This is a genomic window from Rhodopseudomonas sp. (assembly GCF_036404135.1).
Lineage (GTDB): Bacteria > Pseudomonadota > Alphaproteobacteria > Rhizobiales > Xanthobacteraceae > Rhodopseudomonas_A.
Genome location: NZ_DASWPE010000096.1, coordinates 1 through 102,557 on the forward strand (window position 1 = coordinate 1; position 102,557 = coordinate 102,557).

General features: G+C 64.5%; 93 protein-coding genes, 2 tRNA genes and 4 pseudogenes. 65 read left to right on the top strand and 34 right to left on the bottom strand.

The annotated features are described in order from the left end of the window. Positions 1 to 1,769: pseudogene (locus tag VGC77_RS10930) on the bottom strand (hypothetical protein); the annotation flags it as partial. Positions 1,770 to 2,573: 804 nt separating this feature from the next. After that, a pseudogene (locus VGC77_RS10935) lies at positions 2,574 to 2,669 on the bottom strand (IS630 family transposase); the annotation flags it as partial. Between the two features lie 1,012 nt (positions 2,670 to 3,681). Between VGC77_RS10935 and cysK the strand changes: the two are divergent. Beyond that, entirely contained in the window at positions 3,682 to 4,659 is a 978-nt protein-coding gene (gene cysK / locus VGC77_RS10940) for a cysteine synthase A (protein WP_331171592.1), read from the top strand. Continuing rightward, on the top strand, positions 4,656 to 5,603 hold the full coding sequence (gene epsC, locus VGC77_RS10945) for a serine O-acetyltransferase EpsC (RefSeq protein WP_331171593.1): 948 nt from the start codon (positions 4,656 to 4,658) through the stop codon (positions 5,601 to 5,603). Before cysK ends, epsC begins: the two co-directional genes overlap by 4 nt. 302 nt (positions 5,604 to 5,905) lie before the next feature. Here the strand turns inward: epsC and VGC77_RS10950 are convergent, their stop codons facing one another. The 3 genes from VGC77_RS10950 to VGC77_RS10960 all read right to left on the bottom strand — a co-directional run bounded on the left by VGC77_RS10950 (position 5,906) and on the right by VGC77_RS10960 (position 9,733). Further along, complete coding sequence (locus VGC77_RS10950; protein WP_331171594.1) at positions 5,906 to 7,957, bottom strand: family 2A encapsulin nanocompartment cargo protein cysteine desulfurase; 2,052 nt, start codon at positions 7,955 to 7,957, stop codon at positions 5,906 to 5,908. Beyond that, on the bottom strand, positions 7,950 to 8,897 hold the full coding sequence (locus VGC77_RS10955) for a family 2A encapsulin nanocompartment shell protein (RefSeq protein WP_331171595.1): 948 nt from the start codon (positions 8,895 to 8,897) through the stop codon (positions 7,950 to 7,952). Before VGC77_RS10955 ends, VGC77_RS10950 begins: the two co-directional genes overlap by 8 nt. A 353-nt stretch (positions 8,898 to 9,250) precedes the next feature. Next, entirely contained in the window at positions 9,251 to 9,733 is a 483-nt protein-coding gene (locus tag VGC77_RS10960) for a MarR family transcriptional regulator (RefSeq protein ID WP_331171596.1), read from the bottom strand. Positions 9,734 to 9,889: 156 nt separating this feature from the next. Between VGC77_RS10960 and VGC77_RS10965 the strand changes: the two genes are divergently transcribed. The 6 genes from VGC77_RS10965 to VGC77_RS10990 all read left to right on the top strand — a co-directional run bounded on the left by VGC77_RS10965 (position 9,890) and on the right by VGC77_RS10990 (position 16,571). Continuing rightward, on the top strand, positions 9,890 to 11,533 hold the full coding sequence (locus VGC77_RS10965) for an MFS transporter (protein WP_331171597.1): 1,644 nt from the start codon (positions 9,890 to 9,892) through the stop codon (positions 11,531 to 11,533). Positions 11,534 to 11,723: 190 nt separating this feature from the next. After that, entirely contained in the window at positions 11,724 to 12,278 is a 555-nt protein-coding gene (locus VGC77_RS10970) for an iron transporter (protein WP_331171598.1), read from the top strand. Positions 12,279 to 12,374: 96 nt separating this feature from the next. Further along, a complete protein-coding gene (locus tag VGC77_RS10975; protein WP_331171599.1) occupies positions 12,375 to 12,755 on the top strand; it encodes a cupredoxin domain-containing protein in 381 nt (126 codons plus the stop codon). A gap of 16 nt (positions 12,756 to 12,771) precedes the next feature. Next, entirely contained in the window at positions 12,772 to 13,611 is an 840-nt protein-coding gene (locus VGC77_RS10980) for an FTR1 family protein (protein ID WP_331171600.1), read from the top strand. Continuing rightward, positions 13,608 to 15,032 (top strand): 4Fe-4S binding protein, encoded by a 1,425-nt coding sequence (locus VGC77_RS10985; RefSeq protein WP_331171601.1) that lies wholly within the window; start codon positions 13,608 to 13,610, stop codon positions 15,030 to 15,032. Before VGC77_RS10980 ends, VGC77_RS10985 begins: the two co-directional genes overlap by 4 nt. 201 nt (positions 15,033 to 15,233) lie before the next feature. Then, the gene (locus VGC77_RS10990; RefSeq protein ID WP_331171602.1) at positions 15,234 to 16,571 is read left to right on the top strand and encodes a carbohydrate porin; all 1,338 of its coding nucleotides are present in this window, start codon (positions 15,234 to 15,236) and stop codon (positions 16,569 to 16,571) included. Positions 16,572 to 16,746: 175 nt separating this feature from the next. Here VGC77_RS10990 and VGC77_RS10995 read toward each other — a convergent pair whose 3' ends face one another. From VGC77_RS10995 to VGC77_RS11015, 5 genes are all read right to left on the bottom strand, one after another. Then, the gene (locus tag VGC77_RS10995) at positions 16,747 to 17,577 is read right to left on the bottom strand and encodes a transglutaminase family protein (protein ID WP_331171603.1); all 831 of its coding nucleotides are present in this window, start codon (positions 17,575 to 17,577) and stop codon (positions 16,747 to 16,749) included. Positions 17,578 to 17,690: 113 nt separating this feature from the next. After that, positions 17,691 to 19,796, bottom strand: coding sequence for a glycogen debranching protein GlgX (glgX, locus tag VGC77_RS11000; protein WP_331171604.1), 2,106 nt, complete (start codon positions 19,794 to 19,796; stop codon positions 17,691 to 17,693). 158 nt (positions 19,797 to 19,954) lie between these two features. After that, positions 19,955 to 22,072, bottom strand: coding sequence for a catalase (locus VGC77_RS11005; protein ID WP_331171605.1), 2,118 nt, complete (start codon positions 22,070 to 22,072; stop codon positions 19,955 to 19,957). A 115-nt stretch (positions 22,073 to 22,187) separates the two neighbouring features. After that, positions 22,188 to 22,745: a DUF4142 domain-containing protein gene (locus VGC77_RS11010; RefSeq protein ID WP_331171606.1), complete on the bottom strand. Its 558-nt coding sequence runs from the start codon at positions 22,743 to 22,745 to the stop codon at positions 22,188 to 22,190. 14 nt (positions 22,746 to 22,759) lie between these two features. Beyond that, the gene (locus VGC77_RS11015) at positions 22,760 to 23,269 is read right to left on the bottom strand and encodes a ferritin-like domain-containing protein (protein WP_331171607.1); all 510 of its coding nucleotides are present in this window, start codon (positions 23,267 to 23,269) and stop codon (positions 22,760 to 22,762) included. 591 nt (positions 23,270 to 23,860) lie between these two features. On the opposite strand from VGC77_RS11015, the gene VGC77_RS11020 reads away from it, so the two are divergent. The 3 genes from VGC77_RS11020 to VGC77_RS11030 all read left to right on the top strand — a co-directional run bounded on the left by VGC77_RS11020 (position 23,861) and on the right by VGC77_RS11030 (position 25,169). Then, positions 23,861 to 23,934, top strand: a tRNA-Gly gene (locus VGC77_RS11020). Between the two features lie 670 nt (positions 23,935 to 24,604). Next, positions 24,605 to 24,868, top strand: coding sequence for a BrnT family toxin (locus tag VGC77_RS11025; RefSeq protein WP_331171608.1), 264 nt, complete (start codon positions 24,605 to 24,607; stop codon positions 24,866 to 24,868). Continuing rightward, positions 24,852 to 25,169: a BrnA antitoxin family protein gene (locus VGC77_RS11030; RefSeq protein WP_331171609.1), complete on the top strand. Its 318-nt coding sequence runs from the start codon at positions 24,852 to 24,854 to the stop codon at positions 25,167 to 25,169. Before VGC77_RS11025 ends, VGC77_RS11030 begins: the two co-directional genes overlap by 17 nt. 665 nt (positions 25,170 to 25,834) lie before the next feature. Here VGC77_RS11030 and VGC77_RS11035 read toward each other — a convergent pair. The 9 genes from VGC77_RS11035 to VGC77_RS11075 all read right to left on the bottom strand — a co-directional run bounded on the left by VGC77_RS11035 (position 25,835) and on the right by VGC77_RS11075 (position 32,265). Beyond that, positions 25,835 to 26,092, bottom strand: a complete 258-nt coding sequence (locus VGC77_RS11035) for a hypothetical protein (protein ID WP_331171610.1) — start codon at positions 26,090 to 26,092, stop codon at positions 25,835 to 25,837. 9 nt (positions 26,093 to 26,101) lie between these two features. Next, entirely contained in the window at positions 26,102 to 28,000 is a 1,899-nt protein-coding gene (locus VGC77_RS11040) for a DEAD/DEAH box helicase (protein WP_331171611.1), read from the bottom strand. Beyond that, positions 27,997 to 28,371, bottom strand: coding sequence for a hypothetical protein (locus VGC77_RS11045; RefSeq protein ID WP_331171612.1), 375 nt, complete (start codon positions 28,369 to 28,371; stop codon positions 27,997 to 27,999). Before VGC77_RS11045 ends, VGC77_RS11040 begins: the two co-directional genes overlap by 4 nt. Next, positions 28,361 to 29,008 carry an MT-A70 family methyltransferase gene (locus VGC77_RS11050; protein ID WP_331171613.1) on the bottom strand — a complete coding sequence of 216 codons (648 nt, stop codon included), beginning with the start codon at positions 29,006 to 29,008 and terminating at the stop codon, positions 28,361 to 28,363. Before VGC77_RS11050 ends, VGC77_RS11045 begins: the two co-directional genes overlap by 11 nt. Next, complete coding sequence (locus VGC77_RS11055) at positions 29,005 to 29,355, bottom strand: GcrA family cell cycle regulator (protein WP_331171679.1); 351 nt, start codon at positions 29,353 to 29,355, stop codon at positions 29,005 to 29,007. Before VGC77_RS11055 ends, VGC77_RS11050 begins: the two co-directional genes overlap by 4 nt. Next, a complete protein-coding gene (locus tag VGC77_RS11060) occupies positions 29,258 to 30,286 on the bottom strand; it encodes a hypothetical protein (protein WP_331171614.1) in 1,029 nt (342 codons plus the stop codon). Before VGC77_RS11060 ends, VGC77_RS11055 begins: the two co-directional genes overlap by 98 nt. 187 nt (positions 30,287 to 30,473) lie before the next feature. Beyond that, the gene (locus tag VGC77_RS11065) at positions 30,474 to 31,085 is read right to left on the bottom strand and encodes a hypothetical protein (RefSeq protein WP_331171615.1); all 612 of its coding nucleotides are present in this window, start codon (positions 31,083 to 31,085) and stop codon (positions 30,474 to 30,476) included. A gap of 34 nt (positions 31,086 to 31,119) precedes the next feature. Beyond that, a complete protein-coding gene (locus VGC77_RS11070; protein ID WP_331171616.1) occupies positions 31,120 to 31,911 on the bottom strand; it encodes an ATP-binding protein in 792 nt (263 codons plus the stop codon). Positions 31,912 to 31,923: 12 nt separating this feature from the next. Further along, positions 31,924 to 32,265, bottom strand: a complete 342-nt coding sequence (locus tag VGC77_RS11075) for a helix-turn-helix domain-containing protein (protein ID WP_331171617.1) — start codon at positions 32,263 to 32,265, stop codon at positions 31,924 to 31,926. Between the two features lie 274 nt (positions 32,266 to 32,539). On the opposite strand from VGC77_RS11075, the gene VGC77_RS11080 reads away from it, so the two are divergent. The 10 genes from VGC77_RS11080 to VGC77_RS11120 all read left to right on the top strand — a co-directional run bounded on the left by VGC77_RS11080 (position 32,540) and on the right by VGC77_RS11120 (position 37,978). Beyond that, positions 32,540 to 33,223, top strand: a complete 684-nt coding sequence (locus VGC77_RS11080) for an XRE family transcriptional regulator (protein ID WP_331171618.1) — start codon at positions 32,540 to 32,542, stop codon at positions 33,221 to 33,223. Between the two features lie 177 nt (positions 33,224 to 33,400). Next, complete coding sequence (locus tag VGC77_RS11085; RefSeq protein ID WP_331171619.1) at positions 33,401 to 33,961, top strand: hypothetical protein; 561 nt, start codon at positions 33,401 to 33,403, stop codon at positions 33,959 to 33,961. Further along, the gene (locus VGC77_RS11090; protein ID WP_331171620.1) at positions 33,958 to 35,124 is read left to right on the top strand and encodes a DNA-directed DNA polymerase; all 1,167 of its coding nucleotides are present in this window, start codon (positions 33,958 to 33,960) and stop codon (positions 35,122 to 35,124) included. Before VGC77_RS11085 ends, VGC77_RS11090 begins: the two co-directional genes overlap by 4 nt. Before the next feature lie 61 nt (positions 35,125 to 35,185). Then, on the top strand, positions 35,186 to 35,611 hold the full coding sequence (locus VGC77_RS11095) for a hypothetical protein (RefSeq protein ID WP_331171621.1): 426 nt from the start codon (positions 35,186 to 35,188) through the stop codon (positions 35,609 to 35,611). After that, the gene (locus tag VGC77_RS11100; RefSeq protein WP_331171622.1) at positions 35,598 to 35,813 is read left to right on the top strand and encodes a hypothetical protein; all 216 of its coding nucleotides are present in this window, start codon (positions 35,598 to 35,600) and stop codon (positions 35,811 to 35,813) included. The genes VGC77_RS11095 and VGC77_RS11100 overlap by 14 nt, the downstream gene beginning before the upstream one ends. Further along, entirely contained in the window at positions 35,810 to 36,271 is a 462-nt protein-coding gene (locus VGC77_RS11105) for a dCMP deaminase family protein (protein ID WP_331171623.1), read from the top strand. The genes VGC77_RS11100 and VGC77_RS11105 overlap by 4 nt, the downstream gene beginning before the upstream one ends. 1 nt (position 36,272) lies before the next feature. Further along, positions 36,273 to 37,175, top strand: coding sequence for a DNA cytosine methyltransferase (locus VGC77_RS23665; RefSeq protein WP_414709644.1), 903 nt, complete (start codon positions 36,273 to 36,275; stop codon positions 37,173 to 37,175). Between the two features lie 7 nt (positions 37,176 to 37,182). Next, a complete protein-coding gene (locus VGC77_RS11110) occupies positions 37,183 to 37,506 on the top strand; it encodes a hypothetical protein (protein ID WP_331171624.1) in 324 nt (107 codons plus the stop codon). Next, a complete protein-coding gene (locus VGC77_RS11115; protein WP_331171625.1) occupies positions 37,506 to 37,772 on the top strand; it encodes a hypothetical protein in 267 nt (88 codons plus the stop codon). The genes VGC77_RS11110 and VGC77_RS11115 overlap by 1 nt, the downstream gene beginning before the upstream one ends. Further along, the gene (locus VGC77_RS11120; RefSeq protein ID WP_331171626.1) at positions 37,769 to 37,978 is read left to right on the top strand and encodes a hypothetical protein; all 210 of its coding nucleotides are present in this window, start codon (positions 37,769 to 37,771) and stop codon (positions 37,976 to 37,978) included. Before VGC77_RS11115 ends, VGC77_RS11120 begins: the two co-directional genes overlap by 4 nt. An 8-nt stretch (positions 37,979 to 37,986) precedes the next feature. Here the strand turns inward: VGC77_RS11120 and VGC77_RS11125 are convergent, their stop codons facing one another. Both VGC77_RS11125 and VGC77_RS11130 read right to left on the bottom strand, forming a co-directional pair. Beyond that, positions 37,987 to 39,312 (bottom strand): tyrosine-type recombinase/integrase, encoded by a 1,326-nt coding sequence (locus VGC77_RS11125; RefSeq protein ID WP_331171627.1) that lies wholly within the window; start codon positions 39,310 to 39,312, stop codon positions 37,987 to 37,989. A gap of 378 nt (positions 39,313 to 39,690) precedes the next feature. After that, entirely contained in the window at positions 39,691 to 41,001 is a 1,311-nt protein-coding gene (locus VGC77_RS11130) for an O-acetylhomoserine aminocarboxypropyltransferase/cysteine synthase family protein (RefSeq protein ID WP_331171628.1), read from the bottom strand. Positions 41,002 to 41,213: 212 nt separating this feature from the next. Here VGC77_RS11130 and VGC77_RS11135 point away from each other — a divergent pair, with 212 nt between their 5' ends. From VGC77_RS11135 to VGC77_RS11145, 3 genes are read left to right on the top strand one after another with little or no spacing between them, the layout of a single operon-like run. Beyond that, positions 41,214 to 42,206 carry a hypothetical protein gene (locus VGC77_RS11135; protein WP_331171629.1) on the top strand — a complete coding sequence of 331 codons (993 nt, stop codon included), beginning with the start codon at positions 41,214 to 41,216 and terminating at the stop codon, positions 42,204 to 42,206. Between the two features lie 2 nt (positions 42,207 to 42,208). Beyond that, positions 42,209 to 42,838 (top strand): dimethylsulfonioproprionate lyase family protein, encoded by a 630-nt coding sequence (locus tag VGC77_RS11140; protein ID WP_331171630.1) that lies wholly within the window; start codon positions 42,209 to 42,211, stop codon positions 42,836 to 42,838. Positions 42,839 to 42,857: 19 nt separating this feature from the next. Continuing rightward, on the top strand, positions 42,858 to 44,048 hold the full coding sequence (locus tag VGC77_RS11145) for a PLP-dependent transferase (RefSeq protein WP_331171631.1): 1,191 nt from the start codon (positions 42,858 to 42,860) through the stop codon (positions 44,046 to 44,048). Positions 44,049 to 44,073: 25 nt separating this feature from the next. On the opposite strand, the gene VGC77_RS11150 is transcribed toward VGC77_RS11145, so the two are convergent. Beyond that, the gene (locus tag VGC77_RS11150; RefSeq protein WP_331171632.1) at positions 44,074 to 44,220 is read right to left on the bottom strand and encodes a hypothetical protein; all 147 of its coding nucleotides are present in this window, start codon (positions 44,218 to 44,220) and stop codon (positions 44,074 to 44,076) included. Here VGC77_RS11150 and VGC77_RS11155 point away from each other — a divergent pair. The 9 genes from VGC77_RS11155 (at position 44,219) to VGC77_RS11195 (ending at position 55,399) form a co-directional block, all read left to right on the top strand. Then, positions 44,219 to 45,754: a nitrogenase component 1 gene (locus VGC77_RS11155; protein WP_331171633.1), complete on the top strand. Its 1,536-nt coding sequence runs from the start codon at positions 44,219 to 44,221 to the stop codon at positions 45,752 to 45,754. The two genes, VGC77_RS11150 and VGC77_RS11155, sit on opposite strands and share 2 nt — an antisense overlap. Before the next feature lie 2 nt (positions 45,755 to 45,756). Then, positions 45,757 to 47,148, top strand: coding sequence for a nitrogenase component 1 (locus VGC77_RS11160; protein ID WP_331171634.1), 1,392 nt, complete (start codon positions 45,757 to 45,759; stop codon positions 47,146 to 47,148). Between the two features lie 235 nt (positions 47,149 to 47,383). After that, entirely contained in the window at positions 47,384 to 47,929 is a 546-nt protein-coding gene (locus VGC77_RS11165) for a carboxymuconolactone decarboxylase family protein (protein WP_331171635.1), read from the top strand. A gap of 357 nt (positions 47,930 to 48,286) precedes the next feature. Next, positions 48,287 to 49,852, top strand: a complete 1,566-nt coding sequence (locus VGC77_RS11170; protein WP_331171636.1) for an ABC transporter substrate-binding protein — start codon at positions 48,287 to 48,289, stop codon at positions 49,850 to 49,852. Positions 49,853 to 49,928: 76 nt separating this feature from the next. Beyond that, positions 49,929 to 51,542 (top strand): ABC transporter substrate-binding protein, encoded by a 1,614-nt coding sequence (locus VGC77_RS11175; protein WP_331171637.1) that lies wholly within the window; start codon positions 49,929 to 49,931, stop codon positions 51,540 to 51,542. Positions 51,543 to 51,557: 15 nt separating this feature from the next. Further along, positions 51,558 to 52,538: an ABC transporter permease gene (locus VGC77_RS11180; protein WP_331171638.1), complete on the top strand. Its 981-nt coding sequence runs from the start codon at positions 51,558 to 51,560 to the stop codon at positions 52,536 to 52,538. Next, on the top strand, positions 52,538 to 53,419 hold the full coding sequence (locus tag VGC77_RS11185; protein ID WP_331171639.1) for an ABC transporter permease: 882 nt from the start codon (positions 52,538 to 52,540) through the stop codon (positions 53,417 to 53,419). The genes VGC77_RS11180 and VGC77_RS11185 overlap by 1 nt, the downstream gene beginning before the upstream one ends. After that, the gene (locus tag VGC77_RS11190) at positions 53,419 to 54,441 is read left to right on the top strand and encodes an ABC transporter ATP-binding protein (protein ID WP_331171640.1); all 1,023 of its coding nucleotides are present in this window, start codon (positions 53,419 to 53,421) and stop codon (positions 54,439 to 54,441) included. The genes VGC77_RS11185 and VGC77_RS11190 overlap by 1 nt, the downstream gene beginning before the upstream one ends. Beyond that, positions 54,401 to 55,399 (top strand): ABC transporter ATP-binding protein, encoded by a 999-nt coding sequence (locus tag VGC77_RS11195; RefSeq protein ID WP_414709645.1) that lies wholly within the window; start codon positions 54,401 to 54,403, stop codon positions 55,397 to 55,399. The genes VGC77_RS11190 and VGC77_RS11195 overlap by 41 nt, the downstream gene beginning before the upstream one ends. Positions 55,400 to 55,654: 255 nt before the next feature. Here VGC77_RS11195 and VGC77_RS11200 read toward each other — a convergent pair whose 3' ends face one another. Next, positions 55,655 to 56,416 carry a VOC family protein gene (locus VGC77_RS11200; protein WP_331171641.1) on the bottom strand — a complete coding sequence of 254 codons (762 nt, stop codon included), beginning with the start codon at positions 56,414 to 56,416 and terminating at the stop codon, positions 55,655 to 55,657. A gap of 164 nt (positions 56,417 to 56,580) precedes the next feature. Between VGC77_RS11200 and VGC77_RS11205 the strand changes: the two genes are divergently transcribed. The 5 genes from VGC77_RS11205 to VGC77_RS11225 all read left to right on the top strand — a co-directional run bounded on the left by VGC77_RS11205 (position 56,581) and on the right by VGC77_RS11225 (position 62,034). Next, positions 56,581 to 56,871, top strand: a complete 291-nt coding sequence (locus VGC77_RS11205) for a hypothetical protein (RefSeq protein WP_331171642.1) — start codon at positions 56,581 to 56,583, stop codon at positions 56,869 to 56,871. 73 nt (positions 56,872 to 56,944) lie between these two features. Beyond that, positions 56,945 to 58,561: an ABC transporter substrate-binding protein gene (locus VGC77_RS11210; RefSeq protein ID WP_331171643.1), complete on the top strand. Its 1,617-nt coding sequence runs from the start codon at positions 56,945 to 56,947 to the stop codon at positions 58,559 to 58,561. 24 nt (positions 58,562 to 58,585) lie between these two features. After that, positions 58,586 to 59,563: an ABC transporter permease gene (locus tag VGC77_RS11215; protein WP_331171644.1), complete on the top strand. Its 978-nt coding sequence runs from the start codon at positions 58,586 to 58,588 to the stop codon at positions 59,561 to 59,563. Between the two features lie 3 nt (positions 59,564 to 59,566). After that, a complete protein-coding gene (locus VGC77_RS11220) occupies positions 59,567 to 60,397 on the top strand; it encodes an ABC transporter permease (protein WP_331171645.1) in 831 nt (276 codons plus the stop codon). Beyond that, the gene (locus VGC77_RS11225; protein WP_331171646.1) at positions 60,394 to 62,034 is read left to right on the top strand and encodes an ABC transporter ATP-binding protein; all 1,641 of its coding nucleotides are present in this window, start codon (positions 60,394 to 60,396) and stop codon (positions 62,032 to 62,034) included. Before VGC77_RS11220 ends, VGC77_RS11225 begins: the two co-directional genes overlap by 4 nt. 20 nt (positions 62,035 to 62,054) lie before the next feature. Here the strand turns inward: VGC77_RS11225 and VGC77_RS11230 are convergent, their stop codons facing one another. Further along, positions 62,055 to 63,359 (bottom strand): FAD-binding oxidoreductase, encoded by a 1,305-nt coding sequence (locus tag VGC77_RS11230; RefSeq protein WP_331171647.1) that lies wholly within the window; start codon positions 63,357 to 63,359, stop codon positions 62,055 to 62,057. 676 nt (positions 63,360 to 64,035) lie between these two features. On the opposite strand from VGC77_RS11230, the gene VGC77_RS11235 reads away from it, so the two are divergent. Continuing rightward, on the top strand, positions 64,036 to 64,926 hold the full coding sequence (locus tag VGC77_RS11235) for a MetQ/NlpA family ABC transporter substrate-binding protein (protein ID WP_331171648.1): 891 nt from the start codon (positions 64,036 to 64,038) through the stop codon (positions 64,924 to 64,926). A 16-nt stretch (positions 64,927 to 64,942) separates the two neighbouring features. On the opposite strand, the pseudogene VGC77_RS23670 reads toward VGC77_RS11235, so the two are convergent. After that, positions 64,943 to 65,130, bottom strand: a pseudogene (locus VGC77_RS23670) (methyl-accepting chemotaxis protein); the annotation flags it as partial. A 343-nt stretch (positions 65,131 to 65,473) separates the two neighbouring features. Here VGC77_RS23670 and VGC77_RS11240 point away from each other — a divergent pair. The 9 genes from VGC77_RS11240 (at position 65,474) to VGC77_RS11280 (ending at position 77,570) form a co-directional block, all read left to right on the top strand. Beyond that, entirely contained in the window at positions 65,474 to 66,364 is an 891-nt protein-coding gene (locus tag VGC77_RS11240) for a LysR substrate-binding domain-containing protein (RefSeq protein WP_331171649.1), read from the top strand. A 321-nt stretch (positions 66,365 to 66,685) separates the two neighbouring features. Continuing rightward, positions 66,686 to 67,960: a 4-aminobutyrate--2-oxoglutarate transaminase gene (gene gabT / locus VGC77_RS11245; RefSeq protein WP_331171650.1), complete on the top strand. Its 1,275-nt coding sequence runs from the start codon at positions 66,686 to 66,688 to the stop codon at positions 67,958 to 67,960. 57 nt (positions 67,961 to 68,017) lie between these two features. Beyond that, entirely contained in the window at positions 68,018 to 69,469 is a 1,452-nt protein-coding gene (locus VGC77_RS11250) for an NAD-dependent succinate-semialdehyde dehydrogenase (RefSeq protein WP_331171651.1), read from the top strand. Positions 69,470 to 69,520: 51 nt separating this feature from the next. After that, positions 69,521 to 70,819 (top strand): ArgE/DapE family deacylase, encoded by a 1,299-nt coding sequence (locus VGC77_RS11255; RefSeq protein WP_331171652.1) that lies wholly within the window; start codon positions 69,521 to 69,523, stop codon positions 70,817 to 70,819. 41 nt (positions 70,820 to 70,860) lie between these two features. Beyond that, the gene (locus VGC77_RS11260) at positions 70,861 to 72,414 is read left to right on the top strand and encodes an acetolactate synthase large subunit (protein WP_331171653.1); all 1,554 of its coding nucleotides are present in this window, start codon (positions 70,861 to 70,863) and stop codon (positions 72,412 to 72,414) included. 42 nt (positions 72,415 to 72,456) lie between these two features. Next, positions 72,457 to 74,046: an ABC transporter substrate-binding protein gene (locus VGC77_RS11265; RefSeq protein WP_331171654.1), complete on the top strand. Its 1,590-nt coding sequence runs from the start codon at positions 72,457 to 72,459 to the stop codon at positions 74,044 to 74,046. Further along, a complete protein-coding gene (locus VGC77_RS11270; RefSeq protein ID WP_414709646.1) occupies positions 74,043 to 75,065 on the top strand; it encodes an ABC transporter permease in 1,023 nt (340 codons plus the stop codon). The genes VGC77_RS11265 and VGC77_RS11270 overlap by 4 nt, the downstream gene beginning before the upstream one ends. Before the next feature lie 13 nt (positions 75,066 to 75,078). Then, positions 75,079 to 75,918, top strand: a complete 840-nt coding sequence (locus tag VGC77_RS11275) for an ABC transporter permease (RefSeq protein ID WP_331171655.1) — start codon at positions 75,079 to 75,081, stop codon at positions 75,916 to 75,918. Beyond that, entirely contained in the window at positions 75,915 to 77,570 is a 1,656-nt protein-coding gene (locus VGC77_RS11280; RefSeq protein ID WP_331171656.1) for an ABC transporter ATP-binding protein, read from the top strand. The genes VGC77_RS11275 and VGC77_RS11280 overlap by 4 nt, the downstream gene beginning before the upstream one ends. Before the next feature lie 9 nt (positions 77,571 to 77,579). Here the strand turns inward: VGC77_RS11280 and VGC77_RS11285 are convergent, their stop codons facing one another. Both VGC77_RS11285 and VGC77_RS11290 read right to left on the bottom strand, forming a co-directional pair. Further along, positions 77,580 to 77,891: a hypothetical protein gene (locus VGC77_RS11285; protein WP_331171657.1), complete on the bottom strand. Its 312-nt coding sequence runs from the start codon at positions 77,889 to 77,891 to the stop codon at positions 77,580 to 77,582. A gap of 186 nt (positions 77,892 to 78,077) precedes the next feature. Next, positions 78,078 to 78,731, bottom strand: a complete 654-nt coding sequence (locus VGC77_RS11290; RefSeq protein ID WP_331171658.1) for a TetR/AcrR family transcriptional regulator — start codon at positions 78,729 to 78,731, stop codon at positions 78,078 to 78,080. 236 nt (positions 78,732 to 78,967) lie between these two features. On the opposite strand from VGC77_RS11290, the gene VGC77_RS11295 reads away from it, so the two are divergent. Next, positions 78,968 to 80,206, top strand: a complete 1,239-nt coding sequence (locus VGC77_RS11295) for an acyl-CoA dehydrogenase family protein (protein WP_331171659.1) — start codon at positions 78,968 to 78,970, stop codon at positions 80,204 to 80,206. A 12-nt stretch (positions 80,207 to 80,218) separates the two neighbouring features. Continuing rightward, a complete protein-coding gene (locus VGC77_RS11300; RefSeq protein WP_331171660.1) occupies positions 80,219 to 81,280 on the top strand; it encodes a phosphotransferase family protein in 1,062 nt (353 codons plus the stop codon). A gap of 298 nt (positions 81,281 to 81,578) precedes the next feature. Here VGC77_RS11300 and VGC77_RS11305 read toward each other — a convergent pair whose 3' ends face one another. Next, positions 81,579 to 82,364, bottom strand: a complete 786-nt coding sequence (locus tag VGC77_RS11305) for an SDR family oxidoreductase (protein WP_331171661.1) — start codon at positions 82,362 to 82,364, stop codon at positions 81,579 to 81,581. A gap of 184 nt (positions 82,365 to 82,548) precedes the next feature. Here VGC77_RS11305 and VGC77_RS11310 point away from each other — a divergent pair, with 184 nt between their 5' ends. Continuing rightward, positions 82,549 to 83,286, top strand: coding sequence for a histidine phosphatase family protein (locus VGC77_RS11310; RefSeq protein WP_331171682.1), 738 nt, complete (start codon positions 82,549 to 82,551; stop codon positions 83,284 to 83,286). A 67-nt stretch (positions 83,287 to 83,353) separates the two neighbouring features. Continuing rightward, positions 83,354 to 84,121: an SDR family oxidoreductase gene (locus VGC77_RS11315; protein WP_331171662.1), complete on the top strand. Its 768-nt coding sequence runs from the start codon at positions 83,354 to 83,356 to the stop codon at positions 84,119 to 84,121. Here VGC77_RS11315 and VGC77_RS11320 read toward each other — a convergent pair. The 5 genes from VGC77_RS11320 to VGC77_RS11340 form a co-directional block, all read right to left on the bottom strand. Next, positions 84,118 to 84,924, bottom strand: a complete 807-nt coding sequence (locus tag VGC77_RS11320; RefSeq protein ID WP_331171663.1) for an ABC transporter ATP-binding protein — start codon at positions 84,922 to 84,924, stop codon at positions 84,118 to 84,120. The genes VGC77_RS11315 and VGC77_RS11320 overlap by 4 nt on opposite strands. Further along, positions 84,906 to 85,634: an ABC transporter permease gene (locus tag VGC77_RS11325; protein ID WP_331171664.1), complete on the bottom strand. Its 729-nt coding sequence runs from the start codon at positions 85,632 to 85,634 to the stop codon at positions 84,906 to 84,908. The genes VGC77_RS11320 and VGC77_RS11325 overlap by 19 nt, the downstream gene beginning before the upstream one ends. Positions 85,635 to 85,681: 47 nt before the next feature. Further along, positions 85,682 to 86,725: an ABC transporter substrate-binding protein gene (locus VGC77_RS11330; protein ID WP_331171665.1), complete on the bottom strand. Its 1,044-nt coding sequence runs from the start codon at positions 86,723 to 86,725 to the stop codon at positions 85,682 to 85,684. A 181-nt stretch (positions 86,726 to 86,906) separates the two neighbouring features. After that, positions 86,907 to 88,136, bottom strand: coding sequence for a serine hydrolase domain-containing protein (locus VGC77_RS11335; RefSeq protein WP_331171666.1), 1,230 nt, complete (start codon positions 88,134 to 88,136; stop codon positions 86,907 to 86,909). A gap of 230 nt (positions 88,137 to 88,366) precedes the next feature. After that, positions 88,367 to 90,316, bottom strand: coding sequence for a methyl-accepting chemotaxis protein (locus VGC77_RS11340; RefSeq protein WP_331171667.1), 1,950 nt, complete (start codon positions 90,314 to 90,316; stop codon positions 88,367 to 88,369). A 200-nt stretch (positions 90,317 to 90,516) separates the two neighbouring features. On the opposite strand from VGC77_RS11340, the gene VGC77_RS11345 reads away from it, so the two are divergent. From VGC77_RS11345 to VGC77_RS11390, 10 genes are all read left to right on the top strand, one after another. Beyond that, a tRNA-Trp gene (locus VGC77_RS11345) sits at positions 90,517 to 90,592 on the top strand. A 321-nt stretch (positions 90,593 to 90,913) separates the two neighbouring features. Beyond that, a complete protein-coding gene (gene secE / locus VGC77_RS11350; protein WP_331171668.1) occupies positions 90,914 to 91,105 on the top strand; it encodes a preprotein translocase subunit SecE in 192 nt (63 codons plus the stop codon). Positions 91,106 to 91,130: 25 nt separating this feature from the next. Continuing rightward, on the top strand, positions 91,131 to 91,661 hold the full coding sequence (nusG, locus tag VGC77_RS11355; RefSeq protein ID WP_331171669.1) for a transcription termination/antitermination protein NusG: 531 nt from the start codon (positions 91,131 to 91,133) through the stop codon (positions 91,659 to 91,661). A gap of 137 nt (positions 91,662 to 91,798) precedes the next feature. Then, positions 91,799 to 92,227, top strand: coding sequence for a 50S ribosomal protein L11 (rplK, locus tag VGC77_RS11360; RefSeq protein ID WP_331171670.1), 429 nt, complete (start codon positions 91,799 to 91,801; stop codon positions 92,225 to 92,227). Between the two features lie 6 nt (positions 92,228 to 92,233). Further along, positions 92,234 to 92,926, top strand: a complete 693-nt coding sequence (rplA, locus tag VGC77_RS11365) for a 50S ribosomal protein L1 (RefSeq protein ID WP_331171671.1) — start codon at positions 92,234 to 92,236, stop codon at positions 92,924 to 92,926. A gap of 85 nt (positions 92,927 to 93,011) precedes the next feature. After that, positions 93,012 to 93,959: an NAD(P)-dependent oxidoreductase gene (locus tag VGC77_RS11370; RefSeq protein WP_331171672.1), complete on the top strand. Its 948-nt coding sequence runs from the start codon at positions 93,012 to 93,014 to the stop codon at positions 93,957 to 93,959. A gap of 282 nt (positions 93,960 to 94,241) precedes the next feature. Then, entirely contained in the window at positions 94,242 to 94,853 is a 612-nt protein-coding gene (locus tag VGC77_RS11375) for a hypothetical protein (RefSeq protein ID WP_331171673.1), read from the top strand. Positions 94,854 to 95,060: 207 nt separating this feature from the next. Continuing rightward, the gene (locus tag VGC77_RS11380) at positions 95,061 to 95,525 is read left to right on the top strand and encodes a (2Fe-2S)-binding protein (protein ID WP_331171674.1); all 465 of its coding nucleotides are present in this window, start codon (positions 95,061 to 95,063) and stop codon (positions 95,523 to 95,525) included. A 3-nt stretch (positions 95,526 to 95,528) separates the two neighbouring features. Further along, positions 95,529 to 97,736: a xanthine dehydrogenase family protein molybdopterin-binding subunit gene (locus VGC77_RS11385; protein WP_331171675.1), complete on the top strand. Its 2,208-nt coding sequence runs from the start codon at positions 95,529 to 95,531 to the stop codon at positions 97,734 to 97,736. Beyond that, on the top strand, positions 97,733 to 98,386 hold the full coding sequence (locus tag VGC77_RS11390; RefSeq protein WP_331171676.1) for an Isoquinoline 1-oxidoreductase subunit: 654 nt from the start codon (positions 97,733 to 97,735) through the stop codon (positions 98,384 to 98,386). Before VGC77_RS11385 ends, VGC77_RS11390 begins: the two co-directional genes overlap by 4 nt. A gap of 185 nt (positions 98,387 to 98,571) precedes the next feature. Here the strand turns inward: VGC77_RS11390 and VGC77_RS11395 are convergent, their stop codons facing one another. Further along, a complete protein-coding gene (locus VGC77_RS11395) occupies positions 98,572 to 99,483 on the bottom strand; it encodes a hypothetical protein (protein ID WP_331171677.1) in 912 nt (303 codons plus the stop codon). Between the two features lie 850 nt (positions 99,484 to 100,333). Here VGC77_RS11395 and rplJ point away from each other — a divergent pair. The 3 genes and pseudogenes from rplJ to VGC77_RS11410 form a co-directional block, all read left to right on the top strand. Beyond that, a complete protein-coding gene (gene rplJ / locus VGC77_RS11400) occupies positions 100,334 to 100,852 on the top strand; it encodes a 50S ribosomal protein L10 (protein ID WP_011473887.1) in 519 nt (172 codons plus the stop codon). A gap of 54 nt (positions 100,853 to 100,906) precedes the next feature. Next, a complete protein-coding gene (gene rplL / locus VGC77_RS11405; protein ID WP_331171678.1) occupies positions 100,907 to 101,278 on the top strand; it encodes a 50S ribosomal protein L7/L12 in 372 nt (123 codons plus the stop codon). Between the two features lie 460 nt (positions 101,279 to 101,738). Continuing rightward, positions 101,739 to 102,557: pseudogene (locus VGC77_RS11410) on the top strand (DNA-directed RNA polymerase subunit beta); the annotation flags it as partial.

Below are 102,557 nucleotides of genomic sequence, written 5' to 3' on the forward strand. Positions count from 1 at the left end.
ACACCGTTGACCGCCGGTGCGACCCCATTGCCGAGATTGTTCAGCGCGGGCGTAACGCCGTTGCCGATGCCATTGAGCGTGCCGGCAGCACCAGCCGCCGCGCCTTGAAGGTTGGAGGCGAGGCCGCCGCCCTGACCGCCGCCATTGGCGAGGACACCGTTGACCACCGGAGCAACGCCGTTGGCGAGGTTGTTCAGCGCGGGCCGAACGCCGTTGGCGAGGTTGTTCAGCGCGGGCCGAACGCCGTTGGCGAGGTTGTTCAGCGCGGGCGTGACACCGTTGCCGATGCCGTTGAGCGTGCCGGCAGCACCGGCCGCCGCGCCTTGCAGGTTGGAAGCGATGCCGCCGCCCTGACCGCCGCCATTGGCGAGGACACCGTTGACCACCGGAGCAACGCCGTTGGCGAGGTTGTTCAGCGCGGGCCGAACGCCGTTGCCGAGATTGTTCAGCGCGGGCGTGACACCGTTGCCGATACCGCCGAGCGTACCGGCAGCACCGGCCGCCGCGCCTTGCAGGTTGGAAGCGATGCCGCTGCCCTGACCGCCGGCATTGGCGAGGACACCGTTCGCCAGCGGCGTAACGCCGTTGCCGATGCCATTCAGCGTGCCGGCAGCACCGGCTGCCGCGCCTTGCAGATTGGAGGTGATGCCGCCGCCCTGACCGCCGGCATTGCCGACGAGACCGTTCGCCAGCGGCGCGACGCCGTTGCCGAGACCATTCAGCAGTGGCGGAATCCCGCCAATGCCGGGGGCGGGCAGGGCACCGTTGCCGAGATTGGCGAGGCCGGCCGCGAGCGGGGCGGCAACGCCGCCGGGATTGCCGGCGCCGGGCGCCGGAAGGGCCGGCACCGCGCCCTGAATTCGATTCGCAGCGGCGGTGAGAGCCGCTTCCGCGCGTCCGAGCCGGACGCCGCGCGGCGCATCGAGCGTGACCACGCCGCGGCGCGGTCCAGTTTGGCCGACGACATTGGTCGCGATCAGCCGCCGTCCGCCCTGCGTTCCGGAGCGTGCCACGGCGATCCGTCCGCCTCGCTCTCCTGAGAGGGCGATGCCGTCCTGATTCTGCCGCAGGCGCGCGCGGGTGATGCGCCTGACCTCTCCGGCAACGCCCTGTGGGGTCTCGCTCGATTGTCCGACCAATTGCGCCGCCCCGGAGAAGAAGCCGATCTGGCTCTCGCCACCGAACGCCCTGCCGACCACGCCGTTGACGGCTGCGCCGGCTGCGCTGCCTGCTCTGCTTCCGCCGGCACCGGCGCTGACGCCACCGCCACTCACGCCGCCGGCGCCTGCGCTGACGCCGCCGACGCCCGCGCCGACTCCACTAACACTTGCACCAACTCCACCGACGTTGACGCCGCCGCTTCCGGCGCTAATGGAGCCTATGCCGGCGCCGATCCCGCCGACGCCACCAATGCTAGCGCCCACCCCACCGCTACTCACGCCGCCGCTTCCGGCGCTGATTGAGCCTACGCCGGCGCCTATCCCGCTGACGCCACCAATGCTAGCGCCCACGCCACCGACGTTGACGCCGCCGCTTCCGGCGCTAATGGAGCCTATGCCGGCGCCGATCCCGCCGACGCCCGCGCCGATGCCGCCGACGCTCACGCTACCCGTTCCGACACTGATCCCGCCAACACCCACGCCGCCCGTTCCACCGAGGCTGACGCCAATGCTGGGTAGGCGAAGGCTTAGGGCATACGACGACGTCGATGTCAGCGCCGCCAGCGCCAAACCTGCAAGCGTGACCGATCTGAAGTCGGAATATTTCATTGCATTCCCTCCCGTTTAATCGCCGATCTGCATCGCTGAATGCACGTGCCTTCGTCGTGTTGCGATTACTTATCAGCGAGGCTAGGTGGCTCTCGTTAACGGAAACTGCCCTGATTCAGCGCGAGTCGATCGACTGGCGGCGCGGATCGTTAATCCAGTCGGCAATAACCATTATCAGCAGTTATGCCTGTCAATGACTGGTGATCGGTAGGGCGTAACGCTCCCGAACAATCGGCTTGCTGATTGGATGTTCCGACAGGGCGCCTCATCGATTGGGGAGGTTACTGAGTAATCCCCGTGGGCTTTGATCAAAACGGTTGTTAAGCGGCTGGGATGCGCGCCGAACGGTGCAAGCGCGCGATTTCAATAATATTAATATTTGGCGGGCAACAACTAGCGGACCGACGCATCGAAAAGGCGCGGCAGGTGCTCGGCCATGATCAAAATCGCCGTCTAGATCACGATTGATGGTTAGCAATTCGTTCTCGGCGAGATCAGCTTTGCTGAACTTTAGCTCGATGGATCCGCGACACGGGGCTAGTCTTAGCGATGAAAAGTCGGCTTTGCGAGATCGTGCGGTTCTGCGGACGTGTCATCTAAGCATGACCTACGAGCCTCCTTATAGATCGGCGATGGTTCGCGAGCCTTTGCCGGAATCGGCATTCGGCATGGTATTTTGCGATGTGAAGGTGCGTAGTAACCGCAGACCGAAAATCCGCTTCGCTTCACAAAAGGAAGGGGTACGTCTCGCAGGATGCTCCATTTTGTGCATAGATCTGTTGGCCTGCTCGGCGGCGGGCATCATAGCCTGGCGCCAGCATTTCGGATCAGGCGGCGGACGGCCGCCGATTTGTGGCTGCCGAGATTGTCCATTACGATGATGTCACTCGGCTGTATTTCGGTGTGGAATAAGGTCGCCGTTTTCGGGATGATCGGCGTCAAGTTGAACTTCTCGGGGTTGGCGCGACCTGGTCGTGGTAGCCACTGGACAGATGATGAGAAGCTTAAGATCGTTCTGAGAGTTTGTAGGAGCCGCGGACGATCTCGTCGACTGCGCAGCGGCGCGGGAATTCGCGATCGTCGCTGTTGATCTGGCCGCGATCGTTTGAGGCGGGTCGCGGCGATACGAGCGCGCAAATGCCGTCTTGTCCGACGACGTGGTGGGTGAGACCGCACTGGCCGCGATGGTCCGTCAGCAAGCGGCCGAATGGTGATCTAGATCGGGATGCCAATCGGAAGATCGACGCCAACCAGAGTTTGAGCGCGAGCAGGTAGAACTCTATGAACACGGTAGGTAGACCACGTAAAGGTCAAAAATAGCGGAAAATTTCAAACTTACACAATACCCAAAATTCGTTACAAAAATCAATGATTCCAATGGTGCGGATGAGACTGTAAATCAGCCGTCTTATGACTTCGAAGGTTCGAGTCCTTCTTCCCCCACCAATCTCCGGCGTCCCGTCCTGGAAAATCCACCTCCGCTCTGCCGCTGACCGGAAACATTTTTCGTGTGCGATGATCGTGGTTGTTGATGCCGCGACTTGCACGCGGCGATCGAGGCCGGTTGTCCAAGTTTGAGTTGGCCAAAGCGTCGGTCCCCCACGGCGCCGGTTGCGCGCCGGCCCGATCCCCATGCGATCTGGCATCGGGCGATGGCCTTTGCCAGCGGTGACAAAGCCTGTCGCCGCAGGGCGCCTGCGTGGAAGGAATTTGCATTGCGGCCGACTGCGGCGATGGCTTCCTTCCAAATTGCAGATCGCGCTTCGTTAGCCATGTCCCGGCGCTGGTTCCCTATGATATTAAGCCGATCGACGGCGAGCCCGTGCGCTCGCTCCAGTTGTTAGTTATCGGCGCGCGGCCGGTCGATCGCATCGTTCAGCCGCCCGCCTTGGCAAGACGGAGAGTATGGAAGATGTCACGCTGGTTCGAAGATAACGCGCAGTCGATCGGCCACACCCCGCTGATCCGTCTCAACCGCATCACCGACGGCGCCCCGGCCACCGTGCTGGCCAAGATCGAAGGCCGCAACCCGGCCTATTCGGTGAAGTGCCGGATCGGGGCCGCCTTGATTCAGGACGCCGAGAAGCGCGGTCTGCTCGGCCCCGGCAAGGAACTGGTCGAGCCGACCTCAGGCAACACCGGCATCGCGCTGGCGTTCGTCGCTGCAGCCAAGGGCATTCCGTTGACCCTGACCATGCCGGCGACGATGAGCTTGGAGCGGCGCAAGCTGTTGATCGCATTCGGCGCCAAGCTGGTGCTGACCGAAGGCCCGAAGGGCATGGCCGGCGCGGTCGCCAAGGCGGAAGAAATCGTCGCCTCCGATCCCAACCGCTACGTGCTGCTGCAGCAGTTCAAGAACCCGGCCAATCCGGCGATCCATGAGACCACCACCGGCCCGGAGATCTGGGACGACACCGATGGTGCGGTCGATATCTTCGTGTCCGGCGTCGGCACCGGCGGCACCATCACCGGGGTGTCGCGCTACATCAAGAACACCAAGGGCAAGAAGATCCTCTCGGTCGCGGTGGAGCCGTCCGCCAGCCCGGTGCTGAGCCAGAAGGTCGCCGGCGAGGCGCTGAAGCCCGGCCCGCACAAGATCCAGGGCATCGGCCCGGGCTTCGTGCCGGACGTGCTCGACCTGTCGCTGGTCGACGCCATCGAGCAGGTCTCCAATGACGACGCGGTGCAATATGCCCGCCGGCTGGCCAGCGAGGAGGGTATCCTGTCCGGGATCTCCAGCGGAGCTGCGGTGGCGGCCGCGGTGCGGCTTGCCAAGAAGCCGGAGAACGCCGGCAAGACCATCGTGGTGATCCTGCCCGATTCCGGCGAGCGCTATTTGTCCTCGGTGCTGTTCGAAGGCCTGTTCGACGCTCAGGTGCTGGCTGCATGAACGCGCGGCCCGAACCGCGGATCGTTGCGGACAAATCCTGGGACCTCGACGGCATCGTCGCCGAGCTCGCGGACCTTCGGGCAATTTCACAGAAGCGGCGTTACCGGGGCCGGTCGCTCCCCGAATTGCCGTCGCGCGAGGCCATCGTCACGATTGTCGATGGCCTCGTCGCCTCGCTGTATCCGCGGCACTTCGGTCCGGCGGGATTGTCGCCCGACGGCGTCGACTGGTTCGTCGCCGATACGCTCGACCAGGCGCTGCGCACGCTGCGCCAGCAGGTGCGGCGCGAGCTGCATCTGCTCGACGTCGGCGGCGAGCTCAGCCGCAGCGAGGTGGAATGCCGGGCGTTGCAGCTCGTCGCCGACTTCGCACACGACCTGCCGCGGATCCGCGCCTTGCTCGACAGCGACATCCGCGCCGCCTTCGACGGCGACCCGGCGGCCAAGAGCCTCGACGAGGTAGTGTTCTGCTATCCGGGCATCGCCGCGATCATCCGCCACCGCCTCGCGCATCGACTTTATCTGCTGGGCGCGCCGATGCTGGCGCGGATCATCGGCGAACTGGCGCATGCGCAGACCGGCATCGACATCCATCCCGGCGCCGAAATCGGCGAAAGCTTCTTCATCGATCACGGCACCGGCGTGGTGATCGGCGAAACCGCCAAGATCGGCCGTCGGGTGCGGCTGTACCAGGCGGTGACGCTGGGCGCCAAGCGCTTCGAGGTTGACGACAGCGGCGCCATCGTCAAGGGCGGCGATCGCCACCCGATCATCGAGGACGACGTGGTGATCTATGCCGGCGCCACCGTGCTTGGCCGCATCACCATCGGCCATGGCTCCTCGATCGGCGGCAGCGTCTGGCTGACCAAGAGCCTGCCGCCCGGCAGCGTCGTCACCCAGGCCAAGGCGCGTAGCGATACTTTCGACGACGGCGCGGGGATTTGAGGCGGGGCGGCGGGCTACATCCGGCCTGACGAGTTGTTAGTTGGGTTGAAAGGCCGCGATATATGTTGGCGTCATTCCGGGGCATGAGCAGCGCAAGCTGCGAGTGAACCCGGAGTCTCGCAACGCGGCGGACGCTGGCCAAGTGTCAGATTCCGGGTTCGCTCGTTCTGACGAACTCGCGCCCCGGAATGACAGCGCCGTTATGAGTTGATCGCTTCCGACAACTGACGATAGGTGATGCGTAATTCGGCAATGCGTTGCGACGCGCGATCGATGCGCGCCGCACGCGATAAACTGCGCCGTCACACCACCCGGCCGCGCGGCGCGCCGCTCTGCAGCCGCTTCAACGTTGCCACCAGCGCATCGACGTCCTCGCAGGTGTTGTAGAACGCCAGCGACGGCCGCACCGTGGCCTCGAGCCCGAAGCGGCGCAGGATTGGCTGCGCGCAATGATGCCCGGCGCGCACCGCGATGCCCTCCTGGTCGAGCGCCTTGCCGACGTCGACCGGGTCGTGGCCGGCGAGCACGAAGGACAGCACGCTGGCCTTGTCCTTGGCGGTGCCGATCATCTTCAGCCCCGGCACGCCGAGCATTCGCTCGGTGGCGTAGCCGTGCAGCTCGTGCTCGTAGCGCGCAATCGTCGCCATGCCGATCGCCTCGACATAGTCGATCGCAGCACCAAGGCCGACCGCATCGGCGATGTTGCCGGTGCCGGCCTCGAAGCGGTCGGGCGGGCCTTGATAGAGCGTCTTTTCGAAGGTGACGTCGGCGATCATGTTGCCGCCGCCCTGCCACGGCGGCATGTGCGCCAATACGGAATCCTTGCCGTAGACCGCGCCGATCCCGGTCGGGCCGAACACTTTGTGGCCGGAAAACACGAAGAAGTCGCAGCCGATCGCCTGCACGTCGACCGGCATGTGCGACACCGACTGCGCGCCGTCGACCAGCACGCAGGCGCCATGGCGATGCGCGATCGCCGTCATTTCGGTGACCGGCACGATGCTGCCGAGCGCGTTGGAAACCTGCGTGATCGAAACCAGCCTGGTCTTCGGCCCGAGCAGCTTCTCGTACTCGTCGAGGATGATCTGGCCATGGTCGTCGACCGGGGCGACGCGCAGCCGCGCGCCTTTCTCGGCGCAGAGCTGCTGCCACGGCACGATGTTGGCGTGGTGCTCGAGCCACGACACCACGATCTCGTCGCCTTCGCCGACATTGCGCCGGCCCCAGGCCTGCGCCACCAGGTTGATGCCTTCGGTGGTACCGCGCACGAAGATGATGTCGCGCGGCGAGGGCGCGCCGAGGAAGCGGCGGACCTTTTCGCGCGCCGCCTCATAGGCGTCGGTGGAGCGCGCGGCGAGTTCATGCGCCGCGCGGTGGATGTTGGAATTTTCGTGGCTGTAGAAATGCGACAGCCGGTCGATCACCGCCTGCGGCTTCTGCGTGGTGGCGGCGTTGTCGAGCCAGACCAGCCGCTTGCCGTGCACCCGGGTTTGCAGAATCGGAAAGTCGCGCTTGATGGCGTGCGGATCGAACGGATGCGCGGAAGCGCCGAACGACGGCGCCAGCACCGGACGCAAATTCGGCGTCATCGCCGCGAAGTCCGAACTCGGTTTGGCGACGTCTCGCGGTGGCGGCGTCGGCGCCGGGTCGGCGCCCAGGAAATAGCTCTGCGTCGGCACCGCCTCGAGCGGCGTCGGATCGCCGCTGCCGGTCGGCGCCACGCCGGGCGGCCGGGTCGACTGTGGCGCTGACGGTTGCGGCGCGTGATGCGAGGCGAATGGCGCTTCGGACAGGAAATACGCGGCGGGCTCGGCGCTGGCGCCGCCGCTCGATGCATCGGGAGTGGTGCGACGGTCCGGCGGGGCGAAATACACCGCGTCGCCAAGGTTGAACGGCGGCGCGGCGCCGGCCTGCGGATCGATCGCTTGCAGGTCGACGCCCTGCGGCCCGACCGCGCCCGGCGACGAGCCGGGCTGCGGCACGTCGGCGCCCGGCGGCAGCGCGGCCAGCGTCGGCGGCTGCGGCGCGGTGACGCTCGGCGTCGGCACCACCGAGGGAATCGTGGTCGGCGGCAGGTCGGGCGGGCCGGCCGAGGGATTGCCCGGCACCAACGGCGCGGCACTGGTGGTGACGCTGGGCGCCGGCGCGTAGATCGGGGTGTGCAGCGCCACCGGAATGCCTTGCGCGCCGAGCGGCGCGGCCTGATTCGGCGGCGCTTGATTCAGCGGCGGCTGGTTCGGTGGCGCTTGAAACAGCGCGTTGGCGAGCCTCGCGATCACCGTGGGATCGGGCCAGGCCGAGCCTGCGGGGTCTGGCGGCAACGCGGCGCCGCCGGCCGCGTGGGGCTCAGACATAGGTGAACGGATATTGGTGATACTTGCCGACGTCGACGTCGTCGAGCACGGCGAGCGCGTCGTGGGCCAGGATCGCGGTCGAGCAATACAGCGAGATCAGATAGGAGGCGACCGCCTTGCGGTTGATGCCCATGAAGCGCACCGACAGGCTCGGCGCCACCTCGCCGGGAATCCCCGGCTGGAACAGGCCGACCACGCCCTGCCGCTTCTCGCCGGTGCGCAGCAAGAGAATCGAGGAGCGGCCATTCTCGTCGATCGGCAGCTTGTCCGAGGGCACCAGCGGCAGCCCGCGCCAGGTCAGGAACGGCGAGCCGAACAGCGTCGCGGTCGGCGGCGGCACGCCGCGCCGGGTGCATTCGCGGCCGAACGCCGCGATCGCGCGCGGATGGGCGAGGAAGAACGCCGGCTCTTTCCACACCTTGGTGATCAGTTCGTCGAGATCGTCCGGGGTCGGCGCGCCATCACGGGTGGAGATCCGCTGCGTCGGCGCGACGTTGGAAATCAGGCCGTATTCACGGTTGTTGATGATCTCGCCTTCCTGCCGCTCCTTGACCTTCTCGATCAACAGCCGCAGCTGCTCCTGGATCTGGTCGTAGGGATGGCTGTAGAGATCGGAGACCCGGGTCTGCACTTCCAGCACGGTGGTGACGGCGTTCAGCGAATATTCCCGCGGCGTCACTTCGTAGTCGACGAAAGTCTCGGGCAGGTCGGCGTCGCGATCGCGCACCGGGCTGCACTGCACGTCGGCGTCGCTCAAGGCGATCGCTTCCTTGACCCGGTTGAGACGATAGATACCGGCTTCCACCGGCGTCCACGGGAGGAACGAGACCAGCCAGCGCGGTGTAATGCCCGACCACTGCGCGCGGGTCTTGGTCGCATTGGCTAATTGACGTGCCGCGGATTCGCTCAGGGTGCGTCGGACATCGGTATCTTCGGCCATGCCTATCTCCTGCGCGGCCACGATCACGCGGCCGGACCTCTGGTGGCGTATGTGTTGCTGTGGTGGGTAGTTGAGACGTCGAACGATGAGTGCGTATTGGTTGCGTCGTATCGCCCGGAGTTCCATTGTTCAAGGCGAGAGTGCAGGATGGGCGTTTCGAAATAATCGCCGATTTGGAATGTCGTACTAAGCGTGAGGTGATTGTGCGAAAATCCGGCGTTGGACGATAAAAATTATCTCCGATCGGCCAAGCGCCTCACGCGACGGCCTTGCCGCCTGTGTGGCGCCGCATCGCCACGCGCGATCCGATCAGCGCGCAGTGAACGGCCGCTACGGTTCGGGCCGTGACTGGCTCAGCTTTCCTCGGCGCGCAGGCTGGCCGCCAGCGCCGCATTGAACTTGGCGAGCAAGGTTGCGAATGCGTTGCGTTCGGCAACGGTCCAATCCTTGAACAGGTTCTGCATGCGTCGCAGCCGCATCTGCCGCATCGTGCCGGCGTCGCGCGCGCCCAACGCGGTTTCGCGGATCAGCACGCTGCGGCCGTCGGCCGGATTGGCGTGACGTTCGATCAGCCCGCGCTCTTCCATCACCGCGACCTGCCGGGTCACCGTCGAGCCGTCCAGCATCAGCCGGTCGGCCAATTCCATCACCGTCTGCGGGCCGTGGGCGTGCACGATCAGCAGCAAGAGATATTGCGCGCGGTCGAGCGGGTAGGCGCGGCGGCGCTGCGCGGCTTCCAGCCCGCGCGCCAGCCACGACATCTGCGCCTCGATGGTTTCGACCAGATCGGCGGCGTCGCTGCCGGCGGGAGCGGATGTTGTGGGGGGCGAACTCATGGCGATGTTCCGGGCGTGGCCGAGGAGGGCGGGCGCCGATTATAGGGGCAGACGCCGGCGCGGGTCACGGTTGCGATTTTAGGTGTATCATACATCTTGTTTTGCGGCGATCGGTCATTTAGCTGTATGACACATCTAATTACCCGAGAGCATGTCATGTCCAGCGCCCCTGCCGGCGACGTCGGTTCCAGCTTCTTCCGCCAACCCCGCGCCGTCTGGGCCACCGCCTTCGCCGCCGTGGTCGGGTTCATGGGCATCGGCCTGGTCGATCCGATCCTGACCTCGATCGCCGAGGGATTACAGGCCACCCCGAGCCAAGTGTCGTTGCTGTTCACCAGCTATTTCGCGGTGACCTCGGTGATGATGCTGGTCACCGGCTTCGTCTCCAGCCGGATCGGTGGGCGGTGGACCTTGCTGCTCGGCGCGGCGCTGATCGCCTGCTTCGCGGCGCTGGCGGGCACCTCGCATTCGGTGACCGAGCTGGTGCTGTACCGGGCCGGCTGGGGGCTCGGCAACGCGTTCTTCGTCGCCACCGCGCTGTCGGTGATCGTGGCGGCGGCCAGCGGCGGCACCGCCATCGCGATTCTGCTGTATGAGGCGGCGCTGGGGCTCGGCATTTCGGTCGGCCCGCTGCTCGGTGCGGCGCTCGGCAACCTGTCGTGGCGCTATCCGTTTTTCGGCACCGCGGCGTTGATGACGATCGGCTTTGCCGCGATCGCACTGTTTCTCGAGGCGCAGCCCAAGGCGGCGCGGAAAACCAGCCTGATCGATCCGATCCGGGCGCTCGGCCATCGCGGGCTGTTGTCGGTGGCGGGCAGCGCGTTCTTCTACAATTACGCGTTCTTCACCGTGCTGGCCTTCGTGCCGTTCGTGCTGCAGGCCTCGGCGCACACCGTGGGGCTGATCTTCTTCGGCTGGGGCCTGGCGCTTGCGGTGTTCTCGGTGCTGGTGGCGCCGCGGCTGCAGACCAGATTCAGCGCACTGGCGCTCGGCGTCGGCAATCTGGTGGCGCTGGCGGTGTTGCTGCTCGGCATGGCCTACGGCTCGGCCGCGATCATCGTGACCGCGGTGGTGCTGTCGGGCGCGGTGATGGGCATCAACAACACCGTGTTTACCGAAATGGCGCTGGAAATCTCGCCGTTTCCGCGCCCGGTGGCCTCGGCGGCCTATAATTTCGTGCGCTGGTTCGCCGGCGTGATCGCGCCCTATGCCGCGCCGAAGATCGCCGAGCATGTCGGCGCCTCGGCGTCGTTCATGGTCGCGGCGGTGTCCGCCCTGGTCGCGGCCGGCGTGCTGCTGGCGATGCGCGGCAATCTCGGCCGGTTCGCCTCCAAGCACGTCGCGGTGGCCGAGACGGTGCATGCGCCGGTCACCGCCAGCGGGCCGATCCTGGTTGCGGTCGACGGCACCGCCAACGACCGGGCGATCCTGGCCCGCGCCGCCAAGGCGGCGCTGGCGCTGGGAGCGCCGATCGAGGTGCTGCACGTCTGCCCGCTGGAACTGGTCGAGGGCGAAGCCGCCGAAGCGGAGAGTTCCACGGGCTGCGCCGCGATTCTCGATCTGGCCCTGGCGCAGCTGCGCGACGCCGGGCTGCAGGCAGCTGGCTCGGTGCGGGAGGAGGTTGCCGCAAGAACGCCACAAGCGATTCTGGATCACGCCGAGGGCCTCGATGCCCGGCTGATCGTGCTCGGTGGTCGTCACCACGACGATCCGACCGACATCGTCCATGGCAGCGTCGCCGACATCGTCGGCCGGCGCTCCAACCGCCCGGTGATGCTGGTGCCGGAACCGCAGCCCTGACGGCCGCACCGCCAGCGGTATTCCCAACAGCATGGCGCGCGAAATCGGTATCAGAACGCCGCCTTTGGGCACTTTTGAGCGCTTCTAACCTATTGATATTCTAATATAGATTGATTGACGCGAACGGTTCCCATTGGCAGGGTCGCGGCGATCAGGCGCGCCCAGGGGCGCGATTCAAGGGGAAAGAAGAATGCGTCGTTTCGTTGTGACTGCCGCGTTGGGAGCCGCCGTTGCTCTCGTGGGTTCGGCTGCGATGGCCAAGGAATATCCGATCGGAAAGCCGCAGAGCGTGGCGGATGCCGGCGTTGAGGTCGCTGCGGTGTACCTGCAGCCGATCGAGATGGAACCGCCCGGCGTGATGCGCGACGCCAAGGAATCCGACGTCCATATCGAAGCCGATATCAAGGCGTTGAAGGGCAACAAGAACGGCTATGCCCAGGGCGACTGGGTCGGCTATCTGCATGTCACCTATGAGCTGACCAAGGCCGGCGAAAAGGAAGGCCTCAAGGGCGACGCCATGGCGATGGTGGCCAACGACGGTCCGCATTACGGCGACAACGTCAAGCTCTCGGGCCCCGGCAAATACACCTTGAAATTCAACGTCTCGCCCCCCGGCAGTGATCCGCATGGCAGCCATTTCGGCCGTCACGTTGACAAGGAAACCGGCGTCGCTCCCTGGTTCAAGCCGTTCACGGTGGAATACGAGTTCACCTATGCCGGCACTGGCAAGAAGGGTGCCTACTGACGCAGATCAATGCGCGGCGCAGCAAAATCGGCGAAGCAGTTGCGACGCATTTGCTCTGAACGGGCGAACTCGAAAGTGTAGTTAGGTTCTGAACGTATGAATCTTCTTCGCAAAACTGGCCGGACGGCGTGCTCCACGCGCCGTCCGGTGTTTTTGTTGGTGGCGGCGATTCTCTTGCCGCTGGCTGCAACCGCAACCGCGCGCGCCGACGACGAGCCGTCGTTCCGCATCGAGTTTCGCGACGGCAAGGTGACGCCGTCGCGGCTCGAAGTGCCGGCCAATACCCGCTTCAAGCTCGACCTGCACAATCTCGGCCAGGAGCCGGCCGAGTTCGAAAGCAAGGAGTTGCGCAAGGAGAAGGTGTTGGCGCCGGGCACCAGTTCGACGCTGGTGATCCGCACGTTGGATCCCGGCGAATATGATTTCTTCGACGACTTCCATCTGGATGCGCCGCCGGCGGTCCTGGTCGCCAAATAGCGGACGGAGAGGGCCTTTGGGCGGACAACTCGGCAACGTGGCCTTTGTGATTTGGCGGGAGAGCGTCGAGGCTCTGCTGGTGATCGGGATTCTCAATGCCTGGCTGACCCGGCAGCAGGTCGATGCCGCGCGCGGCAAGATCTATCTGTGGAGCGGCGTCGCCGCCGGGCTGTTGCTGTCGGTGGTGTTCGGTGTGGTGCTGGTGCTGTTCGGCGAGACGCTGCCCGACGACGCGCAGCGCGCCTATCAGACCGGCGCGGTGCTGATCGCCGCCGCCTTGATCGTGCAGATGGTGTTCTGGATGCGCCGCCACGGCCGCACCCTGAAGCGCGACATCGAGACCTCGCTGCAAAGTGCTGCCGATCGCTCCAACTGGTGGGGCGTGTTCGTGTTGGCGATGATCGCGGTGGCCCGCGAGGGCAGCGAGACCGTGGTGTTTCTGTATGGGACGCTGGCCGCGGCGCGTAGCGGCCAGATCGCCGCGCCGTTGGCGGTCGCGATTATTGGCTTCGTTCTTGCAGTAGCCACGTATTATCTGCTGCAGGTCGGAAGCCGCGTCATGTCCTGGAAGACCTTCTTCGGCATCACCGAGATTCTGCTGTTGTTTTTGGCGGCGTCGCTGCTGGTCACCGGGGTGGACAATTTGATCGATCTCGGCTTTCTGCCAACGCTGTCGCGCCGGTTGTGGGATTCCTCGGCGATCCTGCCGGACTCCGGCCCGATCGGCGGGCTGATCGGCGCGCTGACAGGGTATCGCGCCCGACCCGACCTGATGCAGGTGCTGGTCTATGGGGTGTATTGGGGATTGATCTATTGGGCACTGTTCTGGCCCCGAGCACGGACCAAAACCGCATGAGGGAGCCCGGCGACACATTGACCCTGAACCGATCTGAAGGCCGCGTCGACGCGGCGCTTCACGAGATCGGCGACTGGCTGATGCGTAACCAGCGCGGCATCCGCTCCGCGCAATGGGGCGTCGTGGTGGTCTATCTGTCGTTGCTGATCGTGCCGACGCTGCTGCCTTTGCCGTCCGGCGCCGCGCATATCTGGACCAATGTCACGTTGTTCGCGCAATTCGTGTTCTGGGGGCTGTGGTGGCCGTTCGTGCTGCTGAGCACGGTGCTGGTCGGCCGGATGTGGTGCGGCGTGCTGTGTCCGGAAGGCTCGATGACCGAAGCGATGAGTCGGCGTAGCCGGGGTCTTGCGATCCCGCGCTGGGTGCGCTGGAAGGGCTGGCCGTTCGTCGCCTTCGCCGCCACCACGATCTACGGCCAGATGGTCAGCGTCTATCAATATCCCAAGCCGGCGCTGGTGATTCTCGGATTCTCGACGGTGGCGGCGATCGCCACCGCGGCGCTGTGGGGCCGCAACAAGCGGGTGTGGTGCCGCTTCCTATGCCCGGTGAGCGGGGTGTTCGCGGTGCTGTCAAAGCTCGCCCCGGTGCATTTCCGGGTCGACAGCCAGGCCTGGGACAACTGGAAGAAGCCGCATGCGCGCGGTGCCGCGCAGCTGGTTAACTGCGCGCCGCTGGTGCCGATCCGCACCATGAAGGGCGGCAGTTCGTGCCATATGTGCGGCCGCTGCAGCGGCTATCGCGGCGCCGTCACCCTGGCGCGGCGCTCGCCGAGCCACGAAATCGTCCACGTCGCCGGCGCCGAGCCGCGTCCGGTGGAGACCATGCTGATCCTGTTCGGGCTGCTCGGCGTCGCAGCCGCCGCGTTTCACTGGACCAGCAGCGCCACCTTCGTCGCCATCAAGCAGACGATCGCCGAGTTTCTGGTCGAGCAGGGCGTGATTTGGCCGCTGGAATGGACCGCGCCGTGGTGGATCTTGACCAACTATCCCGACCTCAACGACTCGATGTCGTTGCTCGATGGCGCGGTGCTGGTCGGCTATCTGGTGGGCATGGCGGCCGGCGCCGGCGGCCTGGTCGCGGCCTGTGCGGCGCTGGCGACGCGGCTGCTCGACCGCTGGTCGACCGCGCGCTTCCACCATCTGGTGCAGAGCTTCATCCCGCTGGCTGCCTGCGGGGTATTTCTCGGGCTGTCGATGACCACGGTGTCGCTGTTGCGCAACGACGGCCTGGTGTTCGGCTTTGTCGGGCCGCTGCGCGCGGCGCTGCTGATCGGTGCGGCCTCGTGGTCTCTTTGGCTAGGCTGGCAGATCTCGGCTCTCTACAGTGGCGCCATGATTCGCCGCGTCGCGGCGATGCTGCCGCTTGGCTTCGCCGTCGCCGCCAGCGGCGCGGTGTGGGCCACGTTGTTCTGGCGTTTCTGAGTTTCAGTATCGGATAAGTTGTGCATTGCAGCGCGGCTCGCTGAAAAGCGGTGCCGAACCGTCTTTCGTCATGCGACTTTGGTTGTATCGCGGTGCGGAAATACCATCTAGAAAAGCTCTAATAGTGTGCAAGATCAGTGGGTTAGCCTTTGACCCTGCCGGGGCCGTCTGGTACGCGTCGAAGATCGATTGGGGGACAGAATGAGCTACACGCGACACAGACATTTCACCGCGCCGCGCGCTTGCGCGACCGCGCTGTTGGCAACCGGCTTGCTGGCGGGCAGCGTCATCACTGCCGCCGCGCAGGAAAAGAGCCTTGAGGAGCGCGACAAGCTCACCGGCACCTGGGGCGGCGTCCGCACCGCGCTGGAAGACAAGGGCATCGAAATCGGCGTGGTCTATATCGGCGAAATCCTCGGCGTTTCCGGCGGCGTCAAGCCGACCGGCGGCACCTACGCCACCTACGAGGGCAGGCTCGACGTCACCGTCAGCACCGACCTGGAGAAGCTGGTCGGCTGGGCCGGCGCCAAGACCCAGGTCCGTGCCTTCCAGATCCACAGCGCGCAGGGCCAGAACGCGGCGAGCTATGTCGGCTCGTTCGCCGACCCCAGCAACATCGACGCTTACGGCACCACGCGGCTGTTCACCGCCTGGTTCCAGCAGGAGTTCGGCACCTGGGGCTCGATCCGCCTCGGCCAGCTCGCCGGCGACGACGAATTTCTGGTCAGCACCACGGCGGGCGGGCTGATCAACGGCACCTTCGGCTGGGCCGCGCTGATGGCGGCGAACCTGCCGAGCGGCGGCCCGGCCTATCCGCTGGCGACCCCCGGCGTGCGGCTGCAGGTCAATCCGACCGAGAACATCTCGCTGCTCGGCGCGGTTTTCGCCGGCGATCCGGGCGGCAAGAACTGCACCAGCGACAATCCGCAGCGCGATTGCAACCGCTACGGCACGACGTTCAGCCTGGATGGCGGCGCGTTCTGGCTCGGCGAGGCGCAGTACAACTTCAACCAGGCCAAGGATGCCACGGGGCTCGCCGGCTCCTACAAGCTCGGCGCCTGGTATCACACCGGCGATCGCTTCCTTGATCAATATTATCAGATCGATCGCAGCACCGACTGGGGCATGTACGGTGTGGTCGACCAGATGCTGTGGCGCGGCAAGGACGCCAGCACCAGCGTCTTCGTCCGCGGCGGCTGGACGCCGTCGGATCGCAACGTGATTGCCTGGTACATCGACGCCGGCTTCGGCTTCAAAGGCTTCGTTCCCGGGCGCGAGGCCGATACCCTGACGGTCGGTGTGGCGCATTCCAAGATCAGCAAGGAGGCCGTCGCTTACAGCTTCGACAACGACTCCTTGCGACGCACCGGCGAAACCGTGCTCGAGGTCAGCTACATCGCCCAGATCAATCCGTGGTGGACCGTGCAGCCGGACTTCCAGTACATCTCCAAGCCGGCCGGCGGCACCCTGGTTCGCGACGACGGTTCGGTGGTGGACGACGCTTATGTGTTCGGCGTCCGCACCACGATCACCTTCTGATCGTCGGTTGCTTTAATAATAGCGGCGGCGGAGGGAAATCCCTCCGCCGTTTTGTTTTTGCGATGATGAGGCCCCTAGCGTTTTCGCGCGACGTGGGCTCCGCTTCCCGTGAAGAAAACGCGTCAAACTAAGAATCTTGAGCTCCGGTTTTGATTCTATCAGAACCGGGATAGCTCTAGGCGACGCGCGACCATTGCTGGTCGTTCACCTCATGGGTGATGACTTCGAACTTCACCAGATCGGCGAACCCGAAGCTGGTGGAGATCGCCACGTCGGCGGCATCGCGGCCGCGCGCGATCACGATGCGGCCGATCCGCGGATGGTTGTGACGGGCGTCGAAGGTGTACCAGCTGCCGTCGAGATAGACTTCGAACCAGGCGCTGAAATCCATCGGCGCCGGATCGGCCGGCACGCCGATGTCGCCGAGATAGCCGGTGCAATAGCGCGCCGGAATGTTCATGCAGCGGCACAGCGTCACCGCCAGATGTGCGAAGTCGCGACAGACGCCAACCTGCTCGGCATGGCCTTCCGAGGCGGTGCGATCCGAACGGGCGTGGTGGTAGCCGAACGAAATCCGGTTGTGCACGTAGTCGACGATGGCTTGCACCCGTTCCCAGCCCGAGGTGATGCCGCCGAACAACGACCAGGCGAGATTCGACAGCTTGTCGGTGTCGCAATAGCGGCTGCCGAGCAGATAGATCAGGGCGTCGTCCGGCAGTTCGGCGACCGGAAGCTGCCGCGCCCCCGGCGCCACCGGATCCGGCAGGCCGCAATCCTCGATCAGGAAATCGTTGCTGATCTCGATCTTGCCGGGCGGCGCCACGATGCGGGTGCAAACGTTGCCGAACATGTCGAGGGTGTCGCGGCTTTCGACCTGCGGCGAGAACCGGATGCGATGCTCGCCGATGATGTGTTGCATCCGCGACGGATGCACGCTGAGCATCAGGTTCATCGGGGTGTCTTGAAAGCAATGGAACGCGATGTTGTAGCCTGCCCGTATCAGCACTGGAATCTCCGCTCTTGCCACGGCAAAATGTTGCCGCAACAAGCCCCAAGCACCCCGGTTGGTTCCTGGTTCGGCGTTGAAATGGCTGCCGAAATTAGGAGCAGCCAGCGCCGTTAAGTCCCGAGCGTGAACAGCAGCAGCGAGCGTGCGGTGACCTGATACATCGCTCCGCAGGGAAATTCTTCGCCCGGAGCGCCGTCCGGAATGTTGCTGTCGATCAGCAGCGACCATTTGGTGCCAAGCGGGGTTTCGGGCAGGATGAAATCGACCACGCCGTCGAACGCGTTCATCACCAACAGCGCGGTCTCGTCCTCGCCATGCTTGCGGATGCCGGTCTTCTGTGCACGGCCGTCGAGCAGCATGCCGAAGCTCTTCATCGAGGTGTCCTGCCACTGCGCATCCTGCATCGGGGTGCCATTGGCGTTGATCCAGACCACGTCGCAGACGTTGAGTTCCGGATCGTGCTGTCCGGTCAGGAATCGGCTGCGGCGCAGCGTCGGATAGGTCTTGCGCAGTTCGATCAGCCGCCTGCTGAAGCTCAACAGGTCCTTGGCGTCGTCGCTGAAATTCCAGTCGACCCAGGAGATTTCGCTGTCCTGGCAATAGGCATTGTTGTTGCCGTGCTGAGTGCGGCCGAATTCGTCGCCGGCCAATAGCATCGGCGTGCCCTGCGACAGCAGCAGCGTCGCCAGCATGTTGCGCTTCTGCCGTTCGCGCAGCGCCAGGATCGCCTTGTCCTCGGTCGGGCCTTCGACGCCGCAGTTCCAGGAGCGGTTCGAGGAGGAGCCGTCGCGATTGTCCTCGCCATTGGCCTCGTTGTGCTTGTCGTTGTAGCTCGCCCAGTCGTTCAGGGTGAAGCCGTCATGCGCGGTGACGAAGTTGATGCTGGCCCAGGCGCGGCGGCCCTGGTGGTTGAACAGGTCGCCGGAGCCCGACAGCCGCGGCGCCAGCGCCGCGACGTCGGTTTCGCCGCGCCAGAAGTCGCGCGCGGTGTCGCGAAACTTGTCGTTCCATTCCGCCCAGCCCGGCGGGAAGCCGCCGACCTGATAGCCGCCGGGGCCGATGTCCCACGGCTCGGCGATCAATTTGACCGAGGTCAGCACCGGATCCTGATCCACCGCCTTGAGAAACCCGCTCTGCTCGTCGAAGCCATAGACCTCGCGCGCCAGGATGGTGCCGAGGTCGAAGCGGAAGCCGTCGATATGCATCTCGTTCGACCAGTAGCGCAAAGAGTCGGCGACCATCTGGATCACCCGCGGATTCGACAGGTTGACGGTGTTGCCGGTGCCGGTGTCGTTGATGTAGTAGCGCCGCTTGTCCGGCAGCAGCCGGTAATAGCTGGCGTTGTCGATGCCCTTGAACGACAGCGTGGGGCCAAGTTCGCTGCCCTCGGCGGTGTGGTTGTAGACCACGTCGAGGATCACCTCGAGCCCGCCATTGTGCAGCCGCGCCACCATCTCCTTGAATTCGCGCAAGCTGTTGGGGACGTCGGAGGCGTAGCGCGGGTCGGGGGCGAAGAAGCCGATGGTGTTGTAACCCCAGTAATTGGTGAGCCCCTTGTCGAGCAGATTGTCGTCGTTGATGAAGGTATGGATCGGTAGCAATTCGACCGCGCTGACGCCGAGCGAGGCGATGTGGTCGATGACCGGCTGGCTGCCGAATCCGGCATAGGTGCCGCGCAGATGCTCCGGCACGCCGGGATGCTGCTTGGTGAAGCCCTTGACGTGGGCCTCATAAATCACCGTCTGATCCCACGGCGTGTTGCGGCGGCCGGGCTCGCCCTTCCAGTCGTAGTTCGGATCGACCACCACGCATTTCGGCACGAACGGCGCGCTGTCGCGGGTATCGAAGGTCCGATCGTCACCGCTTTCCATCTTATAGCCAAACACCGCCGGATCCCATTTCATCTCGCCAGCATGGGCGCGCGCGTAGGGATCGAGCAACAGCTTGTTCGGATTGAAGCGATGGCCGTTCTCCGGCTCGTAGGGGCCGTGGACCCGGTAGCCGTAGAAGCTGCCGGGGCCCACGTCCGGCAGGTATCCGTGGAAGATCTCGTCGGTATATTCCGGCAGTTCGAAGCGGCGCTCTTTCGCGCCGTCAAACAGGCAGATCTCCACCTTGGTGGCATGCGCCGAGAACAGCGCAAAATTGGTGCCGTTGCCGTCCCAGCTCGCCCCCAGCGGGAAGGGGAGTCCTTCCCGAACCGTCTGTTCGCTCACGTCGCCCTCGATTCACCGATGTCAGACGCGATGATGCTGCATCGGCGCCGTGACGCTGCCAAGTCCATGGAGATAACTATTCGTTAACAACGTCGGAGGCGGGCCGCCGGCGGGCTGTGAAGCGTATCGAGGGCCTTATCTCGTTCCGATCAGCGCGGTCAGTTCATCTTGACCGTCGATTCGCGGGCCCAGATTCGCAACGTCCCGAGTTCGCCGACGAAGTTCTTCGCATCCTTGGCGCTGCCGAGCTTCACGCAGCCCTCGTCGAGGCTGTCGAACACCGCGGCCTTGGCGAGCAGCGGTTCGGCGGCTGCGACGTAGCCGATGAACTTGCAATGCGCGAACGCATCGGCGACGAAGTCCCGCGCGGTCGATTCCTGCACCAGCGCATCGATCTCGGCTTCCGACGCCAGCAACGCGACGGCGTCGTACAGCACCGAGGGGCCGCCGTCGATCATCTGGTCCGCCTCGACGAAGCTGCCGTCGCTTAAAGTTGCGCCGCCGACCTTCGGTGCGATCAATTCGAACACCGCGCCGGCCTTGGTGATCGCGCTCTGCAGCGCCTTCAGCACCGCGGCGTCGGTGCCGTCGGTGACGAGGATGCCGAGCTTGCGGCCTTCGAAGCGCTGCGGACCGCGTTCGACGATCGATAACGACGGCGACGGCGGAAGATCCTGGCGGGTCGGCACCGCGGCATCGGCCGGTTTCGGCAGGGTATTCAGGCCGAGCCCGGCGGCGACCTTGTTGGCGAGGCCTTCGTCGATGTTCAACAGATGCGACACCACACGTTCGCGGATCACCGGCAACTTGCACTTGCTGAGCTCGAAGGTGATGGCGTTGGCGATGTGATGCTGCTCGCCGCGGGTCTGGCTGATGTAAAACTGCCGCGCCTGGCTGTAATGATCGGCGAAGCTCTCGGCACGAAAGCGCGCCTTGGCGCCTTCCTCGGCCTCCGCGAACGGCACGAAACCGCGTGTCGGGGATTCCCGCGGGCCTTCGCCAAACGAATTCGGCTGGTAGTTGATGCGGCCCACCGGGTTGCGCATCGCCATGTGGCCGTCCTGCTGGAAATGCGCGAACGGGCATTTCGGCGCGTTGATCGGCAGATGGGTGAAGTTCGGGCTGCCGAGCCGCTTCAACTGGGTGTCGAGATAGGAGAAGTTGCGGCCCTGCAGCAAGGGATCGTTGGAAAAGTCGATGCCGGGCGGCACGTTCTGCGTCATGAACGCGACCTGCTCGGTCTCGGCGAAGAAATTATCCGGCATGCGGTTGAGCACCAGCCGGCCCACCGGGATCGGCGGCAAGATTTCTTCTGGGATCAGCTTGGTCGCGTCGAGAATGTCGAAATCGAAGCTGTCGGCGAAGGCCTGGTCGAACAATTGCACCTGCAGCTCCCATTCCGGGAAGTTGCCGGACTGGATCGCGGTCCAGAGGTCGCGGCGATGGAAATCCGGGTCGGCGCCGTTGATCTTCACCGCCTCGTTCCACAACACCGATTGCAGCCCGAGCTTCGGCTTCCAGTGGAATTTCACGAAGGTGGATTCGTTGTTGGCGTTGACTAGGCGGAAGGTGTGGACGCCGAAGCCCTCCATGAAGCGGAACGAGCGCGGGATCGCGCGGTCCGACATTACCCACATGATCATGTGCATGCTTTCCGGGGTCAGGCTGATGAAATCCCAGAACGTGTCATGCGCCGATTGCGCCTGCGGGAAGGCGCTGTCGGGGTCTTCCTTCACCGCGTGGATCACGTCGGGGAACTTGATAGCGTCCTGGATGAAGAACACCGGGATGTTGTTGCCGACCAGGTCCCAATTGCCTTCCTTGGTGTAGATCTTCACCGCGAAGCCGCGGACGTCGCGCGCCAGGTCGAACGAGCCCTTGCTGCCGGCGACGGTGGAGAACCGCACGAACGCCGGAGTGCGCTCGCCTTCACGCTGGAACAGATCGGCGCGGGTATATTTCGACAGCGATTTGGTGGTCTCGAAGAAGCCGTGCGCGCCGTAGCCGCGGGCGTGCACCACGCGCTCCGGAATCCGTTCATGATCGAAGTGGAAGATCTTTTCGCGGAAGTGAAAGTCCTCGATCAGCGTCGGGCCGCGCGGGCCGATCTTCAGCGAATTCTGGTCGTCCGACACCGGGCCGCCCTGCGCGGTTGTCAGCACGTCGAGGCCGAGATCCTCGGCGGTCTGATGCAACTCGCCGCCTTCGCCACGCGTCAGCTTCTGGTCGTGCACGGTCGATGAATGTCCGGCGGAGCGCTTGGAGGTCTTGGCCATGAGGCGGAGATCCTGCTCGGAATATGGAAAGGGTCGCAGGGTCCGGCGGCGAGCGCCGGCGGGTCGGCTGATCACCAAGCGGCCCGGCCTTGCTGACAACGCCGGGCCGGAACGATTACTTCTTGCCGACGGTCGCGCCGGAGCGGGCGTCGTCGAGCTTCTGCGCCAGTTCCAGATGGTGCTGCAGCGCGGGCAGGGTCTTGCCGGCCCAATCCTTCAGGTCGGCGTTTTCGCCCGACTTGGCGTAGCGCTCGAACAGGTTCACCGCGTCCTTGTGGGCATCGACCTGGTAGGAGTCGAAGCTGGAGCTGAAGTCGGCGCCGCTGAGACCCTTCAGCTTGTCGAGTTTGCTCTGATGCGCGCTGTCGAGCGCGGTCGGCAGCTCGGCCTTGACCTTGCCGCCGGTGACCAGGGTCTTGAGTTCGGTCGAGGTCTTGGTGTGGTCGGTCACCATCTGGGTCGCGAAGCTCTTCTCGGCGGCGTTGCCCTTTTCGGCGCCGAGCTTGTTGGAATTGATCTCGAACAGGTCGCTGATTGCGACCTGGGTGACGAAGTCCTGGGTGGTCGGCGCGATGCCGAGCGTGGAATTGACGCCGGTCTTTTCGCCGAGCGATTGCGCCAATACGGGGGTGGCGAACAGCAGGCAGGTAGCCACTACGGTCAAACGCTTCATCTTGGTCTTCCTTTTCAGCTTGCAGCTTTGCGGTTGACGCCCTTGCGGAGCGCCACGGTGTTGAGCTTGGTATTTGCGGCCTTTTCCTCGTTCAGATTGGTGGTGAGGAAACGGACGATGTCGTCGTGGCCGAGTTCTTCGGCCCACGCGATCAGGGTGCCGTAGCGAGCGATCTCGTAGTGTTCGACCGCCTGCGCGTTGGCGACAATCGCGGCGTCGAGCACCGATTTGTCGGCGATCTCGCCCGCGGTTTCGTTGGATTCCTTGATCAGTCCGTCGATCGCCGGACAGTCCGTGCCGGACGGCTTCTTGCCGAGCTTCTTGAACGCCTGGTCCAGTCGCTCGATCTGTTTGGTGGTTTCTTCGAGGTTGGTTTTCAGCCCCTGGGCAAGATCGCGATTGGTCGCCTGCTCGATCATCGTCGGCAATGCCTTGGTAATCTGCTGCTCGGCGTAATAGATGTCTTGCAATCCGTGCAGCAGGAGATCGTCCATCGATTGAATGTCTTTGCTGAAGAAGCCCATCATCGTCTCCGGGTTGCAGCCATGCGTCCGCGATGCACCCCAACTGTGTGATGCCGGTTAGGTTCCCGGATTGCGGCGGCGCGGCGCGGCAAAAAGATCGCGGGTTTTGAAGGCTAGCACGCGACCTGCCAGAGCACCGCAATGCCATTGGCGGCGACGATCACGTAGTCCGCTTTCGGCATGCCGTAGACCGTCCACAGCGCCAAGCCCGCGGTCAGTACGATCAGCATGTGCAGTGATAGGTCTTGGTGGAGTCGCGCGGCTAGGCTTTGCGAATCTGTGGCAGGTAGGGCGGCGATGTCGGCGTGGCAGCGGCGATCCCGACTCAGGAAAGACATTCATTCATAGGCCGTGATGCCGCCGCGCGACTGCGCCGCGAACGCTCCGAGGTCGATCGATTGCGCTCACGGGCGCCCGCCGGAGCGCGCGAACGGGGCGTGCACATTGAAGTCTCCGTTTCGGGCGGACCAATCGCAAGCGGCAGAAAATGTTCCGGAACCCCGAGCCTGGCGCGGTTCGCCGATCCGGCTTGCGGGATCAGGCTTCGAGGGTGTTGAGGCGGCCCGGATGCCGTGTTAGGTCAGGCCTGACGCGGGTGTAGCTCAATGGTAGAGCAGCAGCCTTCCAAGCTGAATACGAGGGTTCGATTCCCTTCACCCGCTCCAATGCTGCACGTTTATGCCAAATATCAAAGCGATATCAACGATTTATTTGTTGAGCGGGCGAGCCTGTAGGACGTATTGTAGTACGTTATCGGCTTAGAGATCCCGCCGGCAATTTTGGCGCTGGAAGCTCGTACAGCGAGATTAGGTCTAATCGCCCTTTTCGGGCCGCTGATTGCGTGGCACGCCGGCAGAAGAGCACTTGGCGAGGGTGTGGATCGGCTTGTCCGCGGGCAGACGAGATCGGGAAGGAAGACGCGCTCGCGGTGTCCGCAGGCTCTGCACCGAACCTCGATCCCAACATCGCCAGCGTCGATCACCGCTGGAATGGTCGGCGAGGGCGAGGGATCGCCACTGAGGATCAGCCCGATATTCCAATTCTCGCAGGCCAGTCCGTGCGCCGCCCACAGGCTGCCTCGATCTGGCCCTCAAGTTCGACTTGCCGGTGCTCGGCATTCGCCATCTCGCGGGCGTAAGATTTGCGTCGCTGCCAGATAGCCGCATGCGAATGATGCGAGGGGACATTCCCCAGCCTACCGCCTGAAATGCATCACGACCATCCGCTAGGCTTTGTGGGTCGGCAGGTCGGGCGGAATACAGCTTGTGAATGCTCCCAATAATGTACACCCAATAAATGTTGACATGGATAATTTCGGGGTGTACGAATATTCACATGGAACATCGCTTCGACATCATCAAAGACGAGATCAATAAGGCCCAGCACAAAATCTCGCTGGAGCGAGCCTTTGATATGGAGATCGTTCAATTCGTCGAGGATGATCGGTTCGACTACGGCGAGACCCGTTATCGGGCCTGGGGCTACATCGACGGCAAGCCCCACTTTCTGGCCTACACCGTGCGGCATGGCAAAATGCGCCCGATCAGCCTGCGCCGCGCTCACGCAAAGGAAATGAAGCGTCATGTCAAAGAAGCCTAAATTCGACCCCGCGATCCATGACGAGAATCCGGAGTGGACGGCAGAGGACTTCGCCAAGGCTCGGCCGGCGTCAGAACTGCCGCCGGAAATTCTCGCTCAGTTCAAGAACAAGGTCGGGCGTCCTCGGATCGAGAGCCCGAAGGTGCCGGTGAAGCTGCGGCTCGATGGGGCTGTGGTCGAAGCCCTGCGGGCGACCGGGCCGGGCTGGCAGACCCGGATCAACGACATGCTGAAGTCGAAGATTAGCCGGGGCAAGGTTAGGTTCGATGCGGATGGGCCGGTGAAACGCAAGAGGGCGTAGGCGTCGGCGCCGCCGCATTATGCCAAGAACGGGGCCGCGAAAGAGGCCCCTTTCCTTTGATCCGCGTCGAGAATGTGAGGGTTTCCAACGGCACCACAGGGCATCCTTTGATACTAAATCGTTGATATTTCATCTGAAAGTATTGTCTTACGTTAGTGCCGTATCTCGCTTTGGCCGCTCCTGTGTATAGCCGGGAGAAATTTATGGCCTGACTCTAACTGAAACTTTTTCGTGTCATCCTGCTCATCCGATTCGAGGAGAACGATACCCGAATGAACTCGAATAGCCCCGCCGATGTCGCGGCAGAAGCACGGAGGCTTGATCCCGACGCGTTCTCTGAGGACTGGAATCCGCGTCTCGCATGCAAACGATCGGTTAGGCGCATCAAAGCCCTCGATCAGGCTCGCTTGAATCTCAGATCGAGGAGGCAGCACGACGCGCACATTGTTGCTCGCCACGTCTGGATGCTCGGCAAGTACCGCCTTGCGCTATGGCTACGCGCAGGGCGGCCGATGGAAAGGCTAGGCGTCATGTGGAATACGACTCTTCCAAGAGAAATGCAGTTGGTGTTCTGACACAGCCAAAGGACCGGCTTGCCTTGTTTCGGCGCGTATCCGATACCCAATGCCTGCCGCTGGCAGACGCCGCAGCACACGGGCTCGATATCAAACTGACGCATTAGGGCCTCCCAGCCGCTCGCGGATTACCCGCTTGATCTGGCTGACCGCGTTGTCGGCGCCACGATGATCGCCGGCTGAAGATGGAAAGAAGAACTTGATCTTCGATCCCTGCATTAAGTCCACCAGAAGATAGGGGTGCTTCCCGCCATGCACGGGCTCGAAAGGGTATCCCTGCTCGGTGAGATATGCGGTCAGCTTTTGATACGGTTGGTTGCGCCGCATCGACTTATGAAATGCACTCACTTGCTGTCCCTAAAACGGAATGTCGTCATCCCAATCAGCGGTCTTGCTGATCGGCGGTGTGATCTGTGCGTTCCACGGCTTCGACGGGTTGAGCTTGGGGCGCGGCGCGACGTAGCCCGGCATGACCGCCTTCGGCGCATTCACGGTGATGGTGGTTGGCTTCTCCCAAGGCTTCAGCTTCGCGGCTGCTTCAGCGGCCTTGCGTTCCGCCACCATCTTGTCGTGTTGAGCCATGATGACCTCGCGCGACGGTGGCACGTAGCCCATCGGATCGATTGATTCATCGACCTCGCCCAGCTTCTTCCCGACGATCTCCCAATGCTTGCCATTGGCGCGGATCATGATCTCGGCCGTCTGCTTCAGGGTCTTCGCCTTCGCCATCGCGTCGTCGATAGTGAACGGCGCGTCGTCACCACCGCCATGCTGCTTCCACCATTTCTCGAACTTCATCCGAGCGAAGCCTTGGTGCTCGGGACAAATCCATTCACGGTGCGCGACCATGCCGCACAGGTACTCGACGCGGATGCTCGGCGTTCCACCTGGCTTATCGTGCCGATAGAAGGTGCGGCGTTTGACCGGCAACCAAATCGGTTTGGAGGACGACAGGATCGGAACCGCGTCGGCGGTCTTCGTGATCTTCTTCTCGACATCGCGCTCGAACTTGAAGCCGCAGTCGGGGCACTCCATGAGGCCAGCAAAGATCAGCGAGTGGCACTCGGGGCATTCCTTCACCGGGGCATCGCCCTGACCCTTGCCCGGCTTCCGCACGGTGACGCGATCCACGGGGCCGTGCCGGCGGACGTTGCCGGCGAAGTCGAGCACAAGGCAGTCGGACTTGCCGTTGCGAATGGACTCGTGAATGTCGCTGCCCATGCAGCGCGTGCCACGGCCGACCATTTGGACGTAGAGCGCCGTGGACTCGGTCGGGCGAAGCATGGCGAGTAGATCGATGCGCGGGGCGTTGAAGCCCGTCGTGAGCACGTTGGCGTTCGTGAGGGCTTTGATCTTGCCGGCCTTGAACTCTTCGACGATGCGCCGCCGATCACCAGTTTCGGTCTCGCCCGTGATCGTCTCGGCGGTGTAGCCGTGCGAGCGGATTTCGTCGCGGACATGGTGAGCGTGATCGACGCCAGTGCAGAAGATCAGCCAAGAGTTGCGCGGCTTCTCGTTGCTGGTTGCAAACGAGATGATTTCCGCGACCGCCGCCTCCGTGATCGGGTGCTTATCGACCGCGCGCTGAAGTTGGGTCGGAGTGAAGTCTCCACCGGAACGTCGAACGCCCTTCACGTCAAGCTGTGTTGAAGTCGCCTTCGAAACGAGCGGAACAAGGTAGCCGAGATCGATCAGCTCCTTGATCGTGATCTCGTAAATGATGTCGTCGAACAGCGCGCCTTCGCCTTCGGTCAGCATCCCGGAGTCAAGACGGTATGGCGTGGCGGTGAGGCCAAGGATTAGCATGTCGGGATTAAGTTCGCGCAGCGCAGTAATGAACTTGCCGTACATCGCGGTTTCGTCCGGCGGGACGGTGTGCGCTTCGTCGATGATCAGGACATCGACGTGCCCGATGCGCGCCGCTTGCCGGAACATCGTGGCGATGCCACCGAAGATGATCTGCGAGTGAGCGTCACGCCGGCCGAGCGACGCTGAATAGATTCCAGCCGGTGCCCAAGGCCAGAAGCCAAGAAGCTCGGCATAGTTCTGCTCGATCAATTCCTTGATATGCGTCGCCATGACGATGCGAGTCGTCGGCTCGAAGGTGATAAATTCCTGGCATAGAGTTCCGAGCACCAACGACTTACCACCGCCGGTCGGCAGCACGATCAGCGGATTGCCTTTGGGTTTCTTCTCCCAATAGGCATACGGCGCATCAACGGCTTTACGTTGGTAATTGCGAAGGACAAGGCTCACTGCAACTTCCCCGACGCTGCGGAGATATGCACGCGGCCATGTTCCAAGACCGCCGACAGCGCGTCCGAATACTTGAGGTAACTGTCACCCGGAAGCATCTGATCGGAGCCGCCGGTATGCTGCGCGGGATCGTAAGGAACGATGTGCGCGAGGCCGAGATCGATCAACACCTGATCGAGCACAGGTTCGTTGATGCCACGGCGAGAGACGATGAATGCGAGCAGCGCCGCAGCCTCGTTGGACATGATGGCAAAGCCGGCGCGCTCCAACGCGCGCTCGATATCAACGGCCTTCATTCCCGGCGATCCAGTCTGATCGTCGGTCGCGATGACGTGGTCGCGCAATACGGTGAGCGGGTCTTTACGCTTCATTGGTGGCTCCAAAGAGTGAGTTGTCGTTGGCCGCAGCGGCACGCGCCGGGTAGCCGGGCATGTGGATGAGGTTGGGGACGCCGCCGGTCTTGCCGACTTCGTTGCCCCACTGGTGCCAACCGGCTCTTGCGTGGCGTGCGAAGAGTTCGAGGTAGGGGCCGGGCAGAAGCTTCTCGATCCGGCTGTAAACCTCGTGCGGCTTTTCCGAGTGCGCGGCCCTTGGCGCGAGCACGACCTTGTCCTCGAAGCTGAGTTCGAGGATCAGACGTTGAACGCCCTTCGATAATCGGGACGGCTTGCCACGCGTGCCGAGTAAACAAATCTCAGGGTTCGCGCGCGTCCAATATCCCATGCCTGTATCTGGCCGCAGGCCACGGCCGACTTTGATGTAGTAGAAACCCACCGTCTTGAAGGTGAAATCCCACGCCGTCAGAACCTCGAACGCCTTGTCGAGCAGCGGATCGCACGCCCAGAGCAGGCACGCGCAGTCGTCCGCCGCGAGATCGGCAACGGGCATCGCCTTGATCGCGTCAAGGGACATGCAGTCGTAGTGCTGCTCGGGCGAACGATCCTTGCCTTCGTCCGAGTAGGTCTCGAACGTCCAAGCCGGATCGGCATAGATCAGGGGGAACCTCACGAATAAATCTCCGTCAGGTCCGGCTCGTGATCCGCGTTCGCGGGAGCAACGGCAACGTCGATATCGCGACGGACGCGGGTAGCGAAGGGGCGCGTTGGTTGAAAGACGATGCGAGCGTGCGGCGCACAGTAGGAGAGCCCGGCCAGCGCCTTGCAACCGCAGACAGTGGCGTGCATTCCGATCTCTTCGCCGATAAAGTATCGGCACTGTTCGGCCCCCGCCGTCATGAACGGCGTGGCGAATGGAAAGTCAGACATCTTGCGATGCTCCATTTGCGTAGTATTCGGTTGCTTGGTGAAATTCTTCGGCGGTGAGTTCTTCGATGGTGGGATCGGAGTCGCGCGGATCGGGCTCGTCGGGTGTGGTTGAGAAGACCGAACCGGACTCGGCGTGATGCCAGTAGCGAACAGAGGGCTTCACGCCATCACGCCATTCGCGGCCGTCGTGCAGCGTGTAGAGAATCCATTCTTCCTCTTCGCTGGAATCGATGGGTTCGCCTGGCACAAGCGACGGGATGAAGAGATGCGCGGGGCAACCTTTCTTCTGCTCGGCGAGAGTGAGCGGCGTATTCCAGCGGGCGCACGACCACGCCGCGTCGCCGAACATCTCAGGCGTTGCGTGGATGCAGGTCCGGCACGACACGCGAGCGAACTCATGGTCGTGGCAGACGGCCTTGTGCTTGCACATATACTTGCACTTGAACGCCAGCTTATGCTCGGGGTCTTCGTGAAGCTTCGGCACCGGGTTCGATGCCTTGATGATCCGTTCGGCGCGCTGAAGCAGGCGAATAGCTTCGACGTGATCGGTCTCGATGCGCTCGCAATAGATTTCGCCGGTGTTCTTGTTCCGGCAGATGTAAAGCCCGCGCTCGTAGCCGAAGAGATGGCAGTACGTGTTCAACTGCACCCAATGGGCGAAGTAACCATTGCGGACGCCGACCTTCTGCACTTCCTTGAAATACTTGTCGCCCATCGACTTCGCTTCGGCGACGTGCCAGGTCTTCGGTGCTTCCGGCAGGCCGAGCACCTTGCCGTCCATCTTTCCGCGAACGTGGCCGGCGATAGCGCCAATCCGGTACTGCTTGCCGCGATGATCAACGTCATCCACTTCGCAACCGATCATGCGAAGGGAGTTCATCAGGCGGTCTTCTTCGATGTTGCCGGTCTCGAACGTGATGGCCTTCAGGCCGTCGATGACTTCGGGCTGCGACGACCACCGAAACTCGTACCAAAGCGCGCGCTCGCACTCGTCACCGAGGATCGAGATGGAAATGCCCATCGAGTCCCAAGCTTGACCGCGAGACTTTGCGTATGCCTCATAGATGGCTTGGGTCGTGAAATCGCGTCGGGGTAGGGGGGCCATCAGGCAAGCCTCGGTCGTTCGCGCCGAAGGGCGCGTTGCGCATGCTGAAATGTGAGGGGAGGGAGAAAAGCGTCGGGGCCGTAGCCCCGACGTTAGGCGGTGATTAGTTCTTCTTCCAAGGCATCGAGCGCCCGCCGCCAGCGCTGGATGCAGCCGCGCCACCGTTCGGCGTGGTGCGTGCGGTCGAGGGGTTCGACGCGGTCGTGGTCTGCGGCGTGTTGTCGTTCGCGCCAGCGGTCGGCTGCGCCTTGTTGTCGTTCGCCGGGGCGGTGCCGGGGATCGGCAAGTTCTGATTGCCCTCGAATACGAAGCGAACGATGGTGTTCTGATCCTTCGTCACGCCCTGATAGGTGTTCGCAACGATGTCGATGTCGGCGAGGAACGGTTGCCAGAGATACTGATCGGTGTCGGTGATCGCGAGCGGGTCTTGGCCCTGCGCGAGCGCCAGCGCCTTCAACTGCGCCTGCCCCTGCGCCCGCACGTTCGGCTTTTCGTGGCTGACGTTGATCGACGAGAAGAACTTCGCTCCGTTAAACTCGCCGTCCTCGACGCACTCGACCTTGAAGTTGAAGACGTCCCCGGTTCTCTTCGAGTTCTGCTTCACGTCGCCTTCGACGATCTGAAGCATGCGCCGGCCGCGGCCGACCAGGGCGAAGCCGGAATGTTCGGCCTTGCCTTCATCGACTTCAGCCATGTTGACGTTCAATTGTGCCACAGGTCTCTCCTATTATGGCGTTTCGGAATGGTAGTTAGGCGGCTTCCGCTTCCGCCGAGGGCGGGGCGGGCGGCAGATACTTGGCGAGTGCCGAGTAGCCTTCGCCCTTGCGGAACTGAATCTCGGGCGGCATGCCGAAGCGATTGCCGGCGATGTAGCCACCGCGCTCTTCGAGGAAAATCCAGCGCAGACCGCCGCCTTCGGCGTGGCGCACTTCCTTGTTGAAGCCGGCATCGACCTTCTTGATCGAAGCCTTGAAGTTGAGGAAAGCGATCACGTCGCTGTTCGCTTCGATGATGTCGGCAGCATCCTTGTGCATGTTGATCCGATATCGCGAGTAGGGATCGGTCGTCGGCGAGTCGAACCGGGTGATGTCGGTGTGACCAAGCTGCACGATTGCCATGTTCCGCTCGCGACGGAGCGTCATGATGCCGTCGATGTATTCGAGGAAGATGCCGGCGGCGACCTTGTAGCCCTTGCCGTAGCCGGGGTCTTCGATGGTCTTCCAGTTATTGCGGGCGCAGGCTTCGGCGCGGATGATGTTTTCGAGGCCCGTGGTCGAGTCGATAATCGCCGACGCGTAGTTGTGCTCTTCCATCACCAGCGAGCCGATTGCCTCGCACAGTTCCGCGTAGTTGCGAACTTCGATGGTGTCAGCGACGATGCCGGCCGGGACGCTCTCGCCTTCAGCGGTCTGGATGAAGACCGGACGCGGGAACTCCGAACCCAACGAGGACTTCCCGATCTTCGGGACGCCGTAGATCGTGAAGATAGGCTGCAACTCCGCAGCGGTCTTCTTCTTGATACTCTTTAGTGAGATTGCCATGTGGCTCCCCGGTTAGTGCTCAACGGGCGCGTCGAGCTTCAAGGTCTTCGCCCAAACGAGACGGTCCACCAGCCGGTAGCCGGTGCGATTGATGGTCTCGATGGTGACGGAATGGATTTTGGTCTTCTGCCGGATGCGGGACATGAAAACGTCCACCGAACGCGACGGGCGATCTTCGGTGCCGTACAGCAGGACAATCGCCATCTGCTTCGTGACGGTGTCGTTGCGCAGCAGCGCGAGGAACAGAGAGCGTTCCTTCGGTGTGAGCTTCCAATCGGAAGGGAGGGAGCCGGCCAGCGCCATCGACTGCCGCAGGTTTTCAAGCGTCTGCGTCAGAGAGACGATCCGTTCCACAAGGGCTTCATTCGTCTCGATTGCAGAGTCCATCCGTCGCTACCGCTTGACATCCGTCAGCAGTCCGGTTTAAAGCCGAATCTGGTGGCGATGTTTCGTTGATCACGTTGAACTTTGTCTAACGTTCGATTCGACGGTTGTCAACGGATGGCGACGGACAAAGACGAGGCGCAACATCTTGTGTTGCGGCCAGGGGGTGAACTAGGGATCGCCGAAATTGACGTTAGGGTGGCGTCAGCTAGTAATGCAGTATGCGTAAGTGGGGGACAATTGAATGAAGCGAGCAATTCCGGCGAATAAGGCAAAGAGGACTCATCCGGCCCTTGAGACAATCAAGGCGCGAGTTCAAGAGCGCATTAATGCCGCCAATATATCGCGGAACGAAGCGTCGCGCAGAGCGGGGCTTGGCTTGAGCTACGTCAACGATCTGCTCGCCGACAGGTCGAAAGACCCAAGCCGTGAATCTCTCGCCAAACTCGGAACGATCCTTGATACCGACGCGGCCTACTTCTTCGGCGAGCAGGATACGCCGCGTCTTATAGGCCCAAGTGAAGCTGGCCGTTCCAATCACTCCGCTCCCATCGTAGGCTTCCCGCTCTATCAGATAGGGCTCACCGATGCGGACGGTTTCTTCGCGCTAAACGAATCAGCCAAGAGCATGATGCTTTCGCCGCTCGCGAATGTGCCAGAAGTCTATTGCGTTTCGGTGCCAGACGACACAATGGCCCCGCGCTACCGGACTGGTGAAGCGGTGATTGTGAACCCGAAGTTGCCCGTGAAAGGCGGTGGCTTCGCTCTAGTGCGTCAGTCCGATGACCGAGTCGCGATCCGGGAAGTTGTCTCTATATCGCTCGACAAGATCAGCGTGCGGAGCCTTGGCGATCAGACCATTACCGAGATGCCGCGCGCGTCCGTCAAATCCCTCGAACGCATCGTCGGAAGCTGTGAATTAGTTTAGTTCGTTTGATCCGTCGCTGTCCGTTGACATAACGGATAGGCATGTCTATGGTCCGTTGCTGCTCGGGAGAGGCAACGGACCATGCAACCAATCAAGCTCGTCATTCTAGAGTCGCCATTCGCTGGCGAGGTTAACGCGAATAGCGCTTATGCGCGTCGCGCCGCTCACGATTGCGCAATGCGCAATGAGAGCCCGCAGGCTTCGCACCTGCTATTCACTCAGTTCTTGAACGACAAGAAGCCGGACGAGCGCGCGCTGGGAATCGCGCTCGGACTCGCGTGGCGGAAGGTCGCGGACTACTCGGTCTTCTACACGGACCGGGGCTGGTCGAGCGGGATGCTGGCAGCGCTCGATAGCGCTCTCGAAGAGGGGCGCCCGTATATCCTGCGCGCCCTCGACGGCCCGATCAATCTGCCGGACCCGGCGGTTGATCCGTTGTTTCGCCGCTTCAACCATGTAGTGGCGCTGCTCCGCAGGCTCGCAACCGAAAACGACGAAGCCCTCATGATGGTGCTCAAGGCGCTTCGAGGGGCTGATATCGACTGCGCCCGCTTCCGTATTTCGATGATTGATACCGACTTCGCTCGCGAGATCGAAGCGCTGATCTGCGTTTACGAGATCATCCACGCAATCGATCGCTTGCGCGTGTACCTCAATCCGAAATTTTCTTCCGTCGAAGAGTGCGAGGGGCACGTCGGCGCAACATATCACCTCGAATCAAACAGGAGCTCTCTGTGAAGCTTACCATCAACCGTGACCGTCTCGCCGACATCGTGACCCGTGGCGTGTCGAACGCGCCGAAGAACTCACCGTCGATGATCGCGAACAACGCGCGGATCACAGTGCGCGACGGCAAGCTGTCTGTCGCATCCACCGACTTTGACATGATGGTCGAGGCGTCCGGCGAGTGCCAGATGGAGCGCGGGGGCGTGACCACCGTTGACGCGGCCAAGCTGAAGATGACCGTGGATCGTCTGCCGAAGAGTGTCGAGGTCACGCTGAGCTACGACGACTCGAAGCACAACCTGATCATGAAGGCGGGCCGGTCCCGCGTGACGTTCCCGACGCTTGCCGCCGAAGACTGGCCGGCGCGCGTCATGAAGATGGAAGGCGCAGAGTTCAAGCTTTCCGGCGCCGATCTCACCCGGCTGTTCGGCCACACCGCACAGGCGCTTTCGCCTGCACCTGGCTCTCCAATGTCGGGCGTATTCCTTCATGTCCGCGAGACCGAGAAGGCCCCGCTGCTCGCGGCCGTTGGCACCACCGGCATGATCCTGATCCTGGCGACGATCACCGCGCCGAAGGGCGCCGAAAATATGCCACACCGTCAGGGGCAACCGGCCGGTGTCATTCTCAGCGCCGAGACGGTCAACTCGGTGTTGCGTCTCTTCCGGTCCGCCGAAGAAGTGCATGTCATCGTCAACGAAAGCTCGATCTTCTTCCGCACCGGCGACGTCCACTTCTGCTCTGCGATGCTGGTTGGCACCTATCCGAACTACCAGCCGCTGGTGAGCACGCCGTCTGAAACCCGCGTGCTCGTTGACCGCACGCTCTGCATCAACACCGTCTCGCTGCTCGAACCGTTCGCATCGAAGGAATTGGGCCACCGCTTGCAGTGCGCAGGCTCCGATGAAGGCTTCGTTGTTGCGGTCGGCAGTCAGACCGGCGGCGGCGTCGATGTGGTCGAAGCCGAGATCGATGGCGAGGTACAAGCCTTCGGAATCAGCGGCCAGTTCATGAAGACGATGCTCAACTCGTTCAAGACCGAGACCATCGCCATGCACCCCGACGCGCGCGCGCGTCGGGTTATGTTTCAGTCGGATGGTGAGCCCGATCTGATTGGCGTCATCGCCATGATGAACATCAGCACCGAACTCGCCGAAGGTCCGAAGCATGAGTAGCCGCCACCGCGCGCATGGCGCTCGACGCACCGTAACTATGCCGGAACGCGTCGGGCCTCACGTGAAGCTCGTCTTCTCGGAGATGGCGCGGCTTCAGGTCACGTATGACGAGGTTGAGGAAGGCTCTGGCGTTCGCCGCGCTTCGGTGAAGGCGTGGCGGCGCAAGAACAAGCCGGGTCTCGAGTCGCTGGAAGCTGTGCTCGGTTGGCTGGGATGGGATTTCGTCGCGGTTCCCCGCGCGAAGGCGCTGCCCGAAGAAGTCCGCGCAGAGCTTCAGCCCATCGCCGACAAGCTCGGCCTCACGATGCCGCAGACGGTCTTGGCTTTGGTCGAGATCGTTACCGGCATCCACGAACGCTTCCCGTTCTTGCGTGATCCGACCGCGATCAAGCCCGTTCGTTTCCGCAGTCATCGCAAGCAGAAGATTGGCATCCACCCGGATCAATACGCACTCTTGCAGGACGTTTCAACCCATGTCGCACATTGATACCGGCCTCGTTGACGACGAGATGACTCAGAAGATGATCGCGGCTGTGGTAGCGCGCGACACTAAGGTCATCGTCGGTGACATTGCCGTCGCCTTGATCGTAGCCGGCTTTCGCGGATTCGACATCGGCTTGCGCATCGACGCGGTGATGGCGGGCGCTCGCAAGGTCTCTGGCAACAAGACGCTGACGAGGGCGCTGTGAGTTGGGATCAGCGATGGATGGGGCTCGCGCAGCACGTCGCTGCATGGAGCAGGGATCGCAGCCGGCAGGTCGGCTGCGTGATCGTTGATGACCGGCAAGTGCTGGTGTCGGTCGGTTGGAATGGCTTTCCGCGCGGCATCAACGACGACATCGAGTGCCGGCATGACCGCCCGGCGAAGTATCGTTGGACCGAGCACGCCGAACGGAACGCGATCTACAATGCCGCCGCCAAGGGCGTCAGCACGTTCGGCTGCACGATCTATCTGCCGTGGTGCCCATGCACGGACTGCGCGCGGGCAATCATTCAATCGGGGATCAGCGACGTGGTGTGCGTCACGCCGGACGGCAACGATCCGCGCTGGGGCGAGGACATGGAAACCACGCTGGTCATGCTGCTCGAAGCTGGCGTGAAGCTGCGCTTCGTCGATTGGCTCGAAGCGCCGAAGGCAGCGGTGTAATGTGGCTGTACGTACCAACATCATCTCACTCTGCACCGGAGGCGGTGGACTTGATCTCGGAGTCGAACTGGCAATTCCCGGTGCTCGCAGCGTCGTGTACGTCGAGAGGGAGGCGTTACCCGTCGCGCACTTGGTATCTGCGATGCAAGCGGGCTTCTTGGCTGAAGCGCCTATTTGGAGCGATGTCGGAACCTTCGACGGCAGGCCGTGGCGTGGCCTTGTGGATGGACTCATTGGCGGCATCCCGTGCCAGCCGCACTCCGTCGCCGGGCTTCGTCTCGCCGACAGAGACGAGCGAGACCTATGGTCGCCAGCACGCCGGATCATCGTGCAAGCCCGGCCGTGCTTCGTCTTCATTGAGAACGTCAGCGGCTTCGTTTCGTCGGGAGGACTCTTCCGTGTCTGGCGTGATCTTCGCCGACTTGGTTACGAAACTGAGGTCGGACTTTTCACGGCGTCAGAAGTCGGCGCGAGCCATCGCCGGGAGCGCTGCTTCGTTCTCGCAGTGGCCGACGCCAGCGGCTCGCGATTGGAAGGGCACGAACGGCGAGCAGCACCTGGTCAACGGGAGCGGACGACTCCACCTCGATCAATTGCCGAACTACGTCGAGCACGTATGGTATTCGAAGGCATCGAACGACAATATCCCGCTCACCTTCGCTGTTCGCACCAGCACCCGATCAACGTGCCGAGTGGGATCGGATCGTCACCAGCGCCCCGCACCTTGAACCCGCTGTTCGTCGAGTGGTTGATGGGATGGCCTTGGCGCTGGACGTTGGTCGCTTGGATCGGCTTCGGATGCTCGGCAACGGAGTTGTCCCGCTGGAAGCGGCATATGCGTTCCGCACTCTTGAAAATCGACTCGCCAAGCGAGCCGGTGGTGCAGCACAGCTTGTTCGGTTGATGGCGTGATGACTGGCGTGAACCAACAAGTTGCAGTCATGGGCGGCGGGTCGGCGCCGTCGATGATTGAGCGCGTCGAGCGCGCGCTGCTTGTGCTCGCCTACCTTGTCGAGATTGACGGCGACGTGCATTTGCCAATGTATGAACTGTTTGAAGCGAAGCTTGACGAACTGCGGAGCAAGGCGGATGTTCGCCAGCGCGCCAGGAACAGACTTCAGGCGTTCGTCGAGCAAGGCGCATCGCCGCTCGCAATCACGGGCGGGGTGAACGAAGTCAGCAAGGGCATCGTTAGGATCGCCGGACTATCAGTTGTTGAAGGGGGAAGGGTGTGATGCCGCAGAAGAAGATTTACGGACGCGATCTGGATTATGAGCGGTGGCTCGTCGATGTCGGGCTGCTATGCGGCCACCACTCTTTCGACGTTCCGTACTATATGTCCGGTTTATATGATCAAGGGTTCCTTCGTCAGGAAGCGGCCGATCTCCATCTCGGATACGTGAGCTATGTTGCTGCCTGCCATTCCGTTCCCGGCGTGTGCGTGTCGGAGTTTCGTTTCCAAGAATGGGTTGAGGCCGGCAAGCCGAAGGGTGGTCAATGAGCGAGACAAGGGGAGAGCGCAAGAATTGGCACGCAGAGGCGTGGCGATTGTTCGGATATTACCTCATGACGAATGAAAATCAGGATGCCGTAGCGCGCGCCCTTAGTCAGATCGATGGCGTCCTGCGGGATCATGGCGATGTCGAGATCACGGTGCAATCGCTGCCGTTCAATGCAGCCATCGCGGCGAAGCCCGTACAGCGTTGACGACATAATCACTTCACGTCATTAAGTTCCTTCGCGGGCGTGAGCGCGATCTGCTTTAGATATTTCAGCTTCAATTCAAGCGATGGCCCCTTGCCGTATTTCGGCTTCTTCGAGTCGTGGCCCATCAAGCTATCAATTAAGCTATCCTGCGCCTCGATTGCAACGAGGCGATCCTTGAAGCTGTGCCGCAGCGAATAGACCGAGTGGTCCTTCGTCGGTCTCAGGTCATTCTCTTGCAGGTATTTATTCGCCGCCGCCGAGAAGTTCGACGAGTTGTCGTGGTATCGGTCGAACCCGTGCCGCATCAGCTTGAGCGCGGGGAGCGCGCCCCCGACCAACGGAATCTCGCGGTCGCTGTGCTCGGTCTTCATCCGCCGTCCATCTGCCATCACCCGAACATAGGGGATCGGCGCGTCTAGGAAGATCGTGCTCTCGTTGAGGTTTAGAATCTCGGAAGGGCGCAGGCCGGTGTCGGCTATAATGTAGATCACCATCCTCGCCTCTTCGTTGAGGCCGTCGAGCGCCCCGTCAGCCAGGATGCGCTTCTGAATGAACTCGGTGTCATAGGGCGTCGGGTCTTTCTCGGTCTCGCCCTTCAGCCGCAGGCCGTGGAAAAAGTCAGGCAGGCCGAGCCGCCGGATGATGCTCAGTTCCTTGAGCATGCCGCTCAACTGCCCGATTTGCTTGTTGGCGGTCTTGGCCGCGATCCCCTCGTTGATCACCCGGCCCCGCCAGTGCTCTCGGAAGGTGAGGGCGTCGTCGTGCGTGATCTCTGTGATTGGCTTATCCCGGCCGATCACTTCGAGGAACGCTTCGACGGCGCGCGTCCGGCCGTTCGTCCAAATGCGGAGTTGGTCTTCCGACAGGTCGAGGGTATCTTCCTCGATCTCCGATTTGTATTCGGGGAAGATTTGCGAGATCAGCGGGACTTGCCGCTTGGCGGTGCCTAGGAGGCCCGCACGCGTGGCCGGATCGTTGACGGCACCGTTCTGCCCAAGCGCCTCGACACGCGCCAGTTGGGCCTCGAAGGGCTGTTGAACGAGCATCGCGTTATCGATGTAGTCGAAGCCTAGCGACCGAGCCCGCTGCCGGGCGGCGGTGTAGCTGGTCAACTCGGCTTTCGGTCGGCCGCTGGCGAGGCCGCGCCAGAACGCTTCGAGTTCCTTGTTGAGTCGGTCGGCCACGACGCCGGCACGCCGGCCGGCGCGGTCTTCCGAGATGCGTATCTTGGTCGAGTGGCGGACCACCTTGCGGGGATCGAGCGCGGCGTATTCAGTCGGAACGCGGCGTTGGAAATGCCATGTGCCGTTGCGGCGCGTGAGGAAGTCGGACATGAGGAACCCGCGAGTGATGTAGGACGTTTTGTAGGACGTTTCATTGCATCGCGGATGTCGGAAAGGCAAGCAAAATCAAAGAAATTGCTGCAAATCGCGGGTTGCCGGCGCTCCACGCGGAGCCCTTCACCCGCTCCAATGATCTCAATGGCTAGATCGATTCAGAGAATCATTGGCATTGGGGGGCCACAGCGCGGTCGTGCACACCCCGTCGCGATGACCGCTTCGGTGGTTTCGGCGGTCACGCCTTGCTGGCGCCGACCAGGTTGCGGGCCGGCGGCTTTGCCAAGGAATTCCACCCTGACGATGGGCCTCACGCCGTGGGGAAGCGGCTGCCATGCCGCCGGCGCGCGGGCCTCAGCTCCCTTCGGGGCAGTGTCAAAGGCAGGCTAAGGCCTGGTCCAGATCGGCGATGATGTCGTCGCGGTGTTCGATTCCGATCGACAGCCGAACGAAACCAGGCGTCACGCCGGCGGCCAGTTGATCGGCTTCGCTGAGCTGCGAATGGGTGGTCGCGGCGGGCTGGATCGCGAGCGACCGCGCATCACCGATGTTGGCTACATGATAAAACAGCTTCAGGGCCTCGATGAAGCGCTGGCCGGCCGCGATGCCGCCGTTAAGCTCGAAGCCGATCAGCGCGCCATAGCCACCCCGCATATAGGTATCGGCGCGGCGGCGATGCTCGCCGGTTTGCTGGCCCGGAAAATGCACCTTGGCGACCTTCGGATGGTCTTTCAGATAATCGGCCACGGCGATGGCGTTGGCATTGTGCTGCTCCATGCGGATCGGCAGTGTCTCCAGGCCCTGCAGCAGGTGGAAGGCCGCGATCGGCGTGATCGCCGCGCCGAAGTCGGCGAGCAGCTTCATCCGTGCCCGCAACACGAAGCCGATCGGCCCCTGCGACTTCGCGACCTCGGTCCAGATCACGCCGGGATAGGCATCGTCCGGTGCCGTGAGCTGAGGAAAGCGCGCGGCGTGCTGCTCCCAGGGGAAATTGCCGCCGTCGACGATGGCGCCGCCGAGCGTCGTGCCGTGGCCGCCGATGTACTTGGTCGTCGAATACATCACGATCGCCGCGCCGTGCTCGAACGGACGCACCACGAGAGGAGCCGAGGTGTTGTCCATCACCAGCGGGATGCCCAGCGATCGCCCGATGTCGGCGACCTCCCGGATCGGGAACACCTCGAGCTTGGGATTCGGCAGCGTCTCGGCGTAGTAGAGCCGCGTCCGCGCATCGGTAGCGCGGCGGAAGTTCTCCGGATCGGACGGGTCGACAAAGCGGGCCTCGATGCCCAACTCCCGCAGAGTGTTGTCGAACAAGATCCAGGTGCCGCCATAGAGGCCGGTGGAGGTGACGAAATTGTCGCCGGCCTTGGCGACGTTGAGCACCGAAAATGCCGATGCCGCCTGTCCGGAAGCGACCGCCAGCGCCGCGGCGCCGCCTTCGAAGGCGGCCAGCCGTTCCTCGAAGGCGTGCTGGGTCGGATTGCTCACGGAACGATACAGTGCATCCAGCACGTCGCTTCCAAAGCGCGGCAGATCGGAGGAGTCGATGGCTCCGCCGTCGACAAGCTGATGAATCGGCACCGCCGCGGTGCTACCGGGCCGTGCTCCGTGGAGAGCAAACGTGTCGGGATGCAGCGCTGTCGGAAAAGAAATTTCTTCGGCGGTCGGGTAGGGCGTGTGCATGTCTGCTTTCAAGGCGAGTTACTTGACATCATTCGATGATCGTATTCTTTACAAATCCAACGAACAAGCTGGAATTCAACACGCTTGCTATTTCTAATCCTGCAGGCTGCCGGCGAACTACACGACGTCTGCCAACGGTATGCGAAGCCTGACAGCGGATAACGAAATACGCTATCATCCTCCGCGTCTGGTATGCTCTCCAGGTAAGCTCTATGTCTCTGCCGCAAACGCCTGAGCCTGAACTGTCGCTCGAAATCGATCCGCTCAGTTATTTCGGACTGCGCGAGACGCGGCGGATCAAGGACCGGCTTGTCGTCACGATAGCCGATCGCGCCTACCTGCCGGATACCACGGACCTGCAACGGGACTGGCTTTCGAGCGTCGCGGCGCCGGCATTCAGGTTGCTGCGCGATCGCCGCGGCGAGGGCGCCTGCCGCGCCTTTGCGTCGATCGGGACCGGTTCGGGAGCCGACGCGCTCGCCGCCATCGAGATTTTCGGCGCAGAGACGATCGGCATCACCGATCTGTTCGGCGATGTGGTCGACACGGCCGCCGGCAATATCCGGCGCAATCTTCGTCCGGGCGTCGACGTCACGCTGCATTCCGGCGCCGGCGATCTGTTGTCGCCGCTGCGTGAGCGCGGACTTCGTTTCGACGTGGTCTACGAAAACCTCCCCAACCTGCCGCTCGCCGAGGCCGGTCACATTGAGGTGGGGCGGACCAGCGCCGCCTTCATTCCGCCGCGCGGGGAGGCGGTGCCGGACTTCGTCAAGGAGTGGCTGCTCGTCCTGCATTACTTGGCGCTCGTCGAGGCGCGCGATCTGCTCAATCCGGGCGGGACCGTGGTCTCGGTCATCGGCGCGCGGCTGCCGCTGGAAATTCTCAGCCGCATGGCGGTCGCGGCGGGTTATACGCCGGCCTTTCTCACTTATTCCTGGAAGGTGCAGGCCGACCCCGTCGACGTGATCGGCTCTTATGCGCAGTGGCAGCGCGGCGGCCTCGGCCCGTTCTATTTTTACCCTGCGGCCCGGCTGGCAGAGGCGTTCGCCGTGCTCGATCCGCAGGACGCCGGCCGCAACGCCTTGTCGATCGAGGCGAGCCTGAAGCCGGCGCGGCTCGACGCCGTCGAAGCCTGGGATGCATTCCAGCGCGGAGAACGCATCGGCCATACGGTCGCCGTGCTGCAATCCGGGCCGAGCGACTGACCATGCCGGGGCTCACGGGAAATCAGTTACACGGTCTGTTGACGGCGCTTCGCCATCGCTTCGAGGCACGACCCGAAAGCGCGGACGACATCGGCGAAGAGATCCGCAAAGTCTCCGCGGCGCTCGACCGGCGGGCGCTGTCGCCGCAGCCGGTTGAGCCGACGTCGCATCCGCTCACCCGCCATCTGCCGGCGGCGCTGTCGCTGACTGCGGCGAGTGCGGCGGCCGTGGCGGCCGCGTTGCAGCCAATCGCGGCGCTGCTGCCGTGGCGGTACGGCTACCTGCCGCGACCGGACGCACCGGGCCTCGACGCGGCGATGGGCTGGGCAGAAATCGTCGGGCCGGAGGCGCCTTTCCGCAGCGCGGAGGTCTGCTTCGGACTCACGCTGATCGGGTCCGACACTTTCTATCGGCCGCATCGACACCCGGCGAGAGAGCTCTACCATGTGCTCGCCGGCAATGCGGCGTGGACCGCCGCCGGCAGCACCGCCACGCGGGCGCCGGGCGACTACATCCTGCACAGCGAGGACATGATCCACGCCATGCGCACCGGGCGCGAGCCTCTGCTGGCGATCTATTCATGGACCGGCGACGTGGTGTCGCCGTCCGTCTGGGCGGAACCCGCGTCATGACGCTGCGGAAGACATCCTCATGACCACGCAACAGGGTGCCAAGTTCGAGACGATTGCCGTGCATGGCGGTTCGTTCCGGTCCGATCCGGTGACCGGCGCGGTGGTGCCGCCGATCTACCTCACCACGTCGTATCAATTCCAGAACACCGAACACGCCCGGCGCATTTTCGGCCTGGAAGAACTCGGCTACACCTATACGCGCACCGTCAATCCGACGCGCGAGTTTCTGGAGCGGCGGATCGCGGCGCTCGAAGGCGGAGTGGGAGCGCTGGCGTTGGCGACCGGCAAGGCTGCCGCGCTCTACGCGGTGCTCAATATCGCGCGCGCGGGCGACAATGTCGTCGTCTCGGCTGATATCACACAGGGACGCAATGCGAGCCTGCCGACCGCGCTGCGTCAGCTCGGCGTCGAGGTGCGCCTCGCCAGCGCGGAAGAGGGCGGGGCGTTCGGCCGGCTGACCGACGCGCGGACGCGCGCCTACTACGCCGAGAGCCTGAGTGTGCCAGAGCTGCGTCCGTTCCCGATCAAGGCTGTTGCCGAAACCGCCGATCAGCTCGGCGTGCCGCTGATCATCGACAATACTGCGTTGCCATTGTCCTGCCGGCCGTTCGAGCTCGGTGCCGCGGTCGTGATCTATTCCGCGGCGGAGTATCTGGGCGGCCACGGCACCACCGACGGCGGCCTCATCATCGATGGCGGTCGATTTTCATGGGAGGCGCACGCGGCGCGTCTGCCGACGCTGATCGAGCCGGACGGGTCGTATCACGGCGTGGTCTGGACGGAGCTGGTGAAGCAGTGGAACGCCAGCCCGTTCGTCGCCCGCACCCGCGCGCATCTGTTGCGGGATCTGGGCGCCGCGATCAATCCGCTGGCGGTCTTTCAGCTGATCCAAGGTGTCGAGACGCTGCCGTTGCGGCTGCGCCGCCACCATGCCAATGCGCAACAGGTCGCCACCTATCTGGCCTCGCATCCGAAGGTCGCGGGGCTCGCCTCCGGTGCGGCGCTGATCGCCTTCGATCTTGCCGATGCACAGGCCGCGGCGCGTTTCAAGACGGCGCTGTGGTTGTTCGAAGATGCGGCGACCTACGGCGGCGTGCGCAGCGCGGTGATCGCCGCGCCGGCTACGGCGAACCGCCTGCTCCTTTCGATCGGTCTTGAGAATCCCCGCGACATTGTCGACCTGCTGGCGGCTGCGCTCGCCGCGGCCTGAGCAAAGTCGGTGCGGCGACGATGGTTTATTTCTCCAACGACGCGCGATCCCAGCGGCAAACTTCCAAGTCGCTTCTCCTGTGTCGTTCGCGCTTGCGCAGCGCAAAGCCGCGTGTTTTCTTGCGATGCGTCAGATGATAGTCAAACGCCCGGGTAGGTAGCAGCACCGTCATGGCCATCAACCTTCGCAGCCCTTCTGCCGAAACCCGCGAACAACGTCTCGGTACCATCACCGCCTGGGATGGACCGGCGTCGCGGCTGGCCACCGAATCGGCGTTTTCGCGCGGCGGCTGCGGCCCCGGCTGCGGCGGCAAGGGCCAACGCATCTGCGAATTGGAATCGCCGTTCACGCAAGGCTCGACCTGCAGCGAGCAGATCGCCGAAAGCCAGGCCAGCAATGTCCGCGATGCGGTGCTGGTGCAGCACTCGCCGATCGGCTGCGCCGCCGGCCACATCAACAGCAACGCCTTCTTCCGCAACGGCCTGCTGCGGCGCGGGCTCGCCCCGCGCAACGTCACCGGACTGTCGAGCAACCTCGTCGAACGCGACATGGTCTATGGCGGCGCGGAGAAGCTGCGCGCCACCATCCACGCGGCCGCGCAGCGGCATCAGCCGAAGGCCGTGTTCGTCGCCACCTCCTGCGCCACCGGCATCATCGGCGACGATGTCGAGAGCGTGGTGCGCGAATGCGAGCAGGAACTCGGCCTGCCGGTGGTGGCGATGTATTGCGAGGGCTTCAAGTCCAAGCACTGGAGCTCCGGCTTCGACGCCATCCAGCACGGTGTGCTGCGCCACGTGGTGAAGCCCGAGCCCGGCCCGCGGCAGGACAATCTCGTCAACATCATCGTGCTGTGGGGCAGCGACGTGTTCACGCCGATGCTGGCGGAGCTCGGTCTGGAGGCCAACAACATCCTCACCGTCGCTTCGGTCGAGGAAATCGCCCGCGCGTCCGAGGCCGCTGCTTCGGCGACCTTCTGCTACTCGGTCGGCGGCTATCTCGGCGCCGCGCTGGAGCAGCAATATGGCGTGCAGGAAATCAAGGCGCCGCAGCCCTATGGCTTCAGTGGCACCGATGCCTGGCTGCGCGCGCTGGCCAAGGTCACCGGCCGCGAGGAGCGCGCCGAGGCCTACATCGCCCGCGAGCATGCCCGCGTCCGCACGCAGATCGAGCGGCTGCGCGAACGCCTGAAGGGCGTGCGCGGCTACGTCGCGATGGGGGCTGCTTATGCCCATGGCGTGATCGGCGTGCTGCGCGAGCTCGGCATCGAGGTGCCGGGCTCGCTGGTGTTCCATCACGACCCGGTCTACGACAGCCATGATCCCCGCCAGGACTCGCTCGGCCACATGATCGACGCCTACGGAGACGTCGAGCATTTCAGCATCTCGAACCGCCAGCCCTACCAGTTCTACAATCTGCTGAAGCGGTCCAATCCCGATTTCATCATCATCCGCCACGGCGGGCTCGCCGGCCTGGCCTCGCGGCTCGGCGTTCCGGCGATCGCACTCGGCGACGCCTCGACCGCGATCGGCTACCAGGGCATGATCGATCTCGGCGAGGAGATCGTCGACGCGCTGGCGCAACGCAAATTCCACCAGGACCTCGCCGGCCACACCAGCCTGCCTTACAAGCAGTGGTGGCTGGATCAGACCGACCCGTATCTGCTGGCCCGCCAAGCGGCGGCGCCGCAGGCCGCCGAGAGCCGCTGATCATGGCCATCACGCCGCTGAAGGTCAGCCGCCCCGGCGGGGCGCCCGCCATTCCGGACGTCGCCGAGGAGGGCCCGATCGAGCAGGTCCGCTACGCCTGCGCGCTCGGCGCGATGCAGACGGTGGCGGCGATCCCCCGCGCCATTGCCATCACCCATTGCGGTCCGGGCTGCGCCGACAAGCAATGCGGCGCGCTCGCTTTCAACAACGCCTATCAGGGCGGCGGCTGGGGTGGTCTTGGCGTTGCGCCGAGCACTAACGCCACCCAGCGCGAGGTGATCTTCGGTGGCGAGGACCGGCTGCGCGAGCTGATCACCCACACGCTGGAGCTGATGGAAGCCGATCTGTTCGTCGTGCTCACCGGCTGCATTCCCGATCTGATCGGCGACGACGTGCCGGCGGTGGTGAAGGAATTCCAGGCCCGCGGCGCGCCGCTGGTGCATGCCGGCACCGGCGGATTCCGTGGTAACAACTATTTCGGCCACGAGGTGGTCACCCGCGCCATCATTGACCAGTTCGCCGGCCCCTATGGCGGGCCGCGCGAAGCCGGCCTGGTCAATCTGTGGTCCGCTTTGCCCTATCAGGATCCGTTCTGGCGCGGCGATCTGGTCGAACTGAAGCGGCTGCTCGAAGGCATCGGCCTGCGCGTCAACGTGCTGTTCGGGGCGGGCTCGGCCGGCGTGTCGGAATGGCGGGCCATCCCGCGCGCCCAGTTCAACCTCGTGCTGTCGCCCTGGCTCGGGCTGGCGACGGCGCAGCATCTGCAAGAGACCTACGGCCAGCCCTTCCTGCATGAGCCGGTGCCGCCGATCGGCGGCCGGCAGACCAGCGGGTTTCTTCGCCGGGTGGCCGCCTATGCCGGCCTGCCCGAGGCGCAGACAGCCGCCTTCATTGAAGCCGAGGAGTGCGACTACTACGGCTATATCGAGGCGTTCTCGGAATTCTATTCGCAGTATCGCTGGGGCCTGCCGGCGCGGTTTGCCGCGGTGGGAGACGCCGCCACCACGCTTGCACTCTCTAGCTTCGCGGTGCGTCAGCTCGGCCTGATGCCGGCCTGCGTGGTGGTGACCGACAATACGCCCGCCGAACATCGCGATGCGGTGCGCGCCGCTTTCCTGGCGCTTGATCACGACGTCTCGATCGAACCGCATTTCGCCGAGGACAGCTACGCCGTCCACGCCGCGATCCGCGCCGTCGATTTCGGTCGCAAGCCGCCGCTGATCTTCGGCACCACCTGGGAACGCGATCTCGCCAAGGAGCTGCGTGGCTTCATCCTCGAAGTCGGCTTCCCGGCGTCCTACGAGGTGGTGCTGTCGCGTGGCTATGCCGGCTATCGCGGGGCGCTCGGTCTGATCGAACGCATTTACACCACCGCGATCAGCCGCAGCGCCTGATACGAGCCGGGCGGTGCATCGACGGCAGATCTCCTGCACGCGGACGTTGATAGATCCTTTGGCATGGCCTCGAGACGCGAGCAGCGCGGCGACGCGATGGTCGGCGAGTCAAATGGTGATGGTCCGGCGGCGGCGCCGCCGCCAAGAAAACGCCGAACCGGGACGGCCTCGGAAATTCGTGATTAGATGATGTCGCAATCTGCGATCTCCAACACGACCAACGATTGGAATGAATATGTCGCGCGTATCGATCAAGACCAAGGCTGATTTGCCTGCCTCGCTGCACCCGCTGTGGGACCGCATGGAAAGTTACGGCGCTTTCGCCAGCCAGTCCGGCGCGATGGCGCATCGTCCGCCGATCTTTCAGCACATGTGGTCGCTGCTGGTCGCGTTAGCCGATGACGGGGTGATTGCGAAGCGGCATCTGGAACTTGCGCTGGTGACGGTGTCGTTGCTCAACCAGTGCAGCTATTGCGTCTCGCATCACACGCCGAAGCTGGCGATCCAGGGCGTCTCCGAGGCCGGCGCCGAGCGGCTGCTGGACTACCAGGACCATCCCGAATTGAACGAGGTCGATAGATTGGTGGTCGAATATGCGATCACCGTGACCAACAATTGGAACCGGACCCGCGACGAGATCTTCGCGCGATTGCGCGCGCATTTCACGGAGCCGCAGATCGTTGAATTGACTTGGCGCATCGCGCTGTGCGGGGCGTTCAATCGGTTCAACGATATTCTGCAGGTTGATGTTCCTGAGGTGGCACAGGCTGCGGCGGAATAGAACGGCAAGTAGCTGCTCCAGCCGCCTCGCTGATCGGCTGTTCCACATCGCAACCAGTCGGTGCGATTGCATTCGTCGTACACGCATTCGCATCGCTCTGACAAAAATGGCCTGCGTTGCTTTCGCCGGCGAGCCGATCGTGCTCCACACCCCGGTCAATTTGAAATTGACCATTGCAGCAACACGCCTCGATATACGTAAAGGTATTCTAGGCGAGCGAAGCGCCGCCTGGATTGAAATCTTCACGATCAATCTCACGGGGGACGGATGCTGCACGAGCGATCCGCGCAACGCGCGACTGGATTTAGGCCGCGGTCCGACGCCACGCGGTGGCGTAGCTGGGCGTCCGCCGCGGCGATGGCGGCGGTGCTGCTGCTGTCGGCGCCGGCATTCTCCGAAGCCCCGCAGCCCGGCGGAACGCTGACCGCAATCATCCAGCCGGAGCCGGTGATCCTGACCGCTGCGATCAACACCGCGGCGCCGACCGGGACGATCAGCGGCAATGTATTCGACGGCCTGGTCGATTACGACACCAATCTCAAGCCCGTTCCGGCGCTGGCGGAAAGCTGGGAGACCTCGGCGGACGGGCTGTCGTTCACGCTGCATCTGCGCAAGGGCGTGCTCTGGCACGACGGCCAGCCGTTCACCTCCGCCGACGTGAAGTGGACGCTGGAAAACGTTTGGAAGACCATTCATCCGCGCAACCAGGCGACCTTTGCAAAGGTCAGCGCGGTGGAGACCCCCGACGAGGCGACGGTGATCCTGCGGCTCAGCGAACCCTCGGTGGCGATCCTAAGCTCGATCAACTCCAACGGCGCGCAGGTGCTGCCGAAGCATCTCTATGAAGGCACCGACATTCTCAACAACCCCTACAACAACAAGCCGGTCGGCACCGGACCGTTCGTGTTCAAGGAATGGAAGAAGGGCGAGTACATCCTGCTCGAGAAGAATCCGAATTATTGGGACAAGGGCAAGCCCTATCTCGACAAGGTGATCTACAAGGTGGTGCCGGATGCCGCGGCGCGCTCCGCGGGCCTCGAGAAGGGCGAGATCCAGTATGGCACGCTGAGCCCGGTGCCGCTGAAAGACGCCGAGCGTCTCGGCAAGCTTCCCTCTTTGAAGATCGAAACCGCCGGATACGAATGGTTGTCGCCGTTCCTGTTTCTCGATTTCAACGTCGAGCGCGGCCCCTTGAAGGACGTGCGGGTGCGCCATGCGCTGGCCCGCGCGATCGATCGCAAGGCGATTGCCAATGTGGTCTGGTACGGCTTTGCCAAGCCGGCGAACAGCCCGATCCCCTCGACGCTGGCGGCCTTCCATGATGCCAGCGCGCCGAGCGATCCGTTCGACGTGAAATCGGCAGACGCGCTGCTCGACGAGGCAGGCTTCAAGCGCGGCGCCGACGGCAATCGCTTCACGCTGTTCATCGATTACATTCCCTATGGCGACGATTTCAAACGCACCTCGGAATACGTCAAGCAGGCGCTGAAGCGGGTTGGCGTCGACGTCACCATCCGCACCCAGGACACCGCAGCCTACACCAAGCGGGTCTATGGCGACCGTGACTTCGATCTATCGATCACCTGGTTTGCCGCCTTCTCCGATCCGCAGATCGGCGTCACCCGCGCCTACTGGTCGGCCTCGGTCGGCAAGAACATCCCCTGGACCAACGGCTCGGGCTACAGCAGTCCGCAGGTCGATCAGATCATCTCCCAGGTGCAGGGCGAAGCCGATCCGCAGAAACGCATCGCGCTCTTCAAGGAGTTTCAGAAAATCGTGCTCACCGATCTGCCGACGCTGCCGCTGGTCGAGTTGAAATTTTTCACGGTGCAGGCTGCTAATCTGAAAACCCTGACGATCCGTGGCGACCAGGTCTATGGCAGCTTCCGCGACTTCTGGTTCGAGGCGCCGAAGCAGAACTGAACATGCATCTGTTGAATAATCTGCTGTTGCTCCTGCTGATCCTCGGTCTCATCGCCGCGAGGAAAGGATATCTGACATGACATCGATCGGTTCAAAGTCGCGCGCCTGGCTCGCCGCGCTCGCCGTCGCCGCGCTGGCGACCGCGCCATCGCTGGCCGCCGAGTCGCCGAAGGCGGGCGGCACGCTGACCGCGATCGTGCAGCCGGAGCCGGTGACGCTGACGCCGGCCACCAACACCGCGCAGCCGACCCAGGTGATCGCCGGCAATATTTTCGACGGGCTGGTTTATTACGACCTCGATCTGAAGCCGCAACCCTCCTTGGCAACGAGCTGGTCGGTCGCGCCCGATGGACTGACCATCAGCTTCAGGCTGCGCAGCGGCGTGAAATGGCACGACGGCCAGCCGTTCTCTGCGGCCGACGTCAAATGGAGCCTGGAGAACGTCTGGAAGACCATTCATCCGCGCAACAAGGCGATCTTCGAGAACGTCTCCAGCGTCGAGACGCCCGACGAGCAGACCGTGATCCTGCATCTGTCGAAGCCGTCGCTGCCGATCCTCAGCGTGATCAACGGCGTCGGCGCGCCGATCTTGCCGAAACATCTCTATGAAGGCACCGACGTCCTCAACAATCCCTTCAACAACAAGCCAGTCGGTACCGGCGCCTTCGTCTTCAAAGAGTGGAAGAGGGGCGAATATGTCGTCCTGGAACGCAACCCGGATTACTGGGAGCCGAACAAGCCTTATCTCGACAAGATCGTGTTCAAGGTGATTCCGGACGCCGGCGCCCGCGCCGCCGCGATCGAGAAGGGCGCGGTGCAATACGCCGCCTTCAATGCGGTACCGTTCCGCGACGTCGAGCGGCTGGCCAGGCTGCCGAGCCTCAAGGTCGACACCCGCGGCTATGATTGGCTGTCGCCGCTGCTCTATCTCGACTTCAATGTCGACAATCCCTATCTGAAAGATAGTCGGGTGCGCCAGGCAATCGCTCATGCGATCGACAAGGAGGCGATCGGCAAGGTGGTTTGGTACGGTTACGGCAAGCCGGCGGTCAGTCCGGTGCCGTCGACCTTGACCGCGTTCCACGATGCCAGCGTGGCGCAATATCCGTTCGACCTGAAGAAGGCCGAAGCCCTGCTCGACGAGGCCGGTTTCAAGCGCGGCAACGATGGGGTACGCTTCACGTTGAACCACGACTTTTTGCCCTATGGCGACGACTACAAGCGCACCGGCGAGTATCTGAAGCAGGCGCTGAAGCGGGTCGGCATCGAGGTCAACATCCGCAGCCAGGACTCCGCGGCCTTCATCAAGCGGGTTTATGCCGATCGCGATTTCGATATTGCGAGTTCGTGGAATGGCGCGTTCCCCGATCCGCAGATCGGCGTGGTGCGGGCCTATTGGTCGGGCTGGCTCGGCACCAAGACACCGTGGACCAACGGCTCGGGCTATCGCAATGCCGAGGTCGACAGCCTCATTCAGGCCGCCGCGATCGAAGGCGATCCGGCCAAACGCGTCGAAGACTTCAACCGCTTCCAGCAGATCGTGCTGCGCGAGCTGCCGACCCTGCCGCTGTTGGAACTGCACTTCTTCACCATCCATGCGGCGGCACTGAAGGGCGCGGTGTCGCAGGCCGATCACTCCTACGGGTCGCTGAAGAATGCCTGGTTCGACACTTCGCCGGCACAGAACTGACGGACCCGCTGAGCCATGACCTCGACAACGGCGAGTTATCTGGCGCGCAGGGGCCTGCAACTCGTGCTGGTGGTGTTCGGCATCGCGGTGATCAACTTCTTCCTGCTGCATCTGGCGCCGGGCGACGCGGCGCAGGTGCTGGCCGGGGAGGCCGGTGCGGCGACCCCGGACTATCTCGCCGCATTGCGCAAGCAATTCGGGCTCGATCAATCGCTGCCAATGCAGTTCGTGGTTTACTTGCGCAACCTTGCGACGTTCAATCTCGGCTACTCGTTCCGCCAGGGCATGCTGGTCGCCGAATTGATCGTGCAGCGATTGCCGGCGACGCTGCTGCTGATGGGGGCGGCGATCAGCTTCGCGTTGCTGGCGGGATCGGCGCTCGGCGTCGCCGCCGCGCGGAGCGCTGGTCGCGCTGCCGATACGCTGATTTCCACGGTCGCGCTGTTGTTCTACGCCACCCCGGTGTTCTGGACCGGGATCATGCTGATCGTGGTGTTCTCGGTGTGGCTCGATTGGCTGCCGGTCGGCGGCATGGCGAGCATCGAGAAGGGCTATAGCGGCGTTGCCTATTTCTCGGACGTTGCGCAGCATCTGATCCTGCCGGCGGCGACACTCGGGCTGTTCTTCCTCGCGGTCTATGCGCGGCTGATGCGGGCGGCGATGATCGACGTGCAGGGCCAGGATTTCGTCCGCACTGCGGTGGCCAAGGGCGTGCGGCCCGGCCGGATCGGCCGACGGCACGTCTTGCGCAACGCGCTACTGCCGGTGGTGACGATGCTCGGCGTGCAGGTCGGCTCGGTGCTCGGCGGCGCGATCCTGGTCGAGACGGTGTTCTCGTGGCCGGGGCTCGGCCGGCTGGCCTTCGAATCGCTGTTTCAACGCGATCTCAATTTGCTGCTCGGCATTCTGCTGTGCAGCTCGGTGGTCGTGGTGATCGCCAACATCCTGATCGATCTGCTGTATACCGTGCTCGATCCGCGCATCGAGCTCGGCTGATGGCGCTGATCGATATCGCCAATGGTTTGCCACGAGCCCGCGTGGGACGCAGCCACTTGTTGGTGCGGGCCGCGCGACAGCCATCAGCCTTGGTCGGTGCGCTGTTGCTCGGCGTCATCATCGGCGTGGCTGCATTTGCCGACCAGATCTTTCCCGGCGATCCGCTGGATTTTGCGGGGCAGCCGTTCCTGCGGCCCGGCGCCGATCCGGCGTTCTGGCTTGGCACCGACATGCTCGGTCGCGATCTGGCGTCGGGCATCGCGCATGGCGCGCGGGTGTCGCTACTGATCGGCGCCGTCGCCACCGCCGTGTCGCTTGTGATCGGCGTCGGCGTCGGTGCGATCGCGGGTTACTACGGCGGCAAGCTCGACGCGGCGTTGATGCGGTTCACCGAGTTTTTCCAGACCATTCCGCAATTTCTGTTCGCTCTGACCATCGTCGCGATCCTGCAGCCGACGATTCCGACCATCGTCGGCGCCATCGGCGTCACCGCCTGGCCGAGCCTGGCGCGGCTGGTGCGCGCCGAGATCCTGAAACTGCGCCATGGCGACATGGTGCAGGCGACGATCGCGCTCGGCGCCTCCGATCTGCGGATCATCTTTCTGCACCTGTTGCCGAACACGTTGGCGCCGATCATTGTCTCCGGCTCGGTGATGGTCGCAACCGCGATCCTCACTGAATCAAGTCTGGCGTTTCTCGGCCTCGGCGACCCCAATGTGGTGAGCTGGGGCGGCATGGTCGGAGCCGGGCGCGAGGTGCTGCGCTCGGACTGGTACATCGCGACGTTGCCCGGGATCGCCATCGTGATCGCCGTACTGGCGTTGAACCTGCTCGGCGACGGACTGAACGACGCCATCGATCCGAAGCAGGAGCGGCGGTAATGGTCGACGCACCGGCATTGTCGGTCGAGGGGCTGACCGTCAAATTCGCCGATCGGGGCGGCGACCTGACCGCCGTCAGCAGTCTCGATTTTGAATTGGCACGCGGCGAAACGCTGGCGCTGGTCGGCGAATCCGGATGCGGCAAGTCGCTGACCGCGCTGGCTCTGCTCGGCCTGGTCAACCCGCCGGGACGGCTCGAAGGCCGTGCAATCCGGCTCGACGGCCGCGACATCCTCGGGCTGCGCGGCGAAGCGATGCGGCGACTGCGCGGCAACCGCATCGCGATGATCTTTCAGGAGCCGATGACGGCGCTGAACCCGGTGCTCAGCATCGGCGCGCAGATCGTCGAGGCGATCCGCGAACATGAGCGCATTTCCCGTCCGGCCGCGCGCGAGCGGGCGGTGGCGCTGCTCGATCGGGTGCGGATTCCCGATCCGCGCCGCCGTTTCGACGACTATCCGCACCGGCTATCCGGCGGCATGCGGCAGCGCGTGATGATCGCGATCGCACTGGCCTGTTCGCCGTCGGTGTTGGTGGCCGACGAGCCGACCACCGCGCTCGACGTCACCATCCAGGCGCAGATTCTCGAACTGATCGACGAACTGAAGCGCGAGACCGGCGCCGCCGTATTGCTGATCACCCACGATCTCGGTGTGGTGGCAGAGCACGCCGATCGTGTGTTGGTGATGTATGGCGGCTGCAAGGTCGAGGAGCGCGCCACCGCCGATCTGTTGCGGACGCCGCTGCATCCCTACACCCGCGGTTTGATCGCGGCCCGTCCGCGACTCGGTGTTGACAACGGCTTTCGGGCGCGGCTCACCGAAATTCCCGGGATGGTGCCGTCGCTGCGCGAGATGCCGCGCGGCTGCCGCTTCGCGCCACGTTGTCCGCTGGCGATCGACGCCTGCCGTATCGCTGCGCCGCCGTTGATCCCGGTCGGCGCGGGGGGATCTGTGGCCTGTCTCAGAATCGAGGAATCGCGTGTTTCAGAGTTCGCATCCGGTGGTGCCGGCGCATCTTGAACCGCTGCTGGCGGTCGAGGACGTCGCCGTCCGCTTCCACAGCGCGCGCGGCGCGACGCGGGCGGTCGATGGCGTCTCGCTGTCGATCCGGCCCGGGGAGACGCTGGGACTGGTCGGCGAATCCGGCTGCGGCAAGACCTCCCTCGGTCGCGCGATCGCCAGGCTGGTCGAGCTGGAGGCCGGCAGCGTGCGGCTCGGCGGCGTCGATCTGACGCGATTGTCGCGGAGACAATTGAGGATACATCGTAGCGACGTGCAGATGGTGTTTCAGGATCCACTCGCCTCGCTCGACCCGCGCTGGACCGTTGGAGCGCTGATCGCTGAGCCGCTGAACATTCATCGCATCGGCAGCCGCACCGAGCGGCGCGACCGCGTCGCCGATCTGCTCGCCAAAGTCGGTCTGCCGCCCGATGCTGCCGCGAGGTATCCGCACCAGTTCTCCGGTGGCCAGCGTCAGCGCATCGGCATCGCGCGCGCGCTGGCGCTCGACCCGAAACTGCTGGTGCTCGACGAGCCGGTGTCGGCGCTCGACGTCTCGGTGCAGGCGCAGATCCTCAATCTGCTGGTCGACCTGCAGAAGCAATTGGGTGTCGCCTACCTCTTCATCAGCCACGATCTGTCGGTGGTCGAATATATCAGCGACCGCGTCGCCGTGATGTATCTCGGCCGCATCGTCGAGATCGCGACGCGCGAACAATTGTGGTCAAGCCCGGCGCATCCCTACACGCAGGCGTTGTTCGCCTCGATCCCCCGGCTCGATGCGGCCACCGCCGGGCCGCGCGCGGCGCCGCTGAAGGGCGACTTGCCGAGCCCCTATGCGCCGCCGCCCGGTTGTCGGTTTCACACTCGTTGCGCGATCGCGCAGCCGCGCTGCCGCAGCGTGAGCCCGGAGCTTGCCGCGATGCCGCGGACGGCGCACGCGGTGGCGTGCCATTTTCCGACGAGCAGCAGCGCTTGAACAGATGCTGCGACCCTGCCGCGATCGCCGCCGATTTCGGCTGTTGCGTATTCGGCGGGCGTCCCCGACGCTTCAGAGGCGCCTTGACAGTCTCCCACTCTTTCGCGCTTTGGTGGACATTCCGCAATTCGCAATCTGTCCCGGGAGGGGAATAGCCCTCAACGTATGCGGTGGATGCAACTGCGGAGGCGCTTTCATCACCGCGAGCGCAACGACGACCGGCAGCAGCGTCAACAGCGCCAAAACAACGAACGGCTAACCGATGAATTCGAGCGCTGCGCCGTGGGTCAGCGCGGGATCGAGGATAGCCGGCTTTGCCCCAGTCAATCCGATTGAAACGGGGCCTTCGCCGCGCGTTCCGAGATGGGCGGCGATTAGCTTATCGGACGAACCGTTGCCGCTGGGACTAGCCAATACCACGGTGGTCTGGCCGATCCGGAGTTGCGCCAGCCGTAGCCCCGACCCCGGCAGGACGAATGAAAGGGCTGCAGGCTCGCCCAATAACGCCGAATAGCGCGCAATGCTGCGGTCGAGATCCGATACGGCGACGACGACGACGCCGATCCCCTGCGCTCCGTTGCGATGGCTGCGGACCGCGCCTTCGGGCACGACGCGCAGCGCCCGCGGCGTGACGTCGCCGCAGAAAAACGGAGTGTCGCTGGAGGGCGACCGCGCGGTCTTCCATTCCAGCCGAACGCCGTCCGGTCGGGCGCGGCCACCCTCGATCGGGGACTCGACGTCGAGCCCGCGGGATTGGATCGCGGCCACATCCCGATCGATGTCGTCGGGCAGCAGGGCGAAATCGACCAGGCCAGGCCCCGCTCGATCGAGGACCCGCCACCATCGGAAGTCCGGGTCGGGGCGGCTGAAGGCGATCAGTTCGAAATACGATCCGTCGGCAAACACCACCAGCGCATTCCGCGAGCCGCGGCCGGGATGCTCGCCGCCTTCCTCGACGGTGAAGCCGAGACGACGATAGTCGGCGATCGCCTGGGCGAGATCGGCGACGGCGATCACGACGTGGTCGAGTGCGAACGTCATTGCAAATTCCTTCCAAACTCCGTCTGAAGTCTTTGAGCGCTGTCGGCGTCGTGCGTGCGGCCGGCGACAAGCCGCGGTTGGTCCTACGGCAGCACCGCGAGGGCAGTGCCCGAGTGTGTCAGGTCGTTGCGCGAATTCAAATGGCAGGCGGCACTCATTTTTCCGCCCATCGCGGAATTGCGTTGCCTGTGTGCGATGTCGTCGCCAACGATTTTCCAAAACGATCGGTCTGCAACGTGAGGTTCAGGATATTCGACCGCTCGCGCGTCAGTTCGAGTCAAGCGATGCCGGCGAATCGAAAGCTGTCATTTGCCGTGGCGTCAGGGCGCCCGCGTATCGGCGTGGTGCAGAAGTCGTTGAGCTCGATCGACAGGAGTACGCGTGCAACGCTGGCGGTCACAGCAGAAACTTTCCTGGGCTGGATTGAATAGGGAATGACTCGATCGAGGGGCGTGTCGTATCGTCCCGCGGCTTGCCCGACCGCAGCGATTATCTGGAGCATCCATGGCTTTTTCCCGTTTTGAGATCAACCGTCGAACCGCGTTGCTGACGTCGGCCGCAATCGCCGCCAATGTGCTCAATCCGATGCGGGCCTTCGCGGAGGAGACGCCGCGCAAAGGCGGCGTGTTCAATGTCCATTACGGGGCCGAGCAGCGGCAGCTCAATCCCAGCCTGCAGGCTTCGACCGGCGTCTACATCATCGGCGGGAAAATTCAGGAGCCGCTGGTCGATCTCGACGCCGCCGGCAACCCGGTCGGCGTGCTGGCGGAGAGCTGGGAATCGTCGGCGGACGGCAAGACCATCACCTTCAGGCTGCGCAAGGGCGTGGTTTGGCACGACGGCAAGCCGTTCACCTCGGACGACGTCGCCTTCACCGCACTGAACATGTGGAAGAAGATCCTGAACTACGGCACCACGCTGCAGCTGTTCCTCACCGCGGTCGACACCCCCGATCCGCACACCGCGATCTTCCGCTACGACCGGCCGATGCCGCTCAACCTGCTGCTGCGGGCGCTGCCCGACCTCGGCTATGTCTCGCCGAAGCATCTCTACGAGACCGGCGATATCCGCCAGAACCCGACCAATCTCGCGCCGATCGGCACCGGCCCGTTCAAATTCAACAAATACGAACGCGGCCAATACATCATCGCCGATCGCAACGACAATTACTGGCGGCCGAATGCGCCCTATCTCGACCGCATCGTCTGGCGCGTGATCACCGACCGCGCCGCGGCCGCCGCCCAGCTCGAAGCCGGCGAGCTGCATTACAGCCCGTTCTCCGGGTTGTCGATTTCCGACATTGCGCGGCTCGGCAAGGACAAGCGCTTCGTGGTCTCGACCAAGGGCAACGAGGGCAACGCCCGCAACAATACCCTGGAGTTCAATTTTCGCCGCAAGGAGCTGTCCGACATCCGGGTGCGGCGCGCGATCGCCCATGCCATCAACGTGCCGTTCTTCATCGACAACTTCCTCGGCGACTTCGCCAAGGTCGGTACCGGGCCGATCCCGTCGACCTCGACGGATTTCTATCCGGGCCCGAACACTCCGCAATACGCTTACGACCAGGCTAAGGCGATCGCGCTGCTCGACGAGGCCGGCTACAAGCCAGGCGCCGGCGGCACCCGGTTTTCGCTGCGGCTTCTGCCGGCGCCCTGGGGCGAGGATATCTCGCTGTGGGCGACCTTCGTCCAGCAATCGCTGGGCGAAGTGGGCATTCCGGTCGAGGTGGTCCGTAACGACGGCGGCGGTTTCCTCAAGCAGGTCTATGACGATCACGCCTTCGACCTCGCCACCGGTTGGCACCAGTACCGCAACGATCCCGCGGTTTCGACCACGGTGTGGTATCGCTCCGGTCAGCCCAAGGGGGCGCCGTGGACCAACCAGTGGGGTTGGGAAGATCCGGTGATCGACCAGATCATCGATGACGCCGCCACCGAAATCGATCCGGCAAAACGCAAGGCGCTGTACGCCGACTTCGTTATCCGCGCCAATTCGCAACTGCCGATCTGGACGCCGATCGAACAGATCTTCGTCACCGTGATCAGCGCCAAGGCGCGCAACCATTCCAACACGCCACGCTGGGGCTCCTCGAGCTGGCACGATCTTTGGCTATCCGCGTGATGCGAATTCGGCCAGAATGACCCGATGCGCATCCTTCACCTCGCGGGGCGGCGGCTCGCCGCCTCGATCCCGACCCTGTTGCTGATTCTGATCGGCGTGTTCCTGCTGCTGCAATTCGCACCCGGCGACACGGTGGACGCGATGATGGCGCAGATGGGAGGCGGCGACGCTGCGACCGCGCGCGAACTGCGAAAATTCTACGGCCTCGACCTGTCGATTCCGATTCAGCTCATCAACTATTTATGGAAGCTGGTCCGGCTCGATCTCGGCTTCTCCTCGATCTACGGCAAGCCGGTCGCCACCGTGATCCTGGAGCGGCTGCCGCCGACCATCCTGCTGATGACGGCCTCGCTGTCGTTTGCGTTCTTCGCGGGGCTTGTGCTCGGCGTCGTCGCGGCGCGCGCCTTCAACAAATGGCCCGATACGCTGATCTCGACGCTCGGACTGATCTTCTATGCGACGCCGTCGTTCTGGTTCGGGCTGATGGCGATCGTGGTGTTCTCGATCTATCTGCAATGGCTGCCGGCCGGCGGCTTCGAGGACATCGGCACCGGCAGCAGCGGGATCCGGCGGATGCTGGATATTGCCGGCCATCTGGTGTTACCGACGCTGACGTTGGGTCTGATCTTCCTCGCGATCTATCTGCGGATCATGCGGGCGTCGATGTTGGAAGTGCTGAATCTGGATTTCGTTCGCACCGCGCGCGCCAAGGGGCTCGACGAAACCCGCGTCGTCGTTCGGCATGTGCTGCGCAACGCGCTGCTGCCGATGATCACGCTCATCGGGCTGCAAGCCGGCACCATGCTCGGCGGCTCGGTGGTGGTGGAGAGCGTGTTTTCGTTGCCCGGTCTCGGCAGGCTTGCCTATGAATCGGTGGTGCAGCGCGATCTCAATACGCTGCTCGGCATCGTGTTCGTCTCGGCGCTGCTGGTGATGGCGGTGAATTTCGTGGTCGACCTGCTCTACGCACGGCTCGATCCGCGCATCTCCGCGGAGGCCTGAGCCGTGGACGCGGTGCAGCGCTATTTCCGCAGCCCGGCCGCGGTGATCGGCCTGATCCTGCTGCTGATCGTTGTCGCGATGGCGATCGGCGCCGGCTGGCTCTACCCGCGCGATCCGTTGGCGCTCGCCGGCCGGCCGCTGCTGTGGCCATTCTCGAATCCGCGCTTCCTGCTGGGAACCGACAATTCCGGTCGCGACATCGCCGCGCAGATCTTTCACGGTGCGCGGATTTCGCTGCTGATCGGCGGCGCCGCCACCGCGATCGCGGTCACGATCGGCGTGCTGATCGGCGCCGTCGCCGGCTATTATGGCGGCTGGATCGACAATATCCTGATGCGGGTCACCGACGCGTTTCAGATCCTGCCGAATTTCGTGCTGCTGCTGGTGCTGGTCGCGGTGTTCGGCTCGAATCTCACCACGGTGACCATCGCTGTGGGCGTAGTCTCCTGGCCTGCGCCCGCGCGGCTGACGCGCGCCGAATTCCTGTCGCTGCGCAATCGCGAATTTGTCCAGGCCGGCCGCACGCTGGGCATGAAGGATGCGCAACTGATCCTCGGCGAGATCCTGCCCAACGCGCTGCCGCCGGTGATCGTTTATGCCAGCGTGGTGATGGCGGTGGCGATCCTGCTGGAAAGCGCGCTGGCGTTTCTGCGGCTGTCCGATCCCAATGTCGCCTCCTGGGGCAACCTGATCGGGCTCGGGCGCGACGTACTGCGGGTGCAGTGGTACGTCGCGGCAATCCCTGGTCTGGTGATCCTGATCACCGTGCTCGCGGTGTCGCTGGTCGGGCAGGGGTTGAACGACGCGCTCAATCCGAGGCTGAAGGGCCGATGACGCACACCGATGCGCCCATCCTGACGCTCGACCGTCTCTGCGTCAGACTGCCGTCGGGCGCCGACCGCGAGCACGCCGTTTCCGACGCGACGCTGTCGATCGCAACCAACGAGATTGTCTGCGTGGTCGGTGAATCCGGCTCCGGCAAATCGATCATGGCCAATGCCGTGATGCGGCTGTTGCCGGGCGGCGTCGCCATCGACAGCGGCCGCGTGCTGTTCGAAGGCCGCGATCTGGCGCGGGCCAGCGCCGCCGAGATGCAGAAGGTGCGCGGCGCGGCAATCGCCATGGTGTTTCAGGAGCCGATGAGTGCGCTCAATCCGCTGCGCACCATCGGCGATCAGATCGGCGAGATGTTTTCGATCCATACCGAACTGTCCCGGAGGCAGATCCGTGGCCGGGTGCTGGCGCTGCTGGAGGACGTCCGGATCGCCGATCCAGCGCGCGCAGCGGCCGCCTATCCGCATGAACTCTCCGGCGGGCAACGCCAGCGCGCGATGATCGCGATGGCGCTGGCGCTGGATCCGCGGTTGTTGATCGCGGACGAGCCGACCACCGCGCTCGATGTGACGACGCAGGCGCAGATCCTCGAATTGATCCGCGAGCTGCAGAAGCGCAGGAAGACCGCGGTTTTGTTTATCACCCATGATTTCGGCGTGGTGGCGGAAATCGCCGACCGCGTCGCGGTGATGCAGCGCGGCGTGATCGTGGAGCAGGGGGCTGCCGACGACGTGCTGAACCACCCGCAGCATCCCTATACGAGGCAGCTGATCGCCGCGGTGCCGCCGTTGACGTCGCCGCCGCCGCGGCCGTTGTCGGAGCACAGCATCCTGTCGATCGGCAACGTCACCAAGACCTATCGCAGCGGCGGATTTCTCGGCCGCGCCGCGCAGGTCACGACCGCGGTCAAGGGCGTGTCGCTGACCTTGCCGAAGGGCGCCACACTGGGAATTGTCGGCGAGTCCGGCTCCGGGAAATCGACGCTGGCCCGTTGCATCATCCGGCTGATCGATCCCGACAGCGGCGCGATCATCCTGGAAGGCCGGGACTGGGCGCGGATGAAGAAGGAGGATGTGCGCCGGCAGACCCGCCATATCCAGATGGTGTTTCAGGATCCGTTCGCGTCGCTCAATCCGCGGCGCAAGGCTGTGGAGATCGTGGCGCAAGGACCCATCATCCACGGCACGCCACGGGCGCAAGCGATCGCAGAAGCCTACGAACTGTTCGCGCTGGTCGGTCTCGATCCGGCGGCCGGCGATCGCTTGCCGCACGAATTCTCCGGCGGCCAGCGCCAGCGGATCGGATTGGCGCGGGCGCTGGCGCTGAAGCCCGACGTACTGATCGCCGACGAGGCGGTGTCGGCGCTCGATGTCTCGGTGCAGGCGCAGGTGCTGAAGCTGCTCGCTGATCTGCGCGAACGGCTCGGGCTGTCGATCATCTTCATCACCCACGATCTGCGCGTGGCGGCGCAGATCTGCGATCTTGTCGCGGTGATGAAGGATGGCGAAGTGGTGGAGCACGGCCCCGCCGGCGAGGTCTTCACCCGGCCGCGGCACCCGTATACGCAGGCGCTGCTGGATTCGATCCCGGGCGGCGATTTCGCCCGCAGCCATCCGGTCGAGGTGCCGGCGGCGTGACGTGCCGCTGCATTTGCGAGCTACGCGATCTCCCTGGAGTCGCGATGGCGATAGAGCACCATCATCAGCGGCGCGAACGGCCGCAGCAATTCGTTGGCCGGAATCGGCGTCGGCGCGGTGAACGGCAGCGCCAGCTCGTCGTCGGGCGCGCCGCGCACCGCCTTTGACAATTCGTCGCCGAGCGCGATCGACAGCGCCACGCCGCGACCGTTGCAGCCGGTCCAGCCATAGGCGTTCGGGCCGAGCCGATGAATATGCGGCAGGTAGTCCGGGGTCATGCCGATCAGCCCGTTCCAGACATAGTCGAACCGGACCTCGCCGATCTGTGGCCAAAGCCGCTGCAGCCGCTGCGCCACCCGCGCCTTCAGCGTCGCGGCCTGATTGAACGGCCGGATGATCGCGCCGCCGGTGACGAAGCGGTTGCGCGCATCGAAACGGCCGAAATACAGCTCGCCATGGGTGTCCGACATGGCCTGCCGGCCGGGAATGATGCTGCGCCGCACATTGTCGCTGAGCGGCTGGGTCACCATCTGCCACGACCGCACCGGAACCACTTCGCCGTCGATCGAAGGCGCCAGCGATTTTGTAAACTCGCCGCTATAGGCGTTGCTGGCGACCACCAGCGCCCGGCCGCTGATCTGCCCCCCGACGGTCTTGACGATCCAGCGATCCTGCTGCCGCTCGATGCCGATCGCCGGCGAGCGCGCGAAGATCCGTCCGCCCTGCGCCAGCACGGCGCGCGCCAGGCCGCGGGCCAGCGCCAGCGGATTGATGTGGCCGCCGGTCTTGTTCCAGAAGCCGCCGTACCAGGCGTCGGAGCCCAGCATGTCGCGGGCCTGGTCGCGCGAAAGCAGTTCGACCGGGGCGCCGAATTTCGACCATTGCCGCACCCGGCGCTCGGCGATCTTGATCCGGCCCGGCGAATGCACCGGCTGCACCCAGCCGGTCTGCTCCTGCTCGGCGTCGATGGCGTGGCGCCTAGCGACATCGAACAGTGTCGAGGCGCTGTCGCGCAGCAGGCCGACGAAGCGCTCGCCGGCCGCGCCGTGCTTGGCGACGATGTCCTCCGGATCGGGCCGCGACAGCGTCGGGATCACTTGGCCGTTGTTGCGGCCGGACGCGCCCCAGCCAGGCTCGGCGGCTTCGACCACGGCGACATCCACTCCGGCCTCGCGCAGATGCAGCGCGGTCGACAGTCCGCTGAAGCCGGCGCCGATCACCACGACGTCGGCGCGTTCCTCGCCCAGAAGTTGTGGTAGCTCCGGTCCCGGCGCAGTGACCGCATGCCATAGCGAGTCGGGCCAGCGGACGTCCGCGTGTTGCATCGATGGATTTCCTTAGTAGCCGCAGGCCACATCGATAGGGAGGTTAAGCTGTAGCCTCAGTCGGTTTTCATAGCCCATTATGCGCGATCGAGAAAAGCAACGTTTGGGAATTTCTTGTGGCAAGGGAAAGACTGCGGTGCGACTGCTGCGTCGAATCCGAATTTCTCCCCGCGGGGGAGCGCTCACCGTGCTTCGCTGCACTTCGTCTTCGGACAAGAGGACGGCGGCACGGAGTCGGGTGAGTAGCGTTCTAGAGAAGGCGGAGAAATCAACATATCCGTGCCAAGCGGGCGTCCGCGCAACGAACGATATTCTTCTTTCCGTCGACGACTAGGCATCGCGTTTCGGCTGACGCTAAATGTCCTGCGGTCAGGTCGCATCTGGCGTGCTTGCGCGATTGCTGAGGTCAGTGCGCGGTCCAAAATTGTGAGTCTCGCTATGAGCCGACTGCCCCTTTGCACCATCAAAGATACGCCTGACGCTGCAAAGGCGGGACTGATCAGCGCCGGCCGACTCTCGAAGCTGCGATCCGACAGGCGTTCGAACAACAAAGCTTGCATGAATGCGGGTGCGACGCTGCAGTGATCGTGAATTGGTGATGGTGGTCAGGCGCGTTGCTTCGCGCAGAGGTCGAGCTGCGGTCCGGGAAAATTAGAGCGGTAGGAGATCGGTGGTCATGAGAATGCGTTTGCTATCCCTTGTTCTCGGGGGCGCCCTTTTCGCCGGGCCGGCGCTGGCTGACCAGAAAATCAGGGTTGGAATTTCGGGCGGCGATGCCGAGGTGGTGTGGTCGAAGGTCAAAGAAATCGCCGCGAATGATGGGCTCGATATCATCGTGGTGGTGTTCAACGACTATCTCTTGCCGAATGCTGCGCTCGATGCCGGTGATCTCGACGCTAACGCGTTTCAGCACAAGCCCTTTCTCGACAATCAGATCAAGACCCGGGGTTACAGGAACACCGCCGTTGCCGACACGATCGTCGCGCCGATCGGGCTATATTCCAGGAAGGTGAAGTCGCTCGGTGAGATCAAGGATGGGGCGTCGATCGGGATCCCGAACGATCCCTCCAATGGCGGACGCGCCTTGCTGCTGTTGCAAGCCCAGAAACTGATCAAGCTCAAGGACGGCGTCGGCGTGTTGCCGACCGTGCTGGACGTCATCGACAACCCCAAGAAGCTGCAGTTTCGCGAGATCGATGCCGCCCAGCTTCCGCGCAGCCTCGACGATCTCGACGCTGCGGTGATCAATACCAATTACGCGGTTGCGGTCGACCTTATTCCAGGGCGGGACTCCATCGCGATCGAGTCCTCGATCAACAATCTCTACAACAATTTCATCGCCGTGCGGGAGCGCGACAAGGATGCCGCCTGGGTGACCAAGCTGGTGCATGCCTATCAGAATGATAGTATTCGTCAGCTCATCAAGGAGAGCTGCCGGGCCAGCTTCCTGCCTTCTGAGAGGCCGATCGAAAGACCGATCACCGACGTCGGGCATTCAGCGCCTCAAAGCGAGGAGCTCTGCGACGCAGCAAGCATGGTTCCACCAAGAGCCGCGGCAAAGCGGTGAGCGATCTTGGGCGGTGCGAGATTTCGCGGAAAGCCGTGATCTGCTCCTCGATCGCACCGGCGATGACCGATGGGCGCCGATATCCTTGATGGAGCCGATGGCGTCGCCGGTCGCTGACGGCATCGCCGAAATCGGCTGGCTGATCTCGCCGGTGGCCTTGGCGGTCTGTACGGCCAGCGCTTTGACTTCGGACGCCGCCGCGGCAGATTGCAGCTTGACCGCTGGCCTTCCGACCCTCCCCAGGATTTCCGAGCGAAGCGGCAGACTGCCGCAATCGGGGAGCCGGGCTCGGCGCCGGTCGGCGAAAAATCCGCGACCGGCCGCGGCCGATCACCTGCAATTTTCTGAAAATGTTTTGGGCGCGATAAAGCCGCGCACGGCCCCATCGGCGCGAACCATTTGTGGGTTGTGGTCAGGCGTGCGACAAGACTGCCGATCGCCATCGGGGCGATCGCGCTGGATCTGCCGCGCGTGTTGCTGCAGGACAAAACGGGAATATGGGCGAGCGCGGCGCAATGCCAATGCTGAATCTCGCAATGATGCGGCCATGACCAGACCTCGCCTGCCATCCTTGATTGCGCTGCGCGCGTTTGAAGCCGTCGGTCGCACCGGCAGCGTGCGGGCCGCGGGCGACGAACTCGCGGTGAGCCACACCGTGGTGTCGCGGCATTTGCAGAATCTGCAGAAGAGCCTCGGCGTCGTGCTGGTGCGCGGCGAGGGGCGCGGGGTGATGCTGACCTCGGCGGGGCTGGCGTTCCACGGCCAGATTTCCCAGGCGTTCGACATCATCGCGCGCGCCACCAGCGCGGCGCGCCCGACGCCGCGCCCGACGCTGAACATCTGGTGCATCCCGGGAATCGCCAATCGCCTGCTGCTGTCGCGACTGCCGGAATTGACCGGACCGCCGCGCAACTGGGAGGTGAACATGCAGCCGACCCTGTCGCATCCCGATCTCGCCCGCGGCGAAGCCGATGCCGAGATCGTCTACGCCGATATCACGGATGCGCCGGGCGCGGTGATGGCCGAGGCGTTGGTGCGGCCGCGGGTGTTTCCGGTTGCAAGTCCGGCCTATCTCGCGCGCTATCCGGCGATCGCCAGCCTCGAAGACCTCTCGGAGATCGCGCTGATCCACGAAGAATCCACCGCGCAGTGGGCGCGCTGGTTCGAGCGCGCGGGATTGTGCGATCTGCCGCCGCTGCGTGGTCAGCGGCTGTGGCACGCGCATCTTGCTATCGAAGCGGCGCGGCTCGGCCAGGGCGTCGCGCTCGGCAACGACGTGCTGGTCGAGGACGATTTGCGTTCCGGCGCGCTGGTCGAGGTGATTAGCTCGTCGGTCTATATGGAGACCTATCAGTTGGTGGCGCTGAAGGAACGCTGGAGCGATCCTGCCATCGTCGCGCTGCGCGACTGGCTGAAGCGGGTGCTGGCGGGACGATAGAGTCCGCCACGCGACGCGCCTGCACAAGACGGACTCAGCAATTTGCCTGCCTTGGCCTCGCGACAGGCCGGCGTCGCTCTTCAAACAGCCTTCACGATCAACGCGGCGCGCGGCTGATGTGCCATGCGTAAATCGCGGGGTGATGGAAATGCAGGCTTTGCTGACTGCGCGTTAGGCGGCTCGCTCAATTAATTGCCAGCTTTTGCACGCATTGATGCAACGTCGCTTGACTGGTGCATGCAAGTCACCAGAGCGAACTGACAAGCTGATTGAGTGCGGCGATCGGCGATCTAGGTTGGCCATCAGTGCAGGAGAGAGCTGATGACCAATGCGGATTTGTTGACGCGCAGACAGAGTGCGGTGGTGCGGGGCGTCAGTCACGCGACGCCGATTTTCGCGGATCGCGCGCTGAATAGCGAAATATGGGACGTCGAGGGCAAGCGCTATATCGACTTCGCCGGCGGCATCGCGGTGCTCAATACCGGCCACTGCCATCCGCACATCGTGCAGGCGATCCGCGCGCAGCTCGAGCGTTTCACCCACACCTGTTTCCAGGTGCTGCCCTATGAATCCTACATTGAGCTCGCCGAGCGGCTGAATGCGCTGGCGCCGATCAACGGTCCGCTGAAATCGATTCTGCTCAACACCGGCGCCGAAGCCACCGAGAACGCCGTCAAGATCGCGCGCGCCGCCACCGGCCGCAGCGGCGTGATCGCTTTCACCGGCAGCTTCCACGGTCGCACCGCCTTTGCCTCGGCGATGACCGGCAAGGTGATCCCCTACAAGAAGCTGCTCGGACCGCCGTTGCCCGGCGTCTGGCACGTGCCGTTTCCGGCCGCCGGCAGCGACGTCAGCGTCGACGACGCGCTGCGCGCCATCGCCTTTATCTTCAAGGCCGACATCGACGCCTCGCAAGTCGCCGCGATCATCATCGAGCCGGTGCAGGGCGAGGGCGGCTTTCACCAGGCTCCCGCCGAGCTGATGCGCGGGCTGCGGCGGATCTGCGACGAGAACGGCATCGTGCTGATCGCCGACGAGGTGCAGACCGGATACGGCCGCACCGGCAAGATGTTTGCGATGGAGCATTTCGACGTGCAGGCCGACATCGTCTGCGTGGCGAAGAGTCTCGCCGGCGGCATGCCGCTGTCCGCGGTGATCGGCCGCGCCGCGATCATGGACGCCGCCGAACCGGGCGGCCTCGGCGGCACCTATGCCGGCCATCCGTTGTCCTGCGCCGCGGCGCTGGCGGTGCTCGACGTGTTCGAGAAAGAGAACCTGGTGGCGCGCGCCAATCAGATCGGCGAGCGGCTGCGCGCCGGCATCGACCGCTTCGCGCTCTCCAATACGCTGTTGCCGGTTTCGGTGGCGCGCGGCCCCGGCGCCATGGTGGCGTTCGACATTCTCAAGAACCGCGGCAGCAACGAGCCGGATGCCGCAGCGACCAAGCGCGTCACCAAGCTCGCTTACGAGAATGGCCTGGTGCTGTTGTCCTGCGGCACCACCGCTAACACCATTCGCATCCTGGTGCCGCTGACCGCGTCGGACGCCATCGTCGACGAGGGGCTGGCGATCCTGGAACGCTGCCTCGCCGCCTAGCGACCCGCAACTCACGACGTCACGCAAAAGAAGCGCCACACCACGGGAATGATCGAGATGCTGAAGCCGAGTGATCCGGGCCTGTTGGCCGAACGCTGCCTGATCGGCGGGCAATGGCGCGGTGAGCCGGTCGATGCCGTGTTCAACCCGGCCACCGGCGAATGCATCGGCGCGGTGCCGCGGTTCGGCGCCGACGAAGCCGAGGAAGCGGTGCATGCGGCGGGCGTTGCGTTCCGGCAATGGTCGAAGCTGCTCGCCAAGCAGCGCGCCACGCTGCTGCGCGCCTGGTTCGATCAAATCATCGCGCATCGCGACGAGCTGGCGCGGCTACTGACTGCGGAGCAGGGCAAGCCACTGGCGGAAGCCTTCGGCGAGATCGACTACGCGGCGTCGTTCGTCGAGTTCTACGCCGAGGAGGCGCGCCGCATCTATGGCGAGACCATCCCGTCGCATCGCGCCGATGCCCGCACGCTGGTGATCCGCCAGCCGGTCGGCGTCGTCGCCGCGATCACGCCGTGGAATTTTCCCGCCGCGATGATCACCCGCAAGGTCGCCCCGGCGCTGGCCGCCGGTTGCACCGTGGTGGTCAAGCCGGCACCGGAGACGCCGTTCACCGCGCTGGCGCTCGGCGTGCTGGCGCAGCGCGCCGGGATTCCGGCCGGTGTGATCAACGTCATCACCGGCGACGCGCCGGCGATCGGCAAGGTACTGACCGAACATCCCTTGGTGCGCGCGATCAGCTTCACCGGCTCGACCGCGGTCGGCAAGATTTTGATGCGTCAGGCCGCGTCGACGGTGAAGCGGGTCGGGCTCGAACTCGGCGGCAACGCGCCGTTCATCGTGTTCGACGATGCCGACCTCGACGCCGCGGTCGAAGGCGTCATGGCGTCGAAGTTTCGCAACATGGGGCAAACCTGTGTCTGCGCCAACCGCATCTATGCGCAGGACGGCATCCACGACGCCTTCGTGCGCAAGCTCACCGATAAGGTCGCAGCATTGAAGGTCGGCAACGGCGTCGATGCCGGGGTGACGCAAGGCCCGCTGATCACCATGCAGGCGGTCGACAAGGTCGAGCGCCACATCGCTGATGCCACCGCGAAGGGCGCCAAGCTGGTGCTCGGCGGCAAGCGCCATGCGCTCGGTCGCACCTTCTTCGAGCCGACTGTGCTGTCGGGCGTCACCACCGAGATGCTGATCACTGATGAGGAAACCTTCGGCCCGGTGGCGCCGGTGTATCGCTTCAGCGACGAGGCCGACGTGATCGCCAAGGCCAACGCCTCGCCGTTCGGTCTGGCGGCGTATTTCTATGCCCGCGATCTCGGCCGGGTGTTCCGGGTCGCCGAGGCGCTGGAGGCTGGCATGGTCGGGGTCAACTCGGCGCTGCTCGGCGCCGATGTGGTGCCGTTCGGCGGCGTCAAGCAATCCGGGCTCGGCCGCGAAGGCTCGCGCCACGGCATCGAGGAATATGTCGACATCAAATACATCATGCTTGGCGGGCTCGACGGTTGAGCTGAGCGATCCCACAGGCGCGACAATTTTCAGATCCCAGGAGGCGGACACGTGGCGACAGAGACACTGACGAAACCGGATCAGCTCACCGAGCAACTTCGCGCCGCCGTGGATCGCAATTTCGACGATCAGCTCGGCTTCCTGGCGCGCATGGTGCAGTTTCGCAGCCTGCGCGGCGAGGAGACCCCGCAGCAGGATTGGCTGGCGCAGCAATTCGCCGGCCGCGGCTACGGCGTCGATACATTCAGCCTCGCCGATGTCGATCTGGCAAGCCATCCCAAGGCGGCGCCGCTCGACGGCATCGATCCCGCCGGCTCCAAGCAGGTGGTCGCGACCTATGACAGCCAGGGCAAGGGACGCAGCCTGATCCTGCAGGGCCACATCGACGTGGTGCCGGAAGGCCCCACCGATCTGTGGACCGACCAGCCCTATGCCGGCGTGGTGCGCGACGGCTGGATGATCGGCCGGGGCGCGCTCGACATGAAGGCCGGCGTGTCGGCGATGATCTTCGCGCTCGATGCGATCCGCGGCGCCGGCTACGCGCCGGATGCGCGGGTGCATCTGCAGACCGTGACCGAGGAGGAAAGCACCGGCAACGGCGCGCTCGCCACCTTGCTGCGCGGCTATCGCGCCGACGCCTGCCTGATCCCGGAGCCGACCGGGCACACCCTGACCCGCGCCCAGGTCGGCACCATCTGGTTCCGGCTGCGGGTGCGCGGCACCCCGGTGCATGTGGCCTATTCCGAGACCGGCACCAGCGCCATTCTGTCGGCGACGCATCTGATCCGCGCGTTCCAGGACTACACCAAGACCATCAACGCCAAGGCGGCGCGCGATCCCTGGTTCGGCCAGGTGAAGAACCCGATCAAGTTCAACGTCGGCATCATCAAGGGCGGCGACTGGCCGAGCTCCACCGCGGCGTGGTGCGAGCTGGATTGCCGGCTCGGGTTGTTGACCGACGAGACGCCGCAGCAGGCGATGCGCGGCATCGAACAGTGCCTGGCGGAAGCGCAAGCCGCCGACAGCTTCCTCTCCGAGAATCCGGCCGAGCTGATCTGGAGCGGCTTTCAGGCCGATCCGGCGGTATGCGAGCCGGGCGGCGTCGCGGAAGCGGTGCTCACCGCTGCGCATCAGGCGGCGTTTCAGGCGCCGCTCGACGTGCGGCTGTCCACCGCCGTCAACGACACCCGCTACTACTGCGTCGACTACGGCATTCCGGCCTTGTGTTACGGCCCCTATGGCATGGCCCCGCACGGCTTCGACGAGCGGGTCGATCTGGAAAGTCTGCGCAAGACCACGCTGAGCATCGCGCTGTTCGTCGCCGAATGGTGCGGGGTGAAGAAGCTGTGAGCAACCGCACCTCGACTCCCGCAGGCGCTGCCACCCGAACCATGACCGGGGCGGATCGGTTGTGCGACGCGCTGCTCGCCCACGAGGTCGACGTTTGTTTCGCCAATCCCGGCACCTCGGAAATGCATTTCGTCGCGGCGCTGGATCGCCAGCCGCGCATGAAGTGCATCCTCGGCCTGTTCGAAGGCGTGGTGACCGGCGCCGCCGACGGCTATGCGCGGATGCGCGATCGCCCGGCGGTGACGCTGCTGCATCTCGGCCCCGGGCTCGCCAACGGTCTCGCCAACATCCACAACGCGCGGCGCGCCAATTCGCCGATGATCAACATCGTCGGCGATCACGCGGTCGAGCATCTGCCGCTGGATTCGCCGTTGACCAGCGACATCGACTCGCTGGCGCGGCCGATGTCGCGCTGGGTGCGTCGCATCGCCGATCCGGTGCAGATCGACCGCGACGTCGCCGAGGCCTGGTCGCAGAGCCTGACGCCCGGCATTTCCACGCTGATCCTGCCCGCCGACATGGCGTGGAACGAGCATCGCTACACCGCGACGCTGGCGCGCGGCCAGCGCCCGCAACGCGAGCCGCTCAACCCCGACACCATCACTCGGATCGGCGCGGCGTTGCGCGCCAAGCGCAAGGTGGCGCTGCTGCTCACCGGCGCTGCGCTGCGCGACGCGCCGTTGAAGCTCGCCGCGCGGATCTGCAACGTCACCGGCGCGCAGATGTTCGCGCAGGGCGCCAACGGCCGGATCGAGCGCGGCCGCGGTCGCACCCCGATCGCCAAACTGCAACTCACCCACGAGGTCGGCGGCCGGATGCTGTGCGACGTCGAGATGCTGGTGCTGATCGGCAGCCAGGAGCCGGTGTCGTTCTTTGCCTATCCGAACCAGCCGGGCCGGCTGGCGCAGCCGGCTTGCGAGATCGTGCAATTGGCACGCGCCGATCAAGATCTCGTTCAGGCGCTGCAATGGCTGGCCGACGAAGCGAAGGCGCCGGCCGCGCCGTTGGTCTTTGCCGGACCGTTGCCCGCCGCGGCGGCGCCGAGCGCCGCCGGCGATGCCCTGACCGTGGCCGCGGTGAACCGGCTGGTCGCAACAAGGCTGCCCGAACAGGCGATCGTCTGCGACGAGGCTTTGACCTCGTCGGGCTTCTTCGACCTGTCCTATGAGTCCGAGCCGCACGACTATCTGCAGATCACCGGCGGGGCGATCGGCATCGGCATTCCGATGGCGGCGGGCGCCGCGGTGGCGTGTCCGAGCCGCAAGGTGATCAATCTGCAGGCCGACGGCAGCGGTATGTACACGGTGCAAGGGCTGTGGACCCACGCCCGCGAGAATCTCGACGTGCTGACCATCGTGTTTTCCAACCGCTCCTACGCCACGCTGTGGGGCGAGATGCACAAGGTCGGCGCGCAGGCCCCGGGCCGCAACGCCGAGCGCATGCTGCGGCTCGACCAGCCAGACCTCGACTGGGCCAAGCTCGCCGAGGGCATGGGCGTCGAGGCCAGCCGCGCCAGCACCGTGACAGAGTTTTCGAAGGCGCTCGACACCGCGCTCGGCCGCCGCGGCCCCTGCCTGATCGAGGCCATCGTTTGATGAACCAGCATCCCGATTTCAATTGCACAAGCGAGGAACGCCATGAACAGACGTGAATTTGCCAAACTCGGTCTTGCCGCGGGCATGCTCAGCATCGGTGGTTTTCCGATCGGCGTGAGCCGCGCGGCGGGGCAGACCCGCGGCGGCACGCTCAACACCATCATCCAGCCGGAGCCGCCGATCCTGGTCACCGCGCTCAATCAGCAGCAGCCGACGCTGACGCTCGGCGGCAAGATCTATGAAAGCCTGTTGCGCTACGATTTCGATCTCAAGCCGCTGCCCGGGCTGGCGCAATCCTGGGAGGTGTCGCCGGACCGGCTGACCTACACCTTCAAGCTGTTTCCCAACATCACCTTCCACGACGGTACGCCGCTGACCTCCGAGGACGTGGTGTTCTCGGTGATGAAGGTTCTGATCGAGAACCACTCCCGCGCCCGCTCCACCTTCTCGCGGATCGACAAGGCCGAGGCGCCTGACCCGCTCACCGTGGTGTTCAAGCTGAAGGCGCCGTTCTCGCCGTTCCTCACCGCCTTCGACTGCACCACCGCGCCGATCGTGCCGAAGCACATTTATGAAGGCAGCGACTTCCGCAAGAATCCGGCCAACGCCCAGGCGATCGGCTGCGGCCCGTTCAAGCTCAAGGAATGGGTGCGCGGCTCGCACGTTCACCTCGTCAGGCACGAGGGCTATTATCGCCCCGGCGAGCCCTATCTCGACGAGATCATCTATCGCGTGATCCCGGACTCCGCCTCGCGCTCGGTGGCGCTGGAGCAGGGCACCGTGCAGCTGACGCAATGGGGCGACGTGGAATCCTTCGAGGTGCCGCGGCTGACCAAACTGCCGAATCTGGCGATGACCACCAAGGGCTATGAATTCTTCGCGCCGCACCAGTGGCTGGAATTCAACAACCGCATCGCGCCGATGGACGACAAGCGGTTCCGCCAGGCGGTGATGTACGCGATCGATCGCAAGGCGCTGCTCAATCGGGTGTATTTCGGTCTCGGCAAGATCGCCACCGGGCCGGTGTCGTCGAAGACGAAATTCTACGAGAAGGACGTCAAGCAGTACGACTACTCGCTCGACAAGGCCAAAGCGCTGCTCGACGAGATGGGGCTGAAGCCCGGCGCCGACGGCAAGCGTGTCAGCATTCCGTATCTGGTGCCGCCTTACGGCGAATCCCATCAGCGCACCGCGGAGTTCATTCGCCAGTCGCTGGCGCGCGTCGGCGTCGACCTGCAGCTGCAGGGCATCGATCTCGCCGGCTGGGCCGACAAGTACAGCAACTGGGATTTCTCGATGACCGCGACCGTGGTCTATCAGTTCGGCGATCCGGCGCTCGGCGTGGCGCGGACCTACGTCTCCTCCAACATCCACAAGGGCATCCTGTTCTCCAACACCGCGGGCTATTCCAATCCGGAGGTCGATCGATTGTTCGAGGAAGCCGCCGTGGCGGGCGACGACGCCAAGCGCCAGCAATGCTACAGCGCGGCGCAGAAGCTGATCGTCGAGGACGCCCCGGTGGCCTGGCTTTTGGAGATGGATTATCCGAACTTCATGGATAAGCGGCTGCAGAACGTGATCACCACAGCGATCGGCGTGCACGACACCTTCGGCACGGTCTCGTTCGCATGAGCGTGATGGCGCTGGATACCAAGGCGGGCCGCGGCGTCGCCGTGGCCCTGGCGGTCCTAGGCTGGCTGGCGCGGTTCGTCGCGGTGGTGCTGGTGATCGCGACTTTCAACTTTGTTCTGGTGCACGCCGCCCCCGGCGATCCGGCCCAGGTGATCGCCGGCCAGAGTGGCTCGGCGGACGCCAAATTGCTCGCCCAGCTGCGCGCCGAATACGGCCTCGACAAGCCTTATCCGGTGCAGCTCGCCACCTATCTGAAACGCATCGTCACCCTGGATCTCGGCTATTCCTATCGCCAGCAGCGCAGCGTGCTGTCGCTGCTCGGCGAACGGCTGCCGGCGACCTTGCTGCTGACCTGCACGGCGTTCTTTCTGGCGCTCGCCGCCGGCGTGCTGCTCGGCACGCTGGCGGGAATGCGCGCCGGCAAATGGAGCGACACCGTGCTGACCATCGTGTCGCTGCTGCTCTACGCCATGCCGGTGTTCTGGCTCGGGCTGATGCTGGTGCTGCTGTTCTCGGTCAAGCTGGATTGGCTGCCGGCGTTCGGCTATGTCACGATCGGCGTGGAGATGACGGCGTTCGAGCGGCTGCGCGACATCGCTTCGCATCTGGTGTTGCCGGCGGTCTCGCTGGCGGCGGTGCATATGGCGATTTATGCCCGGCTGATGCGCTCCTCGGTGATCGAGCTCGCGCATCAGGATTTCATCAAGACCGCGCGCGCCAAGGGCTTGAAGCAAGGGCGCATCGTCGCCCGTCACATCCTGCGCAACGCCATCCTGCCGGTGGTCACGGTGGCCGGCATGCAGGCCGGCGCGCTGGTCGGCGGCGCGGTGGTGATCGAGACGGTGTTCGCCTGGCCGGGGCTCGGCCGGCTGACCTACGACGCGGTGTTGCAGCGCGACTATCCGGTGATGCTCGGCATCTTCCTGATGATGTCGGTGATCGTCATCCTGCTCAACCTGGTGACCGACGCGATCTACCGGCTGGTCGATCCGCGGGTTTCGCTGCGTGCGGCCTCATGAGCGGAGTTTGATCATGGATACGCTCAAGACCTTCCTGCGCCACCCGACCGGCGTGATCGGCCTGGTGATCCTGCTCGCGGTGATCGTGCTCGCCGCGGTCGCGCCGGCGCTGTTTCCCGACGATCCCTGGGAGATGGTCGGCGCGCCGTTCCAGCCGCCGCTCAGCGAGGGGCTGTGGCTCGGCTCCGACATGCTCGGCCGCGACGTCGCCGCCGGCATTGCCCATGGCGCGCGGGTGTCGCTCAGCATCGGCGTCGCCTCGACGCTCGCCGCATTGTTCATCGGCGTGGTGGTCGGCGCCATCGCCGGCTATTTCGGCGGCAAGGTCGACGACCTGATGATGCGCGTCACCGAACTGTTCCAGACCATCCCGGGTTTCATCCTGGCGATCCTGCTGGTGGCGACGCTGGGGCCGACGCTGAGCAATGTGATCATCGCGATCGGCGCGGTGAGTTGGCCGCCCTTGGCGCGATTGACGCGGGCGGAATTCCTGCGGCTGCGCGGCCGCGAATTCGTCCAGGCGGCGGTGTGCCAGGGCCAGCCGCCGATGGTGGTGGTGCTGCGCCACATCCTGCCCAACGCGATCTCGCCGATCATCGTCACCGGCTCGCTGACCATCGCCACCGCGATCCTGATTGAAAGCGCACTGAGCTTCCTCGGGCTCGGCGATCCCAACCTGATGTCCTGGGGCTTCATGATCGGCGCCTCGCGCACCGTGATGCGCCAGGCCTGGTGGATGAGCGTGTTTCCCGGCATCGCCATCCTGCTCACCGTGCTCGCGATCAATCTGGTCGGCGAGGGACTGAACGACACGCTCAACCCGCGCATCTCCAGAAGGGGCCGAACCGTATGACCGACGATGTCCTGCTGTCGATCGAGAATCTGTCGGTGGCGCTGCCGCAGGGCGGCGACCGCGGCTTCGCGGTCGAGGAGGTGTCGCTGAGCGTGCGCCGCAACGAGATCGTCTGCCTGGTCGGCGAATCCGGCTCCGGCAAGTCGATCACCGCGCATGCCGTGCTGCGGCTGTTGCCGGACAATCTCGCCGTCGCCGCCGGCGCGATCCGGTTTCAGGGCGCCGATCTCGCCGCCGCCGACGAGGCCAGCATGCGGGGGCTGCGCGGCGGTCCGATCTCGATGATCTTCCAGGAGCCGCTCAGCGCGCTCAATCCGCTGGCGCGGGTCGGCGACCAGATCGCCGAAGCGATCCTCACCCACGCCCGGCCGCGGCCGAGCAAGACGGCGCTCGACGCAAGGGTGCTGGAACTGGTCGCCGCGGTCGGCCTGCCGGACCCCGCGAGCTTGGTGCGCAGCTATCCGTTCCAGCTCTCCGGCGGCCAGCGTCAGCGCATCATGATCGCGATGGCGATGTCGAACAATCCGGCGCTCTTGCTCGCCGACGAGCCGACCACCGCGCTGGACGTCACCACCCAGAAGCAGATCCTGCTGCTGATCCGCAAATTGCAGGCCGAGCGCGGCATGGGCGTGTTGTTCATCACCCACGATTTCGGCGTGGTCGCCGATATCGCCGACCGCGTCGTGGTGATGCGCGGCGGCCGCGTGGTCGAGCAGGGCAGCGTCGACGAGGTGTTGCACGCGCCGAAGGACGACTACACCAAGGCGCTGATCGCGGCGGTGCCGGGCTCGCGGCCGGCCTCCAGCCTCGATCGCGGGATCCGCGGCGATCCGTTGCTCGACGCGCAGGGCCTGAACAAGACCTTCGTCACCGGGCAGGGGCTGTTTCGGCCGGATCGCCGGGTGGCGGCGGTGCAGGACGTGGCGCTGACGTTGCGGCCGCGCGAGACCGTGGCGGTGGTCGGCGAATCCGGCTCCGGCAAGTCGACGCTGGGCCGCATCATCATGCGGCTGATCGAGCCGGACACCGGCGCGATCGATTTCGACGGCACCGATTTCCTCGAGCTGCGCGGCGTGCAACTGCGCTCGATGCGCCGCAAGGTGCAGATCGTGTTTCAGGACCCCTACGCCGCGCTCGATCCGCGGCAGAAGGTCGGCGACGCCATCGCCCGGGGGCCGATGGCTTACGGCGTGCCGGCCGCCGAGGCGATCGCCGATGCCAAGCGGCTGTTGGCAAGGGTCGGGCTCAAGGACAGCGCCGCGGAGCGCTATCCGCACGAATTCTCCGGCGGCCAGCGGCAACGCATCTGCATCGCCCGGGCGTTGGCGCTGAAGCCCTTGGTGCTGGTGGCGGACGAAGCGGTGTCGGCGCTCGACGTCTCGGTGCAGGCGCAGATCCTGGCGCTGCTCGCCGAATTACGCGAGGAAATGAATCTGGCGATGCTGTTCATCACCCATGATCTGCGGGTCGCCGCCGAGATCGCCGATCGCATCGTGGTGATGCGGCGCGGCGCGATCGTCGAGCAGGGCGAGACCCGCTCGGTGTTCAGCACGCCGCAGCACGCCTATACCCGCGCTCTGCTCGACGCGATTCCGGGGCGCAGCCTGTTCGCCGGTCCGCAGGCCGCACCCGCCGGCGTCATGCGGGCCTGATCGCGGCGGCTATTTGGAATCGGGGTCCGCGGCTGTGGCTGCGCCGTCCGCCGGCGCCGCCGCGCCGCGTTGGCAATCCATCGAGAACACCAATTCGCCGCGCGCGGTGCGGCCGATCGGCTGACACGGCGCGAAGCGATCGCTGACGTCGGCGGCGACTGGCGCGAGGCTGGGCGCCGTCGACGCCGCGGCGGTCGTCGGCGCGGTCGATGTCGAGGACGCGATCAGGCTGCCGAGGTTGCGGTACAGAAATAGCGCGGTGAAACCGATCGCGCCGACCACGATCATCACCCGCAAAAACCACTTGGAAAATTCGTGCATCGTCCCACTCCCAACCGGCGCCGCAGCCAGCCACGCGGTGTGTGACGCAGTTAGCCGCCGCCGGCGGCGCTCTGCAATACGGCTTCAGCCTAACCCACCAGCCGAACCGGCGGCAGATGTCCCGCCGTGGGCTTGCTGAAGCCGGCAATCGCGCTTCGCCGCAACAAGCCGGCCCGATGGTGCGGTTCAGGCCGGGCGGTGACGCCGCGCCGGCTTGTCCGCCTTCGCCGCCAGTGCCAGCGCCGCGACGGCGACCACGCGGTCGATCACGCCGTCGACGTCGTTGAGATCGCAGCGGCCGTCCGACAGCTTCTGCAATCGCTCGCTGTCGCGGATGGTGTGGTGCGCCATCGCGAGCGCAAAATGCAGCCCCCAGAAAATCTCCACCTCGGGCAGCGCCGGCAGCGCGCGGCGCAGCGCCGCGGCGAATTTGCGCAAGTGATCGACCTCGCGGTTCTTGATGGCGCGGATCGGCGCGATCGCCTCGATCGAGGCGCGGATCATGAAGCGCGCGGCGTCGGAGCGCTGCTGATCGGGGCCGAGACAGCCGCGCAAGGTCGGGCCGACCAGCGCCCGCAGCACCTCTTCGATCGGTGCGCGGCCGCCGCCGGCCGCTTCCGCGGCCTTCAATTCATTGAGCCGCTCGCGGTTGGTGGCAAGCGAGCGGCTGACGAACAATTCGGTGATCAATTCGTCTTTGGAGCCGAAATGATAGTTCACCGCGGCGAGGTTGACGCCGGCTTCGGCGACGATGTCGCGCAGCGTCACCTCGGAAAAGCCGCGCGCGGCATAGAGCCGCTCGGCCGCTGTGAGGATCGCGCTGCGGGTATCGGTCGACATCCTAAGCCAAAGTGTGAGGGGTGGGATCTTGCAATTCAAACGCTTGTATGAAACAATCGTTTGAACGAGGGGAGTTGTCAATGCGCGCCGTTGCGCCTGACGCGCTTCCCGTCAGAAATTCCGTCCGGCGGCCGCCGCAACGGCCTGCGCATCGCGCAAAATGGCCTTGCGGCGGGGGCGCGACGGCGAGACAGTGCCGCGCAAAGAAGTGCTGCAAAAACCTGAGGAACGCTTCCATGGATTTCAACCTGTCTGACCGCCAGCGCGAATGGCTCGATCGCGTCAACGCCTTCATGGACGCGCATGTGCGGCCGGCGGTGCCGATCTACAGGGAGCAGGACGAGGCCGGCGAGCGCTGGAAGGTGATCCCGATCCTCGAAGACCTGAAGAAGAAGGCCAAGGCCGAAGGGCTGTGGAATATGTTCATGCCGCCGTCGTCGCATGAGGATGACGAGTTCCGCGGCGCCGGCCTCAGCAATCTGGAATACGCGCTGCTCGCCGAGCAGATGGGCCGCATCGGCTTTGCCTCGGAAGTGTTCAACTGCTCGGCGCCGGACACCGGCAACATGGAAGTGCTGATGCGCTACGGCAGCAAGGAGCACAAGCGCAAATGGCTTCGACCGTTGATGGACGGCGAGATCCGTTCCGCCTTCCTGATGACCGAACCCGCGGTGGCCTCGTCAGATGCCACCAACATCGAGACCCGGATCGAGCGCGACGGCGACGACTATGTCATCAACGGCCGCAAATGGTGGTCGTCCGGCGTCGGCGATCCGCGCTGCGCGGTGCTGATCGTGATGGGCAAGACCGATCCCGGCGCGGCGCGGCATCAGCAGCAATCGCAGATTCTGGTGCCGCGCGACGCCAAGGGCATCACGGTGGAAAAGATGCTGCCGGTGTTCGGCTTCGACGACGCGCCGCACGGCCACGGCCAGGTGCTGCTCGACAACGTCCGCGTCCCGGCCAGCAACATCCTGCTCGGCGAGGGCAGGGGCTTTGAAATCGCGCAAGGAAGGCTCGGCCCCGGCCGCATCCATCACTGCATGCGCACCATCGGCAAGGCCGAGGAGGCGCTGGAGAAGATGGTGAAGCGATTGTCGTCGCGCACCGCGTTCGGCAAGAAAATCATCGAATATTCGATCTGGGAGCAACGCATCGCCGAGGCGCGCACCGACATCGAGATGAACCGGCTGTTGTGCCTGAAGGCCGCCGACATGATGGACAAGGTCGGCAACAAGACCGCGCAGCTCGAGATCGCGATGATCAAGGTCGCGGCGCCGAACATGGCGCTGCGCATCATCGACAACGCGATCCAGGCGTTCGGCGGCGCCGGCGTCTCCGACGACGCCGGTCTCGCCAAGGACTACGCGCATATGCGCACCATGCGTCTCGCCGACGGCCCGGACGAGGTGCACAACCGCGCCATCGCGCGGCTCGAATTGCGCAAATACGCCAACGCGCCGGCCAAGCACTGAAGCGGGGACAACGTGAGCGAAGCCGTGCGCAGGGACGAGGAGTTTTCCGGCACCAAGCCGGTCGAGGAGCGTCACAAGATTGACGAAGCAAGCCTCGACCGTTGGATGCAGCACAATGTCGTGGGCTATGCTGGGCCTTTGACCGTGCTGCAGTTCAAGGGCGGCCAGTCCAACCCGACCTATCGGCTGGATACGCCGGCGCGCGCTTATGTGATGCGCAGGAAGCCGTTCGGCAAATTGCTGCCGTCGGCGCATGCGGTCGATCGCGAGTTCAAGGTGATCGCAGCACTCGGCGCGAAGGGCTTTCCGGTCGCCAAGGCTTACGCGCTGTGCACCGACGACGCGGTGATCGGGGCTGCGTTCTACGTCATGTCGATGGAGCAGGGCCGGATCTTCTGGGATTCGACGCTGCCGCAATTGCCGCGCGAGGCGCGCCGCGCGATCTACACCGCCAAGATCGAGACGCTGGCGAAACTGCACAGCTACGATCCGGAGACAATCGGGCTCGGCGACTTCGGCAAGCCCGGCAATTACTTCGCCCGTCAGGTCGATCGCTGGACCAAGCAGTACCGCGCCTCGGAGACCCAGAGCATTCCGGAGATGGACCGGCTGATCGACTGGCTGCCGCGCAGCGTGCCGCAGCAGGCCGGAATCTGCGTGGTGCATGGCGACTATCGCATCGACAACATGGTGTTTCACGCCACCGAGCCCAAGGTGCAGGCGGTGCTGGATTGGGAGCTGTCCACGCTCGGCGATCCGATGGCGGATTTCACGTACCTCTTGATGCAATGGACTATGCCCGGCCTTGCCGAGGTGGATTTCGCCGGGCTCAACATCCCGACCATGGACGAGGCCGCCGAGATCTACTGCCGCGCCAGCGGCCGCCCCGAGGTGCCAGATCTCAACTGGTACTACGCTTACAATCTGTTTCGCCTCGCCGGCATCACCCAGGGCATCGCCGGGCGTATCCGCGACGGCACCGCCGCCTCGGCCAAGGCGATGGAAACCGCCGCGCGCACCGTGCCGCTGTCGCAGGCGGCGTGGAGCTACGCGCAGAAGGCCGGGGCGGGATAGGGCGTCGCGTTGAACCCATTCTGTTCAACGGCGCCACGCCGGCCAGGTCGTCGCGATCGAGCGAAGCGTCTCCACGCGTCGTCCCTGCGCAGGCAGGGACCTATCACCCCTGGCGTTCGCGATCAGCAATGTCCCTGGCCATCGCGCAAAAAGAGATTCCGCGCCGTATGGGTCCCTGCATGCGCAGGGACGACCCGTTGAAATGCGGAGGCCACTTCGCGGCCGAGGTGCGAGCGGCACGCTCCCCTGAAGCCATCGCCCAGCGACCGCCGCGGAACATCACGCGACGAGGCGCCCTTCATATCGGCTTGCCGACATAAGGCATCGACGCGGTTAGGCCGCCGTCGACCGGGATCGCCTGGCCGTTGACGTAGGACGCCTCGTCGCTGGCCAGGAACAGCCCCATCGCCGCCAGCTCGTGCGGCTGTCCGGCGCGCTTCAACGGATTGATCTGGCCGATCTTGTGTGCGGTGCCGCGTTCGCGCGCGTTGTCGAACACCTGCTGGGTCATCCCGGTCTCGATCAGCCCCGGACACACCGCGTTGATCCGGACTCCGGTGCCGGACAGCGAATAGGCGGTGGTCTGCACCAGGCTGATTACCCCGGCTTTTGAGGCCGCGTAAGGGTGGCCGGAAGCGCCGGCCTTCAGCCCGGCGACCGAGGCGGTCAGCACGATGGCGCCGCGCTCCTGCGCGATCATGTGCGGGATCGCGTGCTTGATCGCCAGGAACGGTCCGATCAGATTGATCCGCAGCACTTCCTGCCAGTGTTCGACGGTCTGCTCCTCGAGCGGCACCAGGCCGCCGCTGACCCCGGCATTGGCCCAGATCGCGTCGAGCCGGCCATGCTCGGCCACCGCCTGGGCGATGAAGGCTTTGACGTCGTGCTCGGAGCCGGCATCGCCGACCACCGCCTCGGCGTGGCCGCCTTGCCGGCGCACTAGCTCGACGGTGTCGTGCACCGCTTCCGAGCGATCCACCGCGATCAGTCTGGCGCCTTCTTTGGTGAACAGTAGCGCCGCAGCGCGGCCGATGCCGCTGCCGGCGCCGGTGATGATGACGGATTTGCCTTCGAGGCGGCCCATGCGTATCTCCCAGTTTGTGCGCGCGCGGCGTCTGCCGCATCACGGAATTCCGATCGGCTGGTTGTCCAGCCAAGACGGTGGTTCGACCACAAGTCACTTGAGGCCATCTGCGCACTGACGTACAGCGACTTGCAAGTCCGGTGAAGCCGGTCTTTTGCAGCAGATCGTCGGAAGGGGTATGGCGATGTCCAATGCCGATCAGCCGCTCGCAGCACAGCCCGCCGTCCCACCCGGCGTGGTGGCGACGCGGTGGTGGTGGGTGCGCCACGCCCCGGTGCGCGAGGACAATGGCTGCATCTACGGCCAGACCGACATCGGCTGCGACTGCAGCGACGGCTACGTGTTCAGCGCGGTCGGCAAGATCCTGCCGCGCCACGCGGCGTGGTTTTCCAGTCATCTGAAGCGCACGCATCAGACCGCGGCGGCGCTGTTCGCCGCCGGCTATCCCGAGCCGGCGACCATCGCGCAGGAGCCGGCGCTGGCCGAGCAGCATTTGGGCGAGTGGCAGGGGCTGAACCGCGCGGCGTTCTTCGCCTCGCGGCCGATCGCGGTCGGCAGCTACTGGTTCGCGCCGATCGATGATCCGGCGCCGGGCGGCGAGAGCTTCATGGACCTTTACACCCGGGTGCGCGGCGCGATCGAGCGCATCAATGTCAGTCACGCCGGGCAGGACGTCATCGCGGTGGCGCATGGCGGCACCATCAAGGCGGCGATTGGGCTGGCGCTCGGCGATCAGCCGGAACGCGGGCTCGCCTTCACCATCGACAATTGCTCGGTGACGCGGCTCGATCATCTGGAAAGCGACGGCCATTCCGGCTGGCGGATTCCGATGCTCAATCAGCAGCCCTGGATCGCCGACGCCGCGCACGCCGCGATGCATCAGCCGGACGGGCCGGAACTGGCGCCGGGCAAGCTGGCATAAGCCGGCCCGTCGCCCGCCGCACCTCGTCAACAACCGGCGCAACCGCCGGATCATCTGGGAGAGATTTATGAGTTTGTTCGATCTGTCGGGAAAAGTCGCGGTGATCACCGGCTCGTCGCGCGGCATCGGCCGCGCCATCGCCGAGCGGATGGCCGAGCACGGCGCCAATGTGGTGATCTCGTCGCGCAAGCAGCAGGCCTGCGACGAGGCCGCGCACGCCATCAACGACAAGCTAGGCAGCCGCGTGGCGTTGCCGGTGGCCGCCAACATCTCGACCAAGGACGATCTGAAGCATCTCGTCGAGGAGACCAACCGGGTGTTCGGGCCGATCGACACGCTGGTGTGCAACGCCGCGTCGAATCCGTATTACGGGCCGCAGGCGGAGATTTCCGACGATCAGTTCCGCAAGATCCTTGACAACAACATCGTCGCCAATCACTGGCTGATCAGCCTGGTGGCGCCGCAGATGATCGAACGCCGCGACGGTTCGATCACCATCGTGTCCTCGATCGGCGGGCTGAAGGGCTCTACCGTGATCGGTGCCTATTGCATCTCCAAGGCCGCCGACATGCAGCTCGCGCGCAATCTGGCCTGCGAATACGGCCCGCACAATGTCCGTGTCAACTGCATCGCGCCGGGCCTGATCAAGACCGATTTCGCCAAGGCGCTGTGGGACAATCCGGACACGCTGAAGGCATCCACCGCACGCTCGCCGTTGCTGCGGATCGGCGAGCCCGACGAGATCGCCGGCGCCGCGGTGTTTCTGGCCTCGGCGGCCGGCACCTTCATGACCGGGCAGACTCTGGTGATCGACGGCGGCGCGACGATCAGCTAATCCACCTGCCGCTGTTGCCGCAGCATTTTGACGATGGCCTGCTTGATCCGGCCGAATTCCGGTTCGGCGAGCAGCGCCTCGTAGTTGCGCGGTCGCGGGAACGGCACCGAGATCTCCAGCGCGACGCGGCCGGGCCGCCGGCTCATCACAGCGATGCGGTCGGCGAGGAACAGCGATTCCTCGATGTCGTGGGTGACGAACAGCACGGTGGAGCCGGTGCGGTCGCGCGCCGACAGCAATAGCTCCTGCATGTCGAGCCGGGTCTGCGCGTCGAGCGCGCCGAACGGCTCGTCCATCAGCAACAGCCGCGGCTGTGAGATCCAGGCCCGCGCGATCGCCACCCGCTGCCGCATGCCGCCGGAGAGTTCGTAGGGCGCGTGGCGTTCGAAGCCGGCAAGCCCCATCACCTCGATCAGTTGCCGCGCGCGCGGCCGGTAGTCCCGCGCCGGGATGCCGGCGAGTCGCGGCGCGAAGGTGATGTTGCCCTGCACCGACAGCCAGGGAAACAGCAGCGCGTCCTGAAACACGATGCCGCGATCCGGCCCCGGTCGGCCGACCGGCGCGCCGCCGATCGCCACATGGCCGGCGCTCGGCCGTTCGAAGCCGGCGAGCAGGTCGAGCACGGTCGATTTGCCGCAGCCGCTTGGCCCCAGCAGGCAGACGAACTCGCCCTCGGCGACCGCGAGCGAGAAATCGTCGAGCGCCTGCGTGGCGCGCCCGCTGCGGCGGTCGTCGAACCGCTTGCCGACGGCGTTGAGTTCGATCAGCGGCGCGGGCATCGGCGTCAGGCGTGTCCGGCCCACGGCGTGGTCCAGCGCTGCAGCGCGATCAGCACCAGGTCGAGCGCGTAGCCGGTGGCGCCGAGCAGCACGATGCCGAGCATCACGATGTCGGTGCGCAGATAGGCGCTGGCATTGACCACCATCCAGCCGATTCCGGCGTCGGAGGCGATCATCTCGGCGGCGATCAGCGTGGTCCAGCCGATGCCGAGCGACAGCCGGATGGTGACGAACAGTTCCGGCAGCATCTGCGGCAGCATCACGTAGCGGAACAGCTGAAAGCCGTGGGCGCCGAGCGCCTGGCCGGCGCGCAGTTGCTGGCGCCGCACGTTGCCGACCGCCGCGGCGGCGCCGACCACGATGCTGAGCAGGGCCGAGATGAAGATCAGCAGCACCTTGGAGAATTCGCCGATCCCGAACCACAGGATCACCAGCGGGATCAGCGCCAGCTTCGGCAAGGGGCGCAGGAACTGCACGAACGGATCGATCAGCGCGCCGAGCATCGGCGCCATCCCCATGCCGATGCCGAGCGGTATCCCGATCGCCACCGCGGCGACGAAGGCGCCGACCGCGCGCCCGAGGCTGAGCGCCAGATGTTGCCACAGCGGCGTCTGCCGATAGCCGTCGCGCACGAGGCCAATCGCGGTCGATAGGATCTCCGAGGGCGGCGGCAGCAGCAGGGCGTCGACCCAATGACCGCGGCCGGCCGCTTCCCACAGCAGCGTCACCGCCACGACCGAGCCTGCGCTGATCGCGGCCTGTCGTGTCGACCCGCTCAGCGTCAAGCCGGGAAGGCTTTGCGTAGCAGGGCGTAATTGACCAGCGGCACGAAGGATTCCGGGATGCTGTCCGGCTTCAATTCGCCGGTGTCGGCGAGGAATTTGGCGGCGTCGCCGAGCGCCTTGATCAGCGGCGCATCCTTGGCGGTTGCGGCATCGCCCCAATATTTCGGACCGAGCTGTTCCTGGAACGACGGATAGCGCAGCCCCGCCAGCGTATCGCGCACCGCTTCGAACGGTGCGCCATAGTTCTGCGCCAGGATGCGCGCGACCGCGTCGGGATCGGCCTTGTAGCGCTCGATCTGCGCCTGCACGGCGTGCAGCCAGGCTACCACCGTGTCCGGATAGGCGTCGGCGAATTCGGCCCGCACCACCGCCGAATTCCACACGAACACGCCGTCCTGCTGCAACTGCTCCGACACCAGCAATTGATGGCCGCCGTCGGCGAGCAATTCGCCCCAGAACGGGCCGTTGATGTAAGTGGCGTCAATGTCGCCGCGCTTCCAGGCCGCGATCGTATCGGGCTGGGTCAGCGGCAGACGCTTGATCTTGCCGCCGTCGAGCTTGTTGATGCGGATCGCGGCTTCCAGCGCGAACGCCATGGTCGAGGAGGGCGCCACCGCGATGCGCTTGCCCTCGAGGTCCTTCAGCGTAGCGATGCCCGGCTTGGCGATCAGCCGTTCGCTGGTGGCGACGATTTCCGGCGAGCCGAGAAGCTGGATCGGCAGCTTGCGGGCGATGCCGGCGACGATCGGGGTGTTGCCGAAGATCGCGAAATCGATCTGCTTGGCGGCGAGCAGCGTCAGCGCCGGCCCGCCGGCCGGGAACGACACCCATTCGACCTTGGTGCCGAGCGCCTTCTCGAAGCTGCCGTCGAAGCGACCCACGGTCCAGGCCCGCGCCGCAGTCAGCACGCCGATCCGCACCACCTCGGGCTTCGGCGTCGACTGCGCCGGTGCGGATCGTCCGGCAAGAGCGGCGGCGACGCCGCCGGCACCGAGGGCCAGGAATCTGCGGCGAGCGATATCGGATTGCGACCCGGTCATGAACTACCTGCCAAAGCATGCCCCCGCGCGGGAGCGGGACGTCAGAACAATGGCGCGAATTATTTGGCAGGACGTCGCGCAAGTCGATAGATGGATATATCAAAGGCGCGCGCAACTCGGCTGAGACGTTATCCGAACCGCAGCGGAGTTAGACGAATGTCGCGCGGCGCCGCGGGGGCGCTTACTCCAGCGCGGCGTAGACCAGGCTGCGCACCAGGTTGCGGAAATATTCGCGCTGGCCGGGGCCTTGCGACATGAACACCGCGAACAGTTCTTCCTGCGGATCGATCCAGAAGAACGTGCCGGCGATGCCGCTCCAGAAGAACTGCCCGACCGAGCCCGCGAACGGCGCCAAGCCCTGGTCGGTGCGCACCGCAAAGCCGAGCCCGAAGCCGTGGCCGGGCGGCAGGATGTAGCGATCGGTAGGCACGTGGCGCCCGAGATGGTTCGACGCCATCAGCTGCAGCGTCTTGCGGCCGATGATACGGGTGCCGTCCAGCGTGCCGCCGTTCAACAGCATCTGGCAGAACCGCGCGTAGTCCATGGTGGTCGAGGTGAGCCCGCCGCCGCCGGATTGCATGGTCGGCCGCTCCAGCATGTTGAACAGCTGCACCGGCTCGCCGCTCCACGGATCCGTCGCAAACGGCTCGGCGAGGCGCCCGGCATTCTCAGGCCCGGTGTGGAACGCGGTCTCGTTCATCTGCAGCGGCGCCAGCACGCGCTGCTGTAGCACCGTGCCGAGCGCCTGGCCGGTGATCACTTCGAGCACGCGGCCGAGAATGTCGGTAGAGCGGCTGTAGTTGAACGCGCTGCCGGGCTGGCACAGAAGCGGCAGGCCGGCGACCAGCCGCGCGTGGTCGGCGTTGCTGAGCTTACGGTCGCCGAGCTTGGCTTCGAGATACTGCTTCTGAATTGGTCCGGTGCCGATATGTTCGTAGCCGATGCCGGAGGTGTGGCGCAGCAGGTCCTGGATGGTGATCGCCCGGGTCGGCGCCACCAGATCGAACTCGTCGCCGCGGGCGATGCCGACCTTCTGGTCGGCGAACTCCGGAATGAATTTCGCCAGCGCGTCGTCGAGCAGCAGCAGGCCGTCCTCGACCAGCTGCATGGCCGCGATCGAGACGATCGGCTTCGTCATCGAGAAAATCCGGAAGATGCTGTCTTGCGTCATCGGCTGGGCGGCCGCCGGGCTCTGGCGGCCCAGCGCTTCGAACCAGCCGACCTCGCCGCGGCGCGCGATCAGCACGGTGACGCCGGGAATGCTTCCCTTGTCGATCTCGCGCTTGAAGGCGTCCGACATCTTGCGCAAGCGATGCGACGACAGCCCGAGCGCGTCGGGTTTGCCGTGCGGCAATGGCGGGGTCGGCGAGGCGGGCCGCGTTGCCGGCTGCAGGGTCGCTGGACTGGTCATGGCGTCTTTCGTGTCAACGTGCTGTGCGCGGCCCGATGTGGGCTTCTTCGCAGCGCTGCAACAGATTGAACCAGAATGTCGCGATTGAACAGGCCGCGGCGCGCGAACGAAGGGATCGTTCGGTCAACGCGCGCGACCGGGGAAAGCTGTTGCCGGTTTCAGCCGCACCATGGCGGCAGCGCCGCGTCCCGCGCGGACGCGTGTTGCGTCGCTGCAATCGTGCCAGAGGATCAGGCGGCACGGACTTCGCGCAGGAAGGCGTCGACCTGGCTGCGCAGCAGGTCGCCGTTGCGCGACAGTTCCGCGGATGAGTCGACGACGCGGCTCGCCGCAACCCCGGTCTGTTCGGCGGCGCGGCGGACGCCCTCGATGTTGTCCGAGACTTCGCTGGAGCCGCGCGCGGCCTCGCTGACGTTCTGCGCGATTTCGCGGGTGGCGGCGCTCTGCTGCTCGACCGCCGCGGCGATCGCCGAGGCGATCTCGCTGACCTGGCCGATGGTGGAGGTGATGCCGCCGATCGCGTCGACCGAAAGCTGGGTGGCGTTCTGGATCGCCAAAACCTGCGCGGAGATTTCGTCGGTGGCCTTCGCGGTCTGGGTCGCCAGCGCCTTGACCTCGGAGGCGACCACGGTAAAGCCGCGGCCGGCTTCGCCCGCGCGCGCCGCCTCGATCGTCGCGTTGAGCGCCAACAGGTTGGTTTGCGCGGCGATCTCGCTGATCAGCTTGACGACGTCGCCGATGCGTTGCGCGGCATCGGCCAGGCCGTTGATCTGCGCGTTGGTGTTGTTGGCCTGATCGAGCGCCGCGCCGGCGACCTTGGCGGATTCGTTGACGCGTTGCGCGATCTCGTTGACCGAGGCGTTGAGCTCCTCGATCGCGGCGGCGACGGCTTGCGCATTCTGTGTCGCCACCTCCGAGGAGGCCGCGACCGCGGTGGTCTGGCTGCTGGCTTCCTCGGCATTGTCGGCCATCGATTGCGCGGTGCTGCGCAGATCGACCGCCGCCGAGCCGACCGCGGCGACGATGCTGCCGACGCCGGATTCAAAGCGGCCGGCGAGCGCCTGCAGCGTGCTCTGCCGCTCGGCCTCGGCCTGGGCGCGTTGCTGCTCCTGGGCGCCGCGTAGCCGCGCGGTCTCCGCCAGGCCATCCTTGAACACCTCGACCGCGCGCGCCATCGACCCGATCTCGTCGCTTCGTTTGGCGCCCGGCACGACGACGTCCTGCCGGCCCGAGCTGATCTGGCCCATCGCATCCTCCAGCGCCCGGATCGGCCGGCCGAGGCCGCGCCCGAGCCAGGCGGCGACCAGCGCGGCGATCAGCACGGCGATCGCGGTGACGATGGCAAACCACATTATCGATTGCCGCGCGACGGCCTGGTAGGCGCTGGTGTCGCGGACGATTTCCACCACGGCGACCGGGTCGCCGGAGAAATTCTTGATCGGGCCAAAGCTGCGGCCCTCGCTGGCCCGGGTTTCGATCACGGTCTCGCCGGACAACGCGCGCTGCATCAGCTCGATCGACGGCGCGCCCCGGGTCAGGGTGGTGGCCAGCGTCTTGACCGCGCCGCCGTCGAGCTGGTGGATCGCGACGTCGACGCCGAACCGGGATTTCATCGCCTTCACGAAGGTGTCGCCGAACGGCGCGCCGATATCGATGGCGCCGACCAGGGTGGCGCCGTCCATGATCGGCGTGGTGGCGAACACGTTGAGGACATCGCGGCCGGTCTCGACGCCGCCGATCGCCTGCTTGGTCTGGAACGCCTGCACCACCATCTTGCGGCGGGCGGAGACGTCGTCGCCGAACGCCGACGGGTTATGCACCCGCGCCAGCGCCAACGCCGGCGGGACCTGGATGGTGATCAATTCCAGACCCAGCGGCTTGATGTCGCGCAGCGCGTCGTTGAGCATCGCCAGCACGCCCGGCCGATCGCCGGCGCGGACCAGGGCTTTGAGCTGCGGCATGGTCGCCAGCGCCTTGCTGACGGCGAGCGCGGTGCGGGTCTCGCCGTCCAGGGCGGCCAGCATGGTGGCGTAATCGTCGCGCAGCTCGCGCTGCAGCGCCAGATCGACCGTGGTCTGCTGCCGCCAGATGCCGAATCCGGCCAGGGCGGCGCAGGACACCGCGCCGACCAGCGAAATCGCCACCATGATGCGGACGGAAATGGACTTGATGCCGAGCATGGGGCCCCCGGATGCGTGTGATCGTCGCAATGAATTTCATCCCGGTTCTAGGCGGACGCCGTCAACTTTCGCTTAACATTCTGAAAAGACTTGTGTCTGCGGTGTGGCGCCGGGCGCTGCCTCGGCGCTGTGGAACGCGTCAACTTTGCCAAAAGGGGGACGTGACGGCGGCAATTCCCTTCGCTATAGAGACGTCAGATAGGGGTGTAGCTCAGTTGGTAGAGCACCGGTCTCCAAAACCGGTTGTCGTAGGTTCGAGCCCTACCGCCCCTGCCAGCGAAATCAGCAGCTTAAGCTGATGCCCGGTCGTCGCTGCGCCGCTGTCATGGCGCCGCCGACGTTCGCCAGCCGGGGCCGCCGGGCGGCGGTTCGATGTCTTGAGCTGATCTTGACCTTGGGCCGTCGGCGCAGTAAACAGCGGCACTCGCTGTCGGCCCGTTTTGACGGATTTCCGACGCGGCTTTGTTTTCCCGAAAAAAGGGCCCGCTTGGCGGCTCATCCTTGGCAAAGGGTTGTCTTTGGCAAAGGATTGGGCGCAAGAGGGCTGTTCGGATTCCCGAAACCCTTGAGACCTGACGACGGACGCGGATCACGACGATGGCCTTTAGCCCGTTCAAATTCCTGCAAGAAGTGCGGACCGAGACCTCCAAGGTCACTTGGCCGTCGCGCCGCGAAACCACGATCACCACGATCATGGTGTTCGTGATGGTGGCGCTGGCCTCGATCTTCTTCTTTTTCGCCGATCAGATCATTCGGCTGTTCATCACCTTCATACTTGGCATCCACTAACGGCAGGCGCACGGAATTTAAAATCATGAGCATGCGCTGGTACATCGTCCACGCCTATTCCAACTTCGAGAAGAAGGTCGCGGAGTCGATTCGCGAGCAGGCCAAGCAGCGGGGCCTCGAAGAGCTGTTCGAGCAGGTGCTGGTGCCGACCGAAAAGGTCACCGAGGTGCGCCGCGGCCGCAAGGTCGACGCCGAACGCAAGTTTTTCCCGGGCTACGTGCTGGTCAAGATGAACCTCACCGACGAGGCGTTTCATCTGATCAAGAACACCCCGAAGGTCACCGGCTTCCTCGGCGCCGAGAACAAGCCGATGCCGATCACCGAACCCGAGGCGATGCGCATTCTGCACCAGGTGCAGGAAGGCGTGGAGCGGCCGAAGGCGTCGGTGTCGTTCGAGATCGGCGAGAACGTGCGGGTGGCCGATGGTCCGTTCGCCTCGTTCTCCGGCGTGGTCGAGGAAATCGACGAGGGCCGTTCGCGGGTCAAGGTCGCGGTGTCGATCTTCGGCCGCGCGACCCCGGTGGAATTGGAATTCGGTCAGGTCGAGAAGGTCTGAGTTCGCCAATGGCGAATAGCGAATAGAATAAGCGTCTGGCGAGGACTCGCTATTCGCCACTCACTATTCGCTTTTATCGTGGAAGGTGAAGGCGGTCGCCAGCCGCTCGACGCCGCACCACTCACAAGGAGAAGAGCATGGCAAAGAAAGTGACCGGATACCTGAAATTGCAGGTGCCGGCCGGTGCGGCGAATCCCTCGCCCCCGATCGGTCCCGCGCTTGGTCAGCGCGGCCTCAACATCATGGAGTTCTGCAAGGCGTTCAACGCGCAGACCCAGAAGGAAGAGAAGAACACCCCGATTCCGGTGGTGATCACGATCTACGCCGATCGGTCGTTCACCTTCGAAATGAAGACCCCGCCGATGTCGTTCTTTCTCAAGCAGGCCGCCAAGATCCAGTCCGGATCGAAGCTGCCGGGCCGCGACGTGGCCGGCAAGGTGACCTCCGCGCAGGTGCGCGAGATCGCCGAGAAGAAGATGAAGGATCTGAATTGTGACACCGTCGAAGCGGCCATGAAGATGGTCGAGGGCTCCGCCCGTTCGATGGGCCTTCAAGTAGCGGGGTAACGGGTCATGGCAATCGGAAAACGTTTGAAGAAGGCCCGTGAAGGTGTCGATCGCGAGAAGCTCTATCCGCTCGCCGACGCCGTCAAGATGGTGAAGGAACGCGCCGTCTCGAAGTTCGACGAGACCATCGAGATCGCCATCAATCTCGGCGTCGATCCGCGTCACGCCGACCAGATGGTGCGCGGCGTGGTGACGCTGCCGAACGGCACCGGCCGCACCTTGCGGGTCGGCGTGTTCGCGCGCGGCGCCAAGGCCGACGAAGCCAAGGCCGCCGGCGCCGACGTGGTCGGCGCGGAAGACCTGGTGGAGAAGGTGCAGGGCGGCACGATCGAGTTCGATCGCTGTATCGCCACCCCGGACATGATGCCGCTGGTCGGTCGTCTCGGTAAGGTGCTCGGCCCGCGCGGCATGATGCCGAACCCGAAGATCGGCACCGTCACCATGGACGTCGCCAGCGCCGTCAAGGGCGCCAAGGGCGGCAATGTCGAGTTCCGGGTCGAGAAGGCCGGCATCGTCCAGGCCGGCATCGGCAAGGCCTCGTTCGGCGAGGACAAGCTGGTCGAGAACATCAAGGCGCTGACCGACGCGGTCTCCAAGGCCAAGCCCGCCGGCGCCAAGGGCACCTACATCCAGCGCGTCGCGGTGTCCTCGACGATGGGTCCGGGCGTCAAGGTCGAGCCGGGCAGCATCCTCGGTTAAGCCTGAAAAAACTTGCGGCAAACCAGGGGCGAAATCGGGGCAACCGATTTCGCCCCTTTTTTTGGGTCGAGGAAGGTATTGCGTTATGGGTAACACGGTTCTGATCTATTCCCGCTTCCCGAAAACCATGATGGCGCGGATCGCCGAGCGCTTCGAACTGATCGACAGCGAAGGCCGACCGCCGCGTGACGCGTTCGGCGCCGATCAGCTCGGTGACGTTCGCGCGATCATCACCGCCGGCGGCGAACGGCTCGGCGCCGAGGCGATGGACGCGATGCCGGGGCTCGGCGCGATCATCTGCTACGGCACCGGCTATGACGGCGTCGACCGCGCCGCAGCGGCTGCGCGCAATATCGCGATCGGCCACAGCCCGGCGGCGAACGCCGCGGCGGTCGCGGATCTGGCGATGACCTTGCTGCTGGCGCTGATCCGGCGATTACTGCCCGCCGATGCTTATGTGCGCAACGGCGGCTGGGCGGCGGGCAAGGCCTCGCCGCGCGCGGTGCCGCCGCTGGCGCTGACCGGGCGCCGCGTCGGCGTCTACGGCATGGGCGAGATCGGCAAGAAGATCGCCGCGCGGGTCTCGTCGTTCGAGACCGAGGTCGGCTATCACAGCCGCCCCAGGCACGAGGTGCCCTATGCGTATCACGACAGCCTCGAAGCTTTGGTCGACTGGTGCGACGTGCTGATGATCGCGGTGCGCGCCGGGGCCGACACCCACCACATCATCGACGCCGCAATGCTGCGGCGGCTCGGCCATAGCGGCGTGGTGATCAACATTGCCCGCGGCTCGGTGATCGATCAGGCCGCGCTCGTCGCGGCGCTGCAGGATCACGCCATCGCCGGCGCCGGGCTCGACGTGTTCGAGGTCGAGCCGCTGGTGCCGGACGGGCTGACCGCGCTGTCCAACGTGGTGCTGACCCCGCATATCGGCGGCCACACCGCAGAGGCCCACATCGCGATGCAGGACTGCGTGATCGAAAATCTGACGGCGTTCTTTGCGGGGAGGGCGTTGCGTTATCCGGTGGGGTAGAAACTGTTCGCGCTAACAGACGTTATCGCGACGTGTTGATGCACTTCCACACTCCCCGGCCGTCATTCCGGGGCGCGAGCAGCTCAAGCTGCGCACGAGCCCGGAATCCATAACCACCGCAGGGAGTATGGATTCCGGACTTGCTCGTTCTTCGAACTCGCAATCCAGAATGACTCATCATTTGGATGGATGCTTCCTACTCGACCTGTATGTTTCGCGTACGGTCGAATTGCCTCGTCAATCCATTCTGCTATTCCAATCAACATTGCATAGGAGAATATTGTGGTTTTTGAATCAAGCGAAGCCGCGCCAAATAGCCTCGTCGGCAATTATGATGCCCTTCGATTGCCAATTAGAATCTCAATTGGAAGACATAGGCCGCTGACGACCCGGATGTGGGAAAGCCTATTTCGAGAAATGGAGGATGCGGCGCTCCAGACAGACTTGCGGCTCTATGAAGAGGCTTTGACTTTATCTTCCCCCAATCTCCGAGGGGACACAGACGTATTTCAATCCATCATCCGGCAGACGGATAGGTTCGTCATTACCTCAATCGATAGAGGTTCGATCGAGATTACAGCTGCCATTCTGCTGGCCGCGGGGTGGATCTTTAGGAAGTTTATTGAGCCGGGTTGGGAAAAATCGAGATCGAAGCAAGCTTTGGATGACGCCATCGCGGGCATAATCGATAGCTCTGGCCGAACCTTGAAAGAGCAGATCGACAACCGCATAGTTCACAAATTGCAGCGACTCAAGATATCGCGCGTCTTGTTTCATTCTCCGTCGATCGACGAGGGGCGTCGTCTATCAGCAAACCTGTCGTCTAGTACCGAGTTGATCTACGATAAGCCAAAGCAGATCGCGCAGCATCCGAAGAAGGAAGTTCCGCGCTAGACGGGGATGCCGTCGGCCATCGCCCTGCATAATCGGGCGCGAACGGGGAGTATCTCCTGAGTTCAGAGGCTGTCCTTAGCTTCACCCCGGAGCTTTCCCGAGAACGACTACCCCCAATTCGTTCCCTTCACCCCTCACAAATTCTTGTGAATTGCTGTTTAGAAGCATTCGCATCTAGTTTCCGGTCTCGCTTTCGGAGAACCGGCAATGACCGCCTATACGCTCAACATCAACGGACAGTCCCACGCCATCGACGTCGATCCCGGCACGCCTTTGCTGTGGGCGATCCGCGACGGCGCCAAGCTGACCGGCACCAAATATGGCTGCGGCGTCGCGCAATGCGGCGCCTGCACGGTCTATCTCGACGACCAGCCGGTGCGCTCCTGTTCGCTGCCGGTGTCGGCGGTCGGCAGTAGCCAGATCACCACCATCGAAGGCGTCGGCGGCCGCGAGGCCGCGGCGGTGCAGGCGCAGTGGGTCAAGCTCGACGTGCCGCAATGCGGCTATTGCCAGTCCGGCCAGATCATGAGCGCCGCGGCGCTGCTGACGCGCAATCCGAAACCGAACGACCGCGATATCGATCTGGCGATGGCCGGCAACATCTGCCGCTGCGCCACTTACGTCCGGATCCGCGCCGCGATCCACGGCGCCGCGAAATCGCTGGAGGGCTGAGCCATGATCCATGACCGCTCGATCCACGACCAGACCACGCAAGCCAAATCCGCGACCACGCTGTCGCGCCGCGCGCTGCTGAAAGCCGGCGTGGGGCTGGTGATCGGCGTCAGCATCGCCGGCCGCACGCCGTCATTCGCGCAGAACCGGCCGGCGCCGCCCAGCGTCAACATCGTGCCGAACACTTTTCTGATCATCGCGCCGGATGACACCGTGACGGTGCTGTGCAAGGCGATCGAATTCGGGCAGGGGCCGTTTACCGGCTTTGCCACGCTGGTCGCCGAAGAACTCGACGCCGACTGGTCGCAGATGCGCGCCGCGCATGCGCCGTCCAATCCGGCGCTGTACAAGAACCTATTGTTCGGCGTGCAGGGCACCGGCGGCTCCAGCGGCATCGCCAATTCCTTCGAGCAGATGCGCAAGGTCGGCGCCGCGGCGCGGCAGATGCTGGTCGAAACCGCAGCGGAGCGCTGGCGGGTCGAGGCCTCCGAGATCAGCGTCGCGAACGGCGTGATCAGGCATCCGTCCGGCAAGCAGGGCCGGTTCGGCGAATTCGCCGAGGAAGCGATGCTGCGGCCGGTGCCGGCTGATCCGAAGCTGAAGGATCCGGCCGATTTCAAGCTGATCGGCAAGGAAGGCGCGGTGCAGCGGCTCGACAGCGCCGCGAAGTCGAACGGCTCGGCGATCTTCACGCTCGACCTCGACGAGCCGGAGATGCTCACCGTGCTGATCGCGCGCGCGCCAAAATTCGGCGGCGTGGTGGGTTCGTTCGACGCGACCGCGGCGAAGCAAGTCGCCGGCGTGGTCGACGTCAAACAGGTGCCGACCGGCGTCGCGGTCTATGCCGATGGCTTCTGGCCGGCCAAGCTCGGCCGCGACGCCTTGAAGATCGTCTGGGACGACAGCAAGGCGGAGACCCGCGGCACCCGCGAGATCTTGTCGGAGTTTCGCGCGTTGGCGAAGACGCCGGGCAAGACCGTCAAGCAGCACGGCGACGTCGATGCCGAATTCGCCAAGGGCGGGCGGCTGATCGAGGCCGAATACGTGTTTCCCTATCTGGCGCATGCGGCGATGGAGCCGCTCAACGGCTTCATCAAATGGGACGGCGACACCGCGCTGGCGCGCTATGGCTGCCAGTTTCCGACCCCCGATCATGGCGCCATCGCCAAGGTGCTGGGGATCGGCATCGACAAGGTGAGGCTGGAAGTGCTGTTGGCCGGCGGCAGTTTCGGCCGCCGCGCGCAGCAGACCGTGCATGCCGCGATCGAACTCGCCGAAGTTGCCAAGGCGATTGGGCCGGGCAAGCCGCTGAAGCTGGTGTGGACCCGCGAGGACGACATGCGCGGCGGTTACTACCGGCCGTTCGGCGTGCACCGGATGCGCGGTGTGGTGCGCGACGGCAAGATCGAGGGTTGGACCGACACCATCGTCGGTCAGTCGATCATGAAGGGCACGCCGTTCGAGGCGATGAGCTTCAAGGACGGCATGGATTCCACCGCCTATGAGGGCTCCAACGAGATTCCCTACGAGGTGGCGAATTTCCGCTGCGATCTGCATCAGGTCGAGGTCGGCGTGCCGGTGTTGTGGTGGCGCTCGGTCGGTCACACCCACACCGGCTACGCGGTGGAAGCTTTCATCGACGAGTTGCTGGAGGCGGCCGGGCAGGACCCGGTGGAGGGCCGGCTGGCGCTGATGGGCGACAGCAAGCCGCGGCATGCCGGCGTGCTCAAAGCGGTCGCTGAACTCGCGGACTGGAAGGGCGCCAAGCTCGAGCCCGGCCGCGCCCGCGGCGTCGCGGTGGTGGAGAGCTTCAACACCTTCGTGGCGCAGGTGGTCGAACTGTCGATGACCGAGGAAGGCCCGAAGGTGCACAAGGTGTGGTGCGCGGTGGATTGCGGCGTCGCGGTCAATCCCGACATCATCCGCGCGCAGATGGAGGGCGGCATCGGCTTTGCGCTCGGCCACATCCTCTACGCCGAACAGACGCTCGAGGCGGGGGCGCCGGTGGCCGGCAATTTCGACAAATATCGCTCGCTGCGGATCAACGAGATGCCCGAGGTCGAAGTGGTGATCGTCAACTCCGGCGAAAAGCCGAGCGGGGTCGGCGAGCCCGGTGTGCCGCCGCTCGGGCCCGCGGTTGCCAATGCGATGGCGAAACTGGGCCTGCCGCGGCCGCGGCAATTGCCGATCGTGCCGGGAGCCAGCGCATGAGGTTGTTGCGACAAGCGATGCTGGCGCTGGGCGCAGGCGGTGTCGCAGCCGTGGTCTTGGCTGTGGCGGCGCCGTCGTTTCAGGGCGAGGCCGATGCCGCCAACGACGCGGCCAGCAATCCCGCGCTGCTGCAGCCGGTGAAGGCCTTCGCCGGCATCAAGAACAAGGAGCTTCGCGCCGCGGCGCTGTTTCAGGAGGCCGGCAAGGTGATTAGTTCACCGCGCTGCATGAACTGCCATCCGGCCGGCGAGCGGCCGACCCAGAGTGACGCGATGCGGCCGCATCAGCCGCTGGTGGTGCGCGGCCCCCACGGCACCGGCGAGGTCGGTGGTACCGCCTGTGCGACCTGTCACCACGAGGCCAATTTCGACGCCGCCGGCGTGCCGGGCCATCCGAAATGGGCGGTGGCGCCCATTGAAATGGCCTGGCAGGGCAAGTCGCTGTCCGAGATCTGCGTGCAGATCAAGGACCGCGCCCGCAACGGCGACAAGGACATGGCGGCCTTGGTGCATCACATGGCCGAGGACGACCTGGTCGGCTGGGGTTGGAATCCCGGCGCCGGCCGCACCCCGGCGCCCGGCACGCAGAAGCAGTTCGGCGAGCTGATCAAGGCCTGGGCGGATGCCGGCGCGGCCTGCCCGAAGGGGTGAGGACCATACCAACCGCGCTTGGCGACGTCGTCGCAGCGATTCTCACGTGTCGTTCCGGGGCGCGAGTTCGCAGAACGAGCGAACCCGGAATTTCGCAACAGGTGTCGAAGCTTCAACGCGCGATAGATTCCGGGTTCGCGTGCGGCTCGCGCCGCCCGCGCCCCGGAATGACGGCGTTTGTCAGCTCAGAACGCCTTGTTGATCGACACCGCCACCGCCTGGGTGATGATGTGGCCGGACCAGTTGCCGCTGAGGATGCCGGTGTCGGTGTAGCCGTCGGTGGCGCTGGCGAACGGCGCGGAGAAGTTGCTGGTCTGGTTCTTGGTGATGCCGAAGGTGTAGTTCATGTCGACGAACCAGCCGCGGTCGAGAAAGTAGCTGCCGCCGACCGTCGCCGCTCCGCCCAGCACCCATTGCGTGCTGGAGAAATTGCTGGGCTGACCCGTGATGTTGACGTGGGTGCCGTTGATGGCGGCGAAGCCGACCACGTTGTTCAGGCTGGATTTGACCTGCGACAGCGACGGCCCGATGCCGGCATAGAGCATGCTGCGCTCGAACGAATGGCCGACGAACGGAATGAAATTGATCTGATGGGTGATGCCGCTCTGGTACGAGCCGATCACCACATTGCCGGTGAAGGTGTTGGAATTGGCGCTGGTGAACGAGCCGACCTGAGGGTCGCGCACCCGGTCGTCGGTGCCATGCATGTTGAGATAGCTGTAGGTGACCTTGGCGCCCCACAGCCAGTTGCTGCCGCCGAAATGCTGGAAGAAGCCGAGCTGCGCGGTCGGCGCGAACGCGGTCTGGGTGCCGAGCGACGGCGTGGTCGGGCCGCCGGCGGTTCCGAACGCCACCTGGGTGCCGCCGAGGAAGATGTCGGAGACGCCCTGGGCGAAAATGTTCTGGCTCTCATAGCTCTGCGACGCGACGCTTCCGCCGAGGCCCGCGAACCAGGCGGAGCCCGGCACCAGCGAGGCCGGCAGGTAAAGCGGGGCGACCGCTTTCAGCGCCGGCAGATCGGCGGCGCCGGCGCCCGATACCGGCAGGGCGGCGGCCGCTGGCAGAACCAGCGTCAAGACAGACAACAAGCGTTTCATGGAAGGCGTCCCCCAAAGGTCGTGTGCGCTGCGTGAAAACAAGCGTGCCGAGTTCAGGGACTGACCCGAAATCGAGGTGGCGGCGTCAGCGCGTGAAGCAGCCTGTTGCTTGCGAATCAGGCGGAGCGACGCCGCGCCAGCATGATCACGAAGGGTTGCGAACGACAAGTCACACAACCATTCGCTGGTAATGTTACCAGTGCGGCGCGCGTCGCCGGAGCCACCTCTGGCGGTGGGCCCCCGGCGGTGCTCCGGGGCTGGCCTCGGCTTTGCTCTTGCATAAACGGTGCCGGGAACCAAAAACCCCTTGGCAAGCCCGTTCAGACTCGGTAAAGACTTCCTTCCGGACGTGCTGGCCGTAGCTGGCACGTCTGTGCGCGAATTCTGAAAACCCACATCGAACGGAGGCCATTCCTTCAGGACATCCGCAGGGATCTCGAAGGAAAGGAAACCCGACGCTTTGGAGAATGCGGGCAGGGGTCTCAAGTCTTTTCGCACGGGTTCGCCCGCGCGGGCAGGCCGAAAGATCCCGATCCTGTCCGAGACTGCAGGCGCCCGCGTCGAAACCTCGTGTTTCGCCAATGGCTTAATTCAATGCCTGCATAGACGGGTGAAGACCGGATTTCGCCAGCGCGGCTTTCGCCGCGGGCAACGGATCAGGTTCGAACCTCGACACCCCGAGGCTTTGCCGGCTCTGCCGGCGGCGTTTCGGGAGGGCAGGCTTTTCAAAACTCGTCGTGCCCGGCGTGTCTTTAGACCGCGTGTCTTGAGGTCAGGTTCGGGCAGGACGATGGGTGCAACCCGGCGGCCCTGCCTTTCGGCAAAGGTCGCCAACCGGAGAGAGCTTGCTGTGGAAAAAGCGGCAAAAAAAGAGGCGGTCGAATCGCTGAACGGTCTGTTCAAGACCACCAGCGTTGCGGTCGTGGCTCACTATTCCGGCCTCACCGTTGCCCAGATGCAGAAGCTGCGTACGCAGATGAAGCTGGCGGGTGCCTCGGTGAAGGTCTCGAAGAACCGGCTCGCCAAAATTGCTCTTGAAGGCACAGACGTCGTTGCCATCGGCTCCCTGCTGAAGGGGCCGACCGTGATCGCAACTTCCGACGATCCGGTGGCGGCGCCGAAGGTGGCCGTCGAATTCGCCAAGGCGAACGAAAAGTTCGTCATCCTCGGCGGCTCGATGGGCACCACCGTCCTGAATGTCGACAGCGTCAAGGCTCTGGCCGCGCTGCCGTCGCTCGATGAACTGCGCGGGAAGCTGGTCGGCCTGTTGGTCGCGCCGGCTACAAAGATCGCTCAGCTCTCGACCGCGCCCGCGGCCAAGCTCGCGCGCGTTGTTCAGGCCTATGCCTCTAAGAGCGAAGCGGCCTGACGCCCTTCGCACATCAACCCTGGTTCGAACTGATACGCTTAAGGAAACAGATCAATGGCTGACTTACAGAAGATTGTTGACGACCTCTCGAGCCTCACCGTTCTCGAAGCCGCCGAGCTCGCCAAGCTGCTCGAAGAAAAGTGGGGCGTGTCCGCCGCTGCCGCCGTTGCGGTGGCCGGTCCGGCCGCTGCCGCCGCCGCCCCTGCCGAAGAGAAGACCGAGTTCACCGTCGTTCTCGCCGCCGCCGGCGAGAAGAAGATCGAGGTGATCAAGGAAGTGCGCGCGATCACCGGCCTCGGCCTCAAGGAAGCCAAGGACCTGGTCGAAGGCGCTCCGAAGCCGGTCAAGGAAGGCATCAACAAGGACGAAGCCGACAAGATCAAGGCCCAGCTCGAAAAGGCCGGCGCCAAGGTCGAACTCAAGTAAGCATTTTACTTGGATCGGCGTTGCCGGAGCGCCTCGCGCGCCCGGCAACCGCAACTAGCACTGCGACGGCCGGGCCTCTCGGCCGTCGCGCTGGGTTCCATCGGAACACAGCATTGTGTGGGGATTGTTGGGGTTCGCCCCTCGAATCTCCATATTCGTCGTCCCATATCGGGTCGGCAGCACGAAAGCACGGTCTGGCGCAAAGACGACGTGGTCTGGCGTAAGCCGTTGGGAGATTTGCAATTTCGGGCTTTTTCGGTCCGTAACGAGATGGTTGGACGGGCGGGTGCAGTTAGGTGCTCCGCACGTCGTTTTGCGTTCTCGGAATCCAATGCGCGAACTCGGGATTTGTTTCCTGAGATGGTGCGGGACGCTCGAGACGTTCGGTATTCAACCCGGGGGCGATGCCAATCGCGCTTCGGAAGCATCGCCCCGGCGGGCGACGAAATGAGAGGCCACGATGGCGCAGCAGACGTTCACCGGTCGCAAACGGGTTCGCAAGTTCTTCGGTCACATTCGGGAAGTCGCCGAAATGCCGAACCTCATCGAGGTTCAGAAGGCATCTTATGACCAATTCCTGATGGTCGACGAGCCGGTCGGCGGGCGGCTGGACGAGGGCCTGCAGGCGGTGTTCCGCTCGGTGTTTCCGATCTCGGATTTCTCCAACACCTCGATGCTGGAATTCGTCCGCTACGAATTCGAACCGCCGAAATACGACGTCGACGAGTGCCGCCAGCGCGGCATGACCTATGCTGCGCCGCTCAAGGTGACGCTGCGCCTCATCGTGTTCGATATCGACGAAGAAACCGGCGCCCGCTCGGTCAAGGACATCAAGGAGCAGGACGTCTACATGGGCGATATCCCGCTCATGACCATGAACGGCACCTTCGTCGTCAACGGCACCGAGCGCGTCATCGTTTCGCAGATGCATCGTTCGCCGGGCGTGTTCTTCGATCACGACAAGGGCAAGACCCATTCGTCGGGCAAGCTGCTGTTCGCTGCCCGCGTGATTCCGTATCGCGGTTCGTGGCTCGATATCGAATTCGACGCCAAGGACATCGTGTTCGCGCGTATCGACCGTCGCCGCAAGATTCCGGTGACGTCGCTGATGTATGCGCTGGGCCTGGACGGCGAAGAGATCCTGTCCACGTTCTACCAGAAGATCATTTACAAGCAGATCAAGGAAGGCGGCTGGCGCGTGCCGTTCGATCCGTCGCGTTTCCGCGGCTATTCGACCGTCAACGACCTGATCGACGCCGACACCGGCAAGGTCGCGCTC

Coding starts and splice junctions, on each gene's coding strand:
- VGC77_RS11180 (WP_331171638.1), top strand. CDS start 51,558: ATGACCTCGACAACGGCGAGTTATCTGGCGCGCAGGGGCCTGCAACTC.
- VGC77_RS11210 (WP_331171643.1), top strand. CDS start 56,945: ATGGCTTTTTCCCGTTTTGAGATCAACCGTCGAACCGCGTTGCTGACG.
- VGC77_RS11395 (WP_331171677.1), bottom strand. CDS start 99,483: ATGAAACGCTTGTTGTCTGTCTTGACGCTGGTTCTGCCAGCGGCCGCC.
- rplA (WP_331171671.1), top strand. CDS start 92,234: ATGGCAATCGGAAAACGTTTGAAGAAGGCCCGTGAAGGTGTCGATCGC.
- VGC77_RS11370 (WP_331171672.1), top strand. CDS start 93,012: ATGGGTAACACGGTTCTGATCTATTCCCGCTTCCCGAAAACCATGATG.
- cysK (WP_331171592.1), top strand. CDS start 3,682: ATGTCACGCTGGTTCGAAGATAACGCGCAGTCGATCGGCCACACCCCG.
- VGC77_RS11150 (WP_331171632.1), bottom strand. CDS start 44,220: ATGACGGTGCTGCTACCTACCCGGGCGTTTGACTATCATCTGACGCAT.
- VGC77_RS11140 (WP_331171630.1), top strand. CDS start 42,209: ATGCCGGGGCTCACGGGAAATCAGTTACACGGTCTGTTGACGGCGCTT.
- VGC77_RS11015 (WP_331171607.1), bottom strand. CDS start 23,269: ATGGGCTTCTTCAGCAAAGACATTCAATCGATGGACGATCTCCTGCTG.
- rplL (WP_331171678.1), top strand. CDS start 100,907: ATGGCTGACTTACAGAAGATTGTTGACGACCTCTCGAGCCTCACCGTT.
- VGC77_RS11185 (WP_331171639.1), top strand. CDS start 52,538: ATGGCGCTGATCGATATCGCCAATGGTTTGCCACGAGCCCGCGTGGGA.
- VGC77_RS11315 (WP_331171662.1), top strand. CDS start 83,354: ATGAGTTTGTTCGATCTGTCGGGAAAAGTCGCGGTGATCACCGGCTCG.
- VGC77_RS11295 (WP_331171659.1), top strand. CDS start 78,968: ATGGATTTCAACCTGTCTGACCGCCAGCGCGAATGGCTCGATCGCGTC.
- VGC77_RS10955 (WP_331171595.1), bottom strand. CDS start 8,897: ATGGCCGAAGATACCGATGTCCGACGCACCCTGAGCGAATCCGCGGCA.
- VGC77_RS10965 (WP_331171597.1), top strand. CDS start 9,890: ATGTCCAGCGCCCCTGCCGGCGACGTCGGTTCCAGCTTCTTCCGCCAA.
- VGC77_RS11070 (WP_331171616.1), bottom strand. CDS start 31,911: ATGGCAATCTCACTAAAGAGTATCAAGAAGAAGACCGCTGCGGAGTTG.
- VGC77_RS11125 (WP_331171627.1), bottom strand. CDS start 39,312: ATGTCCGACTTCCTCACGCGCCGCAACGGCACATGGCATTTCCAACGC.
- VGC77_RS11025 (WP_331171608.1), top strand. CDS start 24,605: ATGGAACATCGCTTCGACATCATCAAAGACGAGATCAATAAGGCCCAG.
- VGC77_RS11290 (WP_331171658.1), bottom strand. CDS start 78,731: ATGTCGACCGATACCCGCAGCGCGATCCTCACAGCGGCCGAGCGGCTC.
- VGC77_RS10975 (WP_331171599.1), top strand. CDS start 12,375: ATGAATCTTCTTCGCAAAACTGGCCGGACGGCGTGCTCCACGCGCCGT.
- VGC77_RS11390 (WP_331171676.1), top strand. CDS start 97,733: ATGAGGTTGTTGCGACAAGCGATGCTGGCGCTGGGCGCAGGCGGTGTC.
- VGC77_RS10985 (WP_331171601.1), top strand. CDS start 13,608: ATGAGGGAGCCCGGCGACACATTGACCCTGAACCGATCTGAAGGCCGC.
- VGC77_RS11380 (WP_331171674.1), top strand. CDS start 95,061: ATGACCGCCTATACGCTCAACATCAACGGACAGTCCCACGCCATCGAC.
- VGC77_RS11215 (WP_331171644.1), top strand. CDS start 58,586: ATGCGCATCCTTCACCTCGCGGGGCGGCGGCTCGCCGCCTCGATCCCG.
- VGC77_RS11010 (WP_331171606.1), bottom strand. CDS start 22,745: ATGAAGCGTTTGACCGTAGTGGCTACCTGCCTGCTGTTCGCCACCCCC.
- VGC77_RS10990 (WP_331171602.1), top strand. CDS start 15,234: ATGAGCTACACGCGACACAGACATTTCACCGCGCCGCGCGCTTGCGCG.
- VGC77_RS11190 (WP_331171640.1), top strand. CDS start 53,419: ATGGTCGACGCACCGGCATTGTCGGTCGAGGGGCTGACCGTCAAATTC.
- VGC77_RS11135 (WP_331171629.1), top strand. CDS start 41,214: ATGTCTCTGCCGCAAACGCCTGAGCCTGAACTGTCGCTCGAAATCGAT.
- VGC77_RS11260 (WP_331171653.1), top strand. CDS start 70,861: ATGACCGGGGCGGATCGGTTGTGCGACGCGCTGCTCGCCCACGAGGTC.
- epsC (WP_331171593.1), top strand. CDS start 4,656: ATGAACGCGCGGCCCGAACCGCGGATCGTTGCGGACAAATCCTGGGAC.
- VGC77_RS11045 (WP_331171612.1), bottom strand. CDS start 28,371: ATGAAGCGTAAAGACCCGCTCACCGTATTGCGCGACCACGTCATCGCG.
- nusG (WP_331171669.1), top strand. CDS start 91,131: ATGAGCATGCGCTGGTACATCGTCCACGCCTATTCCAACTTCGAGAAG.
- VGC77_RS11205 (WP_331171642.1), top strand. CDS start 56,581: ATGGCAGGCGGCACTCATTTTTCCGCCCATCGCGGAATTGCGTTGCCT.
- rplK (WP_331171670.1), top strand. CDS start 91,799: ATGGCAAAGAAAGTGACCGGATACCTGAAATTGCAGGTGCCGGCCGGT.
- VGC77_RS11160 (WP_331171634.1), top strand. CDS start 45,757: ATGGCCATCACGCCGCTGAAGGTCAGCCGCCCCGGCGGGGCGCCCGCC.
- VGC77_RS11235 (WP_331171648.1), top strand. CDS start 64,036: ATGAGAATGCGTTTGCTATCCCTTGTTCTCGGGGGCGCCCTTTTCGCC.
- VGC77_RS11270 (WP_414709646.1), top strand. CDS start 74,043: ATGAGCGTGATGGCGCTGGATACCAAGGCGGGCCGCGGCGTCGCCGTG.
- VGC77_RS11170 (WP_331171636.1), top strand. CDS start 48,287: ATGGCGGCGGTGCTGCTGCTGTCGGCGCCGGCATTCTCCGAAGCCCCG.
- VGC77_RS11110 (WP_331171624.1), top strand. CDS start 37,183: ATGACTGGCGTGAACCAACAAGTTGCAGTCATGGGCGGCGGGTCGGCG.
- VGC77_RS11155 (WP_331171633.1), top strand. CDS start 44,219: ATGGCCATCAACCTTCGCAGCCCTTCTGCCGAAACCCGCGAACAACGT.
- VGC77_RS10950 (WP_331171594.1), bottom strand. CDS start 7,957: ATGTCTGAGCCCCACGCGGCCGGCGGCGCCGCGTTGCCGCCAGACCCC.
- VGC77_RS11240 (WP_331171649.1), top strand. CDS start 65,474: ATGACCAGACCTCGCCTGCCATCCTTGATTGCGCTGCGCGCGTTTGAA.
- VGC77_RS11225 (WP_331171646.1), top strand. CDS start 60,394: ATGACGCACACCGATGCGCCCATCCTGACGCTCGACCGTCTCTGCGTC.
- VGC77_RS11080 (WP_331171618.1), top strand. CDS start 32,540: ATGAAGCGAGCAATTCCGGCGAATAAGGCAAAGAGGACTCATCCGGCC.
- VGC77_RS11275 (WP_331171655.1), top strand. CDS start 75,079: ATGGATACGCTCAAGACCTTCCTGCGCCACCCGACCGGCGTGATCGGC.
- VGC77_RS11280 (WP_331171656.1), top strand. CDS start 75,915: ATGACCGACGATGTCCTGCTGTCGATCGAGAATCTGTCGGTGGCGCTG.
- VGC77_RS11340 (WP_331171667.1), bottom strand. CDS start 90,316: ATGCTCGGCATCAAGTCCATTTCCGTCCGCATCATGGTGGCGATTTCG.
- VGC77_RS11115 (WP_331171625.1), top strand. CDS start 37,506: ATGCCGCAGAAGAAGATTTACGGACGCGATCTGGATTATGAGCGGTGG.
- VGC77_RS11085 (WP_331171619.1), top strand. CDS start 33,401: ATGCGCAATGAGAGCCCGCAGGCTTCGCACCTGCTATTCACTCAGTTC.
- VGC77_RS11120 (WP_331171626.1), top strand. CDS start 37,769: ATGAGCGAGACAAGGGGAGAGCGCAAGAATTGGCACGCAGAGGCGTGG.
- VGC77_RS11385 (WP_331171675.1), top strand. CDS start 95,529: ATGATCCATGACCGCTCGATCCACGACCAGACCACGCAAGCCAAATCC.
- VGC77_RS10970 (WP_331171598.1), top strand. CDS start 11,724: ATGCGTCGTTTCGTTGTGACTGCCGCGTTGGGAGCCGCCGTTGCTCTC.
- VGC77_RS11285 (WP_331171657.1), bottom strand. CDS start 77,891: ATGCACGAATTTTCCAAGTGGTTTTTGCGGGTGATGATCGTGGTCGGC.
- VGC77_RS11145 (WP_331171631.1), top strand. CDS start 42,858: ATGACCACGCAACAGGGTGCCAAGTTCGAGACGATTGCCGTGCATGGC.
- VGC77_RS11030 (WP_331171609.1), top strand. CDS start 24,852: ATGTCAAAGAAGCCTAAATTCGACCCCGCGATCCATGACGAGAATCCG.
- VGC77_RS11250 (WP_331171651.1), top strand. CDS start 68,018: ATGCTGAAGCCGAGTGATCCGGGCCTGTTGGCCGAACGCTGCCTGATC.
- VGC77_RS11265 (WP_331171654.1), top strand. CDS start 72,457: ATGAACAGACGTGAATTTGCCAAACTCGGTCTTGCCGCGGGCATGCTC.
- VGC77_RS11305 (WP_331171661.1), bottom strand. CDS start 82,364: ATGGGCCGCCTCGAAGGCAAATCCGTCATCATCACCGGCGCCGGCAGC.
- VGC77_RS10960 (WP_331171596.1), bottom strand. CDS start 9,733: ATGAGTTCGCCCCCCACAACATCCGCTCCCGCCGGCAGCGACGCCGCC.
- gabT (WP_331171650.1), top strand. CDS start 66,686: ATGACCAATGCGGATTTGTTGACGCGCAGACAGAGTGCGGTGGTGCGG.
- VGC77_RS11165 (WP_331171635.1), top strand. CDS start 47,384: ATGTCGCGCGTATCGATCAAGACCAAGGCTGATTTGCCTGCCTCGCTG.
- VGC77_RS11100 (WP_331171622.1), top strand. CDS start 35,598: ATGTCGCACATTGATACCGGCCTCGTTGACGACGAGATGACTCAGAAG.
- VGC77_RS11060 (WP_331171614.1), bottom strand. CDS start 30,286: ATGGGCATTTCCATCTCGATCCTCGGTGACGAGTGCGAGCGCGCGCTT.
- VGC77_RS11130 (WP_331171628.1), bottom strand. CDS start 41,001: ATGCACACGCCCTACCCGACCGCCGAAGAAATTTCTTTTCCGACAGCG.
- VGC77_RS11175 (WP_331171637.1), top strand. CDS start 49,929: ATGACATCGATCGGTTCAAAGTCGCGCGCCTGGCTCGCCGCGCTCGCC.
- secE (WP_331171668.1), top strand. CDS start 90,914: ATGGCCTTTAGCCCGTTCAAATTCCTGCAAGAAGTGCGGACCGAGACC.
- VGC77_RS11310 (WP_331171682.1), top strand. CDS start 82,549: ATGTCCAATGCCGATCAGCCGCTCGCAGCACAGCCCGCCGTCCCACCC.
- VGC77_RS11005 (WP_331171605.1), bottom strand. CDS start 22,072: ATGGCCAAGACCTCCAAGCGCTCCGCCGGACATTCATCGACCGTGCAC.
- VGC77_RS11230 (WP_331171647.1), bottom strand. CDS start 63,359: ATGCAACACGCGGACGTCCGCTGGCCCGACTCGCTATGGCATGCGGTC.
- VGC77_RS11335 (WP_331171666.1), bottom strand. CDS start 88,136: ATGACCAGTCCAGCGACCCTGCAGCCGGCAACGCGGCCCGCCTCGCCG.
- VGC77_RS11330 (WP_331171665.1), bottom strand. CDS start 86,725: ATGACCGGGTCGCAATCCGATATCGCTCGCCGCAGATTCCTGGCCCTC.